107 protein-coding genes, 1 tRNA gene and 3 pseudogenes (2 of these 111 cut by a window edge) are annotated in these 115,343 nt (G+C 42.0%); 43 read left to right on the forward strand and 68 right to left on the reverse strand.

Going from position 1 to position 115,343, the window contains the following annotated elements; all coding sequences use genetic code 11:
• The 4 genes from BLU98_RS05020 to BLU98_RS05035 all read left to right on the forward strand — a co-directional run.
• Positions 1-130: the 3' portion of a GLPGLI family protein gene (locus BLU98_RS05020; RefSeq protein ID WP_092722649.1), read on the forward strand. 605 nt of this gene lie to the left of the window's left edge; only the last 130 of its 735 coding nucleotides appear in the window; the start codon falls outside the window, past its left edge; its stop codon occupies positions 128-130.
• Between the two features lie 17 nt (positions 131-147).
• On the forward strand, positions 148-867 hold the full coding sequence (locus BLU98_RS05025) for a pyridoxine 5'-phosphate synthase (RefSeq protein ID WP_092722651.1): 720 nt from the start codon (positions 148-150) through the stop codon (positions 865-867).
• A gap of 88 nt (positions 868-955) precedes the next feature.
• Positions 956-2,383 carry an alpha-L-fucosidase gene (locus BLU98_RS05030; protein WP_092722653.1) on the forward strand — a complete coding sequence of 476 codons (1,428 nt, stop codon included), beginning with the start codon at positions 956-958 and terminating at the stop codon, positions 2,381-2,383.
• An 89-nt stretch (positions 2,384-2,472) separates the two neighbouring features.
• Entirely contained in the window at positions 2,473-3,579 is a 1,107-nt protein-coding gene (locus BLU98_RS05035) for a DUF2911 domain-containing protein (RefSeq protein WP_092722655.1), read from the forward strand.
• A 1-nt stretch (position 3,580) separates the two neighbouring features.
• On the opposite strand, the gene BLU98_RS05040 is transcribed toward BLU98_RS05035, so the two are convergent.
• Entirely contained in the window at positions 3,581-4,684 is a 1,104-nt protein-coding gene (locus tag BLU98_RS05040) for a DUF6600 domain-containing protein (protein WP_139173838.1), read from the reverse strand.
• A gap of 174 nt (positions 4,685-4,858) precedes the next feature.
• On the opposite strand from BLU98_RS05040, the pseudogene BLU98_RS18025 reads away from it, so the two are divergent.
• Positions 4,859-5,059: pseudogene (locus BLU98_RS18025) on the forward strand (hypothetical protein); the annotation flags it as partial.
• A gap of 46 nt (positions 5,060-5,105) precedes the next feature.
• Here the strand turns inward: BLU98_RS18025 and BLU98_RS17715 are convergent.
• The gene (locus BLU98_RS17715; protein ID WP_257574714.1) at positions 5,106-5,552 is read right to left on the reverse strand and encodes a DUF6600 domain-containing protein; all 447 of its coding nucleotides are present in this window, start codon (positions 5,550-5,552) and stop codon (positions 5,106-5,108) included.
• 174 nt (positions 5,553-5,726) lie between these two features.
• On the opposite strand from BLU98_RS17715, the gene mgtE reads away from it, so the two are divergent.
• Both mgtE and purE read left to right on the forward strand, forming a co-directional pair.
• Positions 5,727-7,100, forward strand: coding sequence for a magnesium transporter (gene mgtE / locus BLU98_RS05050; RefSeq protein ID WP_092722662.1), 1,374 nt, complete (start codon positions 5,727-5,729; stop codon positions 7,098-7,100).
• 48 nt (positions 7,101-7,148) lie between these two features.
• Complete coding sequence (gene purE, locus BLU98_RS05055) at positions 7,149-7,670, forward strand: 5-(carboxyamino)imidazole ribonucleotide mutase (RefSeq protein WP_092722664.1); 522 nt, start codon at positions 7,149-7,151, stop codon at positions 7,668-7,670.
• Positions 7,671-7,735: 65 nt separating this feature from the next.
• On the opposite strand, the gene BLU98_RS05060 is transcribed toward purE, so the two are convergent.
• Both BLU98_RS05060 and BLU98_RS05065 read right to left on the reverse strand, forming a co-directional pair.
• Positions 7,736-10,045, reverse strand: a complete 2,310-nt coding sequence (locus BLU98_RS05060) for a TonB-dependent receptor (protein ID WP_257574715.1) — start codon at positions 10,043-10,045, stop codon at positions 7,736-7,738.
• 126 nt (positions 10,046-10,171) lie between these two features.
• A complete protein-coding gene (locus BLU98_RS05065; protein ID WP_092722918.1) occupies positions 10,172-11,011 on the reverse strand; it encodes a glycoside hydrolase family 16 protein in 840 nt (279 codons plus the stop codon).
• A gap of 131 nt (positions 11,012-11,142) precedes the next feature.
• Between BLU98_RS05065 and BLU98_RS05070 the strand changes: the two genes are divergently transcribed.
• Entirely contained in the window at positions 11,143-12,690 is a 1,548-nt protein-coding gene (locus BLU98_RS05070) for a carboxylesterase/lipase family protein (RefSeq protein WP_092722668.1), read from the forward strand.
• Positions 12,691-12,718: 28 nt separating this feature from the next.
• On the opposite strand, the gene bshC is transcribed toward BLU98_RS05070, so the two are convergent.
• The 5 genes from bshC to BLU98_RS05095 all read right to left on the reverse strand — a co-directional run bounded on the left by bshC (position 12,719) and on the right by BLU98_RS05095 (position 19,282).
• Positions 12,719-14,317, reverse strand: coding sequence for a bacillithiol biosynthesis cysteine-adding enzyme BshC (bshC, locus tag BLU98_RS05075; protein WP_092722670.1), 1,599 nt, complete (start codon positions 14,315-14,317; stop codon positions 12,719-12,721).
• Between the two features lie 66 nt (positions 14,318-14,383).
• Entirely contained in the window at positions 14,384-15,634 is a 1,251-nt protein-coding gene (locus tag BLU98_RS05080; protein WP_092722672.1) for an NAD(P)/FAD-dependent oxidoreductase, read from the reverse strand.
• Positions 15,635-15,658: 24 nt separating this feature from the next.
• Positions 15,659-16,708, reverse strand: coding sequence for a 4-hydroxyproline epimerase (locus BLU98_RS05085; RefSeq protein WP_092722674.1), 1,050 nt, complete (start codon positions 16,706-16,708; stop codon positions 15,659-15,661).
• A gap of 188 nt (positions 16,709-16,896) precedes the next feature.
• Positions 16,897-18,357, reverse strand: coding sequence for an aldehyde dehydrogenase (NADP(+)) (locus BLU98_RS05090; protein WP_092722676.1), 1,461 nt, complete (start codon positions 18,355-18,357; stop codon positions 16,897-16,899).
• Positions 18,358-18,361: 4 nt separating this feature from the next.
• Complete coding sequence (locus BLU98_RS05095; RefSeq protein WP_092722678.1) at positions 18,362-19,282, reverse strand: dihydrodipicolinate synthase family protein; 921 nt, start codon at positions 19,280-19,282, stop codon at positions 18,362-18,364.
• A gap of 148 nt (positions 19,283-19,430) precedes the next feature.
• Here BLU98_RS05095 and BLU98_RS05100 point away from each other — a divergent pair, with 148 nt between their 5' ends.
• Positions 19,431-20,285 (forward strand): AraC family transcriptional regulator, encoded by an 855-nt coding sequence (locus BLU98_RS05100; protein WP_092722680.1) that lies wholly within the window; start codon positions 19,431-19,433, stop codon positions 20,283-20,285.
• Here BLU98_RS05100 and rimO read toward each other — a convergent pair whose 3' ends face one another.
• From rimO to BLU98_RS05135, 7 genes are all read right to left on the reverse strand, one after another.
• Positions 20,286-21,593: a 30S ribosomal protein S12 methylthiotransferase RimO gene (gene rimO, locus BLU98_RS05105; protein ID WP_092722682.1), complete on the reverse strand. Its 1,308-nt coding sequence runs from the start codon at positions 21,591-21,593 to the stop codon at positions 20,286-20,288. It lies immediately after the preceding gene.
• 29 nt (positions 21,594-21,622) lie between these two features.
• Entirely contained in the window at positions 21,623-22,135 is a 513-nt protein-coding gene (locus BLU98_RS05110) for a GNAT family N-acetyltransferase (protein ID WP_092722684.1), read from the reverse strand.
• A gap of 3 nt (positions 22,136-22,138) precedes the next feature.
• Positions 22,139-23,113 carry a YpdA family putative bacillithiol disulfide reductase gene (locus BLU98_RS05115; protein ID WP_092722686.1) on the reverse strand — a complete coding sequence of 325 codons (975 nt, stop codon included), beginning with the start codon at positions 23,111-23,113 and terminating at the stop codon, positions 22,139-22,141.
• A 30-nt stretch (positions 23,114-23,143) separates the two neighbouring features.
• On the reverse strand, positions 23,144-24,730 hold the full coding sequence (locus tag BLU98_RS05120) for a peptide chain release factor 3 (RefSeq protein WP_092722688.1): 1,587 nt from the start codon (positions 24,728-24,730) through the stop codon (positions 23,144-23,146).
• Between the two features lie 148 nt (positions 24,731-24,878).
• A complete protein-coding gene (lpdA, locus tag BLU98_RS05125) occupies positions 24,879-26,285 on the reverse strand; it encodes a dihydrolipoyl dehydrogenase (RefSeq protein ID WP_092722690.1) in 1,407 nt (468 codons plus the stop codon).
• Between the two features lie 73 nt (positions 26,286-26,358).
• A complete protein-coding gene (locus BLU98_RS05130; protein ID WP_092722692.1) occupies positions 26,359-27,180 on the reverse strand; it encodes an SAM hydrolase/SAM-dependent halogenase family protein in 822 nt (273 codons plus the stop codon).
• 29 nt (positions 27,181-27,209) lie between these two features.
• The gene (locus BLU98_RS05135; RefSeq protein WP_092722694.1) at positions 27,210-28,016 is read right to left on the reverse strand and encodes an SDR family oxidoreductase; all 807 of its coding nucleotides are present in this window, start codon (positions 28,014-28,016) and stop codon (positions 27,210-27,212) included.
• A gap of 167 nt (positions 28,017-28,183) precedes the next feature.
• On the opposite strand from BLU98_RS05135, the gene BLU98_RS05140 reads away from it, so the two are divergent.
• Positions 28,184-28,259 (forward strand) — tRNA-Lys (locus tag BLU98_RS05140).
• Positions 28,260-28,839: 580 nt separating this feature from the next.
• Here the strand turns inward: BLU98_RS05140 and BLU98_RS18030 are convergent.
• Positions 28,840-29,769 (reverse strand): annotated as a pseudogene (locus BLU98_RS18030) (recombinase family protein); the annotation flags it as partial.
• Positions 29,770-29,969: 200 nt separating this feature from the next.
• Here BLU98_RS18030 and BLU98_RS05150 point away from each other — a divergent pair.
• A complete protein-coding gene (locus BLU98_RS05150; protein ID WP_092722696.1) occupies positions 29,970-31,532 on the forward strand; it encodes a Fic family protein in 1,563 nt (520 codons plus the stop codon).
• A gap of 9 nt (positions 31,533-31,541) precedes the next feature.
• Here the strand turns inward: BLU98_RS05150 and BLU98_RS05155 are convergent, their stop codons facing one another.
• The 21 genes from BLU98_RS05155 to BLU98_RS05260 all read right to left on the reverse strand — a co-directional run bounded on the left by BLU98_RS05155 (position 31,542) and on the right by BLU98_RS05260 (position 54,388).
• On the reverse strand, positions 31,542-33,101 hold the full coding sequence (locus BLU98_RS05155) for a recombinase family protein (protein ID WP_092722698.1): 1,560 nt from the start codon (positions 33,099-33,101) through the stop codon (positions 31,542-31,544).
• Between the two features lie 262 nt (positions 33,102-33,363).
• Positions 33,364-33,657 carry a hypothetical protein gene (locus BLU98_RS18175; protein WP_092722702.1) on the reverse strand — a complete coding sequence of 98 codons (294 nt, stop codon included), beginning with the start codon at positions 33,655-33,657 and terminating at the stop codon, positions 33,364-33,366.
• Between the two features lie 13 nt (positions 33,658-33,670).
• Positions 33,671-34,717, reverse strand: a complete 1,047-nt coding sequence (locus tag BLU98_RS05170; protein ID WP_092722704.1) for a hypothetical protein — start codon at positions 34,715-34,717, stop codon at positions 33,671-33,673.
• Between the two features lie 26 nt (positions 34,718-34,743).
• A complete protein-coding gene (locus BLU98_RS05175) occupies positions 34,744-35,493 on the reverse strand; it encodes a hypothetical protein (protein ID WP_139173839.1) in 750 nt (249 codons plus the stop codon).
• Positions 35,494-35,578: 85 nt separating this feature from the next.
• Positions 35,579-36,736 carry a hypothetical protein gene (locus tag BLU98_RS05180; RefSeq protein ID WP_257574716.1) on the reverse strand — a complete coding sequence of 386 codons (1,158 nt, stop codon included), beginning with the start codon at positions 36,734-36,736 and terminating at the stop codon, positions 35,579-35,581.
• Positions 36,737-36,802: 66 nt separating this feature from the next.
• Complete coding sequence (gene traN / locus BLU98_RS05185) at positions 36,803-37,645, reverse strand: conjugative transposon protein TraN (RefSeq protein WP_092722708.1); 843 nt, start codon at positions 37,643-37,645, stop codon at positions 36,803-36,805.
• Between the two features lie 29 nt (positions 37,646-37,674).
• A complete protein-coding gene (traM, locus tag BLU98_RS05190) occupies positions 37,675-38,985 on the reverse strand; it encodes a conjugative transposon protein TraM (protein ID WP_092722710.1) in 1,311 nt (436 codons plus the stop codon).
• A gap of 2 nt (positions 38,986-38,987) precedes the next feature.
• Positions 38,988-39,470, reverse strand: coding sequence for a hypothetical protein (locus tag BLU98_RS05195; protein WP_092722712.1), 483 nt, complete (start codon positions 39,468-39,470; stop codon positions 38,988-38,990).
• 11 nt (positions 39,471-39,481) lie between these two features.
• Positions 39,482-40,105, reverse strand: coding sequence for a conjugative transposon protein TraK (traK, locus tag BLU98_RS05200; RefSeq protein ID WP_092722714.1), 624 nt, complete (start codon positions 40,103-40,105; stop codon positions 39,482-39,484).
• A gap of 18 nt (positions 40,106-40,123) precedes the next feature.
• On the reverse strand, positions 40,124-41,332 hold the full coding sequence (gene traJ / locus BLU98_RS05205; protein ID WP_092722716.1) for a conjugative transposon protein TraJ: 1,209 nt from the start codon (positions 41,330-41,332) through the stop codon (positions 40,124-40,126).
• A 10-nt stretch (positions 41,333-41,342) separates the two neighbouring features.
• On the reverse strand, positions 41,343-41,981 hold the full coding sequence (locus tag BLU98_RS05210) for a hypothetical protein (protein ID WP_092722718.1): 639 nt from the start codon (positions 41,979-41,981) through the stop codon (positions 41,343-41,345).
• A gap of 2 nt (positions 41,982-41,983) precedes the next feature.
• A complete protein-coding gene (locus tag BLU98_RS05215) occupies positions 41,984-42,634 on the reverse strand; it encodes a hypothetical protein (protein ID WP_257574717.1) in 651 nt (216 codons plus the stop codon).
• Between the two features lie 10 nt (positions 42,635-42,644).
• Entirely contained in the window at positions 42,645-43,319 is a 675-nt protein-coding gene (locus BLU98_RS05220) for a conjugal transfer protein TraI (RefSeq protein ID WP_092722720.1), read from the reverse strand.
• Positions 43,316-43,711, reverse strand: coding sequence for a hypothetical protein (locus tag BLU98_RS05225; RefSeq protein WP_092722722.1), 396 nt, complete (start codon positions 43,709-43,711; stop codon positions 43,316-43,318). Before BLU98_RS05225 ends, BLU98_RS05220 begins: the two co-directional genes overlap by 4 nt.
• Before the next feature lie 8 nt (positions 43,712-43,719).
• Positions 43,720-46,191, reverse strand: coding sequence for a TraG family conjugative transposon ATPase (locus BLU98_RS05230; RefSeq protein WP_092722724.1), 2,472 nt, complete (start codon positions 46,189-46,191; stop codon positions 43,720-43,722).
• Positions 46,192-46,241: 50 nt separating this feature from the next.
• Positions 46,242-47,066, reverse strand: a complete 825-nt coding sequence (locus tag BLU98_RS05235) for a hypothetical protein (protein ID WP_092722726.1) — start codon at positions 47,064-47,066, stop codon at positions 46,242-46,244.
• The gene (locus tag BLU98_RS05240; RefSeq protein WP_092722728.1) at positions 47,063-47,392 is read right to left on the reverse strand and encodes a DUF4133 domain-containing protein; all 330 of its coding nucleotides are present in this window, start codon (positions 47,390-47,392) and stop codon (positions 47,063-47,065) included. The genes BLU98_RS05235 and BLU98_RS05240 overlap by 4 nt, the downstream gene beginning before the upstream one ends.
• A gap of 20 nt (positions 47,393-47,412) precedes the next feature.
• Positions 47,413-52,953: a helicase-like domain-containing protein gene (locus BLU98_RS05245; RefSeq protein WP_092722730.1), complete on the reverse strand. Its 5,541-nt coding sequence runs from the start codon at positions 52,951-52,953 to the stop codon at positions 47,413-47,415.
• Positions 52,954-52,991: 38 nt separating this feature from the next.
• Entirely contained in the window at positions 52,992-53,420 is a 429-nt protein-coding gene (locus BLU98_RS05250; RefSeq protein WP_092722732.1) for a DUF1896 family protein, read from the reverse strand.
• Positions 53,421-53,435: 15 nt separating this feature from the next.
• Positions 53,436-53,723, reverse strand: coding sequence for a DUF4134 domain-containing protein (locus tag BLU98_RS05255; RefSeq protein ID WP_257574718.1), 288 nt, complete (start codon positions 53,721-53,723; stop codon positions 53,436-53,438).
• Positions 53,724-53,911: 188 nt separating this feature from the next.
• Positions 53,912-54,388 carry a hypothetical protein gene (locus BLU98_RS05260; protein WP_092722736.1) on the reverse strand — a complete coding sequence of 159 codons (477 nt, stop codon included), beginning with the start codon at positions 54,386-54,388 and terminating at the stop codon, positions 53,912-53,914.
• 251 nt (positions 54,389-54,639) lie between these two features.
• Here BLU98_RS05260 and BLU98_RS05265 point away from each other — a divergent pair, with 251 nt between their 5' ends.
• Positions 54,640-55,161, forward strand: a complete 522-nt coding sequence (locus tag BLU98_RS05265; protein ID WP_092722739.1) for a hypothetical protein — start codon at positions 54,640-54,642, stop codon at positions 55,159-55,161.
• 49 nt (positions 55,162-55,210) lie between these two features.
• Here BLU98_RS05265 and BLU98_RS05270 read toward each other — a convergent pair whose 3' ends face one another.
• From BLU98_RS05270 to BLU98_RS18035, 7 genes are all read right to left on the reverse strand, one after another.
• The gene (locus tag BLU98_RS05270; RefSeq protein WP_092722741.1) at positions 55,211-56,404 is read right to left on the reverse strand and encodes a hypothetical protein; all 1,194 of its coding nucleotides are present in this window, start codon (positions 56,402-56,404) and stop codon (positions 55,211-55,213) included.
• A gap of 123 nt (positions 56,405-56,527) precedes the next feature.
• Positions 56,528-58,729: an ATP-binding response regulator gene (locus BLU98_RS05275; protein ID WP_092722743.1), complete on the reverse strand. Its 2,202-nt coding sequence runs from the start codon at positions 58,727-58,729 to the stop codon at positions 56,528-56,530.
• Between the two features lie 4 nt (positions 58,730-58,733).
• Entirely contained in the window at positions 58,734-59,312 is a 579-nt protein-coding gene (locus tag BLU98_RS05280) for a GNAT family N-acetyltransferase (RefSeq protein ID WP_092722745.1), read from the reverse strand.
• Positions 59,313-59,385: 73 nt separating this feature from the next.
• Positions 59,386-61,398: a heavy metal translocating P-type ATPase gene (locus BLU98_RS05285; RefSeq protein WP_257574719.1), complete on the reverse strand. Its 2,013-nt coding sequence runs from the start codon at positions 61,396-61,398 to the stop codon at positions 59,386-59,388.
• A gap of 15 nt (positions 61,399-61,413) precedes the next feature.
• Positions 61,414-62,625, reverse strand: a complete 1,212-nt coding sequence (locus tag BLU98_RS05290) for an efflux RND transporter periplasmic adaptor subunit (protein ID WP_092722747.1) — start codon at positions 62,623-62,625, stop codon at positions 61,414-61,416.
• Positions 62,626-62,629: 4 nt separating this feature from the next.
• On the reverse strand, positions 62,630-67,024 hold the full coding sequence (locus BLU98_RS05295) for a CusA/CzcA family heavy metal efflux RND transporter (protein ID WP_092722749.1): 4,395 nt from the start codon (positions 67,022-67,024) through the stop codon (positions 62,630-62,632).
• A gap of 240 nt (positions 67,025-67,264) precedes the next feature.
• Positions 67,265-67,594 carry a DUF6660 family protein gene (locus BLU98_RS18035; RefSeq protein ID WP_371937727.1) on the reverse strand — a complete coding sequence of 110 codons (330 nt, stop codon included), beginning with the start codon at positions 67,592-67,594 and terminating at the stop codon, positions 67,265-67,267.
• Between the two features lie 292 nt (positions 67,595-67,886).
• On the opposite strand from BLU98_RS18035, the gene BLU98_RS05300 reads away from it, so the two are divergent.
• Entirely contained in the window at positions 67,887-68,102 is a 216-nt protein-coding gene (locus BLU98_RS05300; protein WP_092722751.1) for a hypothetical protein, read from the forward strand.
• 100 nt (positions 68,103-68,202) lie between these two features.
• Here the strand turns inward: BLU98_RS05300 and BLU98_RS05305 are convergent, their stop codons facing one another.
• The 11 genes and pseudogenes from BLU98_RS05305 to BLU98_RS18180 form a co-directional block, all read right to left on the reverse strand.
• A complete protein-coding gene (locus BLU98_RS05305) occupies positions 68,203-68,490 on the reverse strand; it encodes a hypothetical protein (RefSeq protein WP_092722753.1) in 288 nt (95 codons plus the stop codon).
• A gap of 414 nt (positions 68,491-68,904) precedes the next feature.
• Positions 68,905-70,971 carry a copper-translocating P-type ATPase gene (locus BLU98_RS05310; RefSeq protein WP_371937734.1) on the reverse strand — a complete coding sequence of 689 codons (2,067 nt, stop codon included), beginning with the start codon at positions 70,969-70,971 and terminating at the stop codon, positions 68,905-68,907.
• Positions 70,972-71,011: 40 nt separating this feature from the next.
• Entirely contained in the window at positions 71,012-71,494 is a 483-nt protein-coding gene (locus BLU98_RS05315) for a heme-binding domain-containing protein (protein WP_092722757.1), read from the reverse strand.
• Between the two features lie 11 nt (positions 71,495-71,505).
• Positions 71,506-72,699 carry an efflux RND transporter periplasmic adaptor subunit gene (locus BLU98_RS05320; protein ID WP_092722759.1) on the reverse strand — a complete coding sequence of 398 codons (1,194 nt, stop codon included), beginning with the start codon at positions 72,697-72,699 and terminating at the stop codon, positions 71,506-71,508.
• A gap of 6 nt (positions 72,700-72,705) precedes the next feature.
• Positions 72,706-74,079, reverse strand: coding sequence for a heavy metal-binding domain-containing protein (locus BLU98_RS05325; RefSeq protein ID WP_257574720.1), 1,374 nt, complete (start codon positions 74,077-74,079; stop codon positions 72,706-72,708).
• A 7-nt stretch (positions 74,080-74,086) separates the two neighbouring features.
• A complete protein-coding gene (locus tag BLU98_RS05330) occupies positions 74,087-75,337 on the reverse strand; it encodes a TolC family protein (RefSeq protein WP_092722761.1) in 1,251 nt (416 codons plus the stop codon).
• A 30-nt stretch (positions 75,338-75,367) separates the two neighbouring features.
• Positions 75,368-78,592, reverse strand: a pseudogene (locus BLU98_RS18040) (efflux RND transporter permease subunit).
• A 22-nt stretch (positions 78,593-78,614) separates the two neighbouring features.
• Positions 78,615-79,232 (reverse strand): DUF3347 domain-containing protein, encoded by a 618-nt coding sequence (locus tag BLU98_RS05345; RefSeq protein ID WP_092722768.1) that lies wholly within the window; start codon positions 79,230-79,232, stop codon positions 78,615-78,617.
• Between the two features lie 18 nt (positions 79,233-79,250).
• Positions 79,251-79,418 (reverse strand): heavy metal-binding domain-containing protein, encoded by a 168-nt coding sequence (locus BLU98_RS18045; RefSeq protein WP_371937728.1) that lies wholly within the window; start codon positions 79,416-79,418, stop codon positions 79,251-79,253.
• Positions 79,370-79,702: a heavy metal-binding domain-containing protein gene (locus BLU98_RS05350; RefSeq protein WP_092722770.1), complete on the reverse strand. Its 333-nt coding sequence runs from the start codon at positions 79,700-79,702 to the stop codon at positions 79,370-79,372. The genes BLU98_RS18045 and BLU98_RS05350 overlap by 49 nt, the downstream gene beginning before the upstream one ends.
• A gap of 101 nt (positions 79,703-79,803) precedes the next feature.
• A complete protein-coding gene (locus BLU98_RS18180) occupies positions 79,804-80,202 on the reverse strand; it encodes an HYC_CC_PP family protein (RefSeq protein ID WP_092722772.1) in 399 nt (132 codons plus the stop codon).
• Positions 80,203-80,490: 288 nt separating this feature from the next.
• On the opposite strand from BLU98_RS18180, the gene BLU98_RS05365 reads away from it, so the two are divergent.
• The 3 genes from BLU98_RS05365 to BLU98_RS17960 are packed head-to-tail and all read left to right on the forward strand — an operon-like array spanning position 80,491 to position 81,696.
• The gene (locus BLU98_RS05365) at positions 80,491-80,868 is read left to right on the forward strand and encodes an ArsR/SmtB family transcription factor (protein ID WP_092722776.1); all 378 of its coding nucleotides are present in this window, start codon (positions 80,491-80,493) and stop codon (positions 80,866-80,868) included.
• On the forward strand, positions 80,865-81,482 hold the full coding sequence (merTP, locus tag BLU98_RS05370; RefSeq protein WP_092722778.1) for a mercuric transport protein MerTP: 618 nt from the start codon (positions 80,865-80,867) through the stop codon (positions 81,480-81,482). Before BLU98_RS05365 ends, merTP begins: the two co-directional genes overlap by 4 nt.
• 1 nt (position 81,483) lies before the next feature.
• Positions 81,484-81,696 carry a GDCCVxC domain-containing (seleno)protein gene (locus tag BLU98_RS17960; protein WP_092722780.1) on the forward strand — a complete coding sequence of 71 codons (213 nt, stop codon included), beginning with the start codon at positions 81,484-81,486 and terminating at the stop codon, positions 81,694-81,696.
• A 291-nt stretch (positions 81,697-81,987) separates the two neighbouring features.
• Here BLU98_RS17960 and BLU98_RS05380 read toward each other — a convergent pair whose 3' ends face one another.
• From BLU98_RS05380 to BLU98_RS05410, 7 genes are all read right to left on the reverse strand, one after another.
• Entirely contained in the window at positions 81,988-82,245 is a 258-nt protein-coding gene (locus BLU98_RS05380; protein ID WP_257574721.1) for a hypothetical protein, read from the reverse strand.
• A gap of 86 nt (positions 82,246-82,331) precedes the next feature.
• On the reverse strand, positions 82,332-82,889 hold the full coding sequence (locus BLU98_RS05385; protein ID WP_257574722.1) for a helix-turn-helix domain-containing protein: 558 nt from the start codon (positions 82,887-82,889) through the stop codon (positions 82,332-82,334).
• 2 nt (positions 82,890-82,891) lie between these two features.
• The gene (locus tag BLU98_RS05390) at positions 82,892-83,509 is read right to left on the reverse strand and encodes a class I SAM-dependent methyltransferase (RefSeq protein WP_092722784.1); all 618 of its coding nucleotides are present in this window, start codon (positions 83,507-83,509) and stop codon (positions 82,892-82,894) included.
• 60 nt (positions 83,510-83,569) lie between these two features.
• Positions 83,570-84,703 carry a chromate efflux transporter gene (gene chrA / locus BLU98_RS05395; protein ID WP_092722786.1) on the reverse strand — a complete coding sequence of 378 codons (1,134 nt, stop codon included), beginning with the start codon at positions 84,701-84,703 and terminating at the stop codon, positions 83,570-83,572.
• Positions 84,694-85,116 carry a DoxX family protein gene (locus BLU98_RS05400; protein WP_092722788.1) on the reverse strand — a complete coding sequence of 141 codons (423 nt, stop codon included), beginning with the start codon at positions 85,114-85,116 and terminating at the stop codon, positions 84,694-84,696. Before BLU98_RS05400 ends, chrA begins: the two co-directional genes overlap by 10 nt.
• A 2-nt stretch (positions 85,117-85,118) precedes the next feature.
• Positions 85,119-85,607 (reverse strand): hypothetical protein, encoded by a 489-nt coding sequence (locus tag BLU98_RS05405; protein WP_092722790.1) that lies wholly within the window; start codon positions 85,605-85,607, stop codon positions 85,119-85,121.
• Positions 85,608-85,707: 100 nt separating this feature from the next.
• Positions 85,708-86,529 carry an AraC family transcriptional regulator gene (locus BLU98_RS05410; protein ID WP_092722792.1) on the reverse strand — a complete coding sequence of 274 codons (822 nt, stop codon included), beginning with the start codon at positions 86,527-86,529 and terminating at the stop codon, positions 85,708-85,710.
• Between the two features lie 226 nt (positions 86,530-86,755).
• Between BLU98_RS05410 and BLU98_RS05415 the strand changes: the two genes are divergently transcribed.
• From BLU98_RS05415 to BLU98_RS05495, 17 genes are all read left to right on the forward strand, one after another.
• A complete protein-coding gene (locus BLU98_RS05415; RefSeq protein WP_092722794.1) occupies positions 86,756-87,658 on the forward strand; it encodes a DUF8464 domain-containing protein in 903 nt (300 codons plus the stop codon).
• A gap of 236 nt (positions 87,659-87,894) precedes the next feature.
• The gene (locus BLU98_RS05420) at positions 87,895-88,284 is read left to right on the forward strand and encodes a plasmid mobilization protein (protein WP_092722796.1); all 390 of its coding nucleotides are present in this window, start codon (positions 87,895-87,897) and stop codon (positions 88,282-88,284) included.
• The gene (locus BLU98_RS05425) at positions 88,272-89,579 is read left to right on the forward strand and encodes a relaxase/mobilization nuclease domain-containing protein (protein WP_092722798.1); all 1,308 of its coding nucleotides are present in this window, start codon (positions 88,272-88,274) and stop codon (positions 89,577-89,579) included. Before BLU98_RS05420 ends, BLU98_RS05425 begins: the two co-directional genes overlap by 13 nt.
• A 12-nt stretch (positions 89,580-89,591) precedes the next feature.
• Positions 89,592-91,589 carry a conjugal transfer protein MobC gene (gene mobC, locus BLU98_RS05430; RefSeq protein ID WP_092722800.1) on the forward strand — a complete coding sequence of 666 codons (1,998 nt, stop codon included), beginning with the start codon at positions 89,592-89,594 and terminating at the stop codon, positions 91,587-91,589.
• Positions 91,590-91,678: 89 nt separating this feature from the next.
• Positions 91,679-92,224 carry a Chromate resistance protein ChrB gene (locus BLU98_RS05435; protein ID WP_092722802.1) on the forward strand — a complete coding sequence of 182 codons (546 nt, stop codon included), beginning with the start codon at positions 91,679-91,681 and terminating at the stop codon, positions 92,222-92,224.
• A 2-nt stretch (positions 92,225-92,226) separates the two neighbouring features.
• On the forward strand, positions 92,227-93,414 hold the full coding sequence (locus tag BLU98_RS05440; protein ID WP_092722804.1) for an MFS transporter: 1,188 nt from the start codon (positions 92,227-92,229) through the stop codon (positions 93,412-93,414).
• Positions 93,411-94,217: an endonuclease/exonuclease/phosphatase family protein gene (locus BLU98_RS05445; protein ID WP_092722806.1), complete on the forward strand. Its 807-nt coding sequence runs from the start codon at positions 93,411-93,413 to the stop codon at positions 94,215-94,217. The genes BLU98_RS05440 and BLU98_RS05445 overlap by 4 nt, the downstream gene beginning before the upstream one ends.
• A 478-nt stretch (positions 94,218-94,695) precedes the next feature.
• Positions 94,696-95,085 (forward strand): single-stranded DNA-binding protein, encoded by a 390-nt coding sequence (locus BLU98_RS05450; RefSeq protein WP_092722808.1) that lies wholly within the window; start codon positions 94,696-94,698, stop codon positions 95,083-95,085.
• Between the two features lie 41 nt (positions 95,086-95,126).
• Complete coding sequence (locus tag BLU98_RS05455; protein ID WP_092722810.1) at positions 95,127-96,200, forward strand: DUF932 domain-containing protein; 1,074 nt, start codon at positions 95,127-95,129, stop codon at positions 96,198-96,200.
• Positions 96,201-96,256: 56 nt separating this feature from the next.
• Positions 96,257-96,634, forward strand: a complete 378-nt coding sequence (locus BLU98_RS05460) for a hypothetical protein (protein WP_139173841.1) — start codon at positions 96,257-96,259, stop codon at positions 96,632-96,634.
• Positions 96,635-96,644: 10 nt separating this feature from the next.
• Complete coding sequence (locus tag BLU98_RS05465; RefSeq protein WP_092722814.1) at positions 96,645-96,851, forward strand: 3-isopropylmalate dehydratase; 207 nt, start codon at positions 96,645-96,647, stop codon at positions 96,849-96,851.
• A 4-nt stretch (positions 96,852-96,855) separates the two neighbouring features.
• A complete protein-coding gene (locus tag BLU98_RS05470) occupies positions 96,856-97,089 on the forward strand; it encodes a hypothetical protein (RefSeq protein ID WP_092722816.1) in 234 nt (77 codons plus the stop codon).
• A gap of 65 nt (positions 97,090-97,154) precedes the next feature.
• The gene (locus BLU98_RS05475; RefSeq protein WP_092722818.1) at positions 97,155-97,787 is read left to right on the forward strand and encodes a PRTRC system protein E; all 633 of its coding nucleotides are present in this window, start codon (positions 97,155-97,157) and stop codon (positions 97,785-97,787) included.
• A gap of 30 nt (positions 97,788-97,817) precedes the next feature.
• Positions 97,818-98,036 carry a PRTRC system protein C gene (locus tag BLU98_RS05480; protein ID WP_092722820.1) on the forward strand — a complete coding sequence of 73 codons (219 nt, stop codon included), beginning with the start codon at positions 97,818-97,820 and terminating at the stop codon, positions 98,034-98,036.
• A 230-nt stretch (positions 98,037-98,266) separates the two neighbouring features.
• A complete protein-coding gene (locus BLU98_RS05485; protein WP_257574723.1) occupies positions 98,267-99,208 on the forward strand; it encodes a hypothetical protein in 942 nt (313 codons plus the stop codon).
• Positions 99,209-99,218: 10 nt separating this feature from the next.
• Positions 99,219-99,935 carry a PRTRC system protein B gene (locus BLU98_RS05490; RefSeq protein WP_092722824.1) on the forward strand — a complete coding sequence of 239 codons (717 nt, stop codon included), beginning with the start codon at positions 99,219-99,221 and terminating at the stop codon, positions 99,933-99,935.
• Positions 99,932-100,738: a PRTRC system ThiF family protein gene (locus BLU98_RS05495; RefSeq protein WP_092722826.1), complete on the forward strand. Its 807-nt coding sequence runs from the start codon at positions 99,932-99,934 to the stop codon at positions 100,736-100,738. The genes BLU98_RS05490 and BLU98_RS05495 overlap by 4 nt, the downstream gene beginning before the upstream one ends.
• Here BLU98_RS05495 and BLU98_RS17720 read toward each other — a convergent pair.
• From BLU98_RS17720 to BLU98_RS05515, 5 genes are all read right to left on the reverse strand, one after another.
• Positions 100,735-100,881: a hypothetical protein gene (locus tag BLU98_RS17720; protein ID WP_257574724.1), complete on the reverse strand. Its 147-nt coding sequence runs from the start codon at positions 100,879-100,881 to the stop codon at positions 100,735-100,737. The two genes, BLU98_RS05495 and BLU98_RS17720, sit on opposite strands and share 4 nt — an antisense overlap.
• 239 nt (positions 100,882-101,120) lie before the next feature.
• Positions 101,121-101,531: a hypothetical protein gene (locus tag BLU98_RS05500; RefSeq protein WP_257574725.1), complete on the reverse strand. Its 411-nt coding sequence runs from the start codon at positions 101,529-101,531 to the stop codon at positions 101,121-101,123.
• 78 nt (positions 101,532-101,609) lie between these two features.
• Positions 101,610-102,314, reverse strand: coding sequence for a nucleotidyltransferase family protein (locus BLU98_RS05505; protein WP_092722828.1), 705 nt, complete (start codon positions 102,312-102,314; stop codon positions 101,610-101,612).
• 12 nt (positions 102,315-102,326) lie between these two features.
• The gene (locus tag BLU98_RS05510) at positions 102,327-103,220 is read right to left on the reverse strand and encodes a class I SAM-dependent methyltransferase (protein ID WP_139173842.1); all 894 of its coding nucleotides are present in this window, start codon (positions 103,218-103,220) and stop codon (positions 102,327-102,329) included.
• A 92-nt stretch (positions 103,221-103,312) separates the two neighbouring features.
• Positions 103,313-104,335 carry a GHMP family kinase ATP-binding protein gene (locus tag BLU98_RS05515; protein WP_092722832.1) on the reverse strand — a complete coding sequence of 341 codons (1,023 nt, stop codon included), beginning with the start codon at positions 104,333-104,335 and terminating at the stop codon, positions 103,313-103,315.
• 262 nt (positions 104,336-104,597) lie between these two features.
• Between BLU98_RS05515 and BLU98_RS05520 the strand changes: the two genes are divergently transcribed.
• From BLU98_RS05520 to BLU98_RS05565, 10 genes are all read left to right on the forward strand, one after another.
• Positions 104,598-105,317 carry a polysaccharide biosynthesis/export family protein gene (locus BLU98_RS05520; protein ID WP_257574726.1) on the forward strand — a complete coding sequence of 240 codons (720 nt, stop codon included), beginning with the start codon at positions 104,598-104,600 and terminating at the stop codon, positions 105,315-105,317.
• 2 nt (positions 105,318-105,319) lie between these two features.
• Positions 105,320-107,713, forward strand: coding sequence for a GumC family protein (locus BLU98_RS05525; RefSeq protein ID WP_092722836.1), 2,394 nt, complete (start codon positions 105,320-105,322; stop codon positions 107,711-107,713).
• Between the two features lie 103 nt (positions 107,714-107,816).
• A complete protein-coding gene (locus tag BLU98_RS05530; RefSeq protein ID WP_092722928.1) occupies positions 107,817-108,350 on the forward strand; it encodes a UpxY family transcription antiterminator in 534 nt (177 codons plus the stop codon).
• A gap of 150 nt (positions 108,351-108,500) precedes the next feature.
• Positions 108,501-109,733 (forward strand): O-antigen ligase family protein, encoded by a 1,233-nt coding sequence (locus BLU98_RS05535; protein ID WP_257574727.1) that lies wholly within the window; start codon positions 108,501-108,503, stop codon positions 109,731-109,733.
• A 47-nt stretch (positions 109,734-109,780) separates the two neighbouring features.
• Entirely contained in the window at positions 109,781-111,199 is a 1,419-nt protein-coding gene (locus BLU98_RS05540) for an oligosaccharide flippase family protein (RefSeq protein ID WP_257574733.1), read from the forward strand.
• Positions 111,200-111,210: 11 nt separating this feature from the next.
• Positions 111,211-112,314: a glycosyltransferase family 4 protein gene (locus BLU98_RS05545; protein WP_092722842.1), complete on the forward strand. Its 1,104-nt coding sequence runs from the start codon at positions 111,211-111,213 to the stop codon at positions 112,312-112,314.
• Between the two features lie 215 nt (positions 112,315-112,529).
• On the forward strand, positions 112,530-112,850 hold the full coding sequence (locus BLU98_RS17725) for an LbetaH domain-containing protein (protein ID WP_257574728.1): 321 nt from the start codon (positions 112,530-112,532) through the stop codon (positions 112,848-112,850).
• A 35-nt stretch (positions 112,851-112,885) separates the two neighbouring features.
• Positions 112,886-113,980, forward strand: a complete 1,095-nt coding sequence (locus BLU98_RS05555) for a glycosyltransferase family 4 protein (protein ID WP_092722846.1) — start codon at positions 112,886-112,888, stop codon at positions 113,978-113,980.
• Between the two features lie 11 nt (positions 113,981-113,991).
• Positions 113,992-114,549 (forward strand): acyltransferase, encoded by a 558-nt coding sequence (locus BLU98_RS05560; protein ID WP_092722848.1) that lies wholly within the window; start codon positions 113,992-113,994, stop codon positions 114,547-114,549.
• Between the two features lie 82 nt (positions 114,550-114,631).
• On the forward strand, positions 114,632-115,343 hold the 5' portion of the coding sequence (locus BLU98_RS05565; RefSeq protein ID WP_092722850.1) for a glycosyltransferase family 4 protein. 377 nt of this gene lie beyond the right edge of the window; 712 of the gene's 1,089 nt are visible here — the first part of the coding sequence; the start codon lies at positions 114,632-114,634; its stop codon lies beyond the right edge, outside the window.

Genomic DNA, 115,343 nt, shown 5'->3' on the forward strand with positions numbered 1-115,343 from the left:
TAAGCTGGTACCGCCTGCACCTGGTAAGTTGAAAAAAACAGATTATAAAAACTTCCTGACCACTTTGCAGAAAGCCATGGGCGATTGGGGCAAATGGGGGCGGCGTGAGCTATTTAATTTCATGCTTTAGTTCGGTATCTTTGTGGTATGACGAAGCTGAGTGTGAACATCAACAAATTTGCCACTTTGCGCAATAGCCGCGGTGGCAATAACCCCGATGTATTAAGGGCCGCCATCAATGCCCAACAATTCGGCGCCGATGGTGTGACCGTGCACCCACGGCCCGATGAACGTCATATCCGTTACCAGGATGTGCGTGATATCCGGGAGATCATCACCACCGAATTCAACATCGAAGGCAACCCTACCGAACAGAAATTTATTGACCTGGTACTGGAAACCAAACCGCACCAGGTAACGCTGGTTCCCGATGCACTTGGGCAACTTACCAGCGATCATGGATGGGACACCATCAAACACAAAGATTATCTCATCGACATCATTGGTGTATTCAAAAAGGCCGGCATTCGTGTTTCCATTTTTGTAGACCCGGTAGTAGAAATGATAGAAGGCGCCGCACTCACCGGCACCGATCGCGTAGAACTGTATACAGAAGGCTATGCCAGCGCTTTTGCTTCGGGCAATTCACTCGAAGCTGTTACGCCTTATGTACATGCAGCCAACCGCGCCAAAGAACTGAAGCTGGGTCTTAATGCGGGGCACGACCTCGACCTGACCAATTTAAAATACTTCAAACAGCATATCCCTTTTCTTGACGAAGTAAGCATCGGCCATGCGCTTGTTTGCGATGCCATTTACCTGGGATTTGAGAATACGGTACAATTGTACAAACGGCAACTGGCCTGACAATCGTTTGCCAAAAATAATTGCTGTTGCATTGTAAATCACTATCAAAAAATGGTTATTATTGTTTGCACCATTGCAAATAATAATCATGACCAATCGCATCAAACCATTCGTTGCAGCATGCCTGTTAGTGGGTCTGACCTTACAAACAACCCAGCTTCACGCACAACATATCCAGCCGGTATTACCTGTCCCCACAGAAAAACAATTGAAATGGCAGGAAAAAGAATTTTACCTGTTCATGCATTTCGGTCCGAATACTTTTACCGATAAAGAATGGGGAGATGGCAAAGAAGACCCCAATGTTTTCAACCCCACCGATCTTGACTGCGTGCAATGGGCAAGGATCGCCAAAAAGGCCGGCGCCAAAGGCATCATCATCACCGCCAAACACCACGATGGTTTTTGTTTATGGCCCAGTAAATTCAGCACACATACCGTTCGGGAAAGTAAATGGCGCAATGGCAAGGGCGATGTGATCAAAGAACTGGCCGCTGCCTGTAAGCAGGAAGGCATTGAAATGGGCGTTTACATCTCCCCCTGGGATCGCAACCATCCTGCTTATGGTACGGCTGCATACAACGATGTTTATCTTTCTACCATGAAAGAATTGCTCACTGGTTATGGCAAATACTTTGAACTCTGGTGGGATGGCGCCAATGGTGAAGGCCCCAATGGCAAAAAACAGGTATACGATTTCAAAAGATTCCAGGATTCTGTTTTTAAATGGCAACCACAGTTGATTGTATTCAGCGATATTGGCCCGAGTGTACGCTGGATAGGCAATGAAAGAGGCATCATTGGCAATACCAACTGGAGCCTGCTGGACACAGCCGGTTTTAAAAGAGGTCACGGCGCTCCACCCAATGACACACTGAACCAGGGAAACAGAAATGGTAAAAACTGGATACCAGCCGAAGCCGATGTCTCTATCAGACCAGGATGGTTTTACCGCGCTTCAGAAGATAGCAAAGTAAAATCGCCTCAGACACTTTTCAACATCTACCTTAAATCCGTTGGTAATGGCGGCAACCTGTTGCTGAATGTGCCACCCGATACACGCGGAAAGATCGCTGATGCCGATTCTGCATCACTCATGGGATTCCTTCAATTACGCAATCAGGCTTTTCAACACGATCTGCTGGAAGGTGCTTCTATTAGCACCAATGCCGGTGATGAAAAGCAATTGAAACATCTCACCGATCACAATATCCAAACTTACTGGATAGCTCATCGGGTCGATGATGCGCAACTGGAATTCAGGCTTCCCAATAAAACATTGGTGAATACACTGGTATTGGAAGAAATGATCCGCTACGGGCAGCGGGTAGCGGCTTTTACCATTGAATTATATCAAAACGGGCAATACGAAAAAGTGTTTACCGGCACCACCATCGGCCGTAAAAAAATTGCCTCATTCGAAGGAAAAGAAACCGACCGTATCCGGATAACAGTGCAGGAAGCAAAAGCCGCTCCTGTACTAAGGAGTATTGCCGCTTATGCCATCAGCAGGTAACCACTCAAACGGTTTATTGAGCATTGGTCATTTTTAGATTCCTGCCTGCATAAGGGTTATATAGTTTAGTCTTCTTAAAACTATACTGTATGAAATCTTTATGCTTGGGGATATTACTATTGAGCGCTTCAGTAGCACAATCCCAACCGCTTATCATGCCACCTAACGGTGGAAACAAAAAAGCCATGGTAGGTGAAAGAATCGGCATTACCGATGTTACCATTCATTATGACCGGCCACATGTAAAAGGCCGCGAAGGAAAAATATGGGGGCAACTGGTACCTGCAGGTTTTACTGATCAGGGGTTTGGCAATACCAAAGAAGCTCCCTGGCGTGCCGGCGCCAATGAGTCTACCACCATTGAATTCAGCACGGATGTTAGTATTGAAGGACAACCCCTTGCAGCCGGCAAATACGGGTTCTTTGTGGCTTACGCACCCGACGCCTGTACATTGATCTTTTCGCAGGACAACAGTTCATGGGGCAGTTTTTATTACGATCCATCCAAAGATGTTTTGCGCGTTAAAGTGAAGCCTGTAGCCAATAACGAATCAACAGAATGGTTGGCTTATGAGTTCAGCAACGAAACAGATAACAGTGCTGTCGTTAACCTGAAATGGGAAAAGCTGGTCATCCCTTTTACAGTACAGGTAGACCTGGTCAAAACCCAACTCGCTTCATTCAGAAAGGAATTACGTACGGAGAAAGGCTTCATCTGGCAACCATGGCAAACGGCCGCTCAATGGTGCGTTGATCACAATACCAACCTGGAAGAGGCTTTGGCATGGGCCGATACATCCATCAATCCGCAGGTACTTGGTGACCGGAACTTTGCTACACTTTCAACCAAAGCCGCCGTGCTGGATAAGTTGAACAGGAATGCCGAGGCCAATGCCATCATGAAAGAAGCATTACCGATGGGGAATATGGGGCAAGTACATCAATATGCCCGCCAGTTACTGGTACAAAAGAAAAATAAAGAAGCACTGGAAGTGTTCCGGATGAATTATGAGAAGAATCCCGATCAATTCATGACCACCTGGGGATTGGTTCGTGGTTATTCTGCATCGGGCGACTTCAGCAAGGCCCTGGAGTATGCCGGCAAGGCACTGCCGCTGGCTCCTCCGGGCGCCAATAAAAGCATGGTAGAGAATGGAATAGAATCATTAAAAAAAGGGAAAGACATCAATAACTAAATCAGTCCTCTTTTTTCCTGCTTTTTCTTGTATCGTTTTCATTGCCGCGACCCTGCCCGTTACCCGATGGTACGGGTTGCGGCATTCTATTATACCTTCTGTCCTGTTGAGGAGACTGTGCTGGCGCATATCTTCTGTTATCCTGCTGCCGGGAAGCCGGAGGTACCGGATAATATCTTTTTCCCTGTTCCCGGGACTGGGGATCGTATATCCTTCTGTCCTGCTGAGGAGCCGGGTCTACTCTTCTCTCCTGTTGTGGCATTGATGACACAGGATTGTTTTGCTGTGGCTGGGCCGGCGCTACCTGTTTATTCTGTACAGGTTGATTGGTTACCGGCTGCTGCTTGGAAACATCTTCCCTGATCACCGGCCTGTAAATGGCCAGGCGTCTGTTGTTCAGCTGCTGACCCGGCTTTCCAGTTGTTTGCACAACAATAGGATTAATACGCTGTCCGGTTGCTTTCTCTACTTCATGTACTTCCGGTCCACGGTTATATACTGCTCTTCCTGATACCTGCCTATTATCTCCGCCAGCATAATAATTATTATTGTTGATGATGGTTACATTTTTGGTCAGGTTATTTACTACAGTAGTATTGTTGTGAACGATGTAATTATTCACATTAACCTGGTTGATATGCTGAGACGGAACGAAATTCCAGTAGGCTGAAACAGATACCCCGCCATGCGGCATCATCGGAGACCATCCATAATAACCATTGCAGCTGCCCCAGGTTACCCAGGCAGGCGCCCATTCGCTGCCCGGAACCCATATCCATCCATAAGGACCATCATAAAGCCAACGTCCGTAGTGGAAGGGGGCCCATCCCCAACTATAGCCCGAAGCCCACACCCATCCGTCTGCACTATATACCCAGCGGCCATTGGTAGCATAGGGACTGAACCCTATTTCCACACTGGGTGTCCATACACGTCCGTAGCCAGGGTAATCGAACCAACGGCCATAAGGGCTGAGGGCGTCGTAAAATGTGCCATATCCAACCGAAGCCGAAACATGGTAATCAACATCGGTAGATTGAATAGACGGTCCGCAAGAACTGAGTGCCGCCATTCCAAAAATCATTGCCAGGGTCATCGTTTTCATAACATACGATTTAAAATTTGTGCTTGCTCTTCTTTACTGACAACAGCCGGCAGGAAAGGTTTATTATGCAATTGTTAAGCAATCCCCAAAGCCCATGCCAGCCCCCATAAACTGGCATGCCAATTGTCTTATGATGTTAACTTTCCCGTTAATTTATGTCGTAAAACTGGGCTTATGAACCATTTCAACACGGTCAGATCCTGCATCCGCAACAGCAATGATGCACAGTTAAAGAAAGAGCTGGAGCACACAAAATTCGGGGAAATCTTATCCATACTGAACAAACTGCAAGACCAGGACCAGGTAAAAGTATTCGAGGCATTGAATGAATATACTGCTATCAAAGCCTTCAAAGTACTCAGCTTCAAAACCAGGCAGGACCTGATCCGGGGCATGCACCACGAAAAAGCGGCGCGCCTGCTCAATAGGCTGAAACAGATACCCCGCCATGCGGCATCATCGGAGACCATCCATAATAACCATTGCAGCTGCCCCAGGTTACCCAGGCAGGCGCCCATTCGCTGCCCGGAACCCATATCCATCCATAAGGACCATCATAAAGCCAACGTCCGTAGTGGAAGGGGGCCCATCCCCAACTATAGCCCGAAGCCCACACCCATCCGTCTGCACTATATACCCAGCGGCCATTGGTAGCATAGGGACTGAACCCTATTTCCACACTGGGTGTCCATACACGTCCGTAGCCAGGGTAATCGAACCAACGGCCATAAGGGCTGAGGGCGTCGTAAAATGTGCCATATCCAACCGAAGCCGAAACATGGTAATCAACATCGGTAGATTGAATAGACGGTCCGCAAGAACTGAGTGCCGCCATTCCAAAAATCATTGCCAGGGTCATCGTTTTCATAACATACGATTTAAAATTTGTGCTTGCTCTTCTTTACTGACAACAGCCGGCAGGAAAGGTTTATTATGCAATTGTTAAGCAATCCCCAAAGCCCATGCCAGCCCCCATAAACTGGCATGCCAATTGTCTTATGATGTTAACTTTCCCGTTAATTTATGTCGTAAAACTGGGCTTATGAACCATTTCAACACGGTCAGATCCTGCATCCGCAACAGCAATGATGCACAGTTAAAGAAAGAGCTGGAGCACACAAAATTCGGGGAAATCTTATCCATACTGAACAAACTGCAAGACCAGGACCAGGTAAAAGTATTCGAGGCATTGAATGAATATACTGCTATCAAAGCCTTCAAAGTACTCAGCTTCAAAACCAGGCAGGACCTGATCCGGGGCATGCACCACGAAAAAGCGGCGCGCCTGCTCAATGCGATACCCGACGACGACCGTACCGCTTTCCTCGAGGGACTTCCCAGCCTCATTGTGAATGAGCTCATCAAACTGCTGAGCCCCGAAGAAAGAAGCAGTACCCTGCAATTGCTGGGTTATAAAGAAGGAACCGTAGGCAGGCTCATGACGCCGCATTATGTAGCGGTGAAAAAAGACTGGACGGTACAACAAGTGTTTGATTTCATCAAATTACATGGTCAGAATTCCGAGACCGTAAATGTGATCTATGTGATAGATGACAATGGTGTGTTGATCGATGACATCCGGATACGTGAATTTTTATTTGTCGATACCGGCAAAAAAGTGAGCGAGGTGATGGATAATAAATTCCTGAACCTGGTAGTTACCGACCGGCAAAAAGATGTTATTGAAATATTCCAGAAGAACAACCGCTTTGCATTGCCCGTAACCGATGAAAAGGGCGTACTCATTGGCATTGTAACGATCGACGATGTATTGCGTTTAGCAGAAACGGAGAATACAAGAGAGATACAGAAGATAGGTGGTTCTGAAGCACTCGACGAACCTTATACACAGATCTCTTTTGTAAACCTCATCAAAAAAAGAGCGGGATGGCTGATCATCCTGTTCCTGGGAGAAATGCTGACCGCTACTGCAATGGGGCATTTTGAAGGAGAGATCAGCAGGGCTGTTGTGTTATCACTCTTCATTCCCCTGATCATTTCCAGCGGCGGTAATTCCGGTTCCCAGGCATCATCCATCATCATCAGGGCCATGGCACTTGGTGAAGTAACATTCAGTAGTTGGTGGTATGTGATGCGGAAAGAGATCATATCCGGTTTCACACTGGGTATCATCCTCGGCATCGTGGGTTTCCTGCGCATCTTTTTGTGGCAGAATCTTCATATTCATGATTATGGTCTGCACTGGCTGCTGATCGCCACCACCGTTGCCTTCGCCTTACTGGGCGTGGTTTTGTGGGGAACCCTGGCTGGCTCTATGTTGCCTCTTGCATTGAAAAAGGTGGGCGCCGATCCTGCTGCATCTTCGGCTCCGTTTGTCGCTACTTTGGTAGACGTAACTGGACTGATCATTTATTTCAGCGTAGCATTCCTTATCATGCATGGCACATTGCTGTAAAAAGCATACCGTAAAATCGAGTATCTTGCATTCGTTATCAACAGCAATATGACAACACCTTCTCCTCTTGTAGGCATTATCATGGGCAGCGACAGCGACCTGCACATTATGCAGGCCGCCGCCGATGTACTCAAACGATTTGATATTCCTTTTGAATTAACAGTCGTTTCCGCTCATCGCACGCCGCTGCGTATGGTGGAATATGCTACTGTTGCCAGGGAGCGAGGCCTACACGTGATCATTGCCGGCGCAGGAGGTGCCGCACACTTACCGGGAATGGTGGCAGCGCTCACCAGTTTACCGGTGATCGGCGTTCCCATCAAATCTTCCAACTCTATCGATGGATGGGATTCCGTGCTTTCCATATTACAAATGCCCAATGGTGTTCCTGTTGCTACCGTAGCATTGAATGCAGCCAAAAACGCCGGTATCCTGGCCGCACAGATCATCGGCAGCACCAACCGCGATGTGGCTACTGCGTTGGACACCTATAAAGCCGAGATGAACGATGAAGTATCGGGCAAAGTAAAAAAACTCAAAAGCGATTGGAATAACAAGTTTGACGTGTAATCGATCACTAAGCAGAACTGGCGAATACAACGATTCGCCAGTTCTGTTATGTTAGTGTGATGATGTTAAAATCTAAAAGATATGCCTGTCATGAAGTTCCTGCCAGGCATAGGAATGATGCCTTCCCAAAAAGCGCCTTCCCGCTTCGTAAAATACCGCTCGTCAAATACATTGTTCAATGTAAAACTGAAGCCCCATTTTTTCAATTGGTATTGCAATGAAAAGTTAACCGGATGATAAGCGTATATGGGACCATTTTGTCCATTGGCTGTTCCTGTTTCGCTATTTGCCAGATCAGTGTATTGCTTGCCTACATAAGTCATCCATGCATTGGTTGTAAACTGGCCCGCACCCAAACGGTTACTATAACGTACCCCGGCTGTGTAAGTGAGTTGGGGAGCATACACCATGTATTTATCTTTAGTGTTACCGCTTGTTTGTTTAGCATCCTGGTAAGCGCCGCTTCCATACAGACTCACATTTTTTACAGGATAAAGATCCAATTCCAGTTCTACTCCCTTCTGCAATGAAGTGCCTACATTTTGCCATACCTTGAATTGGTTATCCGGTGTCATCACCTGTACAAACTTATTTTTATAATCAATGATGTATCCGGTAAGGTTAGCGCTGATCCATGTTGCCGGTTGTGTACGAAGACCTAATTCATAGTTCATAGAAGTTTCGGGGTTCAGCTCGCCGGCATAAGAAACCGTGTTCGCATCCAGAGCCCAGTAGATGGCAGGCGGTTGAAAACCCCTGGAAACATTCACGAATACATTGCTTTTCTCATTGAACTTATATACAAGCCCGGTCGAAAAAACTACGGCATCGGAGTTGCTCTTTACATCCAGACCAATGTTATTGGTTAACGGGTTCTTTGCAGTAAAATCCTTCTTCTTATAATTCACCGAAGTATAACGCGCGCCTAGTGAAAAGGAAAATTGTGGTAAGAAATTGATCGTATTGTAAGCGTATACTTCTTTGATCAGGCTGGCGCTGATGCCGTAACCACTGGCCTTCCCAACTTCCTGGTTTCCCAGGCTCGCTGTCATGGTCATATCATTCAAACGATCTGTATGTAACCGGACACCTACTACAAAATTATTTTGCAGGTTCCCGATCGGGTTGTTATTCTGATAATCAGATACGATGCCTATCAGGTGGATATCGCGGATAAATGCAACCGTTGTGTCAAAGCTGGTACTGGCAGCGCTTTTCTTGCGTGATACAAACCAATCTCTTTTAAAGTAGTTACCATAAATAGAGGTATTGAGCTGTTGGTGCTCTGTCAATTGCTTATCCAAAGAAATGGTAGCCGTATAACGATCCGATGTAAAATGGTCAAACGGATGCTGACTGAGCTTGACATTTTGATCATATTGACTCTGGGTTAATCCACCGGGCGTTTCAGAATTTTCACTAAACCCATTCAGGTAAAAAGAAAGTTTGGTAGTAGCATCGATTTGATTGTCCAGTTTTACTGTGAGGTCGTTAACGCCGAATTGACTTCTTTCCCTAAACCCATCTCCCTGTCTCCTCACACCATTCACCATGTAGCCAAACTTACCATTGCTGCCGCTGGTATTTACTTCCGCTGTCAATGCATTCCAGCTTCCATAATTTAATTTCAATAACGTTGCTGGAACTGCCGATGCTTTTTTGGAAACCAGGTTAATCACACCACCTACTGAATAACCGCCATACAATACAGAAGAACCTCCGCGGATCACTTCCACTTTTTCAATCTGCTGAAGCGGTGTCATATAATAACCACCGGGGTCGCCATAATACATGGTACCATTGGGAATTTTGCCATCGATCAAAATCAAGGCACTTCTGTTGCGGTTGGGATCCAGTCCGCGAAGTCCGAAATTGGGTTTTAGTCCTCTGCCATCTTCATCAACAGCCACTACACCGGGAATACGGGTAATGACTTCTGTAAGGGATTGCGCGCCCGATTCACGGATGGTTCTGCCATCAATAACAGAAATGGAGCCAGGCAGATCCGATATTTTACGACGAAGTCCGCCGGCCGTAATGGTAACTGCATCCAATTCTTTGGCTGAACTTTCCAATCCAACATTCAAAACCGTATTTTGATTGAGTATAATTCTTCTTGAATGCGATTGTATATTCAAACCGCTGATATCAATAGTATAATTCCCGGGAGTCAGCTTCTTAAAACTATAAGCGCCGTCTTCACCTGTAATCACTATTTTGGATAATTCTTTTATCGAAACTACAATACCCTCTAAAGGATGATTGGCTTTGTTTGTAATAACCCCATGTAAGGTCAGGGTACCATTTTGTCCACGACTCATCTGTGCAATAAACGCAGCAACAAAAATGAGTACAACACGCGTAAATTTTCTCATCATTATTCCGATTTGTTTTAAAAAATTGATTGTGGCGCAAATTAAATACGGCTTAAAATCAACTTTTTTAAAATCGGGAAAACGATTTACGCATTCAGTAATTAAACGGGATGTAGTAATGTGTGATCATTTCAGCTGATACACCCTTACATAGTCTACATACATACTGGCAGGTATACGGGTATTATCTATCTGGCTGCCGGGCCAGTTGCCTCCTACCGCCAGGTTGAAGATGATAAAGAAGGGATTGAAAAAAGCGCCGGTACTGTTGATATTGCTGTTGAGGTTAACAGTGTGGTACAGTGTACCATCGATATGCCATTGAATGGAATTCGCATCCCATTCCACATCATACACATGATAAGTGGCAGGTGAGGAAAGCATTTTATCGCCGGAAGATACATGCTGCCCATTATCATAAGCATGTGCCGTACCATAAATAAGACTGTCGGCATTGATGTGTTCCATAATATCTATCTCACCGCATTTGGGCCAACCCACTGAACTAATGTTGGTGCCCAACAGCCAGAAAGCGGGCCAGAGTCCCTGTCCTACCGGCATTTTGATACGGGCTTCGATCCTGCCGTAAGTAAAACTTTGTTTTCCTTGCGTCTTCAACCGGGATGAAGTATATGGGTTATTACCTACTGTTTCTTTTTTGGCAGTGATCACCAGGTTGCCATCAACCACGGTTGCATTTGCTTTCTGATAGTATTCCAGTTCATTGTTTCCCCAACCGTTGCCTCCAATATCAAATACCCAGTTGGTGGTATCCAGACTGGTGCCATTGAACTCATCGGCCCAAACCAACTGATAAGTCTTAGTGCCGCCCGTGCCCGGGTTGGGATTGGAAGTAGCATTGGAAGCAGGCTGCCCTTTAGAGCATCCGCTGAGCAGGAACAATATTACACAGCAGGCTGTGCGTGACAGGTGCTGCTGGTCAAAAAAACGAGTTTGTGTTTTCATAGCGTGGTCAACAAAATAGTCAATCAAGTTACAATAAAATGATTATATAGCCGGTGACCTGTTTTAGGAAAGCTTTTTCGTTTTATCTTAGGATAAGATTATACTTCATTTATCTATATCAATGGAGAGCCATGAGAAAAATAATATCATTCCTGCTGACCAGTTCTTTCAGCGCAATACAATTGTTTGCACAAACCGATCGTCCGCTGCCATCTTCGCCCAGGGTAACCATTGCCAATGGTGTGTTGGAGGGCATAGATGCATCCGGTGTGTATATTTTCAAAGGTATCCCTTATGCCGCACCTCCGGTGGGAGCTTTCCGCTGGAGGGAACCACAGCCGGTGAAGCAATGGGAAGGCGTGCGCAAAGCAGACCAGTTCGGACCCAGGGCCATGCAGCGCGGGCTGTTCGGCGATATGGTGTTTCGTTCCAATGGAATGAGTGAGGACTGTCTTTACCTCAATGTATGGACGCCGGCTAAAACGGCCGGCAAAGCGCATTTGCCGGTATTAGTGTATTTTTTTGGCGGTGGTTTCATGGGTGGTGATGGCTCCGAGCCCCGTTACGATGGAGAGAGTATGGCCCGCAACGGGATCGTAACTGTTACCGTCAACTACCGGCTCAATGTGTTTGGTTTCTTTGCACACCCTGAACTAACCAAAGAATCGCCACACCATGCTTCGGGTAATTATGGGTTGTTAGATCAAAGCGCCGCCTTGCAGTGGGTACAACATAATATTGCTGCTTTTGGCGGCGATCCGCATAGGGTAACCATTGCCGGTGAATCTGCAGGTTCCATTTCAGTGAGCGCACAGATGGCATCGCCATTATCCAAACAGTTGATCGCAGGAGCCATTGGTGAAAGTGGTTCATTACTGGGTACGCTATCGCCGGTATCACTGGCTGATGCAGAACAAAGCGGACTGAAATTTGCCAGCATGGCAGGTGCGGGTTCGCTTGCAGCATTGCGCAACCTGCCGGCGGACAAGCTGCTGGAAGTGGCAGCTGGCCATGAGTGGGAATTATTCCGCATAACGATAGACGGATATTTTTTCCCAAAATCACCTCTCAAAATATACAACGCTGGCGAACAGGCAAAGGTTCCGCTGCTGGCCGGATGGAATTCAGAAGAAATGAATTACCGCGCACTGATGGGCAAAGACACCCTTACAAAAGAGAACTTCGCCAAAGCAGTACAAAAATTATACGGCGACCAGGCAACAGCCATATTGAATGTTTATCAGGCAACCACGCCTGAGGAACTGACACAGGCAGCTACCGACCTGGCAGGCGACCGCTTCATCGGATTCAGTACCTGGAAATGGACCGATCTGCACAGCAGCGCCGCCCAGCCGGTATACCGTTATTTTTATACACGGCCCAGGCCCGGAGCCAAAGGAGGCGCTGTACATTCTGCCGAAATCGAATATGCCATGGGAAACCTGCCCACCAATAAAGTATTCGCCTGGCAACCGGAAGATTACAAAGTGTCTGCCATCCTGCAAAGTTATTTTGTGCATTTTATCAAATCAGGTAATCCCAACGGAGAAGGGGTACCTGCCTGGCCTGCTGTACAGAAAGGAGTACCGGCTGCAGTCATGCATATTGGCGTACATACAGCAGCTCAAACAGAAATGCACCGCAATCGCTATCTTTTGCTCAGCCGGTTGATGCATTAAACAAAGAAGCAAAATAATTGCTGCATGGTTATTCGTATGCAACGATCGTAAAGTTGTTCGGAAATCCTTCCGAAACTTTATATATCATCTGCAACCATTGGGGGCCATAAGTTGCATACCAGGTGGCGAAATTTTCCACACGTTCCTGTAAACTGTTGTTGGGAAACAGATCCTGTTTGAGTTTGGCAATCTGTTTTTGCTGCGCTTCAAATTTAGTCTTCTCTGCGCGCAGCATTTTCTTTTCCAGTTCTTTCAAACGCTTCACCGCCTTTACTTCCAATGCTTCTACATGCTGCTTCAGGGTAGCATCGATAGCGCCTGTCAACGTTTTGAGTTTTTCATAATAGGTTGCCGCCTCTTTCAATTCATCTGTCAGGCAAAGCTTTACATTCGATTCACGCATCACCAGGTCATACACCAGGTTCTGTTCTGTATTGAAAAGTGCGGTAGGGTCAAAGCCAAGCTTTTGCAGTTTCTGTTCCTGCTCGCGCTGCATCAGCAAAAAGGAATTACGCAACACCAGTACCGGATAAGGTACCTGTATGGCTTCAAAAACAGCTTTCAATTCCAACCAATAAGCCAACTCTCCTCCTCCGCCTATGAATGCGATGTTGGGCAATATGGTTTCCTGGAAAGCGCCGCGCAGGATCACATTGGGACTGAAACGCTCGGGGTGCGCATCCAGTTCAGCAAGAATAGCCTCTTTGCTGAACCGCAATCCAAGCGTCTTCACTTCATATCCACCCCCATTCCGTTCTATTCGCTCGCGCTTATCATCCAACAGGTAAAATAAGTTGATCTCTCTTCCACCGGCTTGTACTTTATAGTGTTTACTCAACGAAACAATGGTTGTTGCTACCATTTGATGGGAGAAACCTTCCAGCAATTCTTTTTTCACTACTGAACGAAAAGCCGATTTCAGTTTGGCATGATCGGGTACCAGCACTACTACACCATAAGCGCCGAAGAGTTCGTTTACCAACTCCAACGTTGCCTGTTGGATGGTCTTTCCTTCCGTATAACATCGTTTGAATAAACCAACCAGTTCTTTTCCTTTGGGCAATACGGCTATCTGCCCTTCGATGGCGTGTAATACTTTCGTGAGCGCTTTGTCTACTTTCATTCTCCCTACGGCGCCTGTTTGCCGGGTATTCCAAACCAGTTTTTGTCCGCCCAGGTTGAGGTATCCCAATTCATCCAGGTCCGCATCTTCACTGCCCATATAATAAACGGGCACGAATTTGTATTGAGGCAGTTGTCGTGATAATTCATCTGCCAGCCGGACCGTATGCATGATCTTATAAATAAAATAAAGCGGACCGGTAAATATATTGGGTTGATGGGCTGTAGTAACAGTAAAAGTATTGTTTGATGCCAGTGATGCAATATGCTGCTGGAGTTTTTCTGTTACAGGTAACCCTTTGTATTGCGCTTGCAGGGTCTCTACCAGCAAAGCACGTGGTGTATCAAAAGCCTGCCGCTCATGTATGGCTTGCTGTATGCCTTCGAGGTTGGCATTGTGTTTATAAAAAGGCTGCAGGGAGGCGGATTGGTTAAGATAATCCGAAACGATCTTCGTAAAATATCCGGTGCGCTCGTATGGTATACGGGTGGAGGTATGGTTCATATAAGCTGCTAAATTACAACTTACTGTAAACTGCCGTTTCCGCTCCTGTAATAGGCCATTTCGAAATCAGGAAAAACGGTCGGGGTTGAATGGGCGGATGTCCATGCTCGTTTCCCGCTCATCCACAACTTCACTCACCAGTTTTCCCGTTCCTGCGCCCAAACTCAGTCCCAACATGGCATGCCCCGTAGCCAACACCACATTCTTCCATTGCCTGGTGCGTCCCAGGTAGGGCAACCCATCCGCCGAGCAAGGCCGGTAGCCATACCATATTTTATCGGCAGCAGGCATCGGCACATTGAATTCAGGGTAAAAATTTTTCACTGCATCCAGAATGCCCTGCACCCTTTTGAGGCGAGGGGGTGTTTGTGTGGAAGTAATTTCCATGGTTCCGCCCATGCGCAGCTTGTTGCCGTCCATCGGCGTCATGGCCACCCTGCCTTCCACCAATATGGCGGGATAGTTGAGCCGGTAAGGTGAATCTTCCAGGGTAACCGAATATCCCCTGCCGGGCACCAATGGTATACTGACATTCATTTTGGCAGCCAGTTCACGGCTCCAGGAGCCGCCGGCTATCACAACCGTATCTGCATGGTAAGCGCCATTGGTTGTAATTAGTTGAGTGATATTTCCATTGGCATTTTCAAAACGAATCACTTCTTCATTTGTTTGTATGCGCACGCCTTTTTGTTTCAGATCGGCTATCAGTTGCTGCATTAATTTGTTGGGATAAAGATGCGCATCACAACGAAAGAAAACAGCACCCTGCGCGTTGATCCTTGTCTGGGGTTCCATCGCCTGCAATGCATCGTAATCCAGCAAGGCAGTATCGGTCAATCCCAGTTCGCGGGCTTTCTCTACTACGTGTTTGGCATGTTCTGCACCTTCCGGCGTTTGGAAAATCTCTAACAATCCTTTGTGCTCATAAGCGAAGTTGAACTGCGGTAATGCTGTCCATTCTTCATACATTTTTTTACTCAGGATCGCAATATCCCTAAGCGGTATGGCTGAGTCTTCCACGTGCTGTTGGGTTGCGGCTTTCATGAATTGCATGCCCCAGTTGATCAAACTGCGACTTAGCCTCGGTTGCACATAAAAAGGACTTTTAGAATTCCACATCCATTTGAGCCCTTGCTTTACAATACCCGGTGTGGCAAGCGGTGTAAAATGACTGGGACAAACATATCCCGCATTGCCATAAGAGCAGTTACTGCTCATATCGGTTTTATCGATGACAGTTACTTCATGTCCGCCTGCCTGCAAATAATAAGCACTGCTTAAACCAATGATGCCTCCTCCGATGATAACGATCCGCATTTGTCTATAAATTATGATCTGATGCTAAATTACCTGGAATCCGTGGGCATAAGGATCATCATTCGCATCGATGCTGATCGTATTATACCCGTAAATTTTAGCCCATCCTTCGATGCCCGGAACAATAGCTGGCTTATCGCCTACTGTTGTTACCGCTTCGATGGTACCTGTAAATGTAGAACCTATGATGCTTTCATGCACAAACCTGTCTCCTTCTTTTAGTTTTCCTTTGGCATACCATTGTGCCATGCGTGCCGAAGTGCCCGTGCCGCAGGGCGAACGGTCGATGGCTTTATCTCCATAAAAAACCGCATTCCGTGCCGTTGAATGTTTGTCCAGCACCGCTCCTGCCCATAAAATGTGCGAGCATCCGTTGATGGTAGCATCCTGCGGGTGAACGAATGAATATTTTTCGTTGATGTTTTTTCTTAACTCACGCGACCAGGCTACCAATTGACTGGCTGTATAATGTTCCAGTCCCGGGAAATTGGGTTGCACATCTACAATCGCATAGAAATTACCACCATAGGCTACATCTACTGTTAATGTTCCTAAGTCGGGACAATTCGCTTTCAGTCCTTCCGAATCGAGATAGGCTGGTACGTTTTTCAGTTTAACCGATGTTACTTTATTGCCTTCCTGACGGTAAGAGATCAACACCAATCCTGCCGGCGCTTCCATGCGTACGATACCAGGCGTTTTGGGTTGAATCAATCCTTCTTCAATGGCAATGGTGATGGTGCCGATGGTGCCATGTCCGCACATAGGGAGGCAACCGCTGGTTTCAATGAACAATACCGCCACATCGTTTTGCGGGTCGTGCGGCGGATACAAGATGCTGCCACTCATCATATCATGTCCGCGCGGTTCAAACATCAATCCCTTGCGTATCCAATCGTATTCACGGAGAAAATGTTGCCGCTTTTCGCTCATGTTCTTTCCTTCCAGCACGGGACCTCCCTGGGCCACTACCCGTACAGGATTGCCACAGGTATGCGCATCGATGCAATGGAACAAATGTCCGCTCAACTTTTCTGTATGCTGCCTGGCAAAGGCAACCGGACCTGTCTTCATGTACGGATTCTTTTATTGAACAATGATGTTTAAATTTGTTATGACCCGATTGTTATATGGAAACCTACGGAAAAATATTGTTGATTGCCATGCCTGCTTTCCATGTTGGTGTGCCTGTACTTTGTATCCCGTAACAAGCAGAGCAACACAACGGTTTCCTTATAACAATATCAAAGAGCAAATCATATTTATTCTTTTCCCATTACACCATTGCGCATCCTCCAGATGTTCAAAGGATTGCCTTCCTGCAGGGCTTCGGGCAAAAGTGTTGGGGGGCAATGCTGGTAGCATACAGGTCTCACCCATCGTTTCACGGCGTTGATGCCAACAGCTGTAAAACGGCTGTCGGTAGTAGCCGGGAATGGGCCGCCATGTACCATACTGGGGCACACTTCCACACCGGTAGGCACTCCATTGAACACGATCCTGCCGGCAATAGCAGTGGCAGTATCGAGTAACGCTGGGTAATTGGCAAAATCTTTATCGGTACCCATTAAGCTGGTAGTCAACTGACCGGTTAGCGAGATCCACACTTTCAACAATTCATCCATATCCTTGCATCGCACCAGCAATGAATAGGGGCCAAACACTTCTTCGCGCAACAAAGGGTTGGCGAGGAAAGTAGTGCCGTCTACCATGGCAACAGTGGGCAATGCTTCCATCTCCTGCGGAGCGGTGGCTGCCTGTTGTATCACTGTTACATGCTGCTCGTGTAAAGCCGCTTCCATTTTTTCGTAATACGCTTTATGTATGCCTGTATGCAACATTTTAGCGGGAGCTACTGTTTCAATCGCTGCACGAAGGGTATCGATGAATGCTGGCAAGGCATTTGTTTCAATGGCCAACATCAGTCCCGGATTGGTGCAGAATTGTCCCATTCCCAATGTAATGGATGCAGCATATTGTTGCGCCAGCGCTGCACCGTTCTGCGCAATGGCATCCGGCAGGAATACAACAGGATTGGTGCTGCCCATTTCTGAAAAAACAGGAATGGGTTTTTCCCGCGCAATGGCGTAATCGTACAATGCCCTACCGCCTTTGTAAGAACCGGTGAAGCCAACGGCTGCAGTAGCCGGATGCTCTACCAGGTTTTTTCCTGCTTCAAATGAAGTATCGGTTACATGCTGAAAAACATGTTCGGGCATGCCGCAGGTTGTGATGGCTTGCTGAATGGCTTCATTCACCATTTCAGAAGTGTGCAGATGCGCCGGGTGTGCTTTAACTACTACGGTACAGCCGGCTGCCAACGCACTGGCAGTATCACCTCCTGCGGTGGAATAAGCAAAAGGGAAATTGCTGGCGCCGAATACCACAACAGGGCCCAATGGCAACAACATTTTACGAATATCAGGCCTGGGGGGATTCTTATCGGGTATGGCTGTATCTATCGATGCTTCCACCCAGCTTCCTTCGCGCAGCATGGTTGCGAACATGCGCAACTGCATAGTGGTTCTGCCCCGCTCTCCTGTTAACCTGGGCAAAGGCAGGTTGGTTTCTGCTGCGGCCTGGTTCAATAAATGATCGCCCAACGCTTCTATATTCGAGGCAATGGTTTCAAGGAAACGGGCTTTATCTGTAGCGGGTATTTTTTTATAGGCCGCAAATGCTTGTGCTGCCTGCTGCATGACCTGGTTGATAGCGGCATTCATTTGATTACAATTTTATTTGCAAATAATCCGGCAATACGGGGCGGGATGCGATACCATCATTGATGATCTTCAAAATCCTTTCACGCTCTGCTCCTGCCAAACTAAGACGTGGCGCACGTACATACTCCGCACCAACACCCGCCTGCGCTGCTGCTAATTTAATGTATTGTACCAGTTTGGGGTGAATATCCAGTTCAAGCAAAGGCATGAACCAACGATAGATGGCAGTTGCTTCTGCTATACGGCCTGCTTTAACCAGGCGATAAATGGCTACGGTCTCGGCGGGGAAAGCACATACCAATCCGGCTACCCATCCATCCGCCCCCAATGCCATCTCTTCCAGTGCAATGGTATCTACACCACACAATATGCTGTATCGATTGCCAAAACGGTTACGTAGTCTTGTTATATTCGAAACATCACGGGTAGATTCTTTAATGGCGTTGATATTGCTGCTGGCAGCCAGTTCACCGAACATGTCGAGTGTTACTTCCACCCGGTAGTCTACCGGGTTATTATAGATCATGATAGGCAGGTCTGTGGCTGCTGCTATGGTTTGAAAATAATGCACGGTCTCCCTGTCGTCACTTTTGTATCGCATGGGAGGTAATAACATCAATCCATCGGCGCCCCATGATTTGGCATAGGCCGATTGTAACAAAGCTTCCCTGGTGCTGCCTTCTGCAATATTGAGTATCACTGGCACTTTACCTTTCACTTTATCGATCGTGAACTTTACCAGTCTTTCTTTTTCATCGGTGGTTAATACACTGGCTTCACCTAATGTGCCACCCAATACCAGGCCGTCTACCCCGGCATCCAGTTGTGCCTGCAGGCTTTTTTCAAACAATGGCATATCCAGTCCGTCATTTGCGGTAAACTGTGTAGTGATGGCGGGAAAAACGCCTTTCCATGCAAACTGCATACGTATAAAATTTGAATCAAAGGTAGTTCGCGCCGGGTAGCGCTTATTGATCGCAATTCATCAATACTGATACTATTTTATCCATTTTTTAAATAAATATTTCATAATTGAATTAATTTAGGATCACTAATCGACTCCAAGGCCCTTTATGAAAATCGTTCCCTTTAAAATTCCCCGCTCAGGAAATGAAGCCATTCGTGTGCAGGTAGATGCCATGCCGCATCTTTACAACCACCTTCACCAGCACCCAGAGATACAGCTTACACTGGTGGTGGAAAGCCATGGCACGCTGGTTGCCGGTGATTATGTAGGCAGGTTTAGAGAGGGGGATGTATTTGTGATCGGCTCCAACCAACCACATGTATTCAGGAATGATGCGGTATATTTCAAGAAGAAACTAAAAGCCAAAGCCATTACATTATTCTTCGATGAAAGTACATTGGGCAACCTGTTTTGGCAGCAGGAAGAAGTAAAATCATTCCTTCCTTTTTTCAGGAACAGTTTGGGCGGGTATCGTTTCAAAGGAAAGAAACAGGAGCAGTTGCGTAATTTATTATTGCAAATAGCCAGTGCCGAAAAAATGGATAAGATCATCCTGTTCATGGAAATGATCAAACTATTGTCTTCTAAAAAAGAAACGACGGCTTTGTCCCATGCCGTTGTACAAAGGCCTATCCGCGATTTCGATGGCAGCCGGCTCAATGCCGTACTGGAATATACATTCCGGGAAAGCCATCGTACCATCCGGCTGGAAGAGATTGCTGCTGTGGCTAATATGACAGTGGTGGCGTTCTGCAAATATTTCAAGACCAGGACCCGTAAAACCTATACGCATTTCCTGAACGAGATCCGCATCAACAATGCTTGCAAGTTATTACTGGCCGGCGACCAGCCTATATCAACGGTTTGTTATGAAACGGGGTTTAGCAACCTTTCGCATTTCAACCGGATATTCAAAAAGATCACAGGAAAAACACCCGGGCATTACCGGACATCGGTATGATCAGATCACTTCTCCTTCGAGATCGTAATCGTAAGCTTTGGTAATTTTTACCTGTACAAATTCGCCGATGGTGAGTTTTTTACCCGCATGCACCACCACTTCATTGTCAACCTCCACACTATCGAATTCTGTTCTGCCTAAATAGCGGCCCGCTTCTTTTTTATCGATCAGCACTTTGAATATCTTTCCTACTTTTTCCTGGTTCTTTTCAAAGCTGATCTCCTGCTGCACTTCCATGATCTCCTGTGCACGTCTTGATTTTTCATCGGCCGGCACATCATCAACCATATCATAGGCCGATGTATTTTCTTCGTGACTGTAATTGAAAATACCTACGCGATCGAAACGATGTTCCTGTAAAAATGCTTTCAACGCTGACACATCGGCTTCTGTTTCGCCGGGGAAGCCTGCGATCAGTGTGGTACGTAAACAAATACCCGGCACTTTTTCCCTGATCTGTTGAATCAGTTCGGTCATTTCTTCGCGGGTAATGTTCCTGCGCATGGCTTTGAGCATGTTGTTGCTGGCATGCTGCAACGGCATATCGAGGTATTTGCAGATATTATCGCGTTCCCGCATGACGTCCAGTATCTCCAATGGAAATTTGCTTGGATATGCATAATGCAACCTGATCCATTCCAACCCTTTTACATCGGCCAGGGCATGTAATAACCTGGGCAATTCCCGCTTCTTGTAAATATCCAATCCGTAATAAGTAAGCTCCTGTGCAATGAGCATGACCTCTTTCACGCCTTTCTTCACCAATGCTTCCGCTTCGGCCACCAATTCTTCAATGGGTTTGCTTACATGCTGTCCGCGCATGAGCGGGATGGCACAAAAAGCGCAGGTGCGGTTGCAGCCTTCGCTGATCTTCATGTATGCATAGTGCTGGGGAGTGCTCAGTAAGCGTTCACCTAACAATTCGCTTTTATAATCTGCTTCAAACTTTTTCAGTATCAGGGGTAATTCCATGGTGCCGAACCAGGCATCCACTTCAGGTATTTCAGATTCCAGGTCGCCGCGATAACGTTCACTGAGGCAACCGGTCACATACACTTTGTCGAGTTCGCCTCTTCGTTTCAATTCTACCTGGTCGAGAATGGTGTTGATGCTTTCTTCTTTGGCTTTATCGATGAAGCCGCAGGTGTTCACCACCACGATGTTATGGTCCAGGTTTTTGTTTTCATGCACCACGGCAATATCATTGGCAGCGAGTTGTCCGCTCAACACTTCACTGTCTACCAGGTTCTTGCTGCAACCCAGCGTAATGATATTGACCTTATCCTTTTTTAAACTCCGAACTTTCATAAGCGGTAAAAATACCGCAAAAAGGCGAGTCAGGCCCGGTAATCTTCCCTGTTCATATAGAAGAGGTCCAGCGGTTTTTGCTGTTGTGTTACAGGTACTTTGCGCATAAAGCCCGCTTTTTCCAACACTTTGCGGGAAGCGGTATTAGCGGGTTCGGTAATGGCAAAAATGACAGCACGTTTCGTATTATTAAAAAAATACCCAATGCCTGCTTTCAGTAATTCCACCGCATAGCCACGGCCCCAGCATTCCGGCATCAGTCCGTACCCGATATGAATATCATCGGTGCCCGACATATAAAGAAGAGAAAAAGTACCCACAAAATGACCTGTATGTTTATCTGCTACAAAATAACGACCTAAACAGGAGCCCGGCTGGTACAGGTTGAGGTTCTCTGTGAGGAAGGCATCGCATTCGGTTCGGTTCTTCACCGGCCTGATATACTGCATAACAACCGGGTGGCTGTTGAAGCGGTAAAAGTCTTCAGCGTCTTCCTGAGCAAAACGCCTGACCGTTAGTCGTGCTGTCTCAAATATTTGCATAGGTTATGAAAGGTTGCCGGCAATATGATCCATGATCTTTATTGCATGCTCCCTTGAGTTCTCAATAAAAAGGCTATGCGTATCCATGCCACCACAGATCACACCTGCCAGGTATATTCCCGGCACATTCGTTTCATGGGTGACGGGGTCGTAGCTGGGCTTTCGCACTACATCCTCCGATAATTCAATGCCCAGTTTTTGCAGGAAAGACAGGTCAGGCTGGTATCCTGTAGCGGCGATCACGCAGTCATTGGCCAGGGTGATCTTCCCTTCTGGTGTAAAGATATCCACTTCCTGTTCTCTTATTTCACTAATACAGGAATTGAAATAAGCTTTGATGGAACCTTCCTGTATGCGGTTTACAATATCCGGCCGCACCCAGTATTTCACACGGGTACCGATCTCTTCCTGCCGTACCACCATTGTGACTGCCGCGCCTTTGCGCCAGGTTTCCAGTGCTGCGTCTACTGCCGAATTGTTCGCTCCTACTACCAGCACTTTCCGGAAAGCATAAAAATGCGGATCGTTATAATAGTGTGTTACTTTGGGCAGGTCCTCTCCGGGCACATTCAGCAGAAAAGGCATATCGTAAAAACCGGTTGCCATTACAATATATTTCGCCTGGTATGAATGCCCACCGGATGTATGCACTTCGAAACCATTTGCGTTTTTTCCGACTGTTTCCACTTTTTCAAACAAGCGGATATCCAATGCCGCAGCAACAGCCACCCGCCTGTAATATTCCAGCGCTTCGTTCCTCGTGGGTTTGGCATTGTTGCTTACAAAAGGAACACCCCCAATCTCCAGCCGCTCCGAAGTGGAGAAAAAAGTCATGTTCACCGGGTAATGATACAGGGAGTTCACCAGGCAGCCTTTCTCCAGGATCATATAACGCAATCCCCTGACTTTCGCTTCCAGTCCGCAACAAAGACCAATAGGCCCTGCCCCTACAATGATGATGTCCAGTGTTTCCTGCATATATCTCTACGCTATTAAACCTCGTTTTTATTATTTGTGCACCTCGCTTGAGAAATGGAATTGAATATCGGGATTATTGGTGATTTCCGTATTCAAAAACCATTCGCTTTGCGCCAGGTACACCGGGTGGCCGTCTTTGTCTTCGGCTGAATTCTGCTGTTTGAAACGCAGGAAATCGTCGAGTTTCTTTTGATCATTGCTGGTAAGCCAGCAAGCTTTGTAAAAAGGCATGGCCCTGAATTCACAGGCTGCACCGTATTCCTGCAACAAACGATATTGGATCACTTCAAACTGGAGTTCTCCCACGCAACCTATGATCTTCTTATTGCCACCGAATTGGGTGAACAATTGCGCCACACCTTCATCGGTGAGCTGACTGATGCCCTTTTCCAGTTGTTTGGTCTTCATGGGATCTTTGTTCACCAGTTCCTTGAATATCTCCGGTGAGAAAGTGGGAATGCCCGTGAAGAAAAAATCTTCTCCTTCCGTGAGGGTATCTCCTATTTTAAAATTGCCTGTATCGAACAAACCTACTACGTCTCCGGCATACGCATCTTCAATCACATCTTTGCTGCGCGCCATAAAACTGTACGGGTTGCTGAAGCGTATGTCTTTATCGAGGCGTACGTGATGATAATATTTGTTTCGCTCAAAACGCCCGCTGCACACACGCATGAATGCAATACGGTCGCGGTGTTTGGGATCGAGGTTGGCATGGATCTTAAATACAAAGCCGCTGAACTTGTCTTCATCCACACTTACTTTCCTGACAGATGTTTCCCTGTCGCGCGGCGTGGGGGCGATCTGAATAAAAGTGTCGAGCATTTCCTTCACACCAAAATTATTCACGGCGCTTCCGAAGAATACCGGCGCCACTTTACCCGACAGGTAATCGGGTACATTCAGTTCACCGTGTACCCCGTCGATCAGTTCTACATCTTCCCTTAATTGTTCGGCATCTCTATCTCCCACTTTGGTATCGAGCAAAGGATCGGAAAGGTCGCTGATGGCAATGGTATCGTCTTCTTCCGCCTTGGTGCTTGCCGTGAAAAGGCGCAGGTTTTTTTCATGCAGGTTGTATACGCCCTTGAATTCTTTACCGCTGTTGATGGCCCAGGTCATGGGGTGCAATGAAATGCGCAGTTCTTTTTCTATTTCTTCCAGCAGATCGAACCGGTTCTTTCCGTCGCGGTCCATTTTGTTGATGAAAACGATCACGGGTGTATCCCGCATGCGGCAGACTTCCATCAAGCGGCGTGTTTGTTCCTCTACCCCGTTTACGCTGTCCACCACCAGTATAACGCTGTCTACCGCCGTAAGTGTGCGGTAAGTATCTTCTGCAAAGTCTTTGTGACCGGGGGTATCGAGCAGGTTGATGAGGGTGTTTTCGTATTCGAAGGTCATCACCGAAGTGGCCACCGAGATACCACGCTGCCTTTCAATTTCCATGAAGTCGCTGGTAGCATGTTTTTTAATTTTATTGCTTTTCACTGCGCCGGCCGTTTGTATGGCGCCGCCGAACAGGAGCAATTTCTCTGTGAGGGTTGTCTTACCCGCATCGGGGTGTGATATAATCGCAAATGTTTTGCGCCGGTTGATCTCCTTCTCGTATTTCATATAATGGGCGCAAAAGTACGAGGGAATAGGTGATTTCTAATACATAATCGTCACCCTGAGCGAACGGAGTGAGTCGAAGGGCCTACCGAAAGCTTCAGCAGGTCCCTCGGCTCGCTTTGCTCGCTCGGGATGACGATAGAAAGAGAAGTTAAATATCAATGGCTTCGCCATAAGCGGCGGCGGTAGCTTCTTTCAGGCCTTCGCTCATAGTGGGGTGCGGATGCACCGCATTGAGAATCTCGTGGGCTGTGGTTTCCAGTTTACGGGCCACCACTGCTTCAGCAATCATCTCGGTTACGTTGGTACCTATCATGTGGCAACCCAGGAATTCGCCGTATTTGGCATCGTAAATCACTTTTACAAAACCTTCGGTAGCGCCGGCTGCGCTGGCCTTACCGCTGGCCATGAAGGGGAACTTGCCCACTTTAATATCATAACCGGCTTCTTTAGCAGCTTTCTCTGTGTAACCAACGCTGGCGATCTCCGGTGTACAATAAGTACAACCGGGGATATTGTTGTAATCGAGCGGATCGGGCAGGTGATTGTGTTTTTTCTCCAGGTAAGCCATGTGCTCGGCAGCATTGATACCTTCTTTAGAAGCTACGTGCGCGAGTGCTTGTCCCGGTGAACAGTCACCAATTGCATAGATACCAGGAACAGAAGTTTGCTGGTATTGATCCACGATGATCCTGCCTTTTTCTGTTTTGATGACATTCTCTTCTAATCCGATGTTCTCTATATTGGCCACAACACCTACCGCGCTCAATACCACATCTGCTTCCAGCGTAACGGTGCTGCCATCCTGTTTTTTAACGAGGGCTTTCACACCGGCGCCACTGGTATCTACCGATTCTACAGAAGCGTTGGTCATGATCTCGATGCCTTGCTTCTTGTATTGTTTTTCCAGTTCTTTTGAAATCTCTTCGTCTTCCACCGGAACCACGCGCGGCATGAATTCTACGATGGTCACTTTGGTACCCATGCTGTTATACACATAGGCGAACTCAACACCGATGGCGCCACTGCCTACCACGATCATGCTCTTGGGCTGATTGGGTAATACCATGGCTTCGCGGTAGCCGATCACTTTCTGGCCATCCTGTTTAAGGTTGGGCAGTTCGCGACTGCGGCCGCCTGTTGCAATAACAATGTATTTGGCTTCCACTACCTGCTTGCTGCCATCGGCGGCGGTAACTTCTACCTGGCCTTTGGCTTTGATCTTACCATAGCCCATGATCACGTCGATCTTGTTCTTCTTCATCAGGAACTGAACGCCTTTGCTCATTTTATCGGCCACACCGCGGCTGCGTTTGATCACAGCGCCAAAATCGGCGGTTCCGGTGGCATTGATACCATAATTGGTACTGTGTTTTATGTATTCGTACACCTGCGCACTTTTCAGCAGGGCCTTGGTGGGAATACATCCCCAGTTGAGGCAAATGCCGCCCAGGCTTTCCTTTTCAATGATCGCTACTTTAAATCCTAACTGAGATGCACGGATGGCCGCAGGGTAACCACCCGGACCGCTACCAATGACAATGACGTCGTATGCCATAAGATGTTGATTGTTGAATTAAACAGATATGCAAACATGGATTTGCGGATGCGAAAATACTGGAAATCAGCCATCACTCAAAAAACACCCTTACCGTCTGGTAAAACCATTTATTGTGGCTCTGGCTTCCACCCGATTGCTGCATTTGCTCGTTAAAGCCCTGGAGACCGAACAGACCGGCCATATTACCGTTTCGGAGCGCTATTTCGAGGTAACCGGCCGAATTGAACCAGGCCAGTTTTTCCGTTTCGGGAACGGCGGCATAGTTATCGCTGATGGTATCGATGACTTCATTGCGCTTGAAAACAATTTTGAAGCGCCGGCCCTTGCAGTGGTCGTTGAATTCTTTTTGGGTGATGTTGATGACCACATTCTCGAAATTGTCGATGAACAGTATCTGTCCTTCGATCCAATCCGGACCATAAGTAGGCCGCAAAGGATACTTCTCAACGATCTCCCCGGCAGCCACCTCCCCTGCCAGTCCACCCCGATGGATGATACGTGTGATAGCCGTGGCGGCCAGTTGGGTGAGTTCCAGTAATGTGCGTTGGCCGCCAGCAGGTATACGAACGATCTCATGGGGCTTTTCCGCGGTGATCATGGTAAGCAGGCCATTATCCGGACAGGTAATGAATTGATCATTGAATTTCGCCACCAGCAGATGCGTGACTGGTGTCTCGAATACATTCACCAGGATAAAATGATGGGTACCTGCCGGAAAATAACGGAAAGCATTGCCGCAGATATAGGCGGCCTGCGGAAAGTTGGTCTGCGAAAGCTGGTGCGTGATATCGCATACCTGCAACGCAGGATCCAGAGACAGGAACTGGCCCTTGATGGCGCCTACGAGAAAGTCGCGCTGGCCTATATCGGTTGACAACGTTAAGATGGGCATGCCGGATGATAAACGTCTGGAAAGATGAGTTATTTCACCAATCTTCCATTTTTAAAGAAAAAACGATGCACCAGTTTATCGGCCAGGGAGGGCAGGAACCGGTTGAGGAACACAGTTTCTTTTCCCCGGAAAGTGAGCACCAGGGTCCTTTTCCTTTTGCTGATCGCTTTCAAAATATGCCTGGCACATTCTTCGGCGGTCATCATTTTTTTTTCGTCCATCGGTGATTCTCCCTGTGCTTGTCCGTCTTTGTTGAGCGCCGCATTACGGATATTAGAAGCAGTGAAGCCCGGACAAACCCACATCACATTCACACCGCTGTGCAGTAATTCAGTGCGGAGGGCTTCCAGGAAACCATTGACAGCATATTTGGAAGCGGAATAGCCGCTGCGACCGGGCAATCCGCGGAACCCGGCGATGGATGAAACCCCTACGATAGTTCCTTTGTTTTTGAGGATATGCGGCAGTGCGAATTTGGTGCAGGAAACCGTGCCCCAAAAATTCACGTCCATCACTTTGCGGATGGTCTCCAATTCTACATCCTGTACCATAGCGCGCATAGAAACACCTGCGTTATTGATCAGTATATCGATGGTGCCGAAATTTTTAACCACGGCATCGATAAAGCTCTTGCTTTCCTGCTCTTTGCTCACATCGGCCGTATGGATCATGAAGGGTTTACCGGGATAAGAAGCCTGCAAATGATAGAGTTTATCGTAATTACGGCCGCAGGTAGCCACTTTGGCTCCCTGGTATAAAAAAGCGTCTACCAATGCCTTTCCAATTCCTTCAGAACCGCCCGTGATAACGACTACCTTGTTTGTGAAGTCCGACATATTATGCTTGTTGTTACTGCAAAAATAGGCATAACTGAAACAGTTATCAGCAGTAATGTGGGTAACTGGCTGAAAAAAGATTTATAAAAATTTGGCCATTTTTTTATTTCTCCTATTTTTGCACTCCCAAATCAAACACGGGGTATTCATCGAAAGGTGAATGGTTCGATTCCGTAGCTCAGTTGGTAGAGCAATACACTTTTAATGTATGGGTCCTGGGTTCGAGTCCCAGCGGGATCACCATATGGGACAAGTCAAAATTCAAACGACTTGTCCCATTTTTTTTGCGCTTTAATTCCTTGTCTATTAAGGATATAACGTCAATAACTTCGTTCACTCTTTTGGTTCGATGTTCGTAACCGTCGAATACGACATTTTCGGGGAACATCGAACCAACTACTTTTCTTTTTAGTTCTACTGACCCTTCTTTATACATCGTATAAAGCTGTGCAATGTTACTGAAAGCCTTATCCCATAGGGGTTCTATTGTTGTTTGAAAACTTACAGCAGCCTTCAGTTTTGCTTCCAGACGATTAATCTTTTCCTCACATTCGGATTTGATTGCCCGATAATCATCACCTTCAATATCGCCACACAAAAGCAACTCTCTTGCTTTGACAACTTTAGTATTAACTTCCTGCAATTGTGACTTCAAATCTTTTTGTTCATCTCTTTCCCCACGTTCTTTTGATTTGTATGTTGAAGTAATTACATCTTTACACATTTCAAGTCTTGATAGAGGCCACACATATTTTTTAATTTCTTCAAACATCTTATCATTTGCATCTGTTGCTTTGTAACGAACACCGCAAGCAGAACTACAGTGATAATAGTGGTAATATTGCGTTCTTCCCTTTGACGCACTACCAGTCAGCATTCGCCCACATTTTGGACAAATTAGGAATCCTCTCAATGGAATATTATCATCTGCCGTAACCTTTGTACCTAAAACCCGTTTGCGTCCATCCAAGACATCCTGAACATCGTAATAAAGCGTTTCAGGGATTAACGGCTCGTGTTGTCCTTTCACTAACAGGCTTTCTTCTTCCTTATACTTTGGAATAAATATCAATCCGCAGTAGATTGGATTTCTTATAGCAACCCAAAAGTTATTTTTGCTGCATGTTAATCCCTTTTCCTTCGCTTTTTTCCATACCTGTTCTGTGCTGAACTGATTACGGGAAAGTTCCTCAAACGCCCATTTCATTATGTCACCCTGAATATCTTTCGGAGCGATATATTTCTTACCATTCTCATTAACCTTATTAGCATAACCTATAGGAGCAGTGCCCATCCAACGGCCTTCCTTTTTAGCTCTGCGCATACCATGAAACACATTTAATGCCCTGCGGTCATTTTCTACCTCCGGCGCTGCGAGGTAAAATGCCAGCATCATTTTGTTTTCAGGAATGGAAAGATCAAGCGGTTGTTCTACTGCCTGCGGCTCAACACCTAAACGCCGAAGAGTACTAATCATTTGATACGCATCCCCGGCATTGCGACTGAACCTGTCCCATTTTGTAAATATTATTAAGTCAGTATGCCCTTTGTGTTTACGTAATTCCCCCAACAATCCAGTCCAAGCTGGTCGTTTAAACGTCTTAGCTGAGTGGTCTTCCAGTATCACTTTCCTGACCCGTATATTGTTTATTTCACAGTATTTCCGCAAACGTTCCTCCTGGTCGCGTTGCGAATAGCCTTTATCGGCTTGTTCGTCCGTACTTACCCGTACATAAAGGTCTGCTATTTTCATACTATAGATATTTAGCGTGATATGATGTAAAGATAAGAAGAAAAATAAGAATGAACAAGATTTAATAGAATTATCACGTCAAAATTTACTAAATTTGACACATCTTTGTTTAATAGACAAGAAACGACAAGGTTTAATAAAAGATACCCAACAATGAAAATGCAGTCAATGGCTGCAATTCAACATTAATAAAATGTAACATGGCAACACCGCGAGAAAGATTAGTAGAAGCCCTAAAGTTCCTGAAAGAATTACAGGACAACGGGGTTGTCGGTATTCATACCGATGAGATACCTAATAGAAAATACAGGGAAATACTGCTTAAAAACGGCTTTATCCGCGAGATAACAAAGGGATGGTACATACCTACCGATCCTGCGGAAAAAGCAGGTGAAACAACTTCGTGGTACAGCTCTTATTGGGACTTTATTGCCAAATTTCTTAATAACAAATTTGGAGAAGAATGGTGTTTATCAGCAGATCAGTCGCTCCTTATCCATGCGGGAAACAGTGCCGTACCCCAACAGTTAATGATACGTTCGCCACAAGGTAATAATAATCCTACTCCCTTGCCGCATAATACCTCTTTGTTCAATTTAAAGGCAAATATCCCGCCTGCGGATAAAACCATTATAGCAAACGGAATCAGAATATACAATCTACCGGCTGCATTGGTTTATAGCTCTCCAAGTATTTACACAAGAAACGCCATAGATGCCCGCACAGCCCTCGCATTGATCAGGGATGCTTCAGAAGTATTGCCTATCCTGCTGGAGAACGGACATACAACATTCGGAGGCAGATTAGCAGGTGCTTTCAGGAATATAAACAGGGATAAAATAGCCGACCAGATTGTTGAAACGCTCAAACAAGCCGATTACGATATACGGGAAGAAGATCCTTTTGAAACCAAAATAAATCTTAACCTTTCTTCCCGTGAACGTTCTCCCTATGCCAACCGAATCAGGCTTATGTGGCAGCAAATGCGTGAAATCATTATTGCCAGCTTTCCTAAAGCGCCGGGCATACCTGATGATACACAAGCCTACCTTAAAGACGTTGATGATATTTATGTTACAGATGCTTACCACTCACTTTCCATTGAACGGTATCGTGTAACACCTGAACTGATTGAAAGAGTAAGTAGTGGCCAGTGGAATAGTAAAGAGAATGAGGAAGACCGCAAGCAAAGAGACGCTATGGCTGCCAGAGGTTACTACCAAGCATTCTTACAGGTGAAGGAAACCATTACAGCAATACTGAACGGCGCCAATTCAGGAAAGCAGGTTGATAAAGATCATTCCAAATGGTACAGACAACTTTTTGACCCAAGTGTTGCCGCAGGAATTTTAAAAGCAGCAGACCTTGCCGGCTATCGAAGTCATCAGGTGTATATCGGCAATTCCAAGCATGTCCCATTGAATGTGGATGCCATGAGAGATACCATGCCTGTACTATTTGAATTGTTGGAAGAAGAACCAGAAGCATCGGTTAGAGCTGTATTAGGCCATTTCATTTTTGTGTTTATTCACCCTTACATGGATGGCAATGGAAGAATAGGACGTTTTTTAATGAATGTAATGCTTTCTTCAGGTGGATACCCCTGGACTGTAATACCCGTGGAAAGAAGGGCTGATTATATGCAGGCATTAGAGCAGGCAAGTGTAGCGCAGGATATAACTTCGTTTGCTTCCTTTATTGCCTATTTGGTGAATGAGCGGCTACATGGAAAGATCGTGGCTAAACTGCCGGAAACTAAATAGCGCAAAGAACTATACTCTATTCCGCATAGCTGCTAAACCCTGCTTTCGGTTCAAATGAACACCATTAGCAGGGGGCGTTGTACTGGCTATTATTTCATCCGCTCTATGGGTTTTGTTTTTCCTATTTAGCAATGTGATGGCAGCGTTTACTTTTGTATGCAGAAGTTTTGCGTCATTAAGCGTTAGGTTTTCAGGAAATAGTATGCTGACTATTTTTCTTTTGTGCATAACAGTTCCGTTTTGAAATAACTCATCTAAATGCGAGATGTTGGAAATGGGAAGATTCCATAGCAGCTCCATATTACCTGAAAAGGAAGTAGATGTTTGTAGCTTTGCTTCAATTTCTGTCATTCGTTCGCTGGCTTCTGACTTAATTGTGCGATAGTCTTCACCTTCAATTTCTCCACGAAGCAACAGTTCACGAGCCTTCGAGAGCCGATGCTTTACCTGATCCAGTTGAGCTATCATGCGTTTCTGGTCTGTTTTTTCTACATTGCTCACACTCATGTAAGTGGCGGTAAGAATTTCCTTGAACAATTTAAGACGGGGAACATCTCTGACTTCATTTCCGATTGTTTCTATCATTAAATTGTTTGCATCATCCGCTTTATAACGCACGCCGCATTCAGAACTGCAATGATAATAATGATAATATTTTTTCCTGCCTTTTGAAGCACTGCCGGTTAAAAATCTTCCGCAATTTGGACAAATCAAATAGCCTCTAAGGGGAATGTCATCCTGCGCAATTACTTTTTTACTTACAGCTTTTCTCTTTCTACCGTCCAGCACATCCTGCACATCAAAGAATAGCGATGCTGTAATAATCGGCTCGTGTTGTCCTTGCACAAGCTGGCTTTGTTCATCTTTATGCTGAGGAACAAAGATTAGTCCGCAGTAAATAGGATTTCTTATCGCTACCCAAAAATTATTCTTACTGCATTTCAAACCTTTCTCACGGGCTTGTTTCCAAATTTGTTCAGTGTTCAGCTTATTGCGATAGATTTCTCCAAATGCCCATTTCATTATTTTAGCATCCTGCTCTTTCGGTGCAATGTACTTCCTGCCATCTTCCGTAGTTCTGTTCACATAACCAATAGGAGCTGTGCCCATCCAGCGGCCTTCCTTTTTAGCTCGCCGCATACCATTGAATACATTTAATGCCCTGCGGTCGTTTTCTACCTCCGGCGCTGCGAGGTAAAACGCCAGCATCATTTTATTTTCAGGAATGGATAAATCTAACGGTTGCTCCACCGCCTGCGGCTCTACTCCAAAATGCCGTAAAAGGCTTATCATCTGATAGGCATCTCCAGCATTACGGCTAAATCTATCCCATTTTGTAAAAAGGATAAGATCGGAATGCCCCCTTTGTTTCCGCAGGTCAACCAAAAGACTTTGCCAGGCTGGTCGTTTGAAGGTTTTTGCTGAATGATCTTCAAAAATAACCTTGCGTATCTGGATGTTGTTTATGTTGCAATACCTGCGCAATCTTTCTTCCTGATCACGTTGGGAATATCCCTTGTCTGCCTGCTCATCTGTACTTACTCTGATATAAAGGTCTGTAATTTTCATAGCCTATCTTTCCTTTGTTATGATTAGAATATCATGCTGCTGATTACTAACGTACTGCTCAACGACTATGTTTGCCATGCTATATAAGAAGTCGAGTATTATTTGCGCTTCTTCCATATTGACGTTAATACCATCTTTACACAAGATTTCTATTGCCTTGTCAGGAGTTATTCTTATCAACACATCATCATCCATCTCACACCTCCTTTATAAATAGAAAAGCCCATCAACAGGCTTTCCTAAGTTTCCAAATCAAATAATCTTAATCACTCCTTTCCACGAAATAAATCTTGCTCCCTTTGTTTTTGTTGAATGATGGTTCATACCTTATGTAGCCGTATTCGCTTAATTCCCTCACGCATTTGTGGTAGGTGATAGCAGAGGACAATTTTGCAATAGTTAATATCTCATGGCTGAACGCCTGGATAGGATTGGCAAAGTCATTCTGTACGCGGTACTGTAACAAAGCGGCGTATATGCCTATATGGGTAATGCTAATGCGGGCATCAGTTCCTATGGCTTCAAAAAAATCCGATAAGTAACACAACCTGTCCATTGTCCATGCTTTTTCAACCTATTTTGATACCGTTCTTTTTAGCTTGTTGCTGCTGTTGTTCATTGACCTTATGAGTTTCCTTCATGGCATCCATTGTCTTATTTCCTAATGCCGTATGGAGCGTTATCTTTCTGGAATGCTCATCATAGATATTGACTGATTTGAACTGCGGGTTCGCTTCAATGTAAAACCGTTGTTCGTTGCCATCCTTTATAAAGCTCACCGAAACCCGTTCGCCATTTTTTAATGCTTCCTTCAGTTTCTCCGCTTCTCCTGTATTCAATAGTTCCTTCAACGGGAGTTGCTGTAGCACCTTGCCAAGATCATATCCGTAATCCGAATGAAATTGTTTGATCCGAAAGTTGCCATGCTGGTCTTTATCATTGAAGTCAAGCTGCAGCCATGTTCCACCGTTCTGAATACATCGCCCTGACAGTAGATTGTAGGCTTCCATAGCATTCACATTATGTTCGTGACGCATACTAAAGTATTGCTGACGTTTTTCATCCGGTTTGGCTTCATTGTACAGAGCCGTTTTATACCCTTCAAAATGATATTGCCCTGATTGGTCTTTTATAAATGATAGCTGGTGATCTATTCTTTCTTTGTCGTTGAGATAATAAGAAACAGGGATAGAAAACTGCTGTTGCCCCTGCCTGATCTGCTCATCAATTTTTGCGGAAAGGTCAGGAAAGCCAGTGCGCTGCACCTGTTGGTGCAGTGCCTGGCTGTTTTGTTCTGTCTTCCTGTTATCCTGTCTAATTACTATTTGTTCCTTCACGGGCGCAATCAATAACCGGCGTAACAGCCTTATTAGCAGATTAGGATAAAGCTGTTTCTCTATGCGGTTACGTTCCTGCCGCAACATCCTTAGTGCAAACCTTTCGTCCAGATCCTGTGTACCCTTATACTTTGCTGCAATACGGTCATAGTAATCCAGCTTCTCTTTGAGCAATGCCTTGTTATTGGAAAGACTGAAAGAGAATAGTTTGCTAAAACGTTCCTCTTTTGATCGCCATTGGTTCAGCTCTGCTTCTACTCTGTTTACACTGTTATTCATAACCCACTTTTTTAAAGAATATCAAACTAAGGCATACTGTATGTTACCAAATCGTAGGCATACGTACTGCAATCGGCGGCGTATTCAACACTTCCACTTACAATAGCGCCGCCTATATCACTTGTTACGGCAGCTATCCACTTCACGATGTTTTTAAACTTAAAAGCTGCCGAAGGAACTGGCGGCTGGAGCGTATTTATCCAATAATAAATGGAATAACGTGCTACCGATGCCGCTTTAAGGGCAATTGCACGCCCTTCGGGTGTAAGCTGCTTATCCTGCATTACTGTGCGTTCAAAGTCCACAATTGCAGCTTTAATAACCGGATAAGGACTATCACTGTCCGAAAGACCTTTTATCAAATGCGCTAATGAATCCAAGGCAGCCTTTAGTGGTTTTTCATAAGGACAATTCGCAATAAGGTTTTCAATACTTTCATTGCTTTGATTCACCGTTTGTTCAACCGTTGAGAAAAATGATACAGATGGTTCAGGCCATTGCATTTCCCTGCAAAAGCGCAGCACACATTGAGTTGATGCCTCCACATCCGGCGTTTCTGTAACCGGCTTGCAGTTCTCAACGTATGCGACAATCTGATTGTGCCAGTAGCCTATACTATCGTAGGCATTTGCAGTGTTTTCGGGAGTTGTTGCATCGGATGCAGACCTTAACAGCATAGTTTTTTCCTGACTGTCTGCTTTTACAGGTGCATTATCTTTTTTACATGCTGAGAGGCTTATAATAAATGCCAGCAGCATTAATATTTGACTTTTCATTTCGCTTTGCTTTTTTGTTATAAATAGTTTCCTCTTCACAATTCCAGCTTCACATCTATTTATAGAAAGCCGGGCTACTCAACCTTTAGTTGATGCTTTGTCTTTTTTTTCTTTTGTTAGATGCCTTCGGTATCTCAGGTCCATCATCTTCAGCAGGTGTCTGCTTTTCCTTTTTACCATCTTGTTTAACTGACTGGCCTTCGCCTTCAGATTGCTGTTCTTTTTTCGATTGCCGGTTATCCACCCTTTGCATACTGCTATCATAAATGTTGATTGTCTTGAATTGCGGGTTTGCCTCGATGTATTGCTTTTGGTCTGCCCCGTTGATTTGAAAAGTTGCAGATTGCAGGTTGCCCTTTTTCAGAGAATCCATTAGGTTGGACTTGTATTCTTCGTTGCCTAATTCCCTGATTGGATGCTTGGACAAGACAGCCTCCAGATCATAGCCATAGTTCTCATGGTAGTGTTTCAGTTTGAAGTTGCCGTTGTCATCACTTTGTTTAAAGTCCATTTGTACCCAGGCATTATAAACTTGCCCTTCCTTATTGGTGAGGTCTTTATTTACCGACCGGCCTTCCATCAGGTTATAGGCTTCTTTCAGGGTGATGTTGTTGCCTTTGTTGATGTAAAAGGTTTGCTCCATTGTTTCAGCACTATTCTCCTTTTGTACATTCACCTGGTAGGAGTTGAAGAAGTACATATCGCTTTGCTTCGACTGGCTGAAATTTAATGTAGCGTTTACACTGTCATTGCCATACTTAGTTTCATAGGCCAATTTAAACTCCGGGTTGCCTTCCTGAATTTTTTGCTTCAGATCATTTTCCAATCCTTCGCCAAACCCCGTGTACTTAACCTGATCACGCAGGTACTCAAAATTTTTCTGATTCATGACTTCTGAATTTTGATTGTTATTTAATTGCTCTTTTTCTAACCGTTCATACCGCACAGCTACCATAAGGGATACATCAATAAGGCCGTCCCTTTCAATCAACAGCTTATCATTTTCAATAGCCTCCTGCATAGCTTTGTATGCAGACCTTAATGATATAAAGTTGTAAAAGTCTATGTCGGTTGACATTTCGTAGCAAAACTCCCTGACATCGTATTGTTCGCAGAACGTAAATAGTTCTTCTTTACTGACAGGAGATGGACTATCGAGAAAGGCGACAAATTCTTCACCTTCCCACCTCTTTTTGATGAGGTATTCAAGAATGTCCTGATAATCGTCTTTCCTGATTTTCATATTTATATTTTTTGCAGAAACAAATACAGAAATAGATTTATAATGGTTGCTGGCTTGTGTGTGGCATCATTCAATCGGAACCGCCTTTACGATTTTCTTATTCTTTACGTGCAGCTCCAAATGCCTGCCTCCGTTCTTTTCCATAAGTTGTACAGCGAGGTACTTCTTATCTGGAATTGTAAACTTTGGTACGACAAATACAATGGTACTGTCCGATTTCCCTGCTACTTTGCCAATATTGCTTTGCACGAGTACAGGTGATATTTCAATCTCTTGTGTAGCCGTTCTCTTAGATTTCTTCTGATCACGTATATAAAGGCGTAACTGGTCAATATCATAATTTATATTTGTTTCGTTAGCGATATTGAAACGAAGCAGCATAACATCATCATGGATGAATATGCCATTCAGCTTGAAGTGAATGCCGAAAGTTTTATCTTTTATACCTCTTGCCTTTTCTTTCGATTCAGTGGCAATTGAAGCATAATACTCCATTTGTTCTTGGTTGATGCTTTCCGAAGGAATAGCGATAGCTTGCTTTGTCGGCAAGCCTGCTAATGACAGGTTGAGTACAGAAGGCTGTTCAGCATAATCCACAAGGAAAGAAGTGAGTTTTCCATCAGTGGTTATGATGGTGATATTAGTTTGGGGGAAACTATCTTTTGCAGCCTTTATCTGCAAAATATTTTCTACTCCTTTTGCTTTTTGTGCCAACACATCCCTGCTTCCAATATCTACGCTGACAATAGAATAAGGAAAGATAATGTTGGTTGTTTTTGAGAAAGCAACTGCCACATGATACGGTTCAATTGCTTTTGTTTGCCAGGTCGTACTTGTCTGTGCCTGCGCTTTGAAGATTGTAATAAGCGAGAAAATTCCTATTACCATTACTGCACTGATCTTTTTCATCTTTCGGAATTTTTAAGTGATTGAAATATTTAGTTGGATTGTTTTTGTTTTTCGTCACGTAGCAACACTTTATAACCGGCTTTTACCTGCACTTTTATCAGCTTTACTTTTCTGCTGAATAGCGTTTTAGCAGCTTCAATACCAGCACCGGCAGCTTGCGCCTGCCAAGATGGATCGAGTGATGTTAAACCGAGTGTTTGCATGGAGCGGTCAGCAGATTGTTTGGCAACGTCCCTTGTGATCGCTCCGGGAATGTAAATGCCGTCCAATCCATCCATATCATAAACTGCCAGGTCAACAGGGAAGATCGAATTATTATACCTGATACTTGTAATCTTCACGTTCAATCGCTCACCTCTTAATGAAGCAATGCCGAACAGAAAGTTATCTTTAGGAATATGGACACCATTAATGAATACATCATTGAGCAATCTTAATTTGACTGTAGAACCATCTACTAAAGTTTGCGTTTCGTGAATGACCGCTTGTATAGCGTTCTGCGAATCAGCTACGGCTGTTGTTTCAGTGAGCGAATAAAACCCATTGGTGGTTGTGCCACCTGTAATATGGTCGTTATCCAGCAGGGTAATGTTGTTATCCGCCTTTTGTGATGATACTGCGAATACTTGTCCCCGGTGAGCTTCTGAAGCCTGTTTTAATCTTTCCTGTACACGTTCAGGATATTGCACATCCAGTACCTTATCCAACATGCCATTCAATTGCTTCATTTCGGGATCTTCGCCATTGGACTGATTCATCGTATTCATCATTTGTTCCAGCCTGTCCACATCCGATGAATTAACCGTTGTGCCGTTGCCGCTTCTGCGAGGCGCATTTTGGTACATATCATTATACTCATCTTCCGCTGTCTTTGTTATCGGCTTGTTCATCTCTTTATCCAACTCTGCCAGCTTACTATAAATCTTATCGGTTTTAGGGTCATTATGCCCCTGATTGCCGTAAAGAGATGTATTCAGCCCTCTTTTATAAGCGGGTATCGGAAAGCTATCTTCCTGCCCGGCCACATATCCATCTGTGTCGGTCAATCCAATGTTCTTGTAGTTAGGATCGTTTTTCATCAATTCACGAAACTTTACTGAATCCAGTTGTGCCTGGTTGTAATAGCTCATCTTGTCCATTGGTTTATCGTCTTTCAGGTTGGCATCCGGCAGATTGATATTAAACCCTTTTTTTACCGCAGCCTGAGCTTCCACTTTTTGCACTTTACCGCCGCCCAGCGACCAGAAAATCATTGTCATAAAAGGCAATGCGAGCAGCGGCAATACCAATAGGAATTTGCGCTGCCTGATTTCTTTAGGAGCTTTTACTTGCTTTTCCATATCTATTTTTGTTTTAATTGTTGATAATAATTTTCGATAAACCGCATGCTGTCCATTAAGCCAGGACGTTGCCTGTTTATGCTGTCGTAAAGGATTTTTCCTGAATGACTTCGTGCAAGACTATCCATATACACCCTGAATTTTTTAATGCGGCTATACTCAGCTTCCGACACCTCCGCAGTTCCTCTATTTGCTTCTCCTGTTTCAGTTATGTGTGTTGGCTTTTTGATGGGCGTAATGGAAATGGCATTGCTTGCTTTTCCTGTAAAGGCACTCACCGCGAGGTAAACACTGTACGTACTGGTGGATAGAATAAAAAGAGTTAGCAGCACGACCCATGTGCGGCGTGAGAAATTCTCTGTACGCTTCATCATCCAGTTTGCCCAACCACCCTGCAAGCGTTTGTAACCTGCCTGTATTTCTTTTGAAATGGCATTCGGTTTAGGTTCGACGCTGTTTTCCTTTCTTTTCTGAAATAGTTTCATGAGCTTTATTTTTATTGCCGTCTGCTTACTGTTTTTATATCTCTATTGTCAATCGTAGTCCACCGCTCGATGAGAAAACCATGAGGATTATTGTCGCTGCGTGATATGTTTCGCAATGCGCCTTCTGTAACAAGGCTGCGGGTAGTAATGCTGGTAGGGCGTACAATACTTTGTGTAGCGTAGCAGCGGAATTTATAGGGATACTCGTTAATATCTACTGCCACACTATCAACCGTAATGGTTTGATTGACGTTGCCGGATATAAGCCCTGCGTAATAACCGTTTTCTTTCAGGTCATCGTAGGCACGTTTAGCACTTCCGTCAGCGAGGTATAATGCTTTAGTAATATTTGCTGTGATGGCTTTATCGTCAGGGTCAAGAGTAAAGAATAAGGTGTGAAATGTTTTGACATGATCTTTTGCCTCAACAGGTATGTTATCTTTTCGTTCTGATGCGTAGGCTTCCAACGCTTTGCCATTAGCGAGAATGTATATTTTGCTTTGCATCTGTGACACCAAGCTGAAACTCTTATACAATGCGAAACAGCATATCAGAATACAACCTACAATCACCACCAGGGTAAAGCTCCTGATATGGCGGAAGGCTGTATCTATATTTTTCATTTTTTTGAACATATAACCTCCTTTAGTTTGTTAGGAATTACCTTTTAGCTTGTCGTTCATGTAGCCTGAGCCACCGTTATTGCCTTCACCGAAATAAGGATTGGATGCGCCGTTGCTTGCCATGCTTTGAGAAATACGGCTTGCTGCATTGCCCATTGCATCAGCGGCCATGCCTGCGCCGGCTGAAGCAGTGTTAACTACTGATCTGGAAGTGCTGCCGAACATGCTGGTTACTTTTTGACCTAATGCACCACCGCCACCGGCATGAACAATGTAATTAGCTACAGAAGGGACGGTAAAATATCCGACAATACCAATGATCATGAAGACCAGGTATGCCATATCCGTTCTACTGAAAAACGTGTCGCCGTAATCCTGTACCTGCGATATATCCAGCTCCAGCATTTTCTGCTGTATCTTGCCAATGATGCTTCCGAAAATATTGGCAACAGGAAGCCATAAAAAAATGTTGATGTATCGTGCTATCCAAACGGTGAGCGTATGCTGAAATCCGTCAAACACAGCAATCCCGAATACCAAAGGGCCGAGTATCGCTAATACAACTAACTGGAACGTTCGCAGTGTGTCTATACACAAGGATGCGGCCTGAAACAATATTTGCAGCACTTCGCTCATCCACTCTTTTACTGAATTGCGGAAATTGTAAGAGGCTTTGGACATGGCAAACTTGATGTCATTACCAATGCGCTCAAAAAAACCTTCATTGGATGGGTCTTCATTATCGTGCGTGTATTTGTACCATTTATCCCGGTCGCCGCTACCGCTTTCTCCCACATACATCTGCCATACATCCGTTTTCTTGATGGCATCTTCCTTTTGTTGTAACAGTACCGCTATTGCTTTATCTGAATTTTCTACCATAGCTGCAGTTGCCGTAACAGTTGGTTTCATCACGCCATTGATCAATCCTAATACAGATGGGAATATCAACACGCAAAATCCAATCACGAACGGGCGAAACAAGGGATAGAAATCTATCGGCTCTGCATTGGCAAGGTGTCGCCAAACCCTTGAAGCGATATACCACATGGCGGCAAAGCCTGCCAAACCCTGACCTACGCCAATCAACTGGCTGCATAAGGGTATCATTTCATCATACAGTTGATCCAGTACACCATGCATCCCCTTCATTTCATCTGCTATTCCCTGGGCATGACTTATAAAAGGCATTATCAATCCCACTACCACAAGCCAGGCGGTCTTTCTACACTTTGCCATATCTTTTTATTTAATTGTTCAATCCATAAATTTTACGAATGGTCTGTGCATCGTTGCGTTCTTTTGCTCTCTGCACCGCCAGAATTGTTGTATTGTTATTAAAGTGCCGCAGGAACATCAACTTGTCCTGCATGTCAGCGTATATTCTATCAATAGTCTGCAATCGCTCATCGTCGCTCATTCTGGCTTTGCCTGCCGTGATCACCGTGAGCAATTCATCGAGATTGCGCAGGCTTTCCTTAAATAAGTTGTCATATATACGACCTAAGTACGCCAACTCGTCTGCATTGAAATTGTTATCCTGCTTAAACCGTTCGTAGGCATTCTTATATTCTTTTACCAATGCGATCTGACAATTGGTAATGTCTGCAACACGCCGGTAGTTACGTACCGTTGGACTTACATCCATTAAGCGGTCAAGAAAAGCCTTATGTAAGTTGAAGTTGCCTTTAGAAATGTCTTTGATAGTATTATAGCCACCTTCCAGAATTTGGTAGCCTTTTTTCATATCGCTCAATATCTGTTTGAATTGCGACAGCTTTTCTATATCGAGCGCCAGTTGCGCAAGTTCGTCTGCCTGTGCAGATGCACGAAAAGCAGGCAACATGCCGAAGAATGATAACGATATAATTAAGATTAGCTTTTTCATTGTTATTCGTTTTTGATGCCCTGCAATACACGGCTTGTTTGTACATCTGTTTTTTCTTTTAATCTTGATGCAGCAAGAGATTTTGCACTATTGGAAAAACTTTGCGAGAAAGTAAACTTGTCCTGCATGTCCAAATACAGCTTATCAATCCTGTCAATACGTTCGTTATCCTTCATTTCCAGTTTACCATCGGTTGTAACCGTTATCAGTTCATCCAGCGTCTTGTCACAGTCATCGAGCAGCCTGTCAAACACCCTGCTGATATATGCTAACTCATCACCCGAAAATGCGTCGCTGCTGTTTAGCTGCGGGTAAGTCCGGTTGTAGTTTTGTACAATTTTTTTCTGTAGTGCGATAATGTCTGCGACCTTTGCGTACCGTTTCACTTCAGGGTTAACAGACTTCAATGAATTGAAGTAATCTGTGTGGAGATTAAATTCTCCCTTTGTAAAACTTCCGATAGTATTCAAACCTTCTTTAGCTATCTTATAGCCTTTTTGAGCGTATCCGATATAAGTCTGTAGTGCGGCAATCTGCTGAAGCAAGTATTTTTTCTGTGTCTTCGATTGCTCAAACCATTCTTCAAAGGTTTGCGCTTGCAGACTGCTTACTGCCGATACAAACAGCAATAAAAGCAGGAGCATCTTTTTCATACGTATTGATTTAAGGAAGTCCATATAATTTTTTTACAGCTTGCACTTCTGAATCGGTCTTAGCTCGTTGCAGGCTTAACAAAGTGTTTTGCCTATTGAACTGCACCAAATCAGAATAATTTGCATCTACCTGGTCGGCTGCATTATTAATCAGCTCTAACCTTTTGGCATCACTCATCTTTGTAGTGAATGATTTTATGATAAGGTTGATCTGGTCAATGTTTTTCATGCTTTCGTCCAAGATACCTGAATACACTTTTTCCATGTACAGCACTTCATTAGCTGAGAAATGGCTATCCTGCCGAATGTGTGCCCAACACCTGTTATATTCATCTACAAGGCTTAACTGCTTGTTTGTAATATCTCTTATGCGCTGGTAGTAGGAGATAATGGCTTTTACCTGCGCCAGCTCTTCGTAATATTTGCGGTACTGCTCTTTTTGCTTTTCTGTCCAATCGGAAATCTCGTCCAGCTTTAATTTGGATAGCGTGTTCTCTAAGGTCTTTTGAGCATTCTGCAATAAAATTGTTTTATTCTGCAACCGTTGAATTTGCAGGTCAATCGCCTTAATTACTTTTTTGACGACAGCTTTTACTACTACCCAAACAATCGCATGGCTTTGTTGTGTAGGAGCTACTACCAGTAACGTAGTCGCTAATAGCGTGATGAACCATATTTTTTTCATGTCTTGGAGATTTTAATAAATAATTCAATCATTGTTTTTCCTTGCTCCGTCAGTATTTCGAGGTACATGGATTTTGAGGCCGCATCAAAAATGCAATACCGATCTCCACCTATTTCAATAAGATGGCCGTTAGAATGCCAACCATAGGTAGCCAGCCATGTTTCTTCACATTCCGGTATATTGCTGATATAAACTGTACGGGTAACCTGGTATAAGCAGCCATCGGGCTTTATGGTAAGTGTAGTATCTATGCCTGCAATCATTTCATTGTGTAGCGGCTGTCTTACATACATGCCCTGCATCATAGAAAGCGTAGCATGGTGCTGTTTCCCAAAATGCAGGAGTATTTTAATAGCCAATCGCAGATCATGTATTAGAGTGTTCAGTTTCATGACTTGTGTTATTGATTTTTGTTTCTTATATCTTCTGCCATTGCCGCAATACCTTTTCGTATGTCCCCATCAAACCTTGCAGCATATTCCATCAGCTTTACTTTTTCGGTTTGCTCAGTAGTGTAAGCGAGATATTCCTCCACGCTTACTTCTGTGCGGTACACCTTACTGAGCATACCGCCCAAGCTGATAAAGACTTCTTTGTATTTTTTAGCGGGGTCGTTTGCTTTGTTAACGGACAATACCAATGCTTTTTCTTTTTCTGTCAACCCCAACAATTCCTGTATCTGGTCAAATTTGTTCTGGTATTTGCTTTGGTCGAGTAGTATCTTACAGTCGCTGTTATTAATAATTGCCTGTTTTACTACTGGTGAAGAAATAATATCTTCTACCTCCTGGGTTACGACAATTGCTTCACCGAAAAATTTGCGGACTGTTTTAAACAGGTATTTAATGTATTCTGCAAAGCCTTCTTTCATTAATGCTTTCCATGCTTCTTCAATTAAAATCATTTTACGGATGCCTTTCATCTTACGCATCTTGTTGATGAAAACCTCCATAATGATGATGGTTACTACTGGAAATAAAATCGGGTGATCCTTAATGTTATCCAGCTCAAATACGATAAACCGTTCCTTTAAGAGATTCAGATTTTCGGTAGCATTCAGCAGGTAATCAAATTCGCCACCATCGTAGTACGGACGAAGCACGTACAGGAAATTATCTATGTCAAAATCCTTTTCTTTTACCCTGTCGCCTTCCAGCACTTGCGTATATTCATCCCGCAGAAAAGCGTAAAAGCTGTTAAAGCAGGGAAATACATCAATGTTATTCTCTAAGTAAGTGTAGTAACCGCCAATGGCATTTGACAGGGCAACATATTCGCTACGCTTAAACTCTTCATCATCTTTTTTCCAGAGTGCCAGCAGCAATGTTTTGATGCTCTCTTTTTTTTCTGTATCCAAGTTGTCGCCTTCGCCAATATAAAAGGGATTGAAGCGTATGGGATTGTCTTCGCTATAAGTGAAATAATATCCTTTCACCATATCGCACAGACCTTTGTAGCTATGCCCCACATCCACTAACACGATATGAGTGCCTTGCTCATAATAGCTTCGTACCATGTGGTTGGTAAAAAATGATTTTCCACTACCGGATGGCCCAAGTATAAACTTGTTCCTGTTCGTGCAGATCCCCATCTTCATGGGTTCATCGCTAATGTCCACATGAACGGGCTTGCCGGTGAGCCGGTCGCCCATACGAATACCCACCGGGCTTAATGAGGAACGATAGCCGGTTTCCAGATTAAGAAAACAGGTTGCCTGTTCCGCGAACGTATCAAAAGTGTCATTCATGGGAAAGTCTGCTGCATTCCCTGGTATGCCTGCCCAAAAGATTTGCGGAGCGCCGATGGTTTCCTGTTTGGCTACAGCGTCCATCTGTGCCAATGCTGAGGACACCATGTTTTTCAGGTCTTTCAGTTCCTCCTTATTGTCCGTCCATACCAGCACATTGAAATGTCCTTTCACGGGTAGCCGTTGCTGGCCGATGGCTTCGTTCAGGAAATCATTAGTTGCGTCCCTCGCTATTGTATTTTCCCGGCTGTATGCCGAAAGGGATTGCAGCCTTAATCTTTTGCTCTCCAGCTTTTGAATGGTCTTTTGAGCATCTTCAATAAAAAGATATTGGTTATAGATATGATTGCAGGGTAGTAGCTGCCCTAACGTAGAAGCAAATCCAACGCTGAACTTTGTTTTATCAGTGCTGTATTTATCGTAATTGATGCGGCTGCCGCACAATGGCGGGAGATCTATCGCATCGCCCAACGTGTATAACTGGCAATACTTATCGCCCACACGCATTCCTTCATCGAAGGTAATATCAGCCATCAGGAAGCTATCGTTGCGCTCAGACAGGTAACAATATTGTTCTATTATGCCCATCTTACGGCTATGGCTTAGTAGTTCCTTCTCCCTTAGCCTTGTCAGCTTCATAAAGCCGCTGTCTTCCATTATGCGTTTGAACTGCCCTGCGCTGTCCAGAAAGTCCTGAAGCAATTGCGGCTTTAATGTCTCTTCGGGTACAATAGATTTACGCAGCAAGTTCGAAAACATAGAACTGGCAGTTTTCCGGCCTTCAGGCTTTTTAGTGAGCATGATATAGCATGTATGAGCGAGAAAAGGTCGTTCATTAAAAAAACGCTCACTGGCGCGACTGAGAAAGCTGGTATCATCTTTTGTAAAATCCGGCGTATAACCACTTTCTAAAAACCAGTCCTGTTTATGAAACACACAGAATTTTGGCAATAGCTTTATTGCTTTTATCCATGCCTGATGAAAAGCTTCATACTCCTGATCGGAGAGCGTAAATATTTCGGGCAGGTCAGCTTTAAAAACGATTGTTACATCGCCTTGCTTGCTCAGGATGCAGTCATGCTCCACATCCATTATTGGTAAAATATCATCCAGCACTTTTTCCATCTCACTATATTTTTATCTCTCATTACTTACTGCACCTCGGCAGCACTGTCTTATAGCTTCGGGCCTCTGCGCTGCCGCTTGCCCGGCTTTTGTTTTTCGTCTTTTTGTTTTAATCGTTGTTGCTGATGCTGCTTGTTGATGTTCTCCCGTATTGTGGTTTCGATGCCGGTTTCCTTCCAGTCCACCCGTGTTGCCTCGAAATGAGATTTCACATTGGTTTCTTTTAATCCGTTTGTTTCATCCAAACCATGTTTCCTGTTGAACCCTACGGGGTCTAATATGCTTTCATGCGGAAAGGAAACAACAATTAGGTCTTTAGGAATAGCTGTGATGTTATCGTAATCTAATTCCTGAAATTCATGTGTCTTCGGGTTGTAAGGGAAGGCGTAAATTTTCCGTTCATCATCATAGAAATTATCAATCTGGCTCAACACAATCCCGTTGGAAAGAAAATCGTCTTTAGGTCGAAGCATACTCATTCGGATGTCAACATAGAAAGTATGTCCGGCAATATCTATTGTCGGGAGCTGCCCCATCAATCTTCGTCCGAGTGCCTGCTGATCCACCATTAGCTCGAAATCCGTTTTGCCCTGCACATTGTTAGCAGAAAGCCCATATTTTTCTGCCATTCCCGTAGCGTCAAGCTGAACCAGCTCCGGTATCTTCACTGTTCTTACATCTGTATCATCACTGAACAGCATCGGTATGTTTTTCTCTTTCGGGCTGTAATCAAATACATATCCATCTCCAACATCCCGCATGTCAAATACAGGTATCACATTCTCCGGGTTTGCTTTTTCCCGAAGCTGTAGATTAGCTACATCCACGATAAAATCGGTTCCTTCGATGTTGTACACCGGCAATTCTCTTTTCATGAATGTATTGCTTTAGTTCCCATAAAAACATTTCTGCTTCTTGATTTGATCACGTTAGGAACCTGTTTCCTGGCAAGCGTTTTCATTAAACCGTGTTCTCCGTATTTATGGCTCATGCCGTAAATCTTCATGACGAGAAATGTTCCTGCTGTGAGTATGATACCGATACACAAGTAGGTGGGCAAACCAACGATATACATCACGGCGAATACAATAAGCAGCGCAACAACACCACCGCCCAAATACCAGATGTATTGTGCTTTCAAGCCTTTAAACTCGATGCTTTGGTTAATGCCTTTGTTGATCTGATATACACTATTTGCCATGTCGTTTTTGTATTGAATGTTTATAATCTCATCCTGCTGCGAGAACGTTCTGCCACCTGTTGCGATGCCAGTACAACTTCCTTCGGAACGGAATGCCCATTTACTTTTTCTGCCAGTTGAATCACAGGTGTTTCGCCAATATCTTCCGGTTCGCTTCCTTCTCCCTGCTGCTGTTTCAACTGGTTTTCCTGTATATTGATGGCTATCTGCCGTTCCAGATTAGCCAGTTCATTCTTCATTTGTAGTAATTCGGTCTCCTGCAAAAAAGGCTTCGCAGTAAGCTGCTCCATTTTGGGTATGGCTGTATTCAGGTCAGCCAATGTATGCTCATACTTTTCTCTCAGGCTTTCAACCCGGTCAATAGCATTGAGAAAATGCCTTGCAGCCAGCTTAGGATTATCTGTATTGGGAAGACCATTGTTATAGGTGTATTTAATGCCATCATCACCACGCTGAGCATAAAAGCTATTGGAGTAGCGATATTCAAAAACACCATTTTCCTCGTAGGCTTCCTGTTGCCTGCGGATATACAGATTGAAGCCATATAGTGTACCTATCTGTGCTGTATGCTCACCTGTAGCAGCAGGTTTCCAGTCCTGGTACAGTTTGATGATATGTTTGCCTATAGCTTCGCTATCTGCTGAACTGATATTATCCAGTTTGATGGGATTGACTTTAATACCCTCCTTATCCAGTTGAAGGCTGGCTTTGTACACCTTTTCATCTGCTGTGAGCTTATCGAGGATTTTAATAGCCGATGCTTTTTCGTTTTGCAGGTTTTCCAACTGATATTTATTGCGTGATATTTCCCTGAAGTGGGATACTTTCAGGCTTTCCATTACCGCTATCTTTTTTTCCAGTTTTGATTTTTCGAGTAATGAAGTGTCGCCGGAAAGAATGGCTATGTATTCGGAGAAGTTCATACCGCTTTTTTCATCAATTGCGCCCTCGTCTATCGTGCGTACATTCAACTCACAATTTTTCATTTGTGAAATGAACGTCTGCTTATTCTTTAGCAGGTTGAATTTGTAGTTATCCAATGATTGCTCTACCGCATATACATAGTTTTGCACTTTGTTGCCGTAATGCTCTTTAGCAAGAAGGTTGCCCTGACGTGCACCACGGCCATTACGTTGCTCCAGTTCCGAAGGCTTCCACGGAATATCAAGATGGTGCATGGCTACGACACGCTGCTGCACATTTAAGCCTGTTCCTGCTTTCTCTGTACTGCCTAACAGAATGCGTATTTCACCTCTGTTCATTTTACGGAACAGTTCGGGCTTCTTAACATCTGTCCAATCGTGGATAAAAGTGATTTCCCGTTCAGGAATATTAAAATCCCTGGTCAGTTTTTCTTTAAGAGCATCATAAATATTGAACTCAGCGGATTTGGGTGTGCCTATGTCAGAAAAGACAATTTGCGTACCCTTATGCTCCATACTTAGTTTGTATATATCCGCAATTTTTCTGGCACTAACATTTACTTTATTGTCGGGGTGATCGCTATATTTCCACTCGTTAATCAGACGCATGTCTGCGGCCATCTTCTTTGCATAATTGGTAGCGATGAGCATCCTGCCCTTATCTTCTTCTGGCGTCAGCCTGCCACGTCCAATCAGTTCACCGTTGCCGGTTTTAGCGAATTGCATCAGGTTTTTGATGAACTCAGTTTGTTCCGGCGTTGGTTTAATGTTTACCAGCGTTTCATTCAAATCCGGCTTGTCGAGGTTGATATGTTTTGCCGTTTTGTAATCGGTGATTTCATTATAGAATAAAGCCAATTCAGGCACTTTGATAAAATGCCTGAACCGTTCTTTGGCTATGATTTCATTGGTTACTGAAAACTCAAAGTCGGTTGTCTTGCGTGCGAATACGGCTGCCCAACCATCAAAGTTTTCAATATGCTGACGCTCCATTTCCTTTGGGCGCAGGTATTTGAACAGCAAATACATTTCGGTAAGGCTGTTGGATATAGGTGTACCCGAAAGGAAGGTTACGCACAGATCAGCGTTAAAACGGTTTTGCAGTTCCCGAACTGCAAACAGCATATTGAGTGCCTTTTGGCTGCCTTCTATATTGCCGAGGCCAGCAACTCTGTTATGACGTGTAGTGAAAGTGAGATTTTTGTACTTATGGGATTCATCTACGAACAAATGATCAATACCCATTTCTTTAAAGTTGATACCTGCATCTTTCTTTTCCTCTATGTCTTTGAGGACTGATTTTAGTTTTCCCTCCAGATTGTTCTTTCGGATTTCCAACCCTTTGAGCATCTTTTTGGATATTTCGCCACCGAGTTCCCTGATAGTTTCCAAATCACGTTCTACATTATCCAGCTCTACCTGAAATATTTCTTTTTGTATGTCCGGTGACTGCGGTATTTTACCAAACTGATCATGTGTGAGGATGATACAATCCCAATTATTATTTTTTATCTCGTGGAATAGTCTCAGCCGTTGCGCTGGTGTAAAATCGTTTTGTCCGGGAAATAGAATACGGGCTTTAGGATAGGCTTTTTTATAAGTTTCCGCTATCTGGTTCACGTTTGCTTTCAACGCCACAATCATAGGCTTATGAACGATGCCCAGGCGTTTCATTTCTTGCGCAGAAACAATCATGGTAAGAGTTTTGCCTAATCCTACCTCATGGTCTATCAAAGCGCCACGGTTCTGTATAATGCGCCATGCTGCGTTTTTTTGCGAACTGTACAGATCTTCAATACCTAATGCTTTTTTATCCAAGCCGGGAAATTTGAGATGGCTTCCGTCAAATTCCCGTAATACATAACAGTTGAATGTGTCATTGTACAGGTTCTCTAAATCCTTCTTTTCTGAATCAGGCAGTTCATTCAGCCAGGTAATAAACCCACCCCTGATTTGCTCAATCTTTTGGTGAGCCAGTTGTATAGCCTCATTATCCGGCAACCTGATGGTTGTATTGTTAGGCCCTTTTACCTCATAAGTAAAGAAAGGCGTAGTGTTCTCAAGTGCATGTTCCATCAACGTATATCCGTAGGTGGTACGTCCACTCTTTGGTGTAACAGCAAACTCCCTTGTTACCTTGATATTCATCCCTGTGCTTACCTTGAAAGCATCCAGTGAAGGGAAATAGTTGATGTCTGTATTTTGCTCAAATAGTTGCGAGGCAAAACGCTCATAATAAGAAGTAGGTATCCAACGCTCACCCAAATTGAAATCCAGTAACTCAAAGGGTATGCGCTCCGGTTGTACTTTTAATATTGCTTCAGCACTTCTTTTGTATTGTAGGTTATCCGTGAACTGATTTTGCAAATGCGCTGCCTGCCGCAACTTATCTACTACGTTACCACTTAAATACTGGTCTGCTGTTTCCCATTCATTTGTTGCAGGGTTTAGATATACATGATTGCCCAGACGAGCAATAACTTCGTTTTCTTCTAACCCCATTCCCGCACTGATAAATCCTATATCTACTTTGCCTGTATCGTTAAGGCTATGAGCAAGGGCTTCAATAGGATCATCAGTTATAAAACGTTCCTTTACCTGATGAATAGAATGAGTAAGTATATCGGCTTTTACAAACCGTTCACCGTCCCTGCGTTCCAGAGAGGAAAGCGCAATAACGCCAAAGGCTGTATCTTCCAGGATACGCCTGCGGTTATCGTGGCTATTTAAAAGACCGTATTCAGCAGTAAACCGTTCGTATGCGTTGTTGAGCTTGTCCCTGTCAGCATCGCTTATCATTTCCCCTGACACTTCTTTAGCTGATAATTCGAGATAGGAATCACGAAGCGCCGTGTAATTTTCATAGAAGCGGATATTTCCCTGAAGACCAAGAGGCTGAAATACAGCTTGCTTGTATTCAGGATCAGGATTGCCAATCGTGCCTATACTGCCCATGTGTATGACTAATGTGCCTTCCTGGTAATAAGTCTTTAGCCCGATAAAAGGAAGCGGCGCTTTTTGTTCAAAGCGGAAGAACCCTTCCAATGTTTGATCACCTTCATACCTGAAGCTGTGGTCAAACTGTTTGAGGTAATTGGAAATACCTGTCAGCTCATGCCCCAATAATCTTGCATCCATCCAGTTAGCGGACAGGTGATCTACTTCTTTGACATTGGAATAGAGCTTGTATAAAAAACGGTTGCTTTTGTGCTGCTTTGCTGTGAGTAAGACTACGTTTTCATGGCTTGGCTTATCCGTTGTACGGATTGTGCCAATGATACGCGCAGTAGTTTTTTGTACGACTGTTTCATCGAGTGGATTAATATACGCCATTGCCCGGTTGATCTGTTCTGCCGGGGCCGTATCAAATAATCCTAATTGTACGGATGCCGTTTCTGTCTTATTTTCCGGCATTGGTAGATAGGTTAGCTTTTTGCCTTCGTTTTCCGCAACTGGTAATGCTATTGTTTGGGCTTTCTGAAATAGCCCGTTATTGAAACGATTTTGGAATTGGTGGTTTAGGCTGGCATAAAGGCTATCGCTGATCTGGTTAATGTCGCCATCCTGCCATACCACCTCTGTTGCTCTGCCATATTGGTTTGTACCTGATTTTCGTATATTACCCATAACCACGTCGTGATCGTGGGTAGAGATAAAATAGTTATAGGGGAAGCGTCCAAATTCATTTTCCCTTTCTCTTACTTCATTCAGGTGGTCTTCCTCCCAGCTTATCTTTTCCTTTGCCGTATTCTTTTGAACAATCAGCAGATGGCTTGGCGCTTCGGTATTGCCGGTATCTTTCATCAGATTATCCGGCATCACAGCCAGGCTCACAAAATCTGCACGTTGAAACAGGTATTCTCTTGCCGTGTGGTTAGATGGACTGTTCAGGAAAGCGTCTGTTGTGATGAAAGCCATTAAACCACCTTCAGCCAGCTTGTCCAGACCTTTAGCAAAAAAGTAGTTGTGTATTTTTCCTGATAATTCCTTATCAGGAAAGGCTTCATCATATACCGAAAAATTCCCAAATGGAGTATTACTTACCACCAGGTCGTAGCTACCGTTATCTTTCACCGGAGCTTCTTCAAAGCCTGTGATATGTGTTGTTACTTTAACAGGGAGTGTACTGTTAATGGCAGATAGCACCAATCCCGTGAGCCTGTCTTTTTCAACTGCTGTAATCTGCGCCATGTCAGAGAACGCAGTAACAGCTTCACTAATAAACACACCCGAACCGGCTGAAGGTTCATACAATCTTTTCGGTTGAATGCCTTGTGCTGCCAGTACGCTATACAATGTTTGCGGTACAACTTCTGGTGTGTAAAATGCGGTCAGCACACTGTTGCGTAATGAAGCAATGATTTCTTTATAGGCTGCATCGTTGAAGTTTTCTTTGAGCAGGCCATGCAATTCCATCATTGCACCATGATGTTTCAGGTCTTCTTTTGTAGCGCCATTCGCCTGCCAATCCTCCGGTGTGCCGTATGGATATAAAACGGCTTTGATGCCACCAAAACCTGCATATTTTTTCAGGCTGATGGAATCATCCGCTGTAAGCGGTTGACCGTTTTGATAATCCAATGCTATACGGATAGCACGTAGATTATCTTGCAGCTTTTGGGAAACATTGTAAGCCATAACCACACATTTTCTTTCTTCACTTTTCCTTTTTTGGCTTAGGCGAGATAGTCATGTACCTGCCCAATGATGGCATATCTCAAATGCCTGTTTGCCTCGTTTTCGGTATTAAAATCAAAATCACTAAAGATGTCTTTGCAGACTTCAATGAGGTTCACCACTTCATAAGTGAGTGTTCCGCTTTCTTTCATCCGCTCGTAGTCTGTATTAAATTCTTCTTCTATGACTGTGCGGATATACTGGTAGCGGGACGGTTTCAATTCTTCCGTCATGGCATTAAGACATAGCTCCTCAATAATATATTGCGGCTTTCCTTCGCCAAGAAGCTCCGCTACCATTGGCATTACTGCATTTACCTTTTCCTCCAGATACCGGGTAACTGAATGGTCTTCCTGTAACCTGAGCATAAGGTCAGGATTGTTGTGGACGATATACGCCCACAACCTTTCCGTTAGCATACTTTGCATACGTCCTGCTTTTTTTTAAACACCAAAGAAGGATTGAATAACAGTAGCCACTACTACCAGAAAAATGCAACTGCCAAACCAGGCGGCTGCAACTTTGCCGGTATCCTGATCACCAGCGTTCCATTTCTGGTACACCTTAACTGCGCCAATTAACCCAAGCAGTGCGCCCACAGCGTACATGAGATTAGTACCTGCGGAAAAGTAGCTTCGCACTTTAGTATTGGCTTCGTTGATACCCTGAATACCATCCTGGGCGAATGCACTGTAGTGGATGGCAAGTAGTGCCAAAGCGACACACATCATGATAACCTTTTTACGGTTATTTCCTTTTGTTTTCCTGCTGCACATTTCCATAACACACGTTTATTAAAATTTGAAATCAACTCTCTTTAAAAAAGGAGCGGCTTCGCCGTCACACATCCCGCTAATCCTTCCACACATTGCCCTTACGCACCAGGAGGGACAGGGAAGCACGCTCCGTTAATGGGCTGCTACACTGCTTCTTTCCACAACAGTTCCACTTCCTCTTCATTAAGTGTAACAGTCCCATATTTTTGACATTCTGATATGATTAGTTCGTTTACAGATGACCGAAGCGGGGAGTATCTTACGGACGGATATTCTTTCAATACCATACTGAGGTATTGTTTAAATTCCTGCGGGATCATCTTCCTCCGCGAAGCGTCAGTAATAACATCTTTAAGGCGTTCAATGAGATGCTCTACCTCTGTAAATTCATCATCAGTTGTATTTTCAAAGCCGCCTATTTCTTGTTGGCTCTGTTCATCGTCAGGATTATATGCAGCACGATTATTAGGGAGGGCTGCTTTGAGCTTCAGCTTTCGTTTCCCGGACAGGAGATCTTTGATCTCAACTGAAAAATACCGCATACCTACAAAGAGGTAGTAGATGGCTAATAGTATGGCAACTGCAATGATGTAGTCTGACCATGAAATGCTTTTTAACATACGCTTGCTTTTTTTCGTTTACACTTTTCAATCCGACCATTAAAGCCGTTTGTATTCCGTCGTTTCTGATAGCAAAAAAACGAAGACGAGCAAGGCGTTTCAAGTCCAACTTTTCTTTTACTTAAAGTTGTACCCCTTGTACCCCTATGGGTATCAGCTATTTCAAAGTGCTTAGAACCGATTATTTTTTTTAAATTAGTAGTCGGAAATTTTGATTGGTCTTTATTGTTGAATAGCTAAAAAGCATTGTTATGAAAACAGTAAGTGTATTCGGGCTTGCCATATTGCTCCTGGCATCATGCAGTCAGATCAAATTGGAAAAAGAAGAAGCGGCATCAGTTATACGCACTGCTAAGAATTATCCCAAAGCGTATGAGTATGAAATCAACATGACTGATCCGGCAAGTGCCAGAAAGCTGTTGGATGCAGGACTGGAGACTGATGGATGGGTAACAGTGGATAAAACACAGAAGCTAAAAGATGCCGGACAGCCTATTGTTCATTTTACAGAAAAGGCAAAGCCCTACCTTATTCGCATAGACGACAAATACAATAATGTGCAGGTGGTAAAAATTGCCGATATGGACTTAGGAGAGATTACCGGCATTCAGCTACAGGATGATAAGAAAAGTGCTAATGTAGAGTACACTGTTGTATATAAAAACATCACACCTTTTGCCAAACTTTTAAAACGTGACCTTTCTGAAAAAGAAACAAAGCGTGCTAACCTTTCTCATTTTGATACAGGCTGGAAGCTGGATAAACAGCCATAACGCCGACAACAAAAGTGATAGGAATGTTTTGTTATTACACAACGACACTTCAATATTCACTTATCTTTTTAATCATTAGTTTTAGTGTCTCCGTTACTATTTCTTTATCCCGAATTTCTGCTGAATAAGATTTGCTTCTCATGCTGTCGTAAGAAATATTTTCCTGATAAGGCGTGGACAAATAAGGCACAATATTCTTAAATACGCTATTCAGGGAGCGTGCCATAACGATTTTCAAATCATCCGCTGCCCGTAATATCAATGCCATCTGATCTACTGAAAGTACAGATAAGAGTTTTTGCTTTTCCTTGTTAGAAACTTCTTTAGGTGCGGTGTCGCCTTTTATGGGTATTATCGAATAGTGTATCTTCTTTTCCAAATAAAATACTTCCTGAGTAAACCAGTTGGACACCTGCTTATGCAAGTCAGCATCCTTCGGATTAAAGATTATTCCCGGCTTTTTATGGTACTGTTTAAACAGTTTAAGGCAAAACAATAGCCTTTCCATTTTTTCACCGGCTTGCTCAATGTTATTAATGTTAGCTGCCAATCTTTGCGTTAAGAAATAGATATAAGTCTTACTATTGAAGTTCATATTGATAAGCAGTTCATCAAGCCTGGAATAGACAGTAGCATCGTCTATCGCTTCAAGATGTTCCAGTTCTAAGCATAAATCCCTTATGTAAAATATTTCCTGAAATATATAGGTGTACTTATCCGATGGTTGCATCAAAAAAGCCTCCAATTCCTGCTTCACTACTTTGAAAGCTTGTCGATATGCCTCATTCCCACGTAACTTTTTGTCAATCGTTGAAAGGCGCTTCGTCAATTCTTTTTTAAACACTGCCAGATATGTTGTAGGTACTCTTTCATCTACGCTTAAATAACTTGTAAATCTGTGTTCGATTAAAGTCAATAACTCATCAATACAGGAAATGATTAAATCCAATACCTGCTTTACAGAACCGTTTTCCGAAATAAGTGCCAGGTCTTCCAATGCCTGATCCAGTAACGTAATCAAACTAGAGTGATATTTTTTTATCAGACACCTGATTTTTGCCTCATCATTAAGATTAAAGACAGTTGACTTAATGGCAGACTGAACCTTATCTTTTTGGGTGATTACCTGCTCCTGAATTTTTAGTATTTCATCAGGTGTAGTAATAACCGTCTTAGTTTTTACCGGATTTAAAGTGACGGTAACCAAAGTGTCCAACCATTCCAAAACATAGCCTTCACACATACCCTTAACTTTAGTTCTGACGACTATTCGCCTTCTGCAAAGGTAGATGCGGCTATTGCGCAAACCTATACGGCATTTCTACTATTTTCGTACTTAAATACTACTAAATCAACACCTTGTTGGCTATTTGTTCAGTTTATTTATAAGCTCTACCTTATTGGAAACTTCTGCTTTGATAAAAATATTTTGTATGTGCTTGGTTACAGTTTTTTCCGAAATAAATAACGCTGTTGCTATGTTTTTGTAGGTCTTTCCTTTCATTATCAGACGAACTATTTCTGTTTCCCTTGCCGTAAGTTGAAGTAACTTACAGTTTTGTTCAAAGGTTGAAATTGAAGATTGAGCCATCTTGTCAGCTTCTTGATTTTTCCCCGTTTTGAGGTTAGCAATGGATGTGTTGATTATTGCCTTTTGCTGCCTTACAATGTTATCGAGTATGGTTTCGATTTTCTGACTTAATTCCTCAAATGAAAACGGCTTTGAAATAAAATCTATCGCCCCAAGTCGTAAACCCTTCAGGCGATCTGTAGGAGTAGATTTAGCGGTTAAAAGAATAATGGGTATATGACTGTACTTATCCTGTTCTGAAAGCGTTTTAATGAAAGCATAACCGTCCATTTTATCCATCATAACATCGGAAAGTACCAAATCAGGCGTTACGGGCATTGCAAATAGCTTTTTTAAAGCATCCGACCCGTTGCAAGCGCAAAAAACATTGTAGGTAGTCCGCAGCTTATTCGCAATAAAATTGATCATTGCAATGTTATCCTCAACTAACAGTATTGTTCTTTTTTCTGCTTCATATTCGCCATCGCTGATATTATCATAGTTAAAATAGTTGAGCTTGGTTATCCCATCCACATCTTTAACCGGCTTGTCATTCTCTCTTGGTTCGTATCTCGAAAGCGAAATGATAACTTTAGTTCCCAGGCTCTTGGAAGGATTGCTCTCAATTACAATAGTTCCGCCCAGCCCTTCAACCACTTTCTTCACTATCGGCAAACCAAGCCCCATACCCTGAAGGATGGTATTTTTGTATCCTATTTGGTAATAAGGTTCAAAGATTTTCTTTTGTAATTCTTGTGGAATACCTATGCCTGTATCTGTTACTGAAAATACTACTTCATCTTCAAGAGTTGTTAATGAAATAATGATTTCGCCCCCTGGGTCTGTAAACTTGATAGCATTTTCAACAATATTATTTATGATTCTAAAAATGGCATTGGGGTCTGCCTTAACTAAAATATTCTCTTCTACAATAGTTGAGCATTCGATTTTATGTTTAACACAATAATGCTGAAACAGGGGAAGGCTATCCCGTAAAATACTACTTATATCAGAAACCTGGTCATGCGTGTACGAATCAATACCTTTTGAAAAACGTTCAATATCAAATAGGTTAATTACGTCAGCGGTCAATTTATCTACACCGCCTTTTATAACATCAAGTTCTTCAACAGCACCATGTTTGCTTATGTATTCATCCAGATAATTTTTTATCAGTGTCAAAGGTGTTTTGGTTTCATGAACGAGATTGATAAAGTTGTTCGTTCTTTGCTCATTGATCTTTTCCAGTTCCTTTGTGCGTTTGGTAACTTCGTCCCTTAGATCAGCATTCCAGCTTCGTAGTCGTTGTTCTGATTCCATCAGTTTTTCATGCTCAGTTCTCAATTCTGTAACGTGCCTGTTTACCTGCAGACCGAATAGCAAAAGAAAGCCAATGTTTGTAACCAACGCTTCAACTGCTTGCCCAAGATTGAAATAGGTGATAATGGGGAGACCTATCCAGGGAGTTAAGCTAAATAACAGCACAATCATTTCCTGACGTGCGTTTACACTGGAAAAATCATGGTTGTATTTGTAGCGGATAGCTTTACTTAAAGAGATAATTACCCAAATCGCATACAGTACAGGAATGATAAGCAGATTTTGTGCGTCTTTTAGATCTCCGGTAAGCCAAAAAATAAAAACGAAAATACAATAGGGAAAAATCAGGAATAGATAAACACCCTTATAGGCGTGAAATCTCAACTTTGTCAAGCCAAACGCTTTAAATACATAATATGGGAAATAGCATGGCGTAATGAAACCTGTAGCATACGCTATTACTTCCTGTAGGAAATAGGAGCCTGGTAATTTAGGATCAGGCAATAAACCTCCGGTAATATTGTAGGTGAGCAGTAAAAATATAAGAATCAAATTCAGTTTAGTTGTCTTATCATCCGGTCGGGCAAAATGAAAGATTGCCAGGTAGAAAAAGATAACTATTTCTATGCTCACAAAAAGAAATGTGACAATGTGCATTTGTGTTCCAAACACTAACATTGTCTCACTTTTTAAACTCCTTTTTAAAGAAATACAAATGGTAGCTTAGCTCTTCTTCATGATAACATTCAAATCCGAATTTGTTATACCACGGCAGGTTTCTGAGTGTTGAGGTTTCAAGATAAACAGGCCGATTTTGCTGATCGCTATAGTCAAGTATAGATTGAAGTAACTTGCTTCCTATGCCTTTACCTTGTTCATCGGACGCAACACCGATAAACCATAGATAACAGAATGGAATTTTAGGATGGGCACTGTTTATCAGTTTTTCTCTTTTCAGTGTTTTGCTCACATTACTAAAGCCAACGCACTGGAATATCAATTTGAGGTCTAATAGAACTGATTTTAGCGTGGTTTTCTTTTTGTCTGAATATACAACAAGCGCACAGGCTTTATTGTCATTGGACAGGAAGACTTCGCCAAACAAATAGCACACCTCAAAGGAATAGTCCATTAATGCACGTATTCGTTGTTCTCGCTTCTTGCCTTGTCTTAAGATGTAATTAACGCTTTGGTTTGATTCAAACGATTTAGCTAATATTTCAACTACTAAAGCTTTGTCATTTCGTTTTGCGTTTTTCATGATATTCAATTTTATTAATGAAATAAATGCTATTAATATTGCGAGCAGATTACCAAGCTTTATTGCCCATACCTTAAAACTCCATTTTCTGTATCCTCACAGCATTCAGTATTGCCAGTAACGCCACTCCCACATCTGCAAACACAGCTTCCCACATGGTAGCTAAACCACCTGCGCCTAATAACAGTACAACTGCTTTTACTGCAAATGCTAAAATGATGTTTTGCCACACTATGCGTTTTGTTTGTTTACCAATATTGATTGCAAGCGGAATTTTAGAAGGTGCATCGTCCTGTATTACTATGTCGGCAGTTTCAATAGTTGCATCGCTTCCTAAACCACCCATTGCAATGCCTGCATCACTTAATGCAACCACAGGTGCATCGTTTACACCATCACCTACAAAGGCAACACTTTCATTACGGGCTTTTATTTCTTTTACCTTGTTTACTTTGTCTTCAGGCAATAAATCGCCAAAGGCATTTGTAATTCCAATTTTGTCTGCCACTGCTTTTGCTACGGTTGATTTATCCCCACTTAACATGGTTGCTGTTACATTCATCGCTTTTAATTTCTGCACTGCATCAGCAGCATCTTCTTTTATTTCATCAGCAATGGTTATGTACCCTGCAAACTGCCTATCATTAGCAATGGCAATAAGTGTGTACACAATTTCAGACGGGTTTATATCGTAGCTGATATTGTATTTATCCATCAGTTTGAAATTGCCAACCAATAATTCTTTTCCATTGATGTTTGCTTTTAAACCATGTCCTGCCACTTCTTCAATACCATTCAACGAAAGGTTATGATTTATTTCCCCTACATATTCATGTATAGCCGTGGCAACAGGATGGGTGCTTTTACTTTCCAAAGCATTTACCATTTGCAGTATTTCGTCTTTATTGAATTGTGGCTTGATGTTTACTTCCTGCACTTTGAAAACACCTTTGGTCATGGTGCCTGTTTTATCCATCACCACATTTTTTATTCCGGCAATGATGTCTAAAAAATTGCTGCCTTTGAAAAGAATACCGTTACGGCTGGCGGCTCCAATGCCTCCGAAATAGCCTAAAGGAATTGATATTACCAACGCACAGGGGCATGAAATAACCAAGAATATTAATGTCCGGTAGAGCCAATCCCTGAACACATAGTTTTCTGCAAAAGCCATTGGCACAATGCAGATAGCTATTGCAAGAAACACAACAACAGGTGTGTAGATTTTTGCAAACCTGCGGATGAATAATTCGGTTTTTGCTTTTTGAGTTGTGGCATTTTGCACAAGGTTTAAAATCTTACTTAACTTACTGTCAGTATAAACTGTTGTAACTTTAACTAATGATACACCATTCAGGTTAATCATTCCTGCTAGAACAGTATCTCCTTTGCTTTTGGTGTCGGGCTTGCTTTCACCGGTAAGTGCAGCAGTATTGAATGAAGCAGTATTTGAAATTAACACACCATCCAATGCCAGTTTTTCTCCGGGTTTTAATTGAATAACGCTGTCAATGCTTACCTGTTCTGCTTTTACAGTTTTGGGCTGATTGTTATCCATAATGGTTACTTCATCGGGTCGCTGGTCAAGCAGTTCTTTTATATTTCCTTTTGCTCTACGGACTGCAAGTGTTTGGAATATTTCACCAACTGCATAAAAGAGCATCACAGCAACGCCTTCTGGATATTCGCCAATTGCAAATGCGCCAACAGTTGCAATTACCATTAATGTAAATTCAGAAAAGATTTCTTTTTTGGTAAAGGCTTCCAGCATTTCTTTCATCACAGGTAAGCCTACCGGTGCGTAAGCCACAATGTACCATGCAAGCCTTATCCAGTCTTTGAAAAAGGCAGGCTTGCTTATCCAGTTGTTATCAAATGCCAACGCAACAATTAGAAGTACAAAGCTGATAATTGAAGGGACAAACTGTTTAAGTGTTTGAATTTTCTCATTCTTTTTTATTTGTCTGCCCGATACAGGATGTTTTTTAATAAGTAAATCGGTATCTACTTTAGTATAAATTTTTGCTTCCTCGGTGCAACAAAGCTGCCTGCCACGTGCATCGTATATATGTTTGTGTTCCATCATTATTATCTTTTATGATTAATGTTCTTCTTCTCCTCCTCCGGATTTGGAAAGAATATAAAAGGCTCCTTTCGTTACAATCCTTGCATTCTTAGGTATCTCTTCCAAAGGCGTTATTTCTATATAACCCAATTCACTGACACCTGTGGCAACTTCTATTTTCTTAAACGGTAATACTTTTTCTGTGTTACCGTCTTCCGCTTTCTTTTCTTCATCGCTAGTTAATAAAAACATATATTGTTTGCCTTCGGCACTAACAACGGCATCAACAGGCACCGCCTGCACATTTTGGTTACCGGTATTGATTAGTGCAGAAACATACATACCAGGCAGGAGTTTCAGGCTTCCTGTATTATTAATTTGGGCATGAACAATAATGGATTTGTTTTCATTTTCAAATGACTGATTAATGCCGTAAATTATTCCCGCTATTTGCTTATTGTTTTGATTGGTTAAAACAAACTCAACTTTCTGGCCGGCTTTTACTTTAAACAAATCTTTTTCGTAAACCTGCAAATCGCAATGCACTTTTGAATTATCCACTATATCCATTAATGAAGTTTGCATATCAACAAAACTCCCCGTCTTAACTGTGATATGACCTATTACACCATTGATAGGGGCAAGTATCGGAATTTGCTTGGTAAAGTCGCCACCAGCCACCGAAGCCGGGTTGATACCTAACTGTTGTAACTGTGTTTCCATTCCCGCAAGCCTTGCTTTATCTGTCTCGTACTTTGATGCTGCCTGCTGAAATACTTTACCGGTGCCTGCACTTTCAGTATTTAGTTCCTTTTGGCGCTGATACTCTTGTTGCGTATAAACAAACTCTTTTTTGAGTGTAAGATAATCTTGCTGTAATCTTACAATGTCTGTATTTTCCAATACTGCTAAGGTTTGACCCTGATGAATATAATTGCCCTCCAATACTAAAATCTTTTTAATTATCCCCGGCACTAAAGAGTTAACACTTGCTTTGTTTTGCGGTGGCACTTCCAGTTGTCCGCTTGATTTAACAACGCTGTTCAGGTTTTTCATTTCTATTGTACCTAACTCAATATCTACTGCTTTCATTTGTGCTTCGGATAGCTCAATAATATCAGGCTTTTCAGCCTCCTTTTTTTCAACTTCCTTTTTCGCTGATACAGTGCTGTTTTTGCATGATGTAAAAATGGCTGCCATTACTATGATGGCAATCAGAACTCTTGATTTTATATTTACTGATTTCATTGTATTAATTGCCTTTTAAATAGTTTAACAAAATGATGGATTGATTGTATTGATTTACAGCATCTGCATATTGCAACCTGGTATTAATAGCTGTTTGCAGGTTTTGAATATATTCCATGTATCCAATTTCTCCTTTGGTGTAAGCTGTGCTTGATATTTTAAAAATATCATCAGCTTGTTTGAGCCCAACGGTTTCATAATACTGTAATGCTTCTTTTGCTTTCAGATACTCATTATATTGAACGGCATAATTATTTTGCAGGTAAAGCAATGCTTGTTGTCTTTGAGTTTCAATTAAAGTATTATTTATTTTCACTGCTTTAACTTTTGCTTTTTGTGAGCCAAAAAACAAAGGGACACCAATGCCCACCTGTATGCCAGCCATTCTTGTACCCGGAAAATATTTTCTGTCAATACTTGCCGGGTCAAAACTTTTTATAATTGCCTGGTGGAAATAACCAATACTTAAATCGGGCAGAAACTTACTTTGCTCCAACTTTAACTGTGCAGTATTTACATTAAGGCTTTGATTAAAATAAGACATCAAAGGATTGTTATTAACGGCTGACGTATCTGCATTAAAAACATCAGGGAGTTTTTGCAATTCCTTTTCTTCCGGTAAAATTTGTTCAGTTGTATTTAACCATTTTTGCAAGACAAGTTGATAACTGCCAACGTTTGTATTTGCCTGTTTAAGCAGCAACTGATTTTCTCTATACCGGCTTTCAGCATTCATTTTTTCAAGCAGGTTTGTTTCGCCTGTGTTGTAGCGAAGTGTAGCTCTTTGAAGGAAATTATTATAAATACTATCCTGTTGTTGAAGGAGCTTTACTCTTTGCAATCCGAATAAAAGGGCATAGTACGCTTCCGTTACTTCTTTAATAATTTCATTCCTTGATAACAATTTTGATTTCTGTGCTAAAAGCGTTTCTTGTTTCAGCACCTTGCTTTGATTCGCATATACCGTTGGGAAAGCAAAATTTTGAGTAATACCAATACTATTATCAATATTGCCGCCACTGGTTGGGTCCTGTGTTACCTGCAAGAATGTTTTATCAGGATTAAACGCTGTTCTTTGCAATACGGTTGAATGCTGAATGTTTAGGTCTGCTGCTTTTATTTGTAAATTGTTTCTTAAAGCGGTGTCAATGCATTGCTGCAATGTTCTTTGATTGCCTTGTGCATTGGATTTGTTAGCAAACAAACATCCTAAACCAATGATTAATAAAATAATTGGAATGTTGCCTAAGGTTGGCTCTTTTTTCATTTTCGTTATTTTCAGATTGATTTTAGAATTGAAAAGAATATAGAGTGCAGGCAATACCAACATAGTTAATACCGTTGCGGTAATTAAGCCCCCAATAACAACAGTAGCCAAAGGTTTCTGCACTTCACCGCCTGCACCGGTTGAAAGAGCCATTGGCAGAAAACCCAAAGAGGCAACCATTGCAGTCATTATTACTGGTCTTAATCGTACTGCTGTTCCCTTTCTTACTCTTTCGTAAATATCTGTTATACCTTCTTCTTTTAATTGATTAAAATAGCCGATAAGTACAATACCATTTAACACAGCTACACCAAATAAGGCAATAAACCCAACACCTGCTGAAATACTGAATGGCATACCTCTTACCCACAATGCGATAATGCCGCCAATAGCAGATAATGGAACAGCACTAAAAATGAGCAATGATTGTTTGATACTATGAAATGTGAAATACAGTAAAATTAGAATAAGCAATAAGGCTACCGGAATAGCAATCCCCAATCTACCCTTTGCTTCTTTCAGGTTTTGGAACTGACCGCCATAGGTATAATAATAGCCAACGGGTAACTTTAGTTTTGTATCTAAAATTTGCTGAATTTCTTCTACTGTGCTTTCAACATCTCTGCCGTGTACATTAAAACCAACATAGGTTCTACGCTGCCCATCTTCATGGCTTATTTGAGCAGGAGCATCTTTAAATGAAATATCAGCAACCTGGTTAAGCGGTACTTTGTTTCCTGACGGCAATGGCACATACAGGTTTTGAATATTGCTTAAATCCTGTCGCAAATCTTTTTTTAACCGCACCACCATATCAAATCGTTTATCTCCTTCAAACACTACGCCTGCTACATTACCTGCGAAAGCTGTTTTTAATATCATATTCACATCGCTGATGGTAAGCCCATATTGAGCAATTTTATCTCTGTTATATTCCACTTGTATTTGGGGTAAGCCATTTACTTTTTCAACTATAGGTTCACTTACACCCTTTACATTCTTTATAAGACCTGCTATTTTATTTGCCTGTGCATTTAATATTTCCAAATCTGCTCCGTAAACTTTTATTGCTACATCCTGCCGGATGCCGGTTATTAACTCATTAAAACGCATTTGCATAGGCTGAGTAATTTCAGCGCTTACACCGGGTAAGATGCTTAATGCTTCTTCCATTTTTTCCATCATTTCTTCACGGGTATGTGCAGATGTCCATTCTTCTTTTGATTTCATAGCAAGCATCATGTCTCCCCTTTCAACCGGCATAGGGTCTGTTGGTATTTCGGCACTACCTATTCTTGTAACAGCCTGATTAATTTCAGGAAATTTGTCTTTCAGTATTTTTTCTGCTTTACTAAATGTCTCAACCACTTTGGTCAGGGATACTCCCTGTTCCATTCGTATCTCTACTGTGAGATCGCCTTCTTCTAATGTTGGAATAAATTCGCCGCCCAAACCATTGAAGATTATTAAGCTGATTGCAAACAAAGCAATCATTGATAATACAACTGTTTTTTTCCAGCGAAGTGTAAAGTTCAAAACAGGTGTATAGACTTTTTTGATAAAGTTCATAATGCGGTCTGAAATATTTATTTTATGAGCAGTTCTCTTACTCAAAAAAAGACTGCTTGCCACGGGAACATAGGTAAGGGATAGAATGAATGCACCCAATAAGGCAAATGCCACTGTTTGCGCCATAGGCTTAAACATTTTGCCTTCAATACCCACTAAGGAAAGGATGGGTAAATAAACAATAAGAATTATGATTTGACCAAAGGATGCAGAACTCATCATGCGGCTTGCAGTTTCATACACTTCGTTATCCATTTGCGGCTGTGAAAGTTTTAGAATGCCATGGTGGTGGTGCTTACTCATAAAAAGGTGATGTACTACGCTTTCAACAATAATAACTGCACCATCCACGATTAATCCAAAATCAATAGCACCCAAACTCATCAGGTTTCCGCTTACGCCAAATAGATTCATTAAGCTGATGGCAAAAAGCATTGATAATGGAATTATAGATGCAACTATTAACCCTGCCCTTAGATTTCCCAATAGCAGCACCAACACAAAGATTACTATCAGCCCGCCTTCTATAAGGTTTTTTTCTACTGTGCCCATTGCCCGGTTCACCAATTCTGTTCTGTCAATAAAAGGTTCTATTATTACACCTTCGGGCAAAGATTTTTGTACCTGCTTCATCCGTTCTTTTACATTGGCAATGACCTGTGCAAAATTTTCACCTTTCAGCATCAGGGTTATACCAGCCACAACTTCGCCTTCGCCATTACGGGTAACGGCACCGTATCTTATAGCACTGCCAAACTGCACTGTTGCCACGTCACGGATTAGTACCGGCATTCCATTTATATTTTTGACAACTATTTTCTCTATATCGGATAATGATTTTACCAGTCCCAATCCACGAATAAAGTAAGCATTGCTGCGTTGCTCAATATAGCTGCCACCTGTATTTTCATTATTATTTTCAAGCGCCTTGTATATTTCAGGAATGGTAATGTTCATGGCATTGAGCTTATCATTATCCAAAGCAATTTCATACTGCTTTACATAACCACCCCAACCGCTTACTTCCGCCAACCCTTCTGTGCCGGCTAACTGCCTTCTTACTATCCAATCCTGAATGGTTCTTAAATCTGTAGCCGTGTATTTATTTTCATATCCTTTTGCCGGATGAATGATGTACTGATATATTTCACCCAAGCCGGTAGTGATTGGAGCTAATGTAGGTTCACCAACTCCCTGCGGTATTTGCGCTTCGGCTTCTTTCAACCGTTCGTTTATTTGCTGCCTTGCCCAATAAATGTCCGCATTGTCTTTAAAAACAATAGTAATAACTGAAATACCGCTACGGCTGATACTTCTTTTTACAATTACATTGGGAATATTAGCCATCGCTAATTCAACAGGAGTGGTAATAAATTGCTCCACCTCCTGGGCTCCTAATGTGGGGGCTTGTGTGATTATCTGCACCTGATTGTTGGTAATGTCAGGTACAGCATCTATGGGCAAGCGCATAGCAGATATTACGCCCCAAATGATGAGTGCAACCGTAAATACACCCACTGCTAATTTGTTCTTAATAGAGAACTGAATTATTTTTTGAAACATGTGTTATTGTCTATTTGAGAATATTATATTGGATAAAGTGCATGATTCGAGCTATAATAGCCGCAATGAGTATAGCACAACCCAATATGATTAATATCGTTTTTAAAACCCTTATCGCCAATTGCTGTTTGGATTTCCTTTTCATTTTCTTATTCAAGGAAAATATAAAATAATTGTAAATATGGAACACCTTAAACTACTTGTAGTTTAGGTTAGCTTAACAGTAGTAAAAATAAAAGACTACGATAACTGAGGAGGTTGCCAAATAGGCAATGAAATTCCTTTAATACCAGAAGGATAAAAGGAATTGTAGCATTTTTCAATATAGGTTACTGACAGAAAATCCTTAACTATTGGTTGAGTAATTGGAAAGCCATGACAACAAGAACAGCTACAAAAAGGTGAGCAGTTATCCTTTTGTTGAGTTTCCTTATTGTGAGAAGATGATTTTGACACCTCTTTTTTCATACCACCATTTCCAATAGCGTCAAGGCCATCAGTACACGGCATGCAGCTCATTATTAACACCAAAATGGACAATATGAAGGAAATTGTTTTCAAGTTCTGCAAATATACAATTATTTCTTATGAACAATTCATAAACTACAGGTAAAGTTCTACATTTCAACCCTTGAAATAGTATATTTGCAAAAATATTCTTGAAGCGTTTTAGCTTTAAGTCCCGCACTGAAACTTAGGAACTTTCAAATGGCAATGGGACATAAGTGAGAACGCTCATGCTACGGCGTGGGCGCACTTATCGTTGCCAGGTTTCCTAAGACCTCAGTGCGGTGAGCTGTTGCCCGCGCTATTTTTTTGTATATGGGCAGCAAGTCAGAGGAATCATTAAAAACAACATACTATGACTTCAGCCGCACGCTATCCCGATTTTGAATATACAGCCGGACAATTATCAAAATTCCTTGCTGCAACCGAGTTCTTCACCATTATGCTAAAAAACGGTGATATAGTTCATTTTACTCCGAAGAATGTAAATGAGTTTCGAAAATGGCTGTTAGAGAATAAAGTTCAGGATATAAGAAGTGAAAAAGACTGGGCGATTACGATCAAAAAGTAAGGCAATATTCATTTTCACCTGCCGAATAGCACAAAAAGACTTTCGCTTATCCGACAAAATGAGCCGTATAAGCGAAAGTCCGGTTACTGAGTTGCCCCTTTTATTTTGTACTGAGCGCCTTTAGTTTTTCGCTGAGTTCCGTTAAGCCTGCCTTAGTAAGATATTCATCAGCGATTACGTGTAATTCCTGTAATGCTCCCTGCGGAATGTTTTCCAGCAGACCGGATGATTTATCATCGTCTTTAGCCGTTAACCCACGTTTAAGGACACTGTGCAATAACAATACGTTTTTGCGGGAGATCCTCATGTCAATCTTCACTGTTTCATTCATGCCTGGGATACTGAGTATAGTATCGTACACTTTGGCTACATCACTTGTTGTTAGCATAATCACACGGTTTTAATTTAAACAATACTCACTGCACAAAAATAAATAACACGGCTTTGGGCATCCTCATCAAAATATGATGAGGATAACTCTATTTCAAACTGAATTTTAATAATAGCAACCCTACTATTAAAGCAATAGACGAAGCTGATAGAATAGCTATTTTTTAACCACCCATAAGGGTAAATATGTATATACAATCATCGTTATGAATATGAACATGGTAAAGCCTATACGCCCAGAAATCATATGCTAATTATTTTTTCTGATTAAGGTCTTCAGAAACAGTACAAATCCTGCTAGCGTTCCTGTGAATGCGAAAAAAAATATTCCTAATGGTTTCCCCAATACAAGACCCAAAATAATGACTTCAAGTTGATTGCTGAATAAAATTGTTTTTTAAACATATTATTTTCATTTATTACTAAGCTTATTTCGCAATAATTGTGCATTGATCGCTACAATGATAGTACTCAAACTCATCAATACCGCCCCCACAGCCGGGCCTAAAACAAAGCCGGTTGAATAAAGAACCCCAGCCGCTAAAGGAATGGCAATGGCATTATATCCCGTTGCCCAGGCAATATTCTGAATCATCTTATTATACGTTGCTTTGCCAAATAAGATCAGGTTGGCAATATCCTGCGGATTACTGTTTACTAAAATAATATCTGCGGTTTCTGCCGCCACATCTGTGCCGGAACCAACGGCAATGCCAACATCCGATTGCGCCAATGCCGGAGCATCATTTACTCCATCACCTGTCATGGCCACAAATGCTCCCTTGCTTTGCAGTTTTTTTACAATCTCTACTTTTTGATGTGGTAACACTTCTGCAAAATATCCGTCAAGGCCCAATTGATCACTGACCGCTTTCGCCACCTTCTCATTATCGCCCGTTGCCATCAGCACTTTTATATTGTTCTTCCTGAATACAGTAATTGCTTCTGCACTTTCAGGCCTTATCTCATCTGCTAATGCTATATACCCGGCAAGTTGTTCATTGACAATGATAAACACAACTGTTTCTGCTTCGTTATTGTTTTGATCATCCGGCAAAGGAATATTTTTCTCTTTTAAATATCCGGGGCTCACCACCTTTACTTTCCTGCTGTCCACCTCTGCCTCAACCCCTTTTCCCGTAATGGCATTAAAATTCACGGGTTTGGGAATCTCTATTTTTTTCTCTTTTGCTTTGCGAACGATACCTATGGCAATCGGATGTTCGGAGCTTTGTTCCAGAGCGGACGACAGGCGAAGCAATTCGTCTTCATTAAATTGATTGTTCACAGATACAATCCGGGTTACTCCAAATTCACCTTTGGTTAATGTACCGGTTTTATCAAACAGGATGGCCGTTATCTTACGGGATTCTTCAAAAGCGGTACGGTTTCTTATCAATAATCCATTTTGTGCAGATACTGCCGTGGAAATCGCTACAACTAAAGGGATCGCCAATCCCAATGCGTGAGGACAGGCAATAACCATTATTGTAACCATACGTTCCAATGCAAACACAAATGGGTAACCTAAGATGAGCCAGGTGGCTAAGGTTCCAAATCCAATTAGTAAAGCAATATATGTGAGCCATTTTGCCGCCCTGTCACTAAGGTTTTGCATTTTTGACTTTGATTTCTGAGCCTCTTCTACCAGTGAAATGACTTTATTGAGATAGCTTTCTTTGCCGGTATGTTCCACTTTAATTTTTAAAGAACCATTACCATTGATAGAGCCACCAATGACCTTGCTATCCAATTCTTTTTTTACAGGTTTTGACTCGCCGGTGAGCATGGCTTCATTTAAATAACTGCTCCCTTCTGCAATGATTCCATCAGCAGGTACTTTTTCACCGGGCTTTATCAGTATCACATCACCTGGTGATAACATTTCCAGTTTTATATCTTCAATAGTCCCATCTGGTTTTACCCGGTGTGCTTCTGCCGGCATCATGCTTACCAGTAATTGCAGCGCCTTTGATGCTCCCAAAACAGATTTCATTTCAAGCCAATGTCCTAACAGCATAATGACAATAAGAGTTGCCAGTTCCCAGAAGAAATCCATTCCTTTTAATCCAAAAACAGTGGCTGCACTGTAAAAATAAGCCACACTGATAGCCATTGAAATCAATGTCATCATACCCGGTGCCCTTTTTTTTATTTCATCGAAAAAACCTTTCAGGAATGGCCAGCCACCCAAGAAATAAACAATGGAGGAAAGTGTCAGCAAAAAATATTTGTTTCCGGGAAGCAACAGCTGATAACTGAAAAATTGCTGAATCATGGGTGAGAAAAGGAGAATGGGGATGGATATCACCAGGCTTATCCAAAACCGTTTTTTAAAATCATCAATCATCATACGATGATGGTCATGCCCCGCCATACCCATAGGTATCGACCCATGATCATGGTTCATTTTACTGTGATCCATTTTTGAATGGCCCATTTTATCATTAACCATGTCAATTATTTCCCTTTTGTTCATGTCTTCATGTGAATGATGCTGTTGATGTTCCATACTATTCTTATTTTTTTGAATCAATATTATCCAGGCTACTTTTTGCCCATGTAATCAGAAGTCTTTTTTCATCTTTTGTTAACCTTGCCTCACGATGCAGTAACCTGTAGGATGACAATGGCATTTCATTATCCTCTATCTGACTTGCTATTGCTTTGAACTTGCTTTGTTGCCTGCGCCTGGAGTACCTGCCAAATTCATCAAAATTCAGTTCCTCTTTTCCATTTACAATATGCCGGTTCAAGTACCAGGCCACCGGCTGAATATTACTGTACCAGGGATAGCGGGTATTGTTACTGTGGCAGTCGTAACAGGCTGTTTTCAATACATGCATGATGGTATCCGGCACAACATAAACTGTATTAAATGAAGCCTCAGATATTGTATCATCACTATTTCTTTTCGGCTTTGGGATAAATTGTATCAATGCAAATGCTATCACCGCAAACAGTACTATTCTTTTCCATATTGTCTTTAGTATGAAATTCATCTGACCTGCTTTTACATTTTCATTCCTGCCATCGGGTCATTTCCTTTTTTAAACACATATTCACTATGCAGCAGATAAGCTCCCCGCATCACCACTACATCTCCGTTTTGTAAACCCGATTTAATTTCAATCCGGTCGCCGCTCTCCAAACCGGTTTCCACCATTTTCATTTTATAACTGTTTTTTCCTGACTGAACCCAAACGGTACTCATTTTCCCATCCCTTAATACCGCATCTGTTGGAAGCGTAAGTGTTTTTAGCTCCCTGCTTTTTAAGCTTACATAGGCGGGCATACCGGGTTTTAATATTCCGTTTGGATTGGGCAGGATAACCCTCACCAGGTTGAGCCGGCTGCCTGGTAAAATTTCAGGGTTGGCAAATTCAATTTTCCCTTTCCACTCTTTTCCGGGTAAATCAGGGATCTGAATGATTGCGGTACCATTTAAATCAACGGCGGAAAGCTGTGAAGCATATACCTGCGCTTCAGCCCACAAAGAAGACAGGTCTGCCAATTTTACAATCGTCATACCTTCTGATGCATACTGTCCCTCCATCACCGGCAATTCAGTAATATAGCCAGATGCATTGCTGTAAAAGGAAGTGAGCGGAGATGATTTTTTTAACTTTGCCAATTCATTCACCTGTGCTTCACTCATGCCCCATAAAAGCAATTTCATTTTAGCGCTTTGCAACAAACGGTTAAAATCAATTATTGAATTGCCGAGGGATTGCTGTTTTTCCAACGCTGCTATATATTCCTGTTTGGCATTATTCAGTTCTTCACTGTATAAATCGTAGAGGTGTACCCCTTTTGGAACATAATCGCCCATATTTTTAAAATAGAGTTTGTCAATTCTTCCCATTACCCGTGCATTGATACTGCTTACTTTTGATTCATCCGCATTTAATGTGGCTGTCAAAACCAGTTTATCGCCGATTGTCCCGTTGCGAATCGTATCGGTTCGAATGTTGCCCAACCTTATCTGTTCATCGTTCAACATAATTTCATCGGCTGCCGTGCTAGTTTTTTTCACAACAATTAACTCCATGTGGCAAATAGGGCAATTACCGGGCTTGTCCTGCATAATCTGCGGATGCATACTACAGGTATAGTATTCATCCTTATTCATGGTGGTTTCCTTTTTCCCTTTGCAGGAGAAAAGGAAAAATAAAACGGTGATGAAGACCAAAAAATACTTGTTCATGTTACTTTAATTTGTTTTGATGAAACTTTCACTGTCCACCAGGTACTGGGCATTAGCTGCTACCGCCTCCTTCTTATCCAAGCCCGATAATACCTGCACAAGATGTTTATTCGTAATTCCTGTTTCTATTTTTCTTGCTAAAAAGGATTCTCCGTTTCTGACAAAGACTACTTTATCCAAACCTAAAGACAAGACTGCTTCCTCCGGCAGCCATTCTGCTGAACGGTCGCCGGCAAAAATGGTGGCTTTCACCTGGCTTCCAATTGGTATTTTAGAAATGCTGTTATCAAAATAAACCCTTGCTGTCATCGTTTTGTTACCCTCCCTGTACACAGGTTCAATATAATTGATAACCGCCCTGAAGTCTTTTGACGGGTTAGTTTCAGGCGTAATGCGTACTTTATCACCAACCTTAACCATGGCTGCCTGACCGGTAAAAATGTTTAAGAGCACCCATGCCTTATCCGGATTAAAAACAGAGAAAATAGTCTGCCCTTTTTGCACATACATCCCTTCCTTTACGGATAGCTCCTCTGTTGTAGAAGCGGCGGGATTCATAGTTGTTTGCTGATTGCCATTCATTGCAGCGCCGTTGCTTTCATGGATATGACCGCTGTAATGGCTGTAAACAACCACAGCATAATTGGCTTTCCCTGATTTGATAACTGCATTTACCTGTTGATTACTCATTCCTAATAAATACAGTTTTTGTTTGGAAGCATTAATGAGCAAGGTATTATCCGGATCGTTCTTTAATAAGAACAGCAAGTTTTCCTGTGCAGTCATCAACTCAGGGCTATAGATATCCATGATGTGTTGCCCCTTACTTATTTTCTGGTAGCGGTATTTCACATAAAGCTTTTCTATCCTGCCTGAAAAGTTAGCGGTAATGATTCCTGTTTGTCTTGTATCATAATTTATAAAGCCATAAGATTCCATTTCAATATTTTCTTCCCTTTCCATCATGTGAACCATAGGTATGCTCGCAATCACCTGCTGGTTAGACGGCTTCAATAATGTATTTAGCGAAACTGCCTTAGGCTCTGTTACTGATTTTGTTTTTTCCAACTGCATCCCGCAAATGGGGCAGGACCCGGCCGTATCGCTTTGTACCTGGGGGTGCATCGGGCAGGAATATGCCTTTACATTTGATTGGGTACTGTCGGTCATATTCATGCTATTGTGCATAGCACGGTCAGTCATCGGAATCAAATCCATTCCGCACTTGGGACATTTACCCGGTTTATCGGAGAATACAGAATCCTGTGGCATCGGGCAGGTGTACATAGTTTCCTGTTTGTTGACTGAATTATTACAGGCTGCCATAAATAAAGCAATCCCCATTAACCAGCACCAATTACTTTTTATTACTCTTTTCATTTCATTCTTATTTTATCTCCATAATTTTCATCAGTTCTGCCTGCATCTGCAGGGCATTTTGTAACTGGTCGAAATAATCCATCTGTGTCATGTTCAATGCTTCCCAAGCATCAAAGAGCTCAAAAAGCTCTTCCGTATTTTGCTCATAAGCCAATTGCATGGTTTGGAAGTTTTTTCTTAATGCAGGAATGATTTGCTGCTCATATAAAAGCATCTGTTTCTTTTTTAATTCCAGTTCGATATAGGAAGTACTGGCCATGCCGGAGGCTTCGTTCACAATCATTTGCTGCTGGTTTCTCAATGCTTCATTTTGCCATACGAGGCTTTCGGCTTTTGCTTTATTCATTCTTGAAGACCACTTTGTAAGCGGAATTTTTACCATGCCCATTACTGAAAACATCAGCGGCTGGCGGGCCCAGCCTGTCATGTGGTTATATTGAATACCAAACTCTGGTTTCAGTTTTACCAATTCTGCTTTCCGTTCCAGGTTATTGACTTCAATAGTCCGGTCAATCACTTTTACATCGCTTCTTTGTTTCATTAAATTGGCAGAATCAAACATGGTCTTATTAAAATCGAACCAAACGTAATTGGTATCGATCAAAAAGGGCTCATCCGTATTCCGGTTCATAACGGTATTGATGGCAATTCTTTTTAGTTCAATTTCATTCCTTAACATCAGTTGCATATTTTCGACATTCGCCAGCGCAGCTTTGGCTTTGTAATAAGCACTGATTTTACCCAAACCGTTTTTATACCTAATTTCCGCACTCTGCATCATGAACTTTAACAGCCTGTTATTTTCATCCAACACGCTTAATTTTTTTTCCAGTACAATCCAGTCATAGTAATTTTTCCTTGCTGTAAAAAGCAACTCGTTGATCACTACATCTTTTTTTTGTAATTCAACAGTTGACTGCGCATTCATAAAATCGTACTCTGCATCCTGTCTTTTTTTATTTGGAAACATTTGCTGAACAGAAAACATAAATGAACCCATGCCAGGCTGTCCGTTCATATACTTCCACCTGCCGGGGTCATAAGGAGTTTGATAAAACCCTGCACCCAGTTGGGGGGCTTCCCAACTGTAAGCACCTTTGGCGGCTTCACTCATTGAACGGGCTTCCGCATCCAGCATTTTTAAGGTTGGATGATTTTTTTCAATGGCGGATTGTATTTCCTGCATGGTCAGTAAATGCTGGGAATTTGCAGTTTGCATCAGGAGTAATCCTCCAATTAATAATTTTACACTTTTCATCTGTACATTTTTATTTTCTGCTGGTCATTATTAGTGCTTTGTTTCCAGTACATCAATCTTCCCGTGCCTTCTCAATTCATATTCTTTGGCCATTAAAAAAATCAATGGGGTCACCAATAGTATATGGGTGGCCGATGTAAGTACACCGCCTACCATGGGTAATACAATTGGTTTCATCACATCACTTCCTACACCATGACTCCAAAGAATAGGTATCAGTGCAAAGAGGGAAACACTTACTGTCATTAACTTGGGGCGCAGTCGTTTTGCAGCCCCGGCAATAACATACTCCCGCAAATCCTGATTTGTGATCGTTTCTTTTGAATTGCCTTTATTTTCAACCAATTGTTGCATGGCGTCATTGAGATAAATAACCATAACAATACCGGTTTCAACAGCCAGGCCAAACAACGCTATAAAGCCAACTGCCACAGCTACTGATAGATTGACACCCCAGAAATAAATCATGAATGCTCCGCCAATTAATGCAAATGGAATAGATACCAGACTGAGGAATGCTTCCCTTGCCGAATGAAAGGCAAAATACATGCACAGGAAAATAATGACTAACACAACCGGCAAAATCAACTTCAATGTTTTTTCGCTGCGAATGAGGTTTTCATACTGTCCGCTCCATTCCATGAAATAACCTTTGGGCAATTTGGTAACCATATTATCCAGTTTCTTCCTGGCTTCATTAACCGTGCTGCCCAGATCCCGTTCCCTTACATTAAACAGAACCGTTCCTCGCAGCATCGCATTTTCCGAATTGATCATCGGCGGGCCTTCGGTTATTTTTACATCTGCAACGGCTTCCAATGGAACTGGACCATACTTCATGGTTTGCACCTGCAGGCGTTTTAATGCTTCCAGGTTGTTTCTGAAGTCCTGCCCAAATCTTGCATTTACGGAAAACCGTTGGCGACCTTCAACCGTCGTTGTTAACCGCATTCCGCCCAAAGCAATTTCCACCACACTATTTACATCATCAACAGTCAGTCCATAGCGACTGATTTCATCCCGCTTTACAATGATGTCAATATATTTCCCCCCCGTGATGGGTTCTACATACAAATCTTTTACGCCATCAATGCCTTCCAGTTCTTTTTTTACTTTTTCTGCAAAGGCATAAATAGTATCAAGATTCTGACCATACACTTTTACACCAACGTCGGTACGAATACCTGTAGACAGCATGTTAATACGGTTAATGATGGGTTGTGTCCACCCATTGGTAACACCCGGTATCTGCAATTTGGCATTCAGTTCATTGATGATATCATTTTTTGAAACGCCTTTCCGCCATTCGCTTTGGGGTTTCAGTAAAATAATGGTTTCAATCATACTGATGGGTGAATTATCCGTTGCTGTATTTGCCCTGCCCGCTTTTCCCAGTACATTTTTTACTTCTGGAACCGATTTGATCAGTTTGTCCTGCACTTGCAAAATCCGCTTTACTTCACTGTTTGAAACATCCGGTAATGTAACGGGCATAAACAAAATGGAACCTTCATCCAGCGGAGGCATAAATTCTTTACCCAGGCTCATCAGCATGGGTATACTGATAGCCAGCGCAATGATATTTATGGCAATGGTTGTCTTTCTCCATTTGATGCAGGCACGAATCACCGGCTCATAGATCTTTTCTAAAATTCGGTTAACCGGGTTTTTGGTTTCGGGCCTGAACCTGCCTTTCATAAAAAATGAAATAAGCACCGGCGCAAGAACAATGACCAGCAGGGCGTCCACCATCATGATAAATGTTTTGGTAAAGGCCAGCGGGTGAAACAATTTACCTTCCTGCCCTGTCAATAAGAACACCGGTAAAAATGATGCAATGATAATGACGGTGGAAAAGAACACACCCCTTGATACTTGTACACAAGCCTTTTCAATTAAACGCATCCGCTCTAACTCAGGGATACGGTTATAGTCCTTTTTTCCTCTTAATTTATTAACTAGCTTTTTCATTGTTTACGCTTTAGGGTTGTGCTGGTTTTGCCATTCTGATAAATGCCTGTATGCATTCTCACTCATAATAATCCCGTTGTCTACTATCACACCGATTGCCAACGCAATACCCGTTAATGACATGATGTTGGATGAAATACCAAAGAAGTTTAAGAGGATAAAGCTTACTGCTATTGTAATTGGGATCTGAATGATGATGCTTAATGCGCTTCGCCAATGAAACAAAAAGATGATCACAATTAAAGCCACTACGGTCATCTCCTCAATCAGTTTTGTCTTAATGTTCCCAATGGCGGCCTCAATTAATTCGCTACGGTCATAAGCGGTCTTAAAGGTTACTCCTTCCGGTAATCCCTTTTGGACATCCTTCATTTTTTCTTTCACGGCGGCAATAACTTTGTCGGCATTTTCTCCATACCGCATTACCACAATCCCACCCACCACTTCACCTTCACCATTCTCATCAAAAATGCCGAGTCGCAGATCGCCCCCCATCTGTACAGTTCCGATATCCTTAACCCTTACGGGGATACCATTATAATTTCCTACGGCAATATTTTCTATATCGTCTTTGTTTTTGATATAGCCCAGGCCACGGATGATATACGCCATATCGCTCATTTCAAATTTTCTGCCGCCAACATCATTATTACTGGCTTTTACCTTCGACATTACATCCATCAGGGAAACGTTGTAGAATTGAAGTTTCACAGGGTCAACTACCAACTGGTATTGTTTTTCAAAACCACCGAAGGAAGCGACTTCTGCAACACCCGGAACTGTTTGCAACGCCAGCTTTACATACCAGTCCTGTAATGCTCTTTGCTCGCCGAGGTCGAGATTTTTTGTATCAAGGGTGTACCAAAATACATGCCCTACTCCTGTGCCATCGGGGCCAAGTGTAGGAGTAACGCCATTAGGCAATAGGCGTTGGGCATAGTTCAAGCGTTCGAGTACCCTAGTCCTAGCCCAGTAGACATCCACATCATCTTCAAAAATTACATATACAAAACTCATCCCGAACATGGACGTACCCCTGATGTTTTTAACTTTTGGTATGCCCTGAAGATTACTTACGAGCGGATAGGTAACCTGGTCTTCCATGATCTGCGGACCACGGCCCATCCATTCGGTGAAAACAATTACCTGGTTTTCGCTGAGGTCAGGAATTGCATCTATGGGATTTTTCCGGATATTTAATATCCCCCACACAAATAAACCTGCTGCCAGCAGCAAAACGATAAACCGGTTTTTTAAAGACCAGGAGATTACTTTTGGAATCATAATAGCTTCATTTAACCGGTAATTATTTGAACATTTCTTCTATATTACCGCAGGTCATCATCTTTTCACCATAATAGGGATTGCGGATATCTTTTGATTCACTAAGCCACATAGAGCCGTCCTTATACATGGGGCAATGATCGTGGTACAAGGTCACTCCTGCACCAAACGCCTTAGCCATATCATACATATCCTTACTCATCATAGCAAAATGTTCCCGCTGGTGATCAATTTTACTTTTGGAAATATGTTCTGCATGTTCTTTCAGGTCTACTTCAATATCATCATATACTTTTTTCTGATCGGCAGTGAGTAATGATTTGTCAAAACTTTTCATCGCATCGTACATTTTACCGGAAGCTGCAGCGGCCTGTTCTTCTCTTCCATTCACAAGAGCATTTTTTACAGCAAGGTAATCTGTTACCAATGTTTTGATGTAAGATGCAACAGCCGGATCAACGGTAGTGAATATTGTTGTCACCATTTTTATATTATTATCTGTTGCAGTGTCACCCTGCATCGTCATGGGCATACTATCATGGTTCATAGCCATGTTATTATCCTTTGTAGAACTATTGCTGTTGCAGGCAACAAAAAACATTGCCGTAACCGCTATTGTGATAAGAATTGTCTTTTTCATTTTTTTTGTTTTAGTTGATTAATGTTTGTGATTGGAGTGGTCGTCCTTTTGTTCTTTTAAAGCCATGCCGCATTTTGGACATTTACCCGGTTTATCATATGTTTTATCACCTTCGCATTTCATGGGACAGCTATACACTACATTGGCCTGCTCCTTTTTTTCAGATCCATACCACATTTGGAACATTTACCTGGCTTATCACTGGTTACGTCCGGGTGCATAGGACATGCGTACATTTTCATTACTTCCATTTTCATCTGTTCTTTATTGGATTTTGTTAAATCCATTCCGCATTTTGAGCATTTACCCGGTTTATTGCTTACCATATCCGGGTGCATAGGACAACTGTATTGTATCTTCTCCATTTTTTGTTTAGGAGATTTTATTTTTTGACTGGTACTATCCTGTGCATACATTGAAATAGAACCGATGGTTAAAGCTGCCATCACCAGCATTTTAATTGCTTTCATTTTGAAATAATTTAAGTATGTAATAATTGAAAAAATTACGGCATACAGAAATGCCGATAGCCTGACAAATCATTTGCCTGGCTCACAAGAGGGAAAATAATCTAAATGCGAAAAACGCAGTTGCGGATATAAACAGGTACAGCCTGCGTTCGTGGAGGGGAATTACTGTTCGGGTTTTCTTCTGCTACAGAAGGTATGGGTGTAAATGGTATCTCAATATAATCAGCTAAAAGGGCAACCCCCTGCAATAGATTAAATTGAAAAGAGGATTCAGCAATTTTTTGATCGGAATTATTCTTTAAAAATTTTTGTTCATCCTTGCAGCAGCCATTATCTTTTTTGTTTGTTTTTTCCATGCCGCATTTACCACAGGTTTTGGATTGTTTATCACCCAAACCCCAATCGGCCAACTTACCCATGCAATAATGCATATGTATAGTAGCACCGGAAGAAGTGCCTAAATACAAAACGGCTAATATGGCTGCGATGAACTTTTTCATTTTATTGCATGTCAAAGGTAAACCAAAATTTCATCAATTGTTTTATATAATTCTGAAAATAGTTTATACTTTAATGCCAAAAACACTGATTAACAACATTTATTGCCCAGTTGAACAGGGGGGCATTTTACGGAACCATAACTGCAAAAAACACCACCCTTTTTTCTAAGTAAACACCTCTTTTCCCCAACAAAGCTTAACACCTACCAAATTAACAATTTGATTATTTAAGTATTTGCTTAAATAATAAATATCTTGCTATATTTGACCCGACAAAATAAATTAACAATGGCAAATGACACTTGCATTAGGCTTCAGGCAGACGTTGAACAAATAAAAAGTTGTCGTGAAAAATTAAAATCAAATACAAAATCATTTTTACAATTAGGACAAGTTCTTGCCTTGACAGGTAACGAAGTACGACTGAAAATACTTTTTCTACTTGAAGAAGAAACTGAACTCTGTCCCTGCGACCTAAGCGACATTTTAGGAATGAGCATCCCAGCAATATCGCAACATTTAAGAAAGCTGAAAGACGGAAATATTATTGAGGCAAGAAAAGAAGGGCAAACCATTTTCTATTCTTTGCGTAGTGAACATTTGAAAATATTACGACCTTTTTTCAAAATTATTAATCAACAAAATTTAGCAACACAAACTGTATGACACCGACTACAAAAAATAATAAAAGTTGGATAGCAGGAATTTTTGCGGCTATCGCTGCTTCACTTTGTTGCATCACACCCGTTCTTGCATTTCTTGGCGGTGCAAGCGGACTTGCTTCATCTTTTTCGTGGATTGAACCATACAGACCGTATTTGATTGTTGCAACAGTTTTAATTTTTGCGTTTGCGTGGTATCAAAAACTTAAACCACGTAAACAAGTTGACTGTGATTGTGAGACTGATAATAAAAAGTCATTTTGGCAATCAAAGTTATTTTTAGGTATTGTTACAGTGATTGCAGTTTTGCTACTTGCCTTTCCTTATTATGCGAAGGTGTTTTATCCAAAGCCACAACAAACTAAAATTATCGTAGTTGACAAAAGCGATATTCAAACAGTTCAACTTAACATTAGTGGAATGGATTGCGAAGGCTGCACAGCACACATAAACAGTGAGCTTTCAAAAGTAAATGGAGTTATTGAAGCTAATACTTCGTATAAAAAAGCTAACGCCATCATAAAATTTGACAACACTAAAACATCCATTGACAGCCTTTCAAATATCGTAAACAGCATTGGCTATAAAGTAATTTCATCAACAAATATTAGCAAGTAAAATGGACACAACAATAATACTTCAATCAACAATTACTTGTCCTAACTGCGGACATCAAAAAGAAGAAACTATGCCGACAGACGCTTGTCAGTTTTTTTACGAATGTGAAAACTGTAAGACAAGATTAAAACCCAAACAAGGTGACTGTTGCGTTTATTGTAGTTACGGAACTGTGAAGTGTCCACCAAAACAAGTAGGTTCGTCTTGCTGCTGACAGAGAAGGTTGCAGCCAGCTATGCATGAATAATATGGCAAGCGACGGAATAACAATAAACAGCAGTAATTCTAATCATCGGTTGTTCAGGTACTGGATTATAAATGTACCGATGTGCAAATTGTCAACTGCATATCGTTGTTCAGCATTGGCTGTCTGCTTACGGCACACAGAAAATGCCCAAAACGCCAGTGCCAAACGAAGTTTCATTTACAGCAATCTTTTTTGCGTACAAAAATGGCTTTAAATAGCCGCCAGAAAAATTGCCCTATGGATTTTGTAACTGACATTTTACAACATAGTTAACAGCATTACCGCACTCATCCCGATCATCAGCGCATCTTCAATAATTGTGATTGTACTCATTGGTAAATTAAAAACATCACCCAGGCAGGCGCATCTTATTTTTCTTTTATCCAGTACACTTTGAACTACACCCACAATACTTACTGACATCACAGCAAAGGTAACCGCATTTGTCAATAAGGGATTAAATCCAGAAAGAAAAGCAAAATCCAGAGACAGTTCAATAAAGGCATATATTGTCATTAGTCTGCATTTAATAACACAAAATTAAATGCTGGAGCCTGTGGTGCGGACGTTACAGAATGATGGAAAAGAATTATACTTAATTGCTACACTTCGTCCAGCGATTTTCGGGTGCCACCAATTTTTTTAAACGCTGATGGCGTAAGACCTGTGATTTTTTTGAATTGTGCAGACAGGTGTGCAACACTACTGTAACCTAATTTCCAGGCTATTTCACTAAGGTTACTTTCATTGTAAATAAGCCACTCCTTTACCTTTTCAATTTTTTGCAAAATAAAAAACTGTTCAACGGTAAGGCCTTCCACCTCTGAAAACAACCGGGAAAGCTGGCTGTACTCTTTATGAATGGATTGGGTGATAAAATCTGTAATACTAAAATGTTCTTCCAGATCACCCTGTTGTACTTTTTGTATCAGCAGACTTTTAATTTTTTCTATCTGACTCTGCTTCGTATTATCCAATACTTCAAAACCCAATGCCTTTAATTTTTCGTTCAACAGATCCAACTGCTTTGCGGTGACGGGCTTTTTCAATTCAATTTCACCCATTGCCACACGCAGGGGTTGTAAATTCATTTCCTCCAATACCTGTTTAACCACCATTATGCAGCGGTTGCAAACCATGTTTTTAACAATAAACTTCATAATTATTTCTTTCTAAAGCTGCAAAAAAGAAAGTTCTGCATAGTGTTGAATGGCGTTTCGTGTAGTTCTTCAATACATTTAATGCGTTCAAAGCTATGCTTAAATCTATTTGACATAGAAGCTTGGGAATATTGCTTTATTTCTAATCCGCTGCATTTAGATGGACCCGTTTCAGAGAAAGTTCCTAATATTAAATAACCGTCTTTTTTGATGGCAGTTTCTGCAATAGAAAAGTATTTGTTTATGCGTTCTTCGGTGGTTAAAAAATGAAATGCTGCCCTGTCGTGCCAAAAATCAAATTTTACAGTTGGTTTGAAATCCACTATATCAGAAACAATCCAGTTTACTTTAGCCCCTCTAACACCTAACCGTGCTTTGGCTCTTTCCAGTGCATTTGCTGAAATGTCTAACACATAAATATTCTGATAGCCCTTGTCAAGCAATACATCAACTAAATGGCTATCACCGCCACCAATGTCAATGATATTTGCCTCCAAAGGCAAATTGAATAGTTCAAGAAATTCAACTGATGTTTTTGGATAAGGCTGAAACCAGCTTACTTCATTTTCCTGCTTTGTAGCAAAGACTTTTTCCCAATGTTGTTTTGTATCTGTAGTCATGTTCTTTATGTCCTATTTATTATGTGTGTCTATAATGCAAAGTTAGCAATAGCTAAAATATTAAAGTAATGAAAGCAAATAGCCCGAAACTGCTCCGCCTATTACAACGAATGCACTATTTAGTTTTTTAAATTTCATCGTAACAGCCAACCCTACAATTGCAATCAAAGTAGTTCGCCAATCTGTAATGGATGCTCTGCCCATTTCCAAACACACTGCTAAAATGATGGCTACTGAAACAATATTTACGGTATCTAAAAATGCGGACATGATTGTAGATTTCCTTAGCTTAGGAATGTATGGGTTGAGCAATGCAACGAATAAAAATGAAGGAAGGAAGATACCTATTGTAGCTGCTATTGCACCGGGTAAACCTGCAACTTGCCAACCTATGAATGTTGCGGATGAAAAAACGGGACCAGGTGTGAACTGACCTATGGCAATGGCATCAACTAACGTCTGCTTGCTCAACATACCGGTACTGACCAATTCTGCATCTAAAAAGGCAAAAAGAACATAACCACTTCCATAAAGTATAGAACCCATTTTGAGGAATATCCAAAACAGTTTCCAATTGAATGAAAAGGCTGGCGTATCGGTTATTTGTAACAATACAAAAGGGAAAATGCTGTGTAGTGTTTGCTTACGGGCTTTTATAAGGTGTAACAATATGCCTAAAAAGCCTGCACCGAAAAGTATGTAAATCTCATTGAAGCCATACACCGCTAAAATAGCTGCAATAACACCTATAACGCCTAACGCTGTTGTTTTAAGGGCTTTTTTGCCTAAGGAAATCATCAGGGAAACTATTAACGCAATGATAACGGGCTTGATACCATAAATGAATGGCTCTACCTGCGGCAATTTGCCATATAACTGATAGGTATAAGCAAAAATTCCTGTAATGATTACTGCCGGAAAAATGAAACAAACACCTGCCACTATTAAGCCTTTCCATCCTGCTTTTTCATGTCCGCAGTGCATGGTCATTTCGGTAGAGTTTGGACCCGGTATCAAATTGGTTGCTCCAACCAAATCCAAAAAGTGCTCCTGTGAAATCCATTTACGTTTACGGACCACTTCTTCTTCCATCATGGCAATATGAACCGCAGGACCTCCAAACCCGATGCAACCTAATTTAAAGAAAAGCTTTGCTACCTCTTTTAATGACTTTGAATTTTGTACTACTTCCATAACGATTTATCTGCCGACCAGCTACCACCGCCTTTAATGATTAGAAAGAAAGTCCCTAAAAGCATTGCCCAATCTGTCCGGCTATCGTGCAGCACACTCCAAAAGCCATTTGTAGAGAGCAGTTGTGCTTTGGTGGTTACAATGGCAACTGAAATGATAAGGAATAAAGGAACAGCCGCTAACCTTGTGAACAAACCTACTAAAACCAATATGCCGCAGATGATTTCAAAACAGCCCGTAAATGGTGCTAAAAATTCGGGATTGGGTAGGCCTATTTTAGCGAAGCGACCTGCTCCTAAAGTATCAGCAAATAAAAACTTCTGTATGCCTTCCGAAAGAAAGACAGCACCTACCATGAGGCGAATGATAATGGTAGTTTTTGCATTGTCCGTTTGGAATATCTTTTTTAGCATGGTTACTGAACGGGTTTAAAACTTTGGTTGCTGTATGGCGGTGTGGTTGGAACTGTAATGATATTGAACTCATGTTGGGTAGCCTGATGACAACTGTTGCAGGTTGAAGTGAGTATCATGTAGCTACTTTTAAACTCCATACTGTTCTTTTGCTGAATAGCATTGCTTACATTTTGCAATGGCTGGTCAATCATTCCAATAGAATTGGTTTCAGGTCTGTCGGTACAGTATGTTTTTATATCGTCAAGGCTTTCTTTTATTTCATTGATTTCAAAGTCTGCCAGTTTCCAATTGTTGTTTGTTCCTGCAAACCACAGTTTGTTGTGATGCACCTGTACGCTGCTCATAAACTCACCAAAGCCGGGTTTATAGGTGTTGTCCAGTTTGTGTTGCAAGCTGTCTACCTGTGCCTGTAATTGCTGTGTGTTGCCGCCTTGCTGATTACATGCTGCAAGTGCAAGCAATAGCATAAATCCAATTGTATATTTCATTCCTTTTGCTTTGCTGAAGTAAAACAATTATTCAGGCTACAAATTTGATACAATGATTGGCAACTATTATGGTCTATTTGAAAATACTGTGGTATGCACTTTACAGGCTGCGGAATGCTTGGGGAGTAGTGCCAGCGAAACGCTTGAAATATTTTACAAAATGGGATGGGTCGCTGAATGAAAGTGAGTAAGATATTTCGGCAATGGTGTTATCGGTATAAATCAATTGTCTTTTTGCTTCGTTGATAATATGCTCTGCCAGTATTTCGGATGCTGATTGATTGGCAGATTTACGGCAGGCAGTATTCAGGTTTTGCGGTGTAGTATTCAGCAATGCTGCATAATGTGCTACGTTGTTTTTGATTTCTGCTGCCTTGCTTAATAATTCCCTGAATGACTGAAAGAGGTCTGAACTTTTTTTAGTCTTAGCCATGAATGGTTTTGCCACTTCCAACATTTTTGCCAATAATGCTTTTAGCAAGCCTTCTACCACATGAAAATTGCTTTCGCTTATGTTGCTGCCCTCCTTAGTGAGTAGCTGAAAAATTGTATTGAGGGTATCGGTATCTCTAACCTGTAAGGATGAAAGGCTGCTTATTTTAGTGAGCAATGATTTTAACTCATTGTCCAGGCTCTTATCAATAAATGCTTTCTTTAAAATAAGTACAAAGCCTTCCGGTGTTGTGAGTAATTCCCAATGATGCACCTGCTCTTTGCGAACAAAGAAAATTACAGGCGGCTGTACTTTGAAACTGTTGTAATCAATGGTATGTGTGCCGCTGCCTTTTGACAGGTAAATAATTTCAAAATAGTTGTTGTGTTTGTGTGGTTCTGTTTTACGAATATCTTTCCTGAACGCTGCAATTTTAATGAGCTTGCCCGTTTCGCTTTTGTCTTTTATATCAAGCGCTGTTTTTCCCACAATTTTTAATATTTACGGATTGGCTCTATAAGTTATCCCCTTTTATAAGCAAAAATATTAATTACTGCACAATACTTAGTGTTATCTAAAATTTCCTGGGAGTAGTATTTTAATATTTCATTTGGATTATTAGACCTCATCAAAATATGATGAGGATAGGCTAATCCCATATCACCTGTTTAACTTCGCATCGAAGAACTGAATGTGTATTTGAAAATGTGTAGTTATGGATTTCAGGAGCAATCGGCTTACGGTCAGTGAAGCCAAAGAAATGGATATGGTTCGTTTCCTGTCAGATTTAGGACATGAGCCTTCAAAGATCAGGAATAATGACTATTGGTATCTTTCCCCTTTACGGGATGAAAAAACACCGTCTTTTAAGGTCAACCGAAAGCTGAATCGTTGGTATGATCATGGTCTTGGAAAGGGTGGCAACCTGGTTGATTTCGCTATTCTTTATCACGGGTGTACCGTTGCAGAATTACTTCAAAATTTAAGCGGTAATTTTTCCTTTCAAAAGCCCTTTACCCGGCAACCATTACAGGAATCTGAACCGGAAAACAAGATTAAGATTTTACGCGACTTCGTGCTTTCCTCTTATGCCTTACTGCGATATTTACAGCAACGGCGCATACCCGTTGACATTGCCGACCGGTATTGCCGTGAAGTTCGCTATGAACTTAATGAAAAAGTGTATTACGGCATAGGTTTCAAAAACGATTTGGGAGGCTTTGAAATTCGTAATCCTTACTTCAAAGCCAGCAGTTCGCCAAAGGGTATTACTACCTTCGATAATAGTGCCAACGAGGTAATTGTTTTTGAGGGTTTTACTGACTTCCTTTCCTTCAAGGCTATCCATAAACATGAACCCGAAGACCGCTTTGATTTTGTAGTGCTGAACTCCGTTTCCTTCTTTGAGACAGCACGCCTTTTTATGGAAAAGCATAATGCCATCAGCCTGTATTTAGATAGAGATACAACCGGACAAAATTGCAGCCGCTACGCACTTTACCTGAGCAGTAAATACAAAGATGAAAACAGTCTTTACCAAAACCATAAGGACTTCAACGACTGGGTGGTAAATATAGGTAAGCCGCAGAAGAAAAATCATAAGCAAAAACCGAGGTAAGTGATACAGGAGCTGTAAGAACCTCTTAACCCATTCAAGTGCTTTAGTTTCTTACTATGCTCTTATGCTCTTTAAAATGTCTTAAAACGTTCCAAAGGCTGAAAGATTGCAACTTTTCAGCAATCCGCAAGATGAACGGTTGTTAAACAACCGGATCTTGCCTGCCCTTCACTCGGAACTCGTGGGCAGGGAGCTAAAATGTGAAAATGAGTTTGAAAATGTGAAAATGATTAGTGATGGAAGGACAACATTCAAACAGGACACGCATTATCGGGCTGCGGTTGACACCCGATGAATATGCAAAAATTGAAAAGAAATGGAAGGCTTCTACCTGTCGTAAGCTAAGCGATTATGTGCGCCACAGCCTATTCGATAAGCCCATTGTAACGACTTACCGTAACAGTTCGCAGGATGACTTAATGACAGAGCTTACCCGCCTGCGCAACGAGTTAAATGCTGTCGGAAACAACTTTAATCAGGCGGTTAAAAAGCTCCATACACTTAGCCAGATCACTGAGTTTAGAAGCTGGTTGATAGCCTATGAAGTGGAGAAAAAAATACTTGGCAATAAGGTAGATGAAGTCAGGAATAACATCAAAAAAATGCTGGAAATATGGTTGCAGTGATCAAAGCCGGTCACTCCATGCACCGTATTTTCAACTACAATGAAAACAAGGTCAAAGAAGGCGTAGCGGAGTGTATCGGGGCAGAAAATTTTCCCCTGAATGCGGATGAAATGAGCCTGAAAATAAAGTTGGGCTACCTGCTGAAAAGGACAGAATTGAACGAGAATGTTAAACGAAACAGCGTACATATTTCACTCAATTTCGACCCTTCGGAAACACATTTAAGCAAGGAAAAGCTAATGGAGATTACCAAAGTCTATATGCAGCAATTAGGCTTTGGTGAGCAGCCCTACCTTGTTTATCAGCATCACGACGCTGCTCACCCACACATCCACATAGTCACTACTAATATCCAGCCTGACGGCAAGCGTATTGACCTGCATCACCTGGGCATCCGCAAGTCGGAACCAGCAAGAAAAGAGATTGAAAAAATGTTTGGTCTTGTGGCGGCTGATGCACATGCAAGAAGGGAGGTATTCAGGTTAAAGCCCGTTGATGTAAAGAAAGTGCAGTACGGACGTACAGAAACCAAGAGAGCCATTACCAATGTTCTTGATGCGGTACTGGATAAGTATAATTATGCCAGCCTGCCGGAATTGAATGCGGTACTGAAACAGTACAATATTATGGCTGACCGGGGTAGTGAGCATTCAAAAATATTTCAAAGTGGCGGATTAGTTTACCGCATTCTTGACGAAGACGGCAACCCCGTAGGCGTACCAATAAAAGCCAGTAGTATTTACAGTAAACCCACCTTGAAATTACTGGAAGGAAAATACAGTCTGAATGATGCCAAACGACAGCCTTTTAAAGCCCGTGTCAAAAACGAGATAGATAAATTATTTATCGGGAAAACGCCTACACTGAATGAACTGGTGAAGCAACTTGAAAGAAAAGGCATACACGTAGCCTTGCGACAGAATGAAGCCGGGCTAATATATGGGCTAACCTATGTGGATCATCAAACCAAATGTGTTTTCAACGGGAGTGCATTAGGCAAGCAATACAGCGCCAAAGCCATACAGGAAAGGTGCGGCTTACAAGAACCAATACAACCCAGCTTACTTCCACAGACGGGTAAAAAAACAGAAGCAGAGGTACTTCCTGTACAAACAACAAAACCCGGTATCGCTGCTACTTCCCAAGACCACGATTCGCCTCCGGTTTTATTGCCTGCTACCAACCTGCTTGACGACCTTCTACAACCTGAGCAGGCAGCCGACTATCTGCCCGCACAGTTGAAGAAAAAAGGCAGGAAAAAGAAGAAAAGAAAAAACATTTCCAATAACCAATAAAAATTTAAAACAATGGCTGTACAGACAGGTGAGAACGAACAAGCGCTGAGGAAAATTCTGGACATGACCAGGCTGATCAGCATCGTTATTTTAGTGATACACTTCTATTATTATTGCTATGCTGCGTTCCAGGAATGGGGATTAAGCAGTCCTTTCAGCGACCGCATTTTAGGTAACATTTACCGCACAGGCATATTCAGTAATTTTATTAAAAGCAAGCTGATTGCTTTAGGCTTCCTTGCCATTTCCTTGCTCGGAGCGAAAGGTAGAAAGGATGAAAAATTGAGTTACAAAGCAGCCTTTGCCTACCTTATTACGGGGCTGTTGCTCTATTTTACAAGCTATCTTTCTATGATGCTTCGCCTGCCTGTGCAGGAGAAGACAATTATCTACATAAGCATCACTGCAATTGGCTTTTTACTGGTGCTTTCTGGAGGAACTCTGCTTTCCCGGATTATTAAAAGCAAGTTCAATAACAAGGATATTTTCAATAAGGAAAACGAAACTTTCCCGCAGGAAGAACGCTTTCTGGAGAACGAGTTTTCTATTAATCTTCCGGCACGCTACCGTTTAAAAAATAAGGTACGCAATAGCTGGATAAATATCATCAATCCATTTAGGGCAATCATGGTATTGGGCACACCCGGAGCAGGTAAATCTTACTTCGTCATCAGGCACGTCATCACACAACATATCCGCAAAGGGTTTACCATGTTCGTTTATGATTTCAAATTCGACGACCTTACAAGGATCACCTATAATTCCTGGCTGAAAAACAAGCACCGGTATCCCAAGCCTCCAAAGTTTTATGTCATCAATTTTGATGATTTAACACGAAGTCATCGCTGCAATCCCTTAGAGCCATCTGCTATGACCGACATTACCGATGCTGCGGAATCGGCTCGTACCATTTTAATGGGATTAAACAGGGAGTGGATAAAACGTCAAGGCGATTTTTTCGTGGAATCACCAATTAACTTCCTGACCGCTGTAATATGGTATCTGAAGAAATACAAGGACGGGGAATTTTGCACTTTGCCCCACGTCATAGAGCTGATGCAGGCGGACTATGACAGCCTGTTTACGCTGTTCAGAACAGAAGCCGCCAAAGAGTGCGAGGTATTAATTAATCCCTTTCTGAATGCTTATCTGAACGATGTAATGGAGCAGCTTGAAGGACAGATTGCTTCTGCAAAAGTGGCTATGGCAAGGCTTTCTTCCCCTCAATTATACTACGTTTTATCCGGCAACGATTTTAACCTCGATGTGAATAATCCAGACGATCCAAAGATTGTCTGCATGGGTAATAATCCGCAAAAGATACAAATCTATGGAGCGGTGTTATCCCTGTATGTAACACGCCTCGTTAAGCAAGTCAATAAAAAGGGAAAACTGAAAAGCAGCCTGGTATTTGATGAGTTCCCTACCATTTATCTGAACAACATGGATAGCCTTATTGCTACCGCAAGAAGTAATAAGGTTTCTACCTGCTTAGGGGTGCAGGATTTCAGCCAGCTTCGTAAGGATTACGGACGTGAGCAGGCAGATGTAATTATGAATATCACCGGTAATATCGTAGCCGGACAAGTTACAGGTGATACCGCTAAACAGCTTTCCGAACGGTTCGGTAAAATTATGCAGGACAGGGAAAGCTATTCCATTAATAGCGGCGATACATCTATCAGCCGTTCAAAGCAACTGGAAACAGCGATACCGCCTTCTAAAATTTCAGGGCTTAGTTCCGGTGAGTTCGTAGGCATGGTAGCAGACGACCCGGATAATAAAATAGACTTAAAAACCTTCCATTGCGAGATTATCAATGACCATGAAGCGCTGAAAAGAGAAGAAGAAAACTATAAGAATATTGAGGTTATCCGCAAGTTGGATAACGGCATGGTGCAACGGAATTATTTACAGATCAAACAGGACATACAAGACATTATCCAGTCGGAAATGGAAAGGCTGCTTAATGATCCAGGGTTAAGCCATCTGGTCATAAAGAAGGCATGAATATCATTTCTGAAAACCTTAAAGAGTGAACAGAGTGAAAATTTATTGTTTCTTTTATAATGTAACGACCGTTACATCATATTTGCAACATGAATAAGAATAATAGTTGGTTATTGTTGACTTATAAAGTTCCGCCGGAGCCTTCAAAAAACAGGATTGCCTTATGGCGAAAATTAAAGGCATTGGGTGCAGTATATATGCAGAACAGCATTTGCCTGTTGCCTAACACTGCCGAGCATATCAAACAATTAAAGCTGATAGAAAATGATATTGCTAAAATAGATGGTGAAAGTGTATTGCTGGAAACAATTGCTCTTGATAAAGCCCAGGAACAAAAGGTAGTGAGCCGCTTTAAAGCCGACAGGGACGAAGAATACAAAGAGTTCTTAGGGAAATGCAATGATTTTGAAGCGGAGATAAAAAAAGAAACGAAAGCCAAACACTTTACCTATGCAGAGCTGGAAGAAAACGATGTTGATTTAAAGAAGCTGGAAACCTGGCTTGACAAGATTAAGAAGTTAGATTTCTATGGAGCAACACTTGCCGCCACAGCAATAGAAAAGTTTAAAAAGTGCCAAACTATGCTCGATGAGTATGCACAAAAAGTATATGATGCCCATGACGAAAATCACTAACAATGTCGAATAATATTAAAAGAGCATCGTGGCAATTCATTCTTCTGTTTGGTATCATCAGCATGTTTGGCGATATTACCTATGAGGGCGGCAGGAGCATTGCTTCACCTTATCTTGCCATTTTAGGCGCAAGTGCGGCAGTAGTCGGGTTGGTGAGTGGTTTGGGTGAATTTGTAGGCTATGCGTTTCGCCTGCTATCCGGCTATGTAGCTGCTAAAACAAAATCTTATTGGGCAATCACTTTTATTGGATATGGTTTGCTTGTATCCATACCATTGTTGGCGCTTGCAAACAATTGGCAGTTAGCAGCATTTTTTGTCGTTATGGAACGGTTTGGAAAAGCCGTCAGATCCCCGGCAAAAGATACTATGCTTTCTTTTGCAACATCCAATACAGGCAGAGGATTTGGTTTTGCGGTACATGAATTTATAGACCAGATAGGTGGCATTATTGGACCATTACTTTTTTCAGCAGTTTTCTTTTTACATGGCACATACACGCAAGGGTTTACGCTACTATGGATACCTGCAATACTTACGCTTGTCTTTCTGTTCACTGCCAGGATTAAAGTACCAAATCCCGAAGCGCTGGAAGAATACCACGCCGAAGAACAAAATACACCTTCACCTGCTAAAAATCTATCGGCAAAGTTTTGGTGGTATATGTTGTTTTCATTTCTAAGCGTATTAGGCTTTGCCAATTTTCAGCTTATTGCTTATCACCTGAAGGTTAATACCATCATCACCGATACGCAAATCCCTTTTTTCTATGCTATTGCTATGGGTGTTGATGCTGTAGCTGCATTACTGGTAGGTAAGATATATGATAAAAGTGGGCTAAAGGTGCTAATCCTGCTTCCGCTCCTGTCTGTTCCTATTGCTTTCTTAACATTTACTTACTCTTTCAATTTAGTATTAACCGGCATTGTGTTATGGGGCATTGTAATGGCTATTCATGAAACTATAATGAGAGCTGCTATTGCCGACATGGTAACACGGAGCAACCGGGCGTTTGCGTATGGCATTTTTAATACAGCTTATGGCTTAGCCTGGTTCCTGGGAAGTGCCGCCATTGGTTGCCTTTATGAAATAAGTATTGGAAGCATTTTATGGTTTATTTCCTGCATTCAGGTTTTGTCGGTGCTGTCATTTTTATTCCTCAATAAACAACTCAAAAAAACCGCATTATGAAAGCATTAAGTTGGAATACGCTTTTCGCTGGTATTGATACAGGCAGTACAAAAAGAAGGGAGCTTCAGATAGAAGTTGTCAATGCCCTGAAGCCAGATATTTTTTTAATGCAGGAAGCTAAAGGATTTGAGTTGAACGGTCAAAAGCTACTTTTTGAAACAGAAGATGCAATAAACATGCGGGGGTTTCTTGGAAGGGCTATCCATACCGGACAAAACACGCTTATTTTTATCAACCCATCTTATAAAGTACATGCGTTTGATTACGACAATATCCATTTTCATCATGTAGCTACCTTTCTGACGGTTGTTGTCCCTGGCTTTTCTTTGCCTATTCAGTTTGCAAGTGTTCATCTTAGTCCCGTAGGTGTAGAGATCAGGCGACGTGAAGCAGCTTATCTGATGCAATTGGCTGATCCTGCTAAACTATCCTTAATAACCGGTGATTTTAATTCCTTATCTCCACACGATAATGAGCCGGAAAACTGGGAAACGCTTAGCCTGCATTATCGCTCCAGATATTTTGAAGGATTTGAGAAAAAGGCTGATCGCTCAGTTTTAGAAAAATTTGAAGCAGCAGGTTTTATTGACTGCGGACATCAGGCAAACACAACAAATCAAAATACAGTTCCAACAAAATCTTACTTAAACGCTGAATTTGTTCCATTCCGGTGTGATTATGCACTGGCAAGTAATATGCTGGCAAAAAGATTAAAAAATTTCGATGTTATTAAGACAGACAAAACGGATCTTGCTTCCGACCATTACCCGATTTTTATGGAATTTGATAGTGAAGGAACATGATATAAGTATAGGTCAATAAGATTTTAACGGTTATAGCCCGTAGTTATGAGCCGAAGCGTTTGTCTTCGGCTTTTGTTTTTAGGGCATGTCCCTTCGGGTCGGGTTATTCCAGGGTACACTTCGCTTCCGTCCTTCTTTCATCGTGACCGGCTCGTTCCTCACCGCCTTACATCCCCCTCATGCTTCATTACATCAGCCGTTAGCAAGGTTGCATTGATTGAGATTGCCAACCAGCCTGCTATGGCATTTTCCAACGAAACGGGTAAAAAGGCAGCTAAGATAGTTACGCCTTCGTTGCTACGAGCGCATAATGCTGCGCTGCGCTTGCACCCTTCGGGACTTATAGCTCTCCGCGCCTTCGTCTTCACTCTGTCGCTGCTTTCTTTTTTCCCGTTTTTTCTTTTGGAAAAATGCTCTTAGGGCAGGCGGGTGAAAAAAAGAAGCAAACAAATGGTTTAACAATTAAAAATTAAAAGCCATGAACATCATTGGCAGATTAACAAAGGACGCACAAATTAACACCTTGCCGAGCGACAAGCAGGTAGTGAATTTTTCCGTAGCGGTCAACGACAGCTACCGCAACAAACAGGGCGAGCGAGTGGAACACACCGAGTATTTCAACTGCGCTTACTGGATTTCAATAAATGTTGCTAAGGCACTCACCAAAGGAACATTGGTTGAGCTTACTGGCAGGGTAAGCGCAAGGGCGTGGATTGGTGGCGATGGCGAGGTACACGCAGCACTCAATTTCCACACTTCACAAATCAAACTGTATGGAGGTGGCAAGCGAACTGAAACCGTAGCAGGTGGTAACAGCAACAACTCCATAGCACCTGCTAACAAAGGCAATGACGATTTGCCTTTCTAATCATTCATTTTTCATTTATCAACTTTTAAAAATTTTCAATCATGGCACATAATCTTAATTATAACGCAGGTACAGGCAAATACAGCTTCTTTAGCGTACAGCAAAAGGCATGGCACAACTTAGGGCAGATAGTAGAACAATATCCCACAAGTGCCGAAGCTATCAAATATGCAGGGCTTGATTTCGAGGTGGTCAAATCTCCCTTATATACACATGGTAAGGGTGTAAGCATAGGCAATGACGGTGAAATTAAAAAAGGTAGTAGCATATTACTCCCCGACAATTTCGCCACTATGCGCACCGATACCAATCAGGTTTTTGGCGTAGTGGGCAGGGAATATCAGATAGTACAGAATGCAGATGCTTTCGCCTTTTTCGATGCTATTGTAGGTGGCGAAGATGGTATTCTATACGAAACAGCAGGAGCATTAGGCAACGGGGAACGCATATTTATTACTGCCAAACTCCCTGACTATATCCGTGTAGGTAATGGCGATGATGTTACAGAAAAGTACATCTTCCTTACAACCTCCCACGATGGTACTGGAAGCATTACCGCAGCTTTTACACCTGTGCGCATTGTTTGTCAGAACACCCTTAATGCAGCATTGGGCAGTATGTCTAACGTAGTACGCATACGCCATACATCAGGAGCAAAACAGCGTTTGGAAAATGCTCACAAGGTAATGGGATTGGCTAATCAGTTGAGTACCCAACTGGAGGGCATATTTAACCAATGGACAAAGGTGCGTATCTGTGATGAAGAAGTGAAGAAATTGATACAACTGGCACTTTGCCCTAATAAGGAAACATTGGACGCACTCAAAAAAGGTGCAGATGATGAACTGTCAGCCGTGTTCAAAAATACGGTGGAAGATGCCTTTGCCTATGCAATGATGGCAGATACACAGCAGATGAACACCACCAAAGGAACAGTATTCGGGGCATACAATGCGGTAACAGGCTACTATCAGAATGTACGCAATTACAAAGATGATGAAAGCAAGCTGCAATCCATTGTAATGGGTGGCACAGCACAGGCGAAAGCACAACGAGCATTTGAATTGTGCAGCCAGTTTGCAAAAGATGGTGCAGACGTACTTGCGCTGAACTAAAGTTAATGGGACAGGCAGCAATGCCTGTCCTTTATCCACTTACAAAAATCAGGAATATGAAACCGTTAGATAATTTGATAAACGTAGAGAGAGCAAAATTGCTGCATGAGCTATTTCCGCAAGAGATACCCGCTTTATTGGAATACACCAACAATATGTGCATTACCATACAGGAGGACGAGCAATTGACACGCAGCCAGTGGGAAAACGGCTTGCTTACTGTTGAAGCATGGCTATCCTTTGTAGAAGAAGTACGGAGCAAGATAAACAGGTATGGAAAACGGCTACATACTCAAAGCCGATTATTTGCCGACCAATTATTTGATGGCCATACAGCATTGTACATGGTGCATTGTATGACCTTATACACCACCATACGGAAGCATAACAACTCCAAGTTTGCATTAGCCATTGACTTATTATTTAACCCATAAAGCACAGGAGATGAAAATAACAGATTTGAACGGACAGCAAATTGAAGTCACAGACTTAACAGCAGCTTTGGAACAGGCTAAATATTTCAAAGACTGTCACCATGCACCGCCCGATCCTGTGGCTGATAAAAGACAGCAAGCCTATTGGACGGATATATACAATAAGCTGATAGTATTACAAAGCAAACCAGTTGATAAGAGAAACAATAAACAGTAAGGTTATGGAAACAATCATAAATATATTAGAGGCTATGCCTTATCCGACTATATTCTTTGTCGGTTTAGCAATTAGGTTGTTTGTCGGTATGCGACAATTTAACCGCAGGGGGTTAGGTGGATTGCAGCATTTCAATAACTATTTCGTGGGCTTAATCACCCTTGCATTGGAATGGGTGCTGAAATGGGCTGCATTAGCCCTCATGCTGTGGGGCTTGTGCGAATGGCTTTTCAGATAAAATAGCAAAGGATTGAAATGATACGGGACTGTACAGAAATTCTTTAATACAAAAACATTTGAACAATGGAAACAAATTTTTTCAGCAGTGTAGCTGCATTGAATATAACAGGCGACCTGCAACTGACCATACGGAGAGGAGCGGAAAAAAACTGGATAGTATCGGTTATGCTCAACAATGAGCAATGCAGGGATGATGCAAGAAAACTGATACCGCCACTTAATCTTAGAGGAAGTGCCGAAGAACTGGATAGCGGTTTCTTTGAACAAATAACAGCGCCTATACAGACGGCTTCAGGCTTGATGGTGGACATGGAAGGCTTTATGAAACAGTTGGAAGAAGCGAAAAAACAATCTGCTATGGAAAAAGAAAAGGCAGATAAAGAGCGAAAGGAAAAGGAAGCCAGAGAGAAGAAATACAAGGAAGCGATGCAGAAGGTGGATGAACTGGAGAAAGAAGGAAAACACAGGGACGCATGGATGAAAGTGCCTGACCCATCAGAATATCCCGAACAGGCAGAAGCTATCCGCAAAAGAAAATCATCCTTATCCGCAAAGTTTGCTCCCGACTTGTTTGGAAATACTGCAACACCTGTAGCCAGTGAACAGCCCCAAAAAGAAAGTGCATTTAAAGAGAAAGCAACGGATGAGGACGAAATTCCTGAAACAATAGAGGACGGAATAGAAGAAGAAAGCTAAACAAATCATTAATCTGTAAAACGAAATATCATGTTAGTAGCAAAGCAATTAGGCAGGGTTTTCCTGCTCAAAGAAAATGGAACGGATATAAGGCTAACAGACCCTGAACCCTCATGGAGCGTGGAAGCGGTAATGAACTTTTATGCTAACACCTATCCTATACTTACCACCGCCAAAATATCCGCACCAAGAATTGAAGATGATACCGTACAGTATCGCTTTGAAAGCGTAATGGGAACAAAAGGCTAATCTTAAAACGCAAAGGAATGGAATATGCAACACAATATTATATCGGGCACAATCCAAATGCCCAAACAGCAAAGGCAAAGAAAGCTGTACAAACAGTTGGGCGAGTTCACAGCATGGATGCAGCGAACAAAAGACGCACACGAAATAGGCAAAGACCAACGGAAGTCAGTGCCAACACAAATGTTGCCAATGGTTTTCTAAAAACAACATTTCTGCCTAAACTGGAAATAATGAAAACGGCACAATCTCCTATGGAAGTAGAGAAGATAGAAGCTGATTTTTATTACTCCCTTTGTGCAGTTGCCAGGCATTACAACGGCTTTGAACCTATGGATACAAGAACATTCGGCTATCCTTATAACATAGCACTTTCTGTTTGGGAAGCGGAAAACCACTTAAAGCGGAATGTTAGAAACTGGAACAGTTTGCGACTGATACAGGACGATAAGGGAAAGACATTTTTTATAAGCGAGGAACAATATAATACAGGAGCGACCTTGTATTATATCCCTGTAATACCATTATACAAAATGCTCAAAGACCCGAAGAAAAAAAGAGCAGCCCGACTGTTATTGTCTGTATTCGCTTACCTGTATCATGTAGCCGACATACCTTATTACAGGCAGGAAGATGCTTACCTCTACTGGCAATATGAAATGATTTCCGATTGGATAGAACAGGATGATGAAGCAGAATTGGACAGCCGTAAAGAGGAATTAAAAGTTGCCCAATGGTGCGGTGAAAAGGTGGAGCAAAAAATATTCAACCGTAAAAACCTCGAAGTATTTGGAAGGCGTATCACCACGCTCAGACCCAAGAACGATTTTGAACAGGAGTGCCTGAATGTAGCGCAGGGAATGTTTACACTTTATACTGAATATCCTGCAACAACTGTTTTCCAACATGCCAAGTATGCTGATGATGAAGCTGAACAAGAGGACGAGGTAATTGCAATGAATAAATACATATCCTTTATGGCAGATGGAAAGGGGTGGCTTTATGAAACCCTTGCCGAGAGCGTAAACAATGAGTTTAATGAATGTGGCACAACAGAAGAACCCACAGTATTAAAAGAGTTTAGTGGTGCATCTGTTACCAATTGCAGCCTTGAATTTGAGAGCAGATTATTTCCCCTGATAGGTGATTTATGCTACCTGTTAAGTAACGATTAAAACAACTAAGATGAAAAATGTAATGGAACATATTGGCACGCTTTATCACCCCAAAACTGCTTTGGTATTCTATGAAGCAAAAGGGACGAATGCCGAAGTGTATGTTGAGTATTTCGATATGGACAGAAATGGCAGTCCTATCAATGCACATCCCCTGACTGTTAAGGAAGCACAATATTTATCAAAGGCACTGGACACAGCGAGAGAAGGCAGCAAGGCTTTTTTGAAGCCTAAAGGTATCATAGCTGCGAACGTCCTTTATACAGACCCTTCCGAAAACGGTTTTGTGATGTGGTTTACTAAGGCAACCTGCAGAAACCTTTTTTTCATTGAAGGCTTAGGCATTTCAAGCGGTATAACCAATGTACCTGCAATACTTTGGATAGCCAGTAAGGAAAAGCTGCATATCTACGCCTTAAAAAGTGACAGGAAGCCGACTGAAAATACACCGCTTTATCATGCGCCCTTTTTTAATGTGTATGCAAATGGAAACGTATGTATGGGTACAGTAGATGTAAACATTAAAAAGTCTGCATCATTAGAGGAATTTACTGCTGCATGGGAAGCCTATTTCTTTAACAGCTATTTCAGCCACCTGATGCAAAATCATAATCCCATACAGGGTAACTGTGTTAGCCTGTGGAAGAAATTGCGTAAAACAGGCGCCCCATTCCCAAAAGACGTATTGAAGAAAACAGGCAGGACAATCAGAAACATACTAAGATGAAAACGGATAAAATAAAGGTACATTTTACTGACAATGACCTGATTGCCCCCACTAACCCCATCGAGGTAAACCTGATAGGGGCTGGAGGAACAGGCTCAAAAGTGCTTACCGCACTGATCGAAATGAATTACAGCCTGAATGCTTTAGGACATGCGGGGCTATCCGTCAGGCTTTGGGATGACGATATAGTAACTGATGCCAATTTAGGCAGGCAACGTTTTGCTGAATGTGAAGTGGGGTTGTATAAATCCGTTGCCCTGATAAACCGTTCCAACAGATGGGCAGGTACAAACTGGAAAGCCGAAACCCTGAAATTTGAGAAAGATAATTTAGGCAGGTTGCCCGAACACGTACAGGCAGCTATTTATATTTCCTGTGTAGATAGCGTGAAGGCAAGATTTGAGATTGCAGAAATTCTTAAAGAACTGAATGATTACAGGGCGTTCCGTAACCGAGCCAAATACTGGATGGATTATGGCAATAGCCAATCCACAGGGCAGGTATTGCTATCCACTATCGGAAATATCAAACAGCCACAGTCTGAAAAATATCAGCCGGTTGCCAACCTTGCATTTATTACGGACGAGTATGGCGAACTGCTGAAAGAATCCGAAGAAACTGACGATACCCCAAGCTGCTCACTGGCTGAAGCATTGGAAAAGCAAGACCTGTACATTAATTCGTCCCTTGCTCCAATGGGTTGTTCCCTGTTATGGCATCTTTTCCGTCACGGAATGACCGAAAATAGGGGCTTCTTTCACAACCTCGACAACTACATTACCCAACCCATAAAGGTCGCTTAAAAGCCCTCCCAGGGCGGCACATCGGCATTCCTTTCCCCGTAGGCGGAACGCCGCTGTGCGGGAAGCGGTGCAGCCACTTGTCCGCAATCGGATTTCCCTCGCTCATATCCCACTATCCGCTTGCGGACAACAGACTGCGGCATTTATTGACGATATTTTATTAAGATTTCCTAAGACCTTCGGTATTCTGAAGGAATAGTTTTCTTGTAAAACGAAACGCACACAGTTAGTTCAGATAATAAATCCGAGCAGGGCTAAGATGCCACCGCCGAACTAAATGTATTTATTAGCCTATTGGCTAATATTTAATTCGCTCAATAACCTTAAATCAGCTAAAAAGTGGTTCGAGTTTTGTACCACAGGGTTCACTTCCTGGGACAAGTCAAAAAAGAAAGACTTGTCCCATTTTTTTGCCCTGTAATTTGCTGGTGTTCTGATAGATAAGCATGATCGCAGAATTTATTTTTTGAGTTCGATGTCTTGTTCCGTCAAATTCCAAAAATTCAGGGAACATCGAACTTATTATTGTTCGCTTTTCTTCAATATCCCCGTTCTCATAGCGTCTATCAATGTTTGCGAGCTTCTTTAAGGTTGATGCTACTAAGTCCCTGATTTCAGTTCCTACCGAAGCTAAATCATTCAACTGCGCTTCCAGTTTTTCGATCCTGCCTTTGGTCAATTTCTTTACTTGTTGAAAATCATCGCCTGCCATTTCACCGTCTGCATTTTTTAATAGCGCATTTTGATAACGTTTGTTCAATGTATCAATCTCCTTTATGATATTGGCTGCCATTGTCCGGATAAATCCGGGTTAAAACGGATGTAACCCTTTATTGATAGGGGTTACAAGCATTTGAGAAATTATTTTATATCAGCACAGGCCGGGAAATGCCGCCTGTGCCCTTTCGTAATCGCATGAAATTCCAATATCAATAAAATAACCATCCTGAATAAGTCCATATATTTTCCCTCCCTGACAGTAGCGTTCGAGATAGTCTTTCTCATAAGAGAACTTAGCATCGAATTTTTTTTCAAGGAATTTTACAACATTCATAATATAAACACCTCCATTAATGAGTCCTATTTGATAAAATTGTTTTTCTTTAAAATATTTAATACTGTTGTTCTTGTTCAGCTCCACAACTCCATACCTGTCAAAATTCCGCATAGGCTTGAGCGCCAGTGTGGATTCTGCATCACGCTGCAAATGAAAAGCAAAGAGTTCATCGGTATCAACGTCAAACAATGTATCTCCGTTCACTACTATCACGTTCTCTTCCGTTGTCTGTTGACAGGCAAGACGGGTAGCCCCGCCGGTACCCAATGGTTCATTTTCCACGGTACAACTATAATTAAGCATAGAAAAATGACCACTCAAATAATCCTCGACGATTTTGTGTTTGTATCCGAGTGAGAAAATAAATTTTTCAACCCTTTCACGACGCAATTGGTTGATCAGGTAAAACAGGAAAGGCTGCCCTCCTACAGATGCCATGCATTTGGGAAGATCAGGAACAACTTCGCGTAATCTGGTGCCAAGGCCACCGGCCAGGATGATCGCTTCTTTTGTCTTCATAATGATAACACATTATAAATAAGGATTCACCAGCACATCCGCCGGTTCATTGACCCGTATACGATTCCTGACAGGAGCATCCAATACATGCACAAAATAAATTTGCTCCAGCCAGGCAGCATGCTTGAATATCCTATTATAAAATAAGAACCTGTTCTGCTCAATTTTGCGCATAGGATGCGTCTGGTTGAATTCTTCAATGGCCAGTAATTCTCCACCCCAGGAATTGTGCGACCAAAGAGCAATATCATCAAAATACACAGGGAAGCGTGAAAGATAGCTTTCCGGATGGTGTTGCAGAATGGACAATGCTTCTTTAGTAGAATAGTAATAATCCAGATCAAATGAAATAAAGCCTATAGGAGCATTGATCAGATCGGTATGCTGAAGGAAATGTGGGATAGTGTCTTTGACTTTGCCAATCACAAGCTGACAATTAGCAGGTAATCTACTCTCCAATAATAGCCGGTTCATTTTAAAATCTCCTTTTTTATACAATTCAGGATGATCGCGGTAGTCCATTGGTTCTGGCATACCTTCTCCAGTATCGAATCCGAATACCTGGAATTCCACTTGATATATTTTGCTCAGTTTTTGGCAGATCTTGCCAATATTCATTAACCCTCCGCCTGTTGCCACACCGAATTCAATGACCGTTATCTTTTTAATCCCGTTGGCAATAGCATGTTCAGCAGCTTGTAACAACGAATAAGCATGATTTTGTCTCAGTACCAAATCGAACCATATCTTAGCCTTGTAGGAGCCAAATATCCAGACAAAGAAGGCAACGATATTCATGTGAAGCGGTTCACTGAAGCGTTCGGTAACTAATCGTTTAAGAATATGCCTTTTTTTTAACTTTTTATAATAACCTAACCCCATAAGATGTTGTTTTTTGTAAAACAAGTATTTAAGATATTTTTCCTGAGGGTATCACTAATTACATCAACCACATTTTAGTCGTTGCAAGCAGGTTTCGATTTGCTGATTTTTTTTAATCAGATGGCCCAGGTTTTTAAACCATGTTCAACAAACTGGTAACGTTTGATACCCGCGCCAAACTTTTCAAGTGTTTTCATTACCTGGTGCTTTGTGTTGGCAGGGCAATAAAACGTCATGAATCCCCCTCCGCCGGCTCCTGAAATTTTTCCGCCTGTTGCGCCAGAACGTTTAGCGGCCTGGTAAACTTCATCGATCCGTTCATTACTGATCCCCTCCGCTATTTTCTTTTTTTGTAAAAAACCGTAATCAAGTATGTTGCCGATCTCATGTATATTACCTGTTAATAAGGCTTCCTTCATCATCAGGGCCTGCTCTTTCAACTGGTGCATTGCCAGGATCGGTTGTTCTTTTTTGTTTGCCACATTACTACTTTGTCTTTCAATGATTTTTGCCGATCCACGCCTGGCAGATATATGATAAAGAAGGAGATTGTTTTCCAATTCGAATAAATACTGTTCTTTGACCCTAAGCGGGTTCACTATCACTTTATTATCTGCATAAAACTCCATAAAATTGACTCCGCCAAAAGTAGCTGCATATTGGTCTTGTTTTCCACCGGCCATTCGCAGATCATTTCTTTCGATATCATAAGCATAATTGGCAATATCATATTCGCCCAACGGCAACCGTAGCATTTCTGCAAATGCACCAATGATGGCTACAACAAGAGTAGAAGAAGTACCAAGCCCCGAACCAGCCGGGGCATCAACGTGTGTAGATAAACGAAAGCTTGTCTTTGGAAAGCCAAAGTCGTATTGGATCCGGTTGTACACTCCTTTCAGCAGATCCAGTTTTCCATCAATAGGCAGCCTTTTTCCCCATTCAAAGTATTGTTCCTGCTGTTGATCCACAGATGTAATGATGATACCATTCTGTTTGATGGGCTCAATACTTGCCGATGCATATAAAGAAACTGTTGCATTCAGTATAGCACCTCCATACAAGTCACTATACGGACTTACATCAGTGCCACCACCTGCCAGGCCAATTCGTAAGGGGGCTTTACTTCTATAGATCATTTCATGTTCATTTTGAAAAATAATTCCTGATAATAAATTGCCTGAAAATCATCTCGAAAGTACAATTGAAAATGATTGCACTTGCGTAGAATCTCTTCTACAAATTCGCACTACCTAGTCCTACAAGTGATAGGAAGCGGGTTCTATTTCCCTCCTGTCAAATTCCTTCTTCCTTTGTATAAATTCTTTATCCAGAAAAATCATGCGGAATTTACATAGATACATTTGTTTACTATCGGTTATACTTCCTTCATGTGTTAACATGCATAAAACAACTTATTTCAACGGCCTGCAGGACGGTGAAATACAATCTGCACAATCGAACACGTTACTGATTCATAAAAATGATATTTTGAGCATTTCAGTAAGTAGCCTGAATGCAGAAGCTTCGGCAGTATTTAATGCGCCGAATACCCTTCAGGCTTCATCTTCCACTTTGAATGGAGTAAGCTCCCAGCAGGGCGGTTACCTGGTAAACGACAAAGGAGATATTCTTTTCCCTATGATCGGGACGATGCATGTAGAAGGACTGTCGACAACCCAGTTGAGTGATTACATTGAGAAGACCTTATCAGATAAGAAACTATTGGTAGGCCCTATTGTTGCCGCACGTATCACTAATTATAAAGTCACTGTTCTTGGCGAAGTGGGGCATCCTGGCGTGGTTGCCGTCCCAAACGGGCAAATAACAATCCTTGAAGCATTAGGTTTTGCAGGCGACCTAACCATTTATGGCAGGCGCGATAACGTATTATTAATACGGGACAATGGTAAAAATAAGACGGCGCATCATATTAACCTCAATGCGAAAGATATTTTCAGTTCATCATTTTATAAGCTGGAACCGAATGATGTAGTGTATGTCCAGCCGAATAAAGATAAAGTGAGGAGTGTTAATAATTCAAGGCAGTTAATGCCGGTAGTATTTGCCGCCCTGTCTTTCTTAGTTGTTGCAACCAACAGTTTATACTTAAACAGGTAGTAATGAAAAGAATGAAAGTTTCCAAAGACGCTTATATCGAAAAGAACGATACAGACCTGTTGAAACGGATGTCCTTTCGATACCTGCCTTATTGGCCGTTATTCCTGGCAGCTGTTATCGTAAGCTTTGCTGTGGGGCTGGTTTACCTGGAATATACTGCCCCCATATATGGAGTAACCGCCTCCATACTGGTAAAAGATGAAAAGAAAGGGCTCGACGATTCAAAGGCTGAAGATGCTCTTAATTTTTTTGGTGAAAAGAAGATAGTAGAAAATGAAATAGAAGTAATTCATTCCAGGTCTATGGTTTCTCAAATGGTTACCCATTTGTATTTATATGCACCGATAGAAGAAAAATCCGGCTTTATCTACCGGACAGTTCATCTACCCGTTTCTGTTTATCGTTCTGCTTATCTTACCAGCCCGGTGCAGATAGAGCTTGAAAAACCTGAAGAACTTCATTATGAAGTCAACAGGGTGAAATTCAGGTATGATGCACATACTCAAACTGTGATTACCAGCAACGCTACTTATCCATTAAATAAATGGACAGCTTCTCCCTGGGGCCGTATCCGTTTTTCAAAAAACCCGCTCGCAACTACCAGCGTTCCATCAAAAACATTTTTCTTTTCGTTGGTCAGCCTGCCAAAAGCAACCAATGAAATACAAAATAACCTGGAGGTATCCCCTACGAGTAAATTATCGACGGTAATCAATATCAGCTATAAAGATGCCGTACCGGCACGCGGAGAAGCCATTATTAATGAACTGATTAACTGTTATACACAAGCGTCTATTAATGATAAGGCTGCAGCCGCGGCGAATACGCTTGATTTCGTGGAAAAGAGATTGAAACTGTCGGGAAAACAATTGGATGATGTTGAAGCAGATGTCCAGAGTTTCAGAACAGCAAACGGCATTGTAAATGTGAGCCAGCAGAGCAACCAATATTTGCAGAATGTGAGCGCAAATGATCAAAAGATCAGTGAAATGGACATTCAGCTTTCGGTGCTGAACCAAATTGAATCTTATGTATTGTCCAAACAAAGTCAGCCGGGCCTCGTTCCATCCACGCTTGGGATTAAAGATCCCATGCTCACACAATTGCTCGACAAATTATACGAAGCCGAAATCCAATATGAAAAATTAAGAAAGACAACAGCAGAAGAGAATCCGATCTTATTATCTGTTAAAAATGAGATCGCAAAGATAAAACCAAACGTGCTGGAGAATGTAAGGAACCAGCGCAACAGTATCCTCGCAGCAAAAGACAAGCTCGTTGCAACAAGTTCGCATTATAACGACTTACTAAATACGCTGCCTGACAGGGAAAAGGAACTAGCAAAGATCAGCAGGCAGCAAAATATAGAAAATAGTATTTACAGCTTCCTGCTTCAAAAGAAAGAAGAAGCAAGCCTTGCATTCAATGCCGCAGTTGCCGGTAGCAAAATCATTGATAAAGCGCAATCATCCGCTCAGCCGGTAAGTCCAAGGGCATGGCTGATCTGTTTAATCGCTTTGGTATTGCCCATAGTGTTTGTGTCGTTTAGCATAGATGCAAGGGAGTTTTTCAGTAATAAAGTATTGTTCAGGCGCACAATAGAAGAACTGACCGTACTTCCTATAATTGGCGAGCTGGGATATAAAAGATCAAAAGAGATGCTGGTTGTCAGGAAACACAGCAGGACCGCCATTACCGAACAATTCAGAAGTCTCCGCAGTTCGGTGGCATCCAGCTTGTTAAAGGAAAAGGGTAAAGTGATCATGGTTACATCTTCCATGGCAATAGAAGGAAAAAGTTTTGTAGCAATCAACCTTGCCGTAGTTTTTGCACAGGCGGGAAAGAGAACAGTGCTGATTGAAGCTGACATGTACAAGCCAAAGCTCAGTGCTGCGCTTCATTTGAACGATGAAACGGGGTTAAGCGATGTGCTGGAAACCGATCAGCCATCTTCCATATTGGAGTCCTGCATTTATCGTACAGCCACTTATAATAATCTCTTTATCATTCCGGCAGGTAATGCACCAAGCAATCCTTCGGAGTTACTAATGAACAGCAACTTCGATATATTGATGAAAGAACTGGAGAATCAATTCGATATCATCATTATCGATTCCGTTCCCATCAACCCTGTGCCCGATGCATACACGATTTGCAAATTCGCTACCCTCACCCTGTTTGTAGTCAGACATGGTATTACCCCAAAGGAAAAATTATTGATCATTGATGAAGACCCGAAAATGCAAGATTTGAAAAATGTGCATATCGTATTCAATGGGATCAGGAGAAGAGGCATTGCTACTTCAGGGTTCGGCCATTCGTATGGATATGGGCATAACGGTAAGGAAGGATATGGTTATTACGGGCATCAAAGAGCGAAGACTGTTTTGTCCTGAAAAATAGGTTGGATTTCGAAAAATTATTATGGAGAGGCCCTCTCATACATCGTATGGGAGTGGACTTGCGAAGCATTTCTTTAAAATCTTAATACAAAACACTATGTTAAACTCAGCTAAATGGTACGCACTTTACACGAAACACGGATGGGAAAAAAAAGTAGCAGGCTTGCTGTCAGCCAAAAGCATTGAAAGCTATTGCCCCGTTAACAGAGTTTATCGTCAGTGGAGTGACAGAAAAAAATTGATCATGATTCCCTTGTTCACAAGTTATGTATTTGTGAGGATCGATGAAAAGGACAAGCAAGTAGTACGTTCTACTGCCGGCGTAATCAATTTTGTTTATTGGATGAATAAACCAGCGGTCATACGAAACGAAGAAATAATTATTATTAAAAAGTTCCTCAAAGAATATGAAAATGTGCAGTTAGATAAGATAGCTGTTCGGAATGGAGACGCTGTTCGCATAACAAATGGAGCGCTGATGGGACAGGAAGGGTTGGTCTTTTCAGCGTCTAACAAGACGATAAAAATCATGTTGCCATCACTGGGCGTTATGATGATGGCTGAAGTAAATGCTTCTCATGTTGAATTAGTGCAGCAAAATCAATTTCATTTATCTGAAATCGTCAACTAGGGTCAAGCCCATTCTTTCTAAAGACCGTTACTAATGGCGCTTTTAATTGCATTAGCAGCACTTACACTGCTTTCATTTTTTATATCTTTTTTCAAGAGCAAATACTCACGCGAGTCCTATTTGCTGTTCAACGGCTATTGTCTTCCTTTAATGAGTCTTGGAGTAACACCAGCAGCTTTTGGCGGGTTACAGGTATTTGCAGTGCTCGCTTATTTTGCCTTTTTCTTCTTCATTAAAGATTTCATTTTCATTTCAGATAAAAACAAGATCTATTTCTACCTGTTCAGTGGGTTGATGGTCATTTTATTAACAGGAAGTTTTTATTCTGAATTTGTCACCAATTCATTATTCAGCATACTGTCCGTTTTACCCATATTTATCTTCTCAAGGCTTTTGCTGAAAGAGCTTTTCGTTAACCCCGGCCTGATGCACAAAATGATTCGTGTATTTCAATGGTCATTCCTGGTAGCAGTGGTCTTTATGATCATGCAGATGCTGGTTGGAATAACATTTAATTTCTATGAAAACCGCAGCCCGGGTTTGAATCCCAATGTATCCGCCGAAGAAGGGATTCGATATCCGGGCTTTTTCATGGATGCACAAATGAACACACAATTTCTCGGCATGCTTAGCTTTTTATTCCTGATCAACTTCAAAAATATTTTTAAACCAGCCGCTGTAAATTATTTATTATTCAGCCTAGTCGTCGTTGCAGTGTTTCTTTCCGGGGGGCGATCAGGCTTTTTTGGATTGACGGCAGGCTTTTGTTTCCTCGTACTGTTTTTGGGATGGAGAATGCGGTATTTTATTGGACTGGGAACATTTATTGCAATGGTTTCTATGTCTTTCCTGAAAGATTCATTCATTCTTTTCAAGCGCATGAATACTTTTGACGATTCTTACACATTCCGCGCTTATATATGGAAAGAAGCCTATAACATCTTTTTGGATCACAAATTCTTAGGAATTGGCATAGGGAACTATAAAGACTACGCCAATCATTATTCCTCCGATCAATACTATGTTCTCAAAGACAATAGCATCTTATTGCTGGACCAGCCTGAAAATGGCTATCTTAAATTATTGACGGAGTTCGGCATTATCGGGTTTGTAATCTCTTTTTTACTGATCATTATACCAGTATCAAAAGCGCTGTACGCCCACCTGGAAACAAGAACAAATCACTTCGCTCTTTTTTGCATAGCATCCATCATTTGCTGGCTCGTTTCCTTTAACTCACTTTATACATTAACCGATGCAAGAATTGTGATCTTATTGACTTCATTGACCTGTTTTGTGATTAAATCCAATGCTTTCAATTTAACAAGCACAGAAAACAAACTTATTAATACATCCATCAGAGAACAACTTTCTCCACTATGATCCTTTATTATTTTAAAAAAATAACATCCTTATGGCAGTCAAGCCTGATGCGCAACAGCTTTTGGGGTTTGGCATCGAATATATCGCAAGCACTTTTAATAAGCCTGTTCTATGTAATGCTTGCAAGAAAATACAGCGCTACCGATTTTTCGTATTTTCTCATTGCCATCTCTATTTACCAGTTCCTGACAACCATTTCCAACCTGGGGTTGGGGCAATGGTTCACCCGGGAGGTTGCCAATACGGGTAATACAGAAAAGATCATAAGTAAGTTTCTGAAATTGCAGTTGTATTGCGGCGCCGGCTTTTACCTGTTCAATGTATTAATTGCCTTTGCATTGTATGATAATCATGAAATTCGCCTGCTCGCAGCTCTCGCAGGAATCAATATTGTTTTTGACAATCTCATTTATGTTATCAAATGCCTGAACATTGCAGGAGCTGCTCAACACATTACTTTCAAGATTGTTGTTGCCGATTCTATTCTGAAATTTTTAATGGTTCTGCTGTTCTGCTTCTTCCCTATGTCAATTATCGCTTTATCATTCGGATTGATCTGCATCAGGTTCCTTACCCTTAACCTTTTCCTGAAATTTGGGTTGAGGCAAAGACTTGATACACGGTCACTTCTTATCAATAAGATACCCATCAAAGAAGTAGCCAGGATCGTTATAAACAATTGGCCCTTTCTTGTCATCGGAAGTGCTTCCGTGGTCTACTGGCGCATCGGAAATATCATTATCTCTAAAATGCTTTCCCTTTTCGATGTAGCCATATACGAAATTTCATTTCGCATATTTTCCTTCTTTCAAATAGTGCCGCTAATCCTTTCTGCTACATTGTTTCCTCATTTTGTTTCATTATACAATGCAGGCAATACATCACAATTCACTGCCTGTTATAAAAAATACCTGCACTTTTTTCTGATCTATGGCCTTTTTATATACACTTTTATCTATTCATTTTCCGGGTGGATGGTCCCCTTCCTATTCGGGCAACAGTATGCCGCTGCACCAATCTATACCGAGCAAATGTTTTTGACGATGCTGCTTTTTCCTACGGGTATGCTCCAGGCCACTGTGTTGATATCAATGAAACTTGAAAAGGTTGATATGATCATCAATATCATCAGTCTCATCATTGTTGTTTCGTCTATATTGGTGGGCTTATCTTTCATTCATTCACTTACGGTTGTAAATATTTCCATCTTTATTTCCTTTTTAATCTTCCACATATGCCAGGACTACATTCTTGTGAAAAAGGGTATACTGACAATCAGGGGGGTTATGAATTTTTATAGTGCAACGGTCCTCTTTATTGCCGGTTATGCCTACCTGACATCTAAATATATGGCAGTTACTTTATTTGGAATCGTTTGGGCGCTGGTTGCTGTTGTCTTAACAATCACACGGTGGATAAAAACAGTCCGGTCGCAATCCGCCATTGCAGACACACACACTTTATAATTCTTTTATTCATGAGAATATTTTATCTATCCTCAGTAAATCTGATCGATGCCGATATAAATATCCTTTCGCATCTCAGCAAAATTCATGAAATCATTTTCAGGTTACTCATACCGGAATCTGTCTACATCCATTGGGGAAAAGAGTTGAACAGATTAAGGGAAGAAAATAAACTTATACAATCCCGAATCGTCCGTTTGAAATATCGGCGAAGAAACCCTTTCAATATCCCCTTGTATATAAGGTTGATTTTGGAGATCAGAAGAGGCCATTACGATATCATTTATATAAATGATTTTGAAGATGTCTATTTCAGGTTATTATTTGCTGTTTTCATCAGGAAGGATAAAACCGTTTATGGAATCCATGATGTTGCATACCACAGCGGATGGAAACATAAAATAATAAAGCGTGCAAGCAGGGAAGTATTTCTCAGAAAATTCGATACCGTTCTCACTTTTTCCAGGTCCCAGGCAAAACTGCTTGAATCAAAATGCAGACGGGTATTTTCAGTCCCGCTGGCCCTGAAGTGTTTTGGAGACAGTTCCGGTATTAAAAAAGACTATAGTACTATCCAATTTTTATTCTTTGGAAATATCGCCTCTTACAAAGGACTGGATATCCTGATTACCGTGATCAAAAAATTATCACTGAAGTACAATAATTTCCGGCTGATCATCGCGGGAGATTGCAATGACTGGGAATCTGTTTATAAACCAATGATCGCGGATAACAAATATATAGTTGCAGATATCCGGTATATTGAAAACGACGAGATACCTGATTATTTTGCCTCTTCCCATTATCTTATCCTTCCTTATAAAGATGTAACACAAAGCGGCCCGCTGATGATCGCTTATTATTACCAGGTTCCTGTTATCGCAAGCGATTTAGAAGGATTCAGGGAGTATATACAAGAAGGCACAACGGGGTTCATTTTCAGTGCCGGCCAGGAAGACCAGTTGGAAAAGGAACTTGAAAATTCAATACTCAGGAAAAAGGAAACTTACGAACACCTCGTGTGCAATATGAAAGATTTTGTCTCGCAGCAATATGGTCCAGCAGCTATTGCATCGAAGTACGACCATATTTTTAAAGAAGTATATGAGCACTAAATCCGTTTCAAACAATCTTCATGTCATTTTTTCAATTCATATTCCAGGACTGGCGAGCAAATAAAGCAAACCCGAAAGGAAGGGCTATTCTGTTGCTTTTCAGGATCGCTAATTTTTGTTCAAGGCGCCGGATATATTACTATTTAGGCGCCCCCTATCTGATATTTTATAAAATTCTTGTTGAATGTTTTTTCTGTATTGAAATACCATGGAATGTGAAAATCGGAAAAAACCTCACTTTATTTCATGGGCAATGCCTGGTCATGAACAAAGAAGTGGTGATCGGAGAAAATTGCACGTTGAGGCATTGTATAACCATCGGTCATAAACAAACTAAAACCGGTGGCTTCAGCGGATCGCCGGTTATAGGTGATTATGTTGACATAGGCAGCAATGTTTGCATAATCGGGAAAATTTATATCGGCGACCATGTTAAAATAGGCTGCGGCTCCATAGTAACAAAAACCATTTATGATCATCTAACAGTAGTCGGGAACCCTGCTGCACCCATGCATGAAAGAGAGCGGGTATTTTAAAAAGCTGCTATTTAGTTAATAAAATTCAAATCTATATGATGAAAGTTTTAATTGGAATTAATCCTAAGGGTCACATCCATCTTGCAACTGATGAATTGGACGGGCTTGCCAATACCGGCATGCTATGCAGACCCATCAGGTATGGCAGAAAAAATTATTCAGTGAATGGGGTAATCAGAAGATTATTCGATACAGTATCCAATTCATTCAACATCATTTCAACGCTGTATCGATTTTCACCTGACATTTTATACCTCAATTCGCGCTTCGAGCCCGTCGCTTCCGTGAGGGATTTTATCACCCTGTTCCTGGTGAAATGTTTTTATTATAAAGAAATAAACATTGTCATAAAATCACACGGATCCGATATGTCTGTGTTTACCAGCAGTTCCTTGCTATACAGGCGTGTCATCATTCCCTACCTTATCCGTCATGTTGATTTGTGGTTATTCCTTTCCAAAGAAGAGAAAACGATTGTTAAACAACACAACTGGCGAATGGCAGAAAAAGTATTTGTCACCGGTAATATCATTGAGCCTTCCCGGCTAATCTCAAACGATGATTTCAGAATAAAATACCATCTCAACAATGGGAAACTGAGAATTCTTTTTATCGGCCATGTCGTCTATGAAAAGGGTGTATTTGAATTTTTAAAGGCTGTGCCGCTGGTGGAACGAAAAGATAAATGTGATTTCATACTCGTCGGAGACGGAGAAGATCTTGGCGAAGCCAAAGAACTTGCCATTGATCTTGGCGTAACTTCTTATATAAGGTTCCTGGGATGGGTGGAAGAGGGTGAAACAGAGCACTTTTACGACTGTGTTGATATACTGGTCTGCCCCTCTTTTCAGGGAGAAGACTTTCCGATGGTTTTATTCAAAGCAATTGCTTCAGGATTACCGGTGATTACCACCAGGATGCGTACCGCTATCGACTATTTAACGATGCCCGAAAATGTTATATGGGTAGAGCCCAAAAATGAAAAACAGGTTGCAGAAGCGCTCAACGAACTGATAAAGAACGATGAGCTCCGAAACAATATGAGTACTAACAATAGAAAATTAGCAACTCAATTCTCACGGGATAAAGTTTGCGATGAGATGTATGAAGCATTTATGTCTCTTCAATAAATAACATTTCTATGTCTATTATTAAAGCACTTAAGAAAGTCAGAAATGAGCTACTCAGGAAAATAAAATACAGGAAATACTCCATCGGTCCGGGGTTTTCATCAGGTATACGCGTACGCTTACAGGCACAACGAAAACTGGTGATTGGAAAAAATTTCTATATCGGAAGGGAAGGCCTGATTGAGGCCGATGCAGTAATTGGCGACAATGTCATGTTTGGCAATCGTGTTGCAGTGATTGGCAAATACGATCACAATTTTCAGCAAATAGGTACCCCCACAAGACTAGCCATGCAAATACGTGATGCAGATTATAATTGGAAAGGGCTTGAGCTCATCACCGTCATTGAAAACGATGTGTGGGTTGGCTATGGCAGTACGATATGCGGAGGCGCCAAAATATGCGAAGGAAGCATCATTGCAGCTGCCAGCCTGGTCACAAAAGATGTTGAACCTTACTCCATATATGGGGGATCGCCCGCTAAAAAAATAAGGAACAGGTTTGATACAGCCGAAGAGCTTCAAAAGCATCTTCAATTGGTAAAATCGAAATATTATGGTGTCCTGTAAGGCTTCTTCACGCTGCGGCAATTTCTAATCAGCTCAAACAGCTGCTGGTTTTCTCATAATCAATTAAGCAAAAGACAACTTCATGAAAGTATTAATTGGAATCAATCCAAAAGCACATGTTTTGCCCGGGACAGACGAACTGGACGGGCTTAACAAGATTGGGTTTCAATGCAGGTCTGCCAGGTATGGCAGAAAAGATTACTCCGTGCAGGGGCATACTCGAAGGTTATTCGATGTGGTTTTAAATTCATTCAATATCATCTCCGCATTATATACATTTTCACCTGATATTTTATACCTGAATTCCCGCTTCGACCCCCTTGCTTCCGTCAGGGATGCCATCACCATATTCCTGGTAAAATGTTTTTATTATAAGAAACTGAAGATCGCAATCAAATCACATGGCTCGGATATGTCCGTGTTTACAACAAGGTCTTTTCTATATAAGCGGATCATCGTTCCCCATCTTACCCGGCATGTAGACTTATGGCTGCTTCTTTCCGAAGAAGAAAAAAGCACCATCAGCAAATACAATACTGGTATAGCTGAAAAAGTGTCTGTCACCTGCAATATTATAGACCCTTCCCGGCTTATATCAAGCGCGGAGTTCAGAAAAAAATACAAGTTGAACAACGACAAGATGAAAATCATTTTTATAGGTCGTGTGGTTGATGAAAAAGGAGTGTTTGAATTTTTGAAGGCCATACCATTAGTGGATTGTAAGGATAAATGCGATTTTATTCTTGTGGGCGATGGCAAAGATTTTAGCCAGGTGAAGCAGCTTGCCGGAGAAC

The sequence above is a fragment of the Hydrobacter penzbergensis genome (assembly GCF_900106985.1).
Taxonomy (GTDB): Bacteria; Bacteroidota; Bacteroidia; order Chitinophagales; family Chitinophagaceae; genus Sediminibacterium; species Sediminibacterium magnilacihabitans.

What these genes read in the sequence shown, in the direction of transcription:
- BLU98_RS05025 (WP_092722651.1), top strand. Translation starts at nt 148, where the DNA reads ATGACGAAGCTGAGTGTGAACATCAACAAATTTGCCACTTTGCGCAAT.
- BLU98_RS05030 (WP_092722653.1), top strand. Translation starts at nt 956, where the DNA reads ATGACCAATCGCATCAAACCATTCGTTGCAGCATGCCTGTTAGTGGGT.
- BLU98_RS05035 (WP_092722655.1), top strand. Translation starts at nt 2,473, where the DNA reads ATGAAATCTTTATGCTTGGGGATATTACTATTGAGCGCTTCAGTAGCA.
- BLU98_RS05040 (WP_139173838.1), bottom strand. Translation starts at nt 4,684, where the DNA reads ATGAAAACGATGACCCTGGCAATGATTTTTGGAATGGCGGCACTCAGT.
- BLU98_RS17715 (WP_257574714.1), bottom strand. Translation starts at nt 5,552, where the DNA reads ATGAAAACGATGACCCTGGCAATGATTTTTGGAATGGCGGCACTCAGT.
- mgtE (WP_092722662.1), top strand. Translation starts at nt 5,727, where the DNA reads ATGAACCATTTCAACACGGTCAGATCCTGCATCCGCAACAGCAATGAT.
- purE (WP_092722664.1), top strand. Translation starts at nt 7,149, where the DNA reads ATGACAACACCTTCTCCTCTTGTAGGCATTATCATGGGCAGCGACAGC.
- BLU98_RS05060 (WP_257574715.1), bottom strand. Translation starts at nt 10,045, where the DNA reads ATGAGAAAATTTACGCGTGTTGTACTCATTTTTGTTGCTGCGTTTATT.
- BLU98_RS05065 (WP_092722918.1), bottom strand. Translation starts at nt 11,011, where the DNA reads ATGAAAACACAAACTCGTTTTTTTGACCAGCAGCACCTGTCACGCACA.
- BLU98_RS05070 (WP_092722668.1), top strand. Translation starts at nt 11,143, where the DNA reads ATGAGAAAAATAATATCATTCCTGCTGACCAGTTCTTTCAGCGCAATA.
- bshC (WP_092722670.1), bottom strand. Translation starts at nt 14,317, where the DNA reads ATGAACCATACCTCCACCCGTATACCATACGAGCGCACCGGATATTTT.
- BLU98_RS05080 (WP_092722672.1), bottom strand. Translation starts at nt 15,634, where the DNA reads ATGCGGATCGTTATCATCGGAGGAGGCATCATTGGTTTAAGCAGTGCT.
- BLU98_RS05085 (WP_092722674.1), bottom strand. Translation starts at nt 16,708, where the DNA reads ATGAAGACAGGTCCGGTTGCCTTTGCCAGGCAGCATACAGAAAAGTTG.
- BLU98_RS05090 (WP_092722676.1), bottom strand. Translation starts at nt 18,357, where the DNA reads ATGAATGCCGCTATCAACCAGGTCATGCAGCAGGCAGCACAAGCATTT.
- BLU98_RS05095 (WP_092722678.1), bottom strand. Translation starts at nt 19,282, where the DNA reads ATGCAGTTTGCATGGAAAGGCGTTTTTCCCGCCATCACTACACAGTTT.
- BLU98_RS05100 (WP_092722680.1), top strand. Translation starts at nt 19,431, where the DNA reads ATGAAAATCGTTCCCTTTAAAATTCCCCGCTCAGGAAATGAAGCCATT.
- rimO (WP_092722682.1), bottom strand. Translation starts at nt 21,593, where the DNA reads ATGAAAGTTCGGAGTTTAAAAAAGGATAAGGTCAATATCATTACGCTG.
- BLU98_RS05110 (WP_092722684.1), bottom strand. Translation starts at nt 22,135, where the DNA reads ATGCAAATATTTGAGACAGCACGACTAACGGTCAGGCGTTTTGCTCAG.
- BLU98_RS05115 (WP_092722686.1), bottom strand. Translation starts at nt 23,113, where the DNA reads ATGCAGGAAACACTGGACATCATCATTGTAGGGGCAGGGCCTATTGGT.
- BLU98_RS05120 (WP_092722688.1), bottom strand. Translation starts at nt 24,730, where the DNA reads ATGAAATACGAGAAGGAGATCAACCGGCGCAAAACATTTGCGATTATA.
- lpdA (WP_092722690.1), bottom strand. Translation starts at nt 26,285, where the DNA reads ATGGCATACGACGTCATTGTCATTGGTAGCGGTCCGGGTGGTTACCCT.
- BLU98_RS05130 (WP_092722692.1), bottom strand. Translation starts at nt 27,180, where the DNA reads ATGCCCATCTTAACGTTGTCAACCGATATAGGCCAGCGCGACTTTCTC.
- BLU98_RS05135 (WP_092722694.1), bottom strand. Translation starts at nt 28,016, where the DNA reads ATGTCGGACTTCACAAACAAGGTAGTCGTTATCACGGGCGGTTCTGAA.
- BLU98_RS05150 (WP_092722696.1), top strand. Translation starts at nt 29,970, where the DNA reads ATGGCAACACCGCGAGAAAGATTAGTAGAAGCCCTAAAGTTCCTGAAA.
- BLU98_RS05155 (WP_092722698.1), bottom strand. Translation starts at nt 33,101, where the DNA reads ATGAAAATTACAGACCTTTATATCAGAGTAAGTACAGATGAGCAGGCA.
- BLU98_RS18175 (WP_092722702.1), bottom strand. Translation starts at nt 33,657, where the DNA reads ATGGACAGGTTGTGTTACTTATCGGATTTTTTTGAAGCCATAGGAACT.
- BLU98_RS05170 (WP_092722704.1), bottom strand. Translation starts at nt 34,717, where the DNA reads ATGAATAACAGTGTAAACAGAGTAGAAGCAGAGCTGAACCAATGGCGA.
- BLU98_RS05175 (WP_139173839.1), bottom strand. Translation starts at nt 35,493, where the DNA reads ATGAAAAGTCAAATATTAATGCTGCTGGCATTTATTATAAGCCTCTCA.
- BLU98_RS05180 (WP_257574716.1), bottom strand. Translation starts at nt 36,736, where the DNA reads ATGAAAATCAGGAAAGACGATTATCAGGACATTCTTGAATACCTCATC.
- traN (WP_092722708.1), bottom strand. Translation starts at nt 37,645, where the DNA reads ATGAAAAAGATCAGTGCAGTAATGGTAATAGGAATTTTCTCGCTTATT.
- traM (WP_092722710.1), bottom strand. Translation starts at nt 38,985, where the DNA reads ATGGAAAAGCAAGTAAAAGCTCCTAAAGAAATCAGGCAGCGCAAATTC.
- BLU98_RS05195 (WP_092722712.1), bottom strand. Translation starts at nt 39,470, where the DNA reads ATGAAACTATTTCAGAAAAGAAAGGAAAACAGCGTCGAACCTAAACCG.
- traK (WP_092722714.1), bottom strand. Translation starts at nt 40,105, where the DNA reads ATGTTCAAAAAAATGAAAAATATAGATACAGCCTTCCGCCATATCAGG.
- traJ (WP_092722716.1), bottom strand. Translation starts at nt 41,332, where the DNA reads ATGGCAAAGTGTAGAAAGACCGCCTGGCTTGTGGTAGTGGGATTGATA.
- BLU98_RS05210 (WP_092722718.1), bottom strand. Translation starts at nt 41,981, where the DNA reads ATGAAAAAGCTAATCTTAATTATATCGTTATCATTCTTCGGCATGTTG.
- BLU98_RS05215 (WP_257574717.1), bottom strand. Translation starts at nt 42,634, where the DNA reads ATGAAAAAGATGCTCCTGCTTTTATTGCTGTTTGTATCGGCAGTAAGC.
- BLU98_RS05220 (WP_092722720.1), bottom strand. Translation starts at nt 43,319, where the DNA reads ATGAAAAAAATATGGTTCATCACGCTATTAGCGACTACGTTACTGGTA.
- BLU98_RS05225 (WP_092722722.1), bottom strand. Translation starts at nt 43,711, where the DNA reads ATGAAACTGAACACTCTAATACATGATCTGCGATTGGCTATTAAAATA.
- BLU98_RS05230 (WP_092722724.1), bottom strand. Translation starts at nt 46,191, where the DNA reads ATGGAAAAAGTGCTGGATGATATTTTACCAATAATGGATGTGGAGCAT.
- BLU98_RS05235 (WP_092722726.1), bottom strand. Translation starts at nt 47,066, where the DNA reads ATGAAAAGAGAATTGCCGGTGTACAACATCGAAGGAACCGATTTTATC.
- BLU98_RS05240 (WP_092722728.1), bottom strand. Translation starts at nt 47,392, where the DNA reads ATGGCAAATAGTGTATATCAGATCAACAAAGGCATTAACCAAAGCATC.
- BLU98_RS05245 (WP_092722730.1), bottom strand. Translation starts at nt 52,953, where the DNA reads ATGGCTTACAATGTTTCCCAAAAGCTGCAAGATAATCTACGTGCTATC.
- BLU98_RS05250 (WP_092722732.1), bottom strand. Translation starts at nt 53,420, where the DNA reads ATGCAAAGTATGCTAACGGAAAGGTTGTGGGCGTATATCGTCCACAAC.
- BLU98_RS05255 (WP_257574718.1), bottom strand. Translation starts at nt 53,723, where the DNA reads ATGATGTGTGTCGCTTTGGCACTACTTGCCATCCACTACAGTGCATTC.
- BLU98_RS05260 (WP_092722736.1), bottom strand. Translation starts at nt 54,388, where the DNA reads ATGTTAAAAAGCATTTCATGGTCAGACTACATCATTGCAGTTGCCATA.
- BLU98_RS05265 (WP_092722739.1), top strand. Translation starts at nt 54,640, where the DNA reads ATGAAAACAGTAAGTGTATTCGGGCTTGCCATATTGCTCCTGGCATCA.
- BLU98_RS05270 (WP_092722741.1), bottom strand. Translation starts at nt 56,404, where the DNA reads ATGTGTGAAGGCTATGTTTTGGAATGGTTGGACACTTTGGTTACCGTC.
- BLU98_RS05275 (WP_092722743.1), bottom strand. Translation starts at nt 58,729, where the DNA reads ATGTTAGTGTTTGGAACACAAATGCACATTGTCACATTTCTTTTTGTG.
- BLU98_RS05280 (WP_092722745.1), bottom strand. Translation starts at nt 59,312, where the DNA reads ATGAAAAACGCAAAACGAAATGACAAAGCTTTAGTAGTTGAAATATTA.
- BLU98_RS05285 (WP_257574719.1), bottom strand. Translation starts at nt 61,398, where the DNA reads ATGATGGAACACAAACATATATACGATGCACGTGGCAGGCAGCTTTGT.
- BLU98_RS05290 (WP_092722747.1), bottom strand. Translation starts at nt 62,625, where the DNA reads ATGAAATCAGTAAATATAAAATCAAGAGTTCTGATTGCCATCATAGTA.
- BLU98_RS05295 (WP_092722749.1), bottom strand. Translation starts at nt 67,024, where the DNA reads ATGTTTCAAAAAATAATTCAGTTCTCTATTAAGAACAAATTAGCAGTG.
- BLU98_RS05300 (WP_092722751.1), top strand. Translation starts at nt 67,887, where the DNA reads ATGACTTCAGCCGCACGCTATCCCGATTTTGAATATACAGCCGGACAA.
- BLU98_RS05305 (WP_092722753.1), bottom strand. Translation starts at nt 68,490, where the DNA reads ATGCTAACAACAAGTGATGTAGCCAAAGTGTACGATACTATACTCAGT.
- BLU98_RS05310 (WP_371937734.1), bottom strand. Translation starts at nt 70,971, where the DNA reads ATGAACAAAAGGGAAATAATTGACATGGTTAATGATAAAATGGGCCAT.
- BLU98_RS05315 (WP_092722757.1), bottom strand. Translation starts at nt 71,494, where the DNA reads ATGAATTTCATACTAAAGACAATATGGAAAAGAATAGTACTGTTTGCG.
- BLU98_RS05320 (WP_092722759.1), bottom strand. Translation starts at nt 72,699, where the DNA reads ATGAACAAGTATTTTTTGGTCTTCATCACCGTTTTATTTTTCCTTTTC.
- BLU98_RS05325 (WP_257574720.1), bottom strand. Translation starts at nt 74,079, where the DNA reads ATGAAAAGAGTAATAAAAAGTAATTGGTGCTGGTTAATGGGGATTGCT.
- BLU98_RS05330 (WP_092722761.1), bottom strand. Translation starts at nt 75,337, where the DNA reads ATGAAAAGTGTAAAATTATTAATTGGAGGATTACTCCTGATGCAAACT.
- BLU98_RS05345 (WP_092722768.1), bottom strand. Translation starts at nt 79,232, where the DNA reads ATGAAAAAGACAATTCTTATCACAATAGCGGTTACGGCAATGTTTTTT.
- BLU98_RS18045 (WP_371937728.1), bottom strand. Translation starts at nt 79,418, where the DNA reads ATGTTCCAAATGTGGTATGGATCTGAAAAAAAGGAGCAGGCCAATGTA.
- BLU98_RS05350 (WP_092722770.1), bottom strand. Translation starts at nt 79,702, where the DNA reads ATGAAAGCAATTAAAATGCTGGTGATGGCAGCTTTAACCATCGGTTCT.
- BLU98_RS18180 (WP_092722772.1), bottom strand. Translation starts at nt 80,202, where the DNA reads ATGAAAAAGTTCATCGCAGCCATATTAGCCGTTTTGTATTTAGGCACT.
- BLU98_RS05365 (WP_092722776.1), top strand. Translation starts at nt 80,491, where the DNA reads ATGGCAAATGACACTTGCATTAGGCTTCAGGCAGACGTTGAACAAATA.
- merTP (WP_092722778.1), top strand. Translation starts at nt 80,865, where the DNA reads ATGACACCGACTACAAAAAATAATAAAAGTTGGATAGCAGGAATTTTT.
- BLU98_RS17960 (WP_092722780.1), top strand. Translation starts at nt 81,484, where the DNA reads ATGGACACAACAATAATACTTCAATCAACAATTACTTGTCCTAACTGC.
- BLU98_RS05380 (WP_257574721.1), bottom strand. Translation starts at nt 82,245, where the DNA reads ATGACAATATATGCCTTTATTGAACTGTCTCTGGATTTTGCTTTTCTT.
- BLU98_RS05385 (WP_257574722.1), bottom strand. Translation starts at nt 82,889, where the DNA reads ATGAAGTTTATTGTTAAAAACATGGTTTGCAACCGCTGCATAATGGTG.
- BLU98_RS05390 (WP_092722784.1), bottom strand. Translation starts at nt 83,509, where the DNA reads ATGACTACAGATACAAAACAACATTGGGAAAAAGTCTTTGCTACAAAG.
- chrA (WP_092722786.1), bottom strand. Translation starts at nt 84,703, where the DNA reads ATGGAAGTAGTACAAAATTCAAAGTCATTAAAAGAGGTAGCAAAGCTT.
- BLU98_RS05400 (WP_092722788.1), bottom strand. Translation starts at nt 85,116, where the DNA reads ATGCTAAAAAAGATATTCCAAACGGACAATGCAAAAACTACCATTATC.
- BLU98_RS05405 (WP_092722790.1), bottom strand. Translation starts at nt 85,607, where the DNA reads ATGAAATATACAATTGGATTTATGCTATTGCTTGCACTTGCAGCATGT.
- BLU98_RS05415 (WP_092722794.1), top strand. Translation starts at nt 86,756, where the DNA reads ATGGATTTCAGGAGCAATCGGCTTACGGTCAGTGAAGCCAAAGAAATG.
- BLU98_RS05420 (WP_092722796.1), top strand. Translation starts at nt 87,895, where the DNA reads ATGGAAGGACAACATTCAAACAGGACACGCATTATCGGGCTGCGGTTG.
- BLU98_RS05425 (WP_092722798.1), top strand. Translation starts at nt 88,272, where the DNA reads ATGGTTGCAGTGATCAAAGCCGGTCACTCCATGCACCGTATTTTCAAC.
- mobC (WP_092722800.1), top strand. Translation starts at nt 89,592, where the DNA reads ATGGCTGTACAGACAGGTGAGAACGAACAAGCGCTGAGGAAAATTCTG.
- BLU98_RS05435 (WP_092722802.1), top strand. Translation starts at nt 91,679, where the DNA reads ATGAATAAGAATAATAGTTGGTTATTGTTGACTTATAAAGTTCCGCCG.
- BLU98_RS05440 (WP_092722804.1), top strand. Translation starts at nt 92,227, where the DNA reads ATGTCGAATAATATTAAAAGAGCATCGTGGCAATTCATTCTTCTGTTT.
- BLU98_RS05445 (WP_092722806.1), top strand. Translation starts at nt 93,411, where the DNA reads ATGAAAGCATTAAGTTGGAATACGCTTTTCGCTGGTATTGATACAGGC.
- BLU98_RS05450 (WP_092722808.1), top strand. Translation starts at nt 94,696, where the DNA reads ATGAACATCATTGGCAGATTAACAAAGGACGCACAAATTAACACCTTG.
- BLU98_RS05455 (WP_092722810.1), top strand. Translation starts at nt 95,127, where the DNA reads ATGGCACATAATCTTAATTATAACGCAGGTACAGGCAAATACAGCTTC.
- BLU98_RS05460 (WP_139173841.1), top strand. Translation starts at nt 96,257, where the DNA reads ATGAAACCGTTAGATAATTTGATAAACGTAGAGAGAGCAAAATTGCTG.
- BLU98_RS05465 (WP_092722814.1), top strand. Translation starts at nt 96,645, where the DNA reads ATGAAAATAACAGATTTGAACGGACAGCAAATTGAAGTCACAGACTTA.
- BLU98_RS05470 (WP_092722816.1), top strand. Translation starts at nt 96,856, where the DNA reads ATGGAAACAATCATAAATATATTAGAGGCTATGCCTTATCCGACTATA.
- BLU98_RS05475 (WP_092722818.1), top strand. Translation starts at nt 97,155, where the DNA reads ATGGAAACAAATTTTTTCAGCAGTGTAGCTGCATTGAATATAACAGGC.
- BLU98_RS05480 (WP_092722820.1), top strand. Translation starts at nt 97,818, where the DNA reads ATGTTAGTAGCAAAGCAATTAGGCAGGGTTTTCCTGCTCAAAGAAAAT.
- BLU98_RS05485 (WP_257574723.1), top strand. Translation starts at nt 98,267, where the DNA reads ATGAAAACGGCACAATCTCCTATGGAAGTAGAGAAGATAGAAGCTGAT.
- BLU98_RS05490 (WP_092722824.1), top strand. Translation starts at nt 99,219, where the DNA reads ATGAAAAATGTAATGGAACATATTGGCACGCTTTATCACCCCAAAACT.
- BLU98_RS05495 (WP_092722826.1), top strand. Translation starts at nt 99,932, where the DNA reads ATGAAAACGGATAAAATAAAGGTACATTTTACTGACAATGACCTGATT.
- BLU98_RS17720 (WP_257574724.1), bottom strand. Translation starts at nt 100,881, where the DNA reads ATGCCGCAGTCTGTTGTCCGCAAGCGGATAGTGGGATATGAGCGAGGG.
- BLU98_RS05500 (WP_257574725.1), bottom strand. Translation starts at nt 101,531, where the DNA reads ATGGCAGCCAATATCATAAAGGAGATTGATACATTGAACAAACGTTAT.
- BLU98_RS05505 (WP_092722828.1), bottom strand. Translation starts at nt 102,314, where the DNA reads ATGAAGACAAAAGAAGCGATCATCCTGGCCGGTGGCCTTGGCACCAGA.
- BLU98_RS05515 (WP_092722832.1), bottom strand. Translation starts at nt 104,335, where the DNA reads ATGATCTATAGAAGTAAAGCCCCCTTACGAATTGGCCTGGCAGGTGGT.
- BLU98_RS05520 (WP_257574726.1), top strand. Translation starts at nt 104,598, where the DNA reads ATGCATAAAACAACTTATTTCAACGGCCTGCAGGACGGTGAAATACAA.
- BLU98_RS05525 (WP_092722836.1), top strand. Translation starts at nt 105,320, where the DNA reads ATGAAAAGAATGAAAGTTTCCAAAGACGCTTATATCGAAAAGAACGAT.
- BLU98_RS05530 (WP_092722928.1), top strand. Translation starts at nt 107,817, where the DNA reads ATGTTAAACTCAGCTAAATGGTACGCACTTTACACGAAACACGGATGG.
- BLU98_RS05535 (WP_257574727.1), top strand. Translation starts at nt 108,501, where the DNA reads ATGAGTCTTGGAGTAACACCAGCAGCTTTTGGCGGGTTACAGGTATTT.
- BLU98_RS05540 (WP_257574733.1), top strand. Translation starts at nt 109,781, where the DNA reads ATGCGCAACAGCTTTTGGGGTTTGGCATCGAATATATCGCAAGCACTT.
- BLU98_RS05545 (WP_092722842.1), top strand. Translation starts at nt 111,211, where the DNA reads ATGAGAATATTTTATCTATCCTCAGTAAATCTGATCGATGCCGATATA.
- BLU98_RS05555 (WP_092722846.1), top strand. Translation starts at nt 112,886, where the DNA reads ATGATGAAAGTTTTAATTGGAATTAATCCTAAGGGTCACATCCATCTT.
- BLU98_RS05560 (WP_092722848.1), top strand. Translation starts at nt 113,992, where the DNA reads ATGTCTATTATTAAAGCACTTAAGAAAGTCAGAAATGAGCTACTCAGG.